General features: G+C 67.3%; 108 protein-coding genes, 3 tRNA genes and 1 other RNA gene (1 of these 112 running past the window's edge). 44 read left to right on the forward strand and 68 right to left on the reverse strand.

Annotation, left to right across the window (positions count from 1 at the left end; translation table 11 throughout):
* The 4 genes from D575_RS0103085 to D575_RS0103100 all read right to left on the reverse strand — a co-directional run.
* Positions 1–622 (reverse strand): GTP-binding protein (locus D575_RS0103085; RefSeq protein ID WP_018144448.1); only part of this gene is annotated, 622 nt, incomplete at its 3' end.
* Positions 623–688: 66 nt separating this feature from the next.
* Positions 689–764, reverse strand: a tRNA-Thr gene (locus D575_RS0103090).
* Between the two features lie 44 nt (positions 765–808).
* Positions 809–882, reverse strand: a tRNA-Gly gene (locus D575_RS0103095).
* 57 nt (positions 883–939) lie between these two features.
* Positions 940–1,024 (reverse strand) — tRNA-Tyr (locus D575_RS0103100).
* A 218-nt stretch (positions 1,025–1,242) separates the two neighbouring features.
* Here D575_RS0103100 and pilB point away from each other — a divergent pair.
* From pilB to zapD, 5 genes are read left to right on the forward strand one after another with little or no spacing between them, the layout of a single operon-like run.
* Complete coding sequence (gene pilB / locus D575_RS0103105) at positions 1,243–2,961, forward strand: type IV-A pilus assembly ATPase PilB (RefSeq protein ID WP_018144449.1); 1,719 nt, start codon at positions 1,243–1,245, stop codon at positions 2,959–2,961.
* A 43-nt stretch (positions 2,962–3,004) separates the two neighbouring features.
* Positions 3,005–4,216, forward strand: a complete 1,212-nt coding sequence (locus tag D575_RS0103110; protein ID WP_018144450.1) for a type II secretion system F family protein — start codon at positions 3,005–3,007, stop codon at positions 4,214–4,216.
* 3 nt (positions 4,217–4,219) lie between these two features.
* On the forward strand, positions 4,220–5,083 hold the full coding sequence (locus D575_RS0103115; protein ID WP_018144451.1) for an A24 family peptidase: 864 nt from the start codon (positions 4,220–4,222) through the stop codon (positions 5,081–5,083).
* Between the two features lie 9 nt (positions 5,084–5,092).
* Complete coding sequence (gene coaE / locus D575_RS0103120; protein WP_018144452.1) at positions 5,093–5,737, forward strand: dephospho-CoA kinase; 645 nt, start codon at positions 5,093–5,095, stop codon at positions 5,735–5,737.
* Positions 5,738–5,796: 59 nt separating this feature from the next.
* A complete protein-coding gene (zapD, locus tag D575_RS0103125; RefSeq protein ID WP_018144453.1) occupies positions 5,797–6,567 on the forward strand; it encodes a cell division protein ZapD in 771 nt (256 codons plus the stop codon).
* 32 nt (positions 6,568–6,599) lie between these two features.
* Here the strand turns inward: zapD and D575_RS0103130 are convergent, their stop codons facing one another.
* From D575_RS0103130 to D575_RS0103145, 4 genes are all read right to left on the reverse strand, one after another.
* Positions 6,600–7,574, reverse strand: coding sequence for a Nudix family hydrolase (locus D575_RS0103130; protein ID WP_018144454.1), 975 nt, complete (start codon positions 7,572–7,574; stop codon positions 6,600–6,602).
* The gene (gene argJ / locus D575_RS0103135) at positions 7,555–8,766 is read right to left on the reverse strand and encodes a bifunctional glutamate N-acetyltransferase/amino-acid acetyltransferase ArgJ (RefSeq protein WP_018144455.1); all 1,212 of its coding nucleotides are present in this window, start codon (positions 8,764–8,766) and stop codon (positions 7,555–7,557) included. Before argJ ends, D575_RS0103130 begins: the two co-directional genes overlap by 20 nt.
* Before the next feature lie 15 nt (positions 8,767–8,781).
* Entirely contained in the window at positions 8,782–11,580 is a 2,799-nt protein-coding gene (gene secA / locus D575_RS0103140) for a preprotein translocase subunit SecA (RefSeq protein ID WP_018144456.1), read from the reverse strand.
* Positions 11,581–11,717: 137 nt separating this feature from the next.
* Positions 11,718–12,608 (reverse strand): M23 family metallopeptidase, encoded by an 891-nt coding sequence (locus D575_RS0103145; RefSeq protein ID WP_026182028.1) that lies wholly within the window; start codon positions 12,606–12,608, stop codon positions 11,718–11,720.
* A gap of 45 nt (positions 12,609–12,653) precedes the next feature.
* Here D575_RS0103145 and D575_RS0103150 point away from each other — a divergent pair, with 45 nt between their 5' ends.
* The gene (locus D575_RS0103150; RefSeq protein ID WP_018144458.1) at positions 12,654–13,091 is read left to right on the forward strand and encodes a DciA family protein; all 438 of its coding nucleotides are present in this window, start codon (positions 12,654–12,656) and stop codon (positions 13,089–13,091) included.
* A 36-nt stretch (positions 13,092–13,127) separates the two neighbouring features.
* Here D575_RS0103150 and lpxC read toward each other — a convergent pair whose 3' ends face one another.
* The 19 genes from lpxC to rsmI form a co-directional block, all read right to left on the reverse strand.
* Entirely contained in the window at positions 13,128–14,048 is a 921-nt protein-coding gene (gene lpxC / locus D575_RS0103155) for a UDP-3-O-acyl-N-acetylglucosamine deacetylase (protein ID WP_231362625.1), read from the reverse strand.
* Between the two features lie 124 nt (positions 14,049–14,172).
* On the reverse strand, positions 14,173–15,330 hold the full coding sequence (ftsZ, locus tag D575_RS0103160) for a cell division protein FtsZ (RefSeq protein ID WP_018144460.1): 1,158 nt from the start codon (positions 15,328–15,330) through the stop codon (positions 14,173–14,175).
* A gap of 100 nt (positions 15,331–15,430) precedes the next feature.
* Entirely contained in the window at positions 15,431–16,666 is a 1,236-nt protein-coding gene (gene ftsA, locus D575_RS0103165; RefSeq protein WP_018144461.1) for a cell division protein FtsA, read from the reverse strand.
* A gap of 23 nt (positions 16,667–16,689) precedes the next feature.
* Entirely contained in the window at positions 16,690–17,412 is a 723-nt protein-coding gene (locus D575_RS0103170; protein WP_018144462.1) for a cell division protein FtsQ/DivIB, read from the reverse strand.
* A 65-nt stretch (positions 17,413–17,477) separates the two neighbouring features.
* Positions 17,478–18,416: a D-alanine--D-alanine ligase gene (locus D575_RS0103175; RefSeq protein ID WP_018144463.1), complete on the reverse strand. Its 939-nt coding sequence runs from the start codon at positions 18,414–18,416 to the stop codon at positions 17,478–17,480.
* Positions 18,413–19,375 (reverse strand): UDP-N-acetylmuramate dehydrogenase, encoded by a 963-nt coding sequence (gene murB / locus D575_RS0103180; protein WP_026182029.1) that lies wholly within the window; start codon positions 19,373–19,375, stop codon positions 18,413–18,415. Before murB ends, D575_RS0103175 begins: the two co-directional genes overlap by 4 nt.
* Positions 19,372–20,802, reverse strand: coding sequence for a UDP-N-acetylmuramate--L-alanine ligase (gene murC, locus D575_RS0103185; protein WP_018144465.1), 1,431 nt, complete (start codon positions 20,800–20,802; stop codon positions 19,372–19,374). Before murC ends, murB begins: the two co-directional genes overlap by 4 nt.
* Positions 20,799–21,893 (reverse strand): undecaprenyldiphospho-muramoylpentapeptide beta-N-acetylglucosaminyltransferase, encoded by a 1,095-nt coding sequence (gene murG, locus D575_RS0103190; RefSeq protein WP_026182030.1) that lies wholly within the window; start codon positions 21,891–21,893, stop codon positions 20,799–20,801. The genes murC and murG overlap by 4 nt, the downstream gene beginning before the upstream one ends.
* Positions 21,890–23,095 (reverse strand): putative lipid II flippase FtsW, encoded by a 1,206-nt coding sequence (gene ftsW, locus D575_RS0103195; protein WP_018144467.1) that lies wholly within the window; start codon positions 23,093–23,095, stop codon positions 21,890–21,892. Before ftsW ends, murG begins: the two co-directional genes overlap by 4 nt.
* Positions 23,092–24,441, reverse strand: coding sequence for a UDP-N-acetylmuramoyl-L-alanine--D-glutamate ligase (murD, locus tag D575_RS0103200; RefSeq protein ID WP_018144468.1), 1,350 nt, complete (start codon positions 24,439–24,441; stop codon positions 23,092–23,094). The genes ftsW and murD overlap by 4 nt, the downstream gene beginning before the upstream one ends.
* Before the next feature lie 4 nt (positions 24,442–24,445).
* Positions 24,446–25,528, reverse strand: coding sequence for a phospho-N-acetylmuramoyl-pentapeptide-transferase (gene mraY / locus D575_RS0103205; protein WP_018144469.1), 1,083 nt, complete (start codon positions 25,526–25,528; stop codon positions 24,446–24,448).
* A complete protein-coding gene (gene murF / locus D575_RS0103210; protein WP_026182031.1) occupies positions 25,509–26,879 on the reverse strand; it encodes a UDP-N-acetylmuramoyl-tripeptide--D-alanyl-D-alanine ligase in 1,371 nt (456 codons plus the stop codon). Before murF ends, mraY begins: the two co-directional genes overlap by 20 nt.
* A complete protein-coding gene (locus tag D575_RS0103215; protein WP_018144471.1) occupies positions 26,876–28,417 on the reverse strand; it encodes a UDP-N-acetylmuramoyl-L-alanyl-D-glutamate--2,6-diaminopimelate ligase in 1,542 nt (513 codons plus the stop codon). Before D575_RS0103215 ends, murF begins: the two co-directional genes overlap by 4 nt.
* On the reverse strand, positions 28,414–30,129 hold the full coding sequence (locus D575_RS0103220; RefSeq protein WP_018144472.1) for a penicillin-binding protein 2: 1,716 nt from the start codon (positions 30,127–30,129) through the stop codon (positions 28,414–28,416). The genes D575_RS0103215 and D575_RS0103220 overlap by 4 nt, the downstream gene beginning before the upstream one ends.
* Positions 30,117–30,401: a cell division protein FtsL gene (ftsL, locus tag D575_RS0103225; protein WP_018144473.1), complete on the reverse strand. Its 285-nt coding sequence runs from the start codon at positions 30,399–30,401 to the stop codon at positions 30,117–30,119. Before ftsL ends, D575_RS0103220 begins: the two co-directional genes overlap by 13 nt.
* Positions 30,401–31,327: a 16S rRNA (cytosine(1402)-N(4))-methyltransferase RsmH gene (rsmH, locus tag D575_RS0103230; protein ID WP_018144474.1), complete on the reverse strand. Its 927-nt coding sequence runs from the start codon at positions 31,325–31,327 to the stop codon at positions 30,401–30,403. Before rsmH ends, ftsL begins: the two co-directional genes overlap by 1 nt.
* 5 nt (positions 31,328–31,332) lie before the next feature.
* Positions 31,333–31,773 carry a division/cell wall cluster transcriptional repressor MraZ gene (gene mraZ, locus D575_RS0103235; RefSeq protein WP_018144475.1) on the reverse strand — a complete coding sequence of 147 codons (441 nt, stop codon included), beginning with the start codon at positions 31,771–31,773 and terminating at the stop codon, positions 31,333–31,335.
* Between the two features lie 286 nt (positions 31,774–32,059).
* An RNA gene (gene rnpB, locus D575_RS13720) (RNase P RNA component class A) lies at positions 32,060–32,411 on the reverse strand.
* Positions 32,412–32,718: 307 nt separating this feature from the next.
* On the reverse strand, positions 32,719–33,558 hold the full coding sequence (gene rsmI / locus D575_RS0103240; protein WP_196799811.1) for a 16S rRNA (cytidine(1402)-2'-O)-methyltransferase: 840 nt from the start codon (positions 33,556–33,558) through the stop codon (positions 32,719–32,721).
* A gap of 78 nt (positions 33,559–33,636) precedes the next feature.
* Here rsmI and D575_RS0103245 point away from each other — a divergent pair, with 78 nt between their 5' ends.
* The 3 genes from D575_RS0103245 to D575_RS0103255 are packed head-to-tail and all read left to right on the forward strand — an operon-like array spanning position 33,637 to position 37,243.
* Complete coding sequence (locus D575_RS0103245; RefSeq protein ID WP_018144477.1) at positions 33,637–35,496, forward strand: penicillin-binding protein activator; 1,860 nt, start codon at positions 33,637–33,639, stop codon at positions 35,494–35,496.
* A complete protein-coding gene (locus tag D575_RS0103250) occupies positions 35,497–35,853 on the forward strand; it encodes a YraN family protein (protein ID WP_018144478.1) in 357 nt (118 codons plus the stop codon).
* A 10-nt stretch (positions 35,854–35,863) separates the two neighbouring features.
* Positions 35,864–37,243: an FAD-binding oxidoreductase gene (locus D575_RS0103255; RefSeq protein ID WP_018144479.1), complete on the forward strand. Its 1,380-nt coding sequence runs from the start codon at positions 35,864–35,866 to the stop codon at positions 37,241–37,243.
* A 68-nt stretch (positions 37,244–37,311) separates the two neighbouring features.
* Here D575_RS0103255 and D575_RS0103260 read toward each other — a convergent pair whose 3' ends face one another.
* The 6 genes from D575_RS0103260 to D575_RS0103285 form a co-directional block, all read right to left on the reverse strand.
* Positions 37,312–37,740: a ClpXP protease specificity-enhancing factor gene (locus D575_RS0103260; RefSeq protein WP_018144480.1), complete on the reverse strand. Its 429-nt coding sequence runs from the start codon at positions 37,738–37,740 to the stop codon at positions 37,312–37,314.
* On the reverse strand, positions 37,737–38,363 hold the full coding sequence (locus tag D575_RS0103265; RefSeq protein WP_018144481.1) for a glutathione S-transferase N-terminal domain-containing protein: 627 nt from the start codon (positions 38,361–38,363) through the stop codon (positions 37,737–37,739). The genes D575_RS0103260 and D575_RS0103265 overlap by 4 nt, the downstream gene beginning before the upstream one ends.
* Before the next feature lie 390 nt (positions 38,364–38,753).
* Positions 38,754–39,497 carry a cytochrome c1 gene (locus D575_RS0103270; RefSeq protein ID WP_018144482.1) on the reverse strand — a complete coding sequence of 248 codons (744 nt, stop codon included), beginning with the start codon at positions 39,495–39,497 and terminating at the stop codon, positions 38,754–38,756.
* Positions 39,497–40,906, reverse strand: a complete 1,410-nt coding sequence (locus tag D575_RS0103275) for a cytochrome b N-terminal domain-containing protein (protein WP_018144483.1) — start codon at positions 40,904–40,906, stop codon at positions 39,497–39,499. Before D575_RS0103275 ends, D575_RS0103270 begins: the two co-directional genes overlap by 1 nt.
* On the reverse strand, positions 40,906–41,508 hold the full coding sequence (petA, locus tag D575_RS0103280; RefSeq protein WP_026182032.1) for a ubiquinol-cytochrome c reductase iron-sulfur subunit: 603 nt from the start codon (positions 41,506–41,508) through the stop codon (positions 40,906–40,908). Before petA ends, D575_RS0103275 begins: the two co-directional genes overlap by 1 nt.
* 316 nt (positions 41,509–41,824) lie before the next feature.
* Positions 41,825–42,574: a Nif3-like dinuclear metal center hexameric protein gene (locus D575_RS0103285; protein ID WP_018144485.1), complete on the reverse strand. Its 750-nt coding sequence runs from the start codon at positions 42,572–42,574 to the stop codon at positions 41,825–41,827.
* Between the two features lie 42 nt (positions 42,575–42,616).
* On the opposite strand from D575_RS0103285, the gene D575_RS0103290 reads away from it, so the two are divergent.
* Positions 42,617–43,738 carry a S1C family serine protease gene (locus D575_RS0103290; protein WP_018144486.1) on the forward strand — a complete coding sequence of 374 codons (1,122 nt, stop codon included), beginning with the start codon at positions 42,617–42,619 and terminating at the stop codon, positions 43,736–43,738.
* Between the two features lie 23 nt (positions 43,739–43,761).
* On the opposite strand, the gene D575_RS0103295 is transcribed toward D575_RS0103290, so the two are convergent.
* The 5 genes from D575_RS0103295 to D575_RS14450 all read right to left on the reverse strand — a co-directional run bounded on the left by D575_RS0103295 (position 43,762) and on the right by D575_RS14450 (position 48,746).
* Positions 43,762–44,670 carry a copper resistance D family protein gene (locus D575_RS0103295; RefSeq protein ID WP_018144487.1) on the reverse strand — a complete coding sequence of 303 codons (909 nt, stop codon included), beginning with the start codon at positions 44,668–44,670 and terminating at the stop codon, positions 43,762–43,764.
* 3 nt (positions 44,671–44,673) lie between these two features.
* On the reverse strand, positions 44,674–45,045 hold the full coding sequence (locus D575_RS0103300; protein ID WP_018144488.1) for a copper resistance CopC family protein: 372 nt from the start codon (positions 45,043–45,045) through the stop codon (positions 44,674–44,676).
* Positions 45,046–45,158: 113 nt separating this feature from the next.
* Positions 45,159–46,559, reverse strand: a complete 1,401-nt coding sequence (locus tag D575_RS0103305; protein ID WP_018144489.1) for a multicopper oxidase family protein — start codon at positions 46,557–46,559, stop codon at positions 45,159–45,161.
* Complete coding sequence (locus D575_RS0103310) at positions 46,559–48,217, reverse strand: TolC family protein (protein WP_018144490.1); 1,659 nt, start codon at positions 48,215–48,217, stop codon at positions 46,559–46,561. The genes D575_RS0103305 and D575_RS0103310 overlap by 1 nt, the downstream gene beginning before the upstream one ends.
* A gap of 148 nt (positions 48,218–48,365) precedes the next feature.
* Positions 48,366–48,746 carry a hypothetical protein gene (locus D575_RS14450; RefSeq protein WP_369699425.1) on the reverse strand — a complete coding sequence of 127 codons (381 nt, stop codon included), beginning with the start codon at positions 48,744–48,746 and terminating at the stop codon, positions 48,366–48,368.
* Between D575_RS14450 and D575_RS14650 the strand changes: the two genes are divergently transcribed.
* Positions 48,636–48,878 (forward strand): hypothetical protein, encoded by a 243-nt coding sequence (locus tag D575_RS14650; RefSeq protein ID WP_338065499.1) that lies wholly within the window; start codon positions 48,636–48,638, stop codon positions 48,876–48,878. The genes D575_RS14450 and D575_RS14650 overlap by 111 nt on opposite strands.
* A 206-nt stretch (positions 48,879–49,084) precedes the next feature.
* On the opposite strand, the gene pepN is transcribed toward D575_RS14650, so the two are convergent.
* A complete protein-coding gene (gene pepN, locus D575_RS0103320; RefSeq protein WP_018144492.1) occupies positions 49,085–51,721 on the reverse strand; it encodes an aminopeptidase N in 2,637 nt (878 codons plus the stop codon).
* A 397-nt stretch (positions 51,722–52,118) separates the two neighbouring features.
* Between pepN and D575_RS0103325 the strand changes: the two genes are divergently transcribed.
* The 3 genes from D575_RS0103325 (at position 52,119) to D575_RS0103335 (ending at position 54,877) form a co-directional block, all read left to right on the forward strand.
* Entirely contained in the window at positions 52,119–52,940 is an 822-nt protein-coding gene (locus D575_RS0103325; RefSeq protein ID WP_018144493.1) for a TatD family hydrolase, read from the forward strand.
* Between the two features lie 93 nt (positions 52,941–53,033).
* Positions 53,034–54,047 carry a RhuM family protein gene (rhuM, locus tag D575_RS0103330; RefSeq protein WP_018144494.1) on the forward strand — a complete coding sequence of 338 codons (1,014 nt, stop codon included), beginning with the start codon at positions 53,034–53,036 and terminating at the stop codon, positions 54,045–54,047.
* Between the two features lie 59 nt (positions 54,048–54,106).
* Positions 54,107–54,877: an SDR family oxidoreductase gene (locus D575_RS0103335; RefSeq protein WP_018144495.1), complete on the forward strand. Its 771-nt coding sequence runs from the start codon at positions 54,107–54,109 to the stop codon at positions 54,875–54,877.
* Positions 54,878–55,022: 145 nt separating this feature from the next.
* Here the strand turns inward: D575_RS0103335 and D575_RS0103340 are convergent, their stop codons facing one another.
* Together D575_RS0103340 and D575_RS0103345 are read right to left on the reverse strand one after the other, a co-directional pair.
* Positions 55,023–55,484, reverse strand: coding sequence for a UPF0158 family protein (locus D575_RS0103340; protein WP_026182033.1), 462 nt, complete (start codon positions 55,482–55,484; stop codon positions 55,023–55,025).
* Positions 55,485–55,713: 229 nt separating this feature from the next.
* Positions 55,714–56,739, reverse strand: coding sequence for a nitroreductase family protein (locus D575_RS0103345; protein WP_018144497.1), 1,026 nt, complete (start codon positions 56,737–56,739; stop codon positions 55,714–55,716).
* A 97-nt stretch (positions 56,740–56,836) separates the two neighbouring features.
* On the opposite strand from D575_RS0103345, the gene D575_RS0103350 reads away from it, so the two are divergent.
* The 3 genes from D575_RS0103350 to D575_RS0103360 all read left to right on the forward strand — a co-directional run bounded on the left by D575_RS0103350 (position 56,837) and on the right by D575_RS0103360 (position 59,463).
* Complete coding sequence (locus tag D575_RS0103350; RefSeq protein ID WP_018144498.1) at positions 56,837–57,685, forward strand: DUF6544 family protein; 849 nt, start codon at positions 56,837–56,839, stop codon at positions 57,683–57,685.
* Between the two features lie 131 nt (positions 57,686–57,816).
* Positions 57,817–58,665 carry a CPBP family intramembrane glutamic endopeptidase gene (locus D575_RS0103355; protein ID WP_018144499.1) on the forward strand — a complete coding sequence of 283 codons (849 nt, stop codon included), beginning with the start codon at positions 57,817–57,819 and terminating at the stop codon, positions 58,663–58,665.
* A 252-nt stretch (positions 58,666–58,917) separates the two neighbouring features.
* On the forward strand, positions 58,918–59,463 hold the full coding sequence (locus D575_RS0103360) for a glycine cleavage system protein R (RefSeq protein ID WP_018144500.1): 546 nt from the start codon (positions 58,918–58,920) through the stop codon (positions 59,461–59,463).
* Positions 59,464–59,653: 190 nt separating this feature from the next.
* On the opposite strand, the gene D575_RS0103365 is transcribed toward D575_RS0103360, so the two are convergent.
* The 5 genes from D575_RS0103365 to D575_RS0103385 form a co-directional block, all read right to left on the reverse strand.
* A complete protein-coding gene (locus D575_RS0103365; RefSeq protein WP_018144501.1) occupies positions 59,654–61,138 on the reverse strand; it encodes a RimK family protein in 1,485 nt (494 codons plus the stop codon).
* Positions 61,131–62,300, reverse strand: a complete 1,170-nt coding sequence (locus D575_RS0103370; protein WP_018144502.1) for a GNAT family N-acetyltransferase/peptidase C39 family protein — start codon at positions 62,298–62,300, stop codon at positions 61,131–61,133. The genes D575_RS0103365 and D575_RS0103370 overlap by 8 nt, the downstream gene beginning before the upstream one ends.
* Positions 62,301–62,395: 95 nt before the next feature.
* The gene (locus tag D575_RS0103375; protein WP_018144503.1) at positions 62,396–63,067 is read right to left on the reverse strand and encodes a haloacid dehalogenase type II; all 672 of its coding nucleotides are present in this window, start codon (positions 63,065–63,067) and stop codon (positions 62,396–62,398) included.
* 98 nt (positions 63,068–63,165) lie between these two features.
* Positions 63,166–63,678: a YiiX/YebB-like N1pC/P60 family cysteine hydrolase gene (locus D575_RS0103380; RefSeq protein ID WP_231367503.1), complete on the reverse strand. Its 513-nt coding sequence runs from the start codon at positions 63,676–63,678 to the stop codon at positions 63,166–63,168.
* A gap of 86 nt (positions 63,679–63,764) precedes the next feature.
* Positions 63,765–64,070 carry a hypothetical protein gene (locus D575_RS0103385; RefSeq protein ID WP_018144505.1) on the reverse strand — a complete coding sequence of 102 codons (306 nt, stop codon included), beginning with the start codon at positions 64,068–64,070 and terminating at the stop codon, positions 63,765–63,767.
* Positions 64,071–64,239: 169 nt separating this feature from the next.
* On the opposite strand from D575_RS0103385, the gene D575_RS0103390 reads away from it, so the two are divergent.
* The 4 genes from D575_RS0103390 (at position 64,240) to D575_RS0103405 (ending at position 70,676) form a co-directional block, all read left to right on the forward strand.
* Positions 64,240–64,563 (forward strand): BolA family transcriptional regulator, encoded by a 324-nt coding sequence (locus D575_RS0103390; RefSeq protein WP_018144506.1) that lies wholly within the window; start codon positions 64,240–64,242, stop codon positions 64,561–64,563.
* A 4-nt stretch (positions 64,564–64,567) separates the two neighbouring features.
* The gene (locus D575_RS0103395; RefSeq protein ID WP_018144507.1) at positions 64,568–65,767 is read left to right on the forward strand and encodes an alkaline phosphatase family protein; all 1,200 of its coding nucleotides are present in this window, start codon (positions 64,568–64,570) and stop codon (positions 65,765–65,767) included.
* A 64-nt stretch (positions 65,768–65,831) separates the two neighbouring features.
* A complete protein-coding gene (locus D575_RS0103400) occupies positions 65,832–66,134 on the forward strand; it encodes a hypothetical protein (RefSeq protein WP_018144508.1) in 303 nt (100 codons plus the stop codon).
* A gap of 24 nt (positions 66,135–66,158) precedes the next feature.
* A complete protein-coding gene (locus D575_RS0103405; protein WP_018144509.1) occupies positions 66,159–70,676 on the forward strand; it encodes a DEAD/DEAH box helicase in 4,518 nt (1,505 codons plus the stop codon).
* Positions 70,677–71,184: 508 nt separating this feature from the next.
* Here D575_RS0103405 and hisC read toward each other — a convergent pair.
* The 11 genes from hisC to D575_RS0103460 form a co-directional block, all read right to left on the reverse strand.
* Positions 71,185–72,279, reverse strand: a complete 1,095-nt coding sequence (gene hisC, locus D575_RS0103410; protein WP_018144510.1) for a histidinol-phosphate transaminase — start codon at positions 72,277–72,279, stop codon at positions 71,185–71,187.
* Positions 72,276–73,577: a histidinol dehydrogenase gene (gene hisD, locus D575_RS0103415; protein ID WP_018144511.1), complete on the reverse strand. Its 1,302-nt coding sequence runs from the start codon at positions 73,575–73,577 to the stop codon at positions 72,276–72,278. The genes hisC and hisD overlap by 4 nt, the downstream gene beginning before the upstream one ends.
* A gap of 14 nt (positions 73,578–73,591) precedes the next feature.
* On the reverse strand, positions 73,592–74,659 hold the full coding sequence (locus D575_RS0103420) for a 3-deoxy-7-phosphoheptulonate synthase (RefSeq protein ID WP_018144512.1): 1,068 nt from the start codon (positions 74,657–74,659) through the stop codon (positions 73,592–73,594).
* Positions 74,660–74,670: 11 nt separating this feature from the next.
* On the reverse strand, positions 74,671–75,321 hold the full coding sequence (hisG, locus tag D575_RS0103425) for an ATP phosphoribosyltransferase (RefSeq protein ID WP_018144513.1): 651 nt from the start codon (positions 75,319–75,321) through the stop codon (positions 74,671–74,673).
* A gap of 38 nt (positions 75,322–75,359) precedes the next feature.
* Entirely contained in the window at positions 75,360–76,619 is a 1,260-nt protein-coding gene (murA, locus tag D575_RS0103430) for a UDP-N-acetylglucosamine 1-carboxyvinyltransferase (RefSeq protein WP_018144514.1), read from the reverse strand.
* 101 nt (positions 76,620–76,720) lie between these two features.
* The gene (locus D575_RS0103435; protein WP_018144515.1) at positions 76,721–77,038 is read right to left on the reverse strand and encodes a lipid asymmetry maintenance protein MlaB; all 318 of its coding nucleotides are present in this window, start codon (positions 77,036–77,038) and stop codon (positions 76,721–76,723) included.
* The gene (locus D575_RS0103440; RefSeq protein ID WP_018144516.1) at positions 77,035–77,703 is read right to left on the reverse strand and encodes a phospholipid-binding protein MlaC; all 669 of its coding nucleotides are present in this window, start codon (positions 77,701–77,703) and stop codon (positions 77,035–77,037) included. Before D575_RS0103440 ends, D575_RS0103435 begins: the two co-directional genes overlap by 4 nt.
* A 25-nt stretch (positions 77,704–77,728) precedes the next feature.
* Positions 77,729–78,187, reverse strand: a complete 459-nt coding sequence (gene mlaD, locus D575_RS0103445; protein ID WP_018144517.1) for an outer membrane lipid asymmetry maintenance protein MlaD — start codon at positions 78,185–78,187, stop codon at positions 77,729–77,731.
* A gap of 33 nt (positions 78,188–78,220) precedes the next feature.
* The gene (mlaE, locus tag D575_RS0103450; protein ID WP_018144518.1) at positions 78,221–79,003 is read right to left on the reverse strand and encodes a lipid asymmetry maintenance ABC transporter permease subunit MlaE; all 783 of its coding nucleotides are present in this window, start codon (positions 79,001–79,003) and stop codon (positions 78,221–78,223) included.
* Positions 78,996–79,829, reverse strand: coding sequence for an ABC transporter ATP-binding protein (locus D575_RS0103455; protein WP_038031933.1), 834 nt, complete (start codon positions 79,827–79,829; stop codon positions 78,996–78,998). The genes mlaE and D575_RS0103455 overlap by 8 nt, the downstream gene beginning before the upstream one ends.
* A gap of 381 nt (positions 79,830–80,210) precedes the next feature.
* Positions 80,211–80,873, reverse strand: a complete 663-nt coding sequence (locus D575_RS0103460) for a hypothetical protein (protein WP_018144520.1) — start codon at positions 80,871–80,873, stop codon at positions 80,211–80,213.
* A gap of 78 nt (positions 80,874–80,951) precedes the next feature.
* Between D575_RS0103460 and D575_RS0103465 the strand changes: the two genes are divergently transcribed.
* From D575_RS0103465 to D575_RS0103535, 15 genes are all read left to right on the forward strand, one after another.
* Positions 80,952–82,052 (forward strand): LLM class flavin-dependent oxidoreductase, encoded by a 1,101-nt coding sequence (locus D575_RS0103465; RefSeq protein ID WP_018144521.1) that lies wholly within the window; start codon positions 80,952–80,954, stop codon positions 82,050–82,052.
* A gap of 11 nt (positions 82,053–82,063) precedes the next feature.
* Positions 82,064–82,996, forward strand: a complete 933-nt coding sequence (locus D575_RS0103470; protein WP_018144522.1) for an NAD-dependent epimerase/dehydratase family protein — start codon at positions 82,064–82,066, stop codon at positions 82,994–82,996.
* 56 nt (positions 82,997–83,052) lie between these two features.
* Positions 83,053–84,030 carry a calcium/sodium antiporter gene (locus tag D575_RS0103475; protein WP_018144523.1) on the forward strand — a complete coding sequence of 326 codons (978 nt, stop codon included), beginning with the start codon at positions 83,053–83,055 and terminating at the stop codon, positions 84,028–84,030.
* Positions 84,027–85,004, forward strand: a complete 978-nt coding sequence (locus tag D575_RS0103480) for a KpsF/GutQ family sugar-phosphate isomerase (RefSeq protein ID WP_018144524.1) — start codon at positions 84,027–84,029, stop codon at positions 85,002–85,004. The genes D575_RS0103475 and D575_RS0103480 overlap by 4 nt, the downstream gene beginning before the upstream one ends.
* Complete coding sequence (locus D575_RS0103485; protein ID WP_018144525.1) at positions 85,004–85,543, forward strand: HAD family hydrolase; 540 nt, start codon at positions 85,004–85,006, stop codon at positions 85,541–85,543. The genes D575_RS0103480 and D575_RS0103485 overlap by 1 nt, the downstream gene beginning before the upstream one ends.
* 38 nt (positions 85,544–85,581) lie before the next feature.
* Positions 85,582–86,121, forward strand: a complete 540-nt coding sequence (lptC, locus tag D575_RS0103490) for an LPS export ABC transporter periplasmic protein LptC (protein WP_018144526.1) — start codon at positions 85,582–85,584, stop codon at positions 86,119–86,121.
* The gene (lptA, locus tag D575_RS0103495) at positions 86,102–86,641 is read left to right on the forward strand and encodes a lipopolysaccharide transport periplasmic protein LptA (protein WP_018144527.1); all 540 of its coding nucleotides are present in this window, start codon (positions 86,102–86,104) and stop codon (positions 86,639–86,641) included. The genes lptC and lptA overlap by 20 nt, the downstream gene beginning before the upstream one ends.
* On the forward strand, positions 86,638–87,408 hold the full coding sequence (gene lptB, locus D575_RS0103500) for an LPS export ABC transporter ATP-binding protein (protein WP_018144528.1): 771 nt from the start codon (positions 86,638–86,640) through the stop codon (positions 87,406–87,408). The genes lptA and lptB overlap by 4 nt, the downstream gene beginning before the upstream one ends.
* A gap of 88 nt (positions 87,409–87,496) precedes the next feature.
* Entirely contained in the window at positions 87,497–88,981 is a 1,485-nt protein-coding gene (locus D575_RS0103505; RefSeq protein WP_018144529.1) for an RNA polymerase factor sigma-54, read from the forward strand.
* Positions 88,982–88,997: 16 nt separating this feature from the next.
* Positions 88,998–89,336, forward strand: a complete 339-nt coding sequence (hpf, locus tag D575_RS0103510; protein WP_018144530.1) for a ribosome hibernation-promoting factor, HPF/YfiA family — start codon at positions 88,998–89,000, stop codon at positions 89,334–89,336.
* Between the two features lie 3 nt (positions 89,337–89,339).
* A complete protein-coding gene (locus D575_RS0103515) occupies positions 89,340–89,807 on the forward strand; it encodes a PTS sugar transporter subunit IIA (RefSeq protein ID WP_018144531.1) in 468 nt (155 codons plus the stop codon).
* Positions 89,808–89,855: 48 nt separating this feature from the next.
* A complete protein-coding gene (hprK, locus tag D575_RS0103520; RefSeq protein WP_018144532.1) occupies positions 89,856–90,887 on the forward strand; it encodes an HPr(Ser) kinase/phosphatase in 1,032 nt (343 codons plus the stop codon).
* Positions 90,888–90,894: 7 nt separating this feature from the next.
* Positions 90,895–91,767, forward strand: coding sequence for an RNase adapter RapZ (gene rapZ, locus D575_RS0103525; RefSeq protein ID WP_018144533.1), 873 nt, complete (start codon positions 90,895–90,897; stop codon positions 91,765–91,767).
* Between the two features lie 51 nt (positions 91,768–91,818).
* A complete protein-coding gene (locus D575_RS0103530) occupies positions 91,819–92,244 on the forward strand; it encodes a PTS sugar transporter subunit IIA (protein ID WP_018144534.1) in 426 nt (141 codons plus the stop codon).
* Entirely contained in the window at positions 92,216–92,485 is a 270-nt protein-coding gene (locus tag D575_RS0103535) for an HPr family phosphocarrier protein (protein WP_018144535.1), read from the forward strand. Before D575_RS0103530 ends, D575_RS0103535 begins: the two co-directional genes overlap by 29 nt.
* 51 nt (positions 92,486–92,536) lie before the next feature.
* Here D575_RS0103535 and D575_RS0103540 read toward each other — a convergent pair whose 3' ends face one another.
* Entirely contained in the window at positions 92,537–93,427 is an 891-nt protein-coding gene (locus D575_RS0103540) for a PfkB family carbohydrate kinase (protein WP_018144536.1), read from the reverse strand.
* Between the two features lie 124 nt (positions 93,428–93,551).
* Here D575_RS0103540 and D575_RS0103545 point away from each other — a divergent pair, with 124 nt between their 5' ends.
* Together D575_RS0103545 and D575_RS0103550 are read left to right on the forward strand one after the other, a co-directional pair.
* Positions 93,552–93,962, forward strand: coding sequence for a nuclear transport factor 2 family protein (locus D575_RS0103545; protein WP_018144537.1), 411 nt, complete (start codon positions 93,552–93,554; stop codon positions 93,960–93,962).
* Positions 93,938–94,399: a nuclear transport factor 2 family protein gene (locus D575_RS0103550; RefSeq protein ID WP_018144538.1), complete on the forward strand. Its 462-nt coding sequence runs from the start codon at positions 93,938–93,940 to the stop codon at positions 94,397–94,399. Before D575_RS0103545 ends, D575_RS0103550 begins: the two co-directional genes overlap by 25 nt.
* Before the next feature lie 362 nt (positions 94,400–94,761).
* Here the strand turns inward: D575_RS0103550 and D575_RS0103555 are convergent, their stop codons facing one another.
* The 6 genes from D575_RS0103555 to D575_RS0103580 all read right to left on the reverse strand — a co-directional run bounded on the left by D575_RS0103555 (position 94,762) and on the right by D575_RS0103580 (position 100,310).
* A complete protein-coding gene (locus D575_RS0103555) occupies positions 94,762–95,304 on the reverse strand; it encodes a shikimate kinase (protein WP_018144539.1) in 543 nt (180 codons plus the stop codon).
* A 105-nt stretch (positions 95,305–95,409) separates the two neighbouring features.
* A complete protein-coding gene (gene pilQ / locus D575_RS0103560; protein ID WP_018144540.1) occupies positions 95,410–97,539 on the reverse strand; it encodes a type IV pilus secretin PilQ in 2,130 nt (709 codons plus the stop codon).
* A gap of 20 nt (positions 97,540–97,559) precedes the next feature.
* Positions 97,560–98,102: a pilus assembly protein PilP gene (locus D575_RS0103565; RefSeq protein WP_038031938.1), complete on the reverse strand. Its 543-nt coding sequence runs from the start codon at positions 98,100–98,102 to the stop codon at positions 97,560–97,562.
* On the reverse strand, positions 98,102–98,683 hold the full coding sequence (locus D575_RS0103570) for a type 4a pilus biogenesis protein PilO (RefSeq protein ID WP_018144542.1): 582 nt from the start codon (positions 98,681–98,683) through the stop codon (positions 98,102–98,104). Before D575_RS0103570 ends, D575_RS0103565 begins: the two co-directional genes overlap by 1 nt.
* On the reverse strand, positions 98,683–99,246 hold the full coding sequence (locus D575_RS0103575) for a PilN domain-containing protein (protein ID WP_018144543.1): 564 nt from the start codon (positions 99,244–99,246) through the stop codon (positions 98,683–98,685). The genes D575_RS0103570 and D575_RS0103575 overlap by 1 nt, the downstream gene beginning before the upstream one ends.
* Complete coding sequence (locus D575_RS0103580) at positions 99,243–100,310, reverse strand: pilus assembly protein PilM (protein WP_038031942.1); 1,068 nt, start codon at positions 100,308–100,310, stop codon at positions 99,243–99,245. The genes D575_RS0103575 and D575_RS0103580 overlap by 4 nt, the downstream gene beginning before the upstream one ends.
* A 143-nt stretch (positions 100,311–100,453) precedes the next feature.
* On the opposite strand from D575_RS0103580, the gene D575_RS0103585 reads away from it, so the two are divergent.
* Positions 100,454–102,829, forward strand: a complete 2,376-nt coding sequence (locus D575_RS0103585) for a penicillin-binding protein 1A (RefSeq protein ID WP_018144545.1) — start codon at positions 100,454–100,456, stop codon at positions 102,827–102,829.
* The gene (locus D575_RS0103590) at positions 102,830–103,459 is read left to right on the forward strand and encodes a hypothetical protein (RefSeq protein ID WP_018144546.1); all 630 of its coding nucleotides are present in this window, start codon (positions 102,830–102,832) and stop codon (positions 103,457–103,459) included.
* Between the two features lie 30 nt (positions 103,460–103,489).
* Here the strand turns inward: D575_RS0103590 and hemE are convergent, their stop codons facing one another.
* From hemE to rpsU, 4 genes are all read right to left on the reverse strand, one after another.
* Positions 103,490–104,545 (reverse strand): uroporphyrinogen decarboxylase, encoded by a 1,056-nt coding sequence (gene hemE, locus D575_RS0103595; RefSeq protein WP_018144547.1) that lies wholly within the window; start codon positions 104,543–104,545, stop codon positions 103,490–103,492.
* Between the two features lie 8 nt (positions 104,546–104,553).
* On the reverse strand, positions 104,554–105,960 hold the full coding sequence (locus D575_RS0103600) for an FAD-dependent oxidoreductase (protein ID WP_018144548.1): 1,407 nt from the start codon (positions 105,958–105,960) through the stop codon (positions 104,554–104,556).
* A gap of 75 nt (positions 105,961–106,035) precedes the next feature.
* Positions 106,036–106,482 (reverse strand): GatB/YqeY domain-containing protein, encoded by a 447-nt coding sequence (locus D575_RS0103605; protein WP_018144549.1) that lies wholly within the window; start codon positions 106,480–106,482, stop codon positions 106,036–106,038.
* 39 nt (positions 106,483–106,521) lie between these two features.
* Entirely contained in the window at positions 106,522–106,737 is a 216-nt protein-coding gene (gene rpsU, locus D575_RS0103610) for a 30S ribosomal protein S21 (RefSeq protein WP_018144550.1), read from the reverse strand.
* A gap of 180 nt (positions 106,738–106,917) precedes the next feature.
* Here rpsU and aroB point away from each other — a divergent pair, with 180 nt between their 5' ends.
* The 4 genes from aroB to gltB form a co-directional block, all read left to right on the forward strand.
* Positions 106,918–108,027 carry a 3-dehydroquinate synthase gene (aroB, locus tag D575_RS0103615; protein WP_018144551.1) on the forward strand — a complete coding sequence of 370 codons (1,110 nt, stop codon included), beginning with the start codon at positions 106,918–106,920 and terminating at the stop codon, positions 108,025–108,027.
* 4 nt (positions 108,028–108,031) lie between these two features.
* Complete coding sequence (locus tag D575_RS0103620; RefSeq protein WP_018144552.1) at positions 108,032–109,201, forward strand: deoxyguanosinetriphosphate triphosphohydrolase; 1,170 nt, start codon at positions 108,032–108,034, stop codon at positions 109,199–109,201.
* Between the two features lie 11 nt (positions 109,202–109,212).
* Entirely contained in the window at positions 109,213–111,093 is a 1,881-nt protein-coding gene (locus tag D575_RS0103625; protein ID WP_026182035.1) for an SPOR domain-containing protein, read from the forward strand.
* 192 nt (positions 111,094–111,285) lie between these two features.
* Positions 111,286–113,912: the 5' portion of a glutamate synthase large subunit gene (gene gltB, locus D575_RS0103630; protein ID WP_018144553.1), read on the forward strand. The gene runs 1,837 nt beyond the window's last position; the window shows 2,627 of its 4,464 coding nt (coding positions 1–2,627); the start codon lies at positions 111,286–111,288; its stop codon lies off the right edge, out of view.

Genomic DNA, 113,912 nt, shown 5'->3' on the forward strand with positions numbered 1-113,912 from the left:
CACGCTCCGGCTCCGGAATCCAGGTGTCCATCGCCTCGACCAGCTTGTAGATCGCCGGGGCGCCCACTTCGCTCTCGTCACCTTCCAGCGCCTTCAGCGCGGAACCGGTGATGACCGGGGTGTCGTCACCCGGGAAGTCGTACGAGGACAGCAGGTCGCGTACTTCCATCTCGACCAGCTCCAGTAGCTCCGGATCATCGACCATGTCGGCCTTGTTCAGGAACACCACGATGTACGGAACACCGACCTGACGCGCCAGCAGGATGTGCTCGCGGGTCTGCGGCATCGGGCCATCGGCCGCCGACACCACCAGGATCGCGCCATCCATCTGCGCCGCACCCGTGATCATGTTCTTCACGTAGTCCGCGTGACCGGGGCAATCAACGTGCGCATAGTGACGAAGGTCGGATTCGTACTCGACGTGCGCGGTCGCAATCGTAATACCGCGGGCCTTCTCTTCCGGCGCGTTGTCGATCTGGTCAAATGCACGGGCTTCACTCCCGTACTTCTTACCCAGCACCGCCGTCATCGCCGCCGTCAGCGTCGTTTTCCCATGGTCCACATGACCAATCGTACCCACATTCACATGCGGCTTCTTACGCTCGAACTTTTCCTTGGACATCTCTCGCTTCCCCGGATCGTGACGCTAAAACTCAACAGCGACGCAGGTTGTACGCTGACATTAATATGGAGCTCATGACCGGATTCGAACCGGTGACCTCTTCCTTACCAAGGAAGTGCTCTACCGACTGAGCTACATGAGCCGAACTACCGCCAGGGCCTCGCCCGACATCGTGCGGGCCAAATCTGGAGCGGGTGATGGGGATCGAACCCACATCATCAGCTTGGAAGGCTGAGGTTCTACCATTGAACTACACCCGCAGAACCCTGGCTTGCCGCACCACCGTCCGCTTCTGGCCGCTGGCTTGAAAAACCCGATGGTGGAGGGAGGAGGATTCGAACCTCCGAAGGCTGAGCCAGCAGATTTACAGTCTGCCCCCGTTGACCGCTTGGGTATCCCTCCTCGATCAAGCCGCGTATTCTGAACCAGCGCGAAGCACAGCGTCAAGCACCCGCTGAATTACCCCTCAAGGGGGGCGAACAACAGCCTTGTCATTTGCAGGGTTGATTCCTATGATCGGAGCTCAGCAAGGGGCTCTCGCTGCCTGGCAGCGCGTTTCCCTTCCGCCGCGGACGCACGTAGAGTGTGGCCCATCACTAGGTTTGTATACGCAGAGGCCCATGGCGAATACCACTACGGCACCGCGGCTACCCGGGCTGGCGAAGCGCCTGGTCGAGGCCGGCCTGATCGCGGAGGACATCGCCTCCCAGCTGGTCGAGGAAGCCCAGTCCCAGCAGACGCCGCTGATGACCCTGCTGGCCAGCAAGGGCCAGGTGGCGGAAGCCCGCCTGGTCGAGGCTGCCGCCGAGGAGTTCGGACTCCCGGTATTCGACCTGGGGAGCTTCGATGCGGAACTGCTGCCCAAGGATCACCTCAACGAGAAGCTGATCCAGAAGCACCACGCCCTGCCACTGATGGCACGCGGCAATCGCCTCTACATCGGCGTCTCCGACCCGACCAACCTGGGCGCCACCGACGAGTTCAAGTTCGCCACCGGCATGCCCGTCGAGGCCGTCCTGGTCGAGCCACACAAGCTCGACCGCCTGATCGACACGGCACTGAGTGCCACTTCGTCCCTGATGGACGACCTTGGCGACGACGGCCTCGACGGGCTGGCGATCGAATCCGGCGGGGAGGATGACAAGGATCCCTCCGACACCGCCGAGGGCGCAGATGACGCCCCGGTGGTGCGCTTCGTCAACAAGGTCCTGATGGACGCCATCAATCGCAAGGCGTCGGATATCCATCTCGAGCCCTTCGAGAAGGACTTCCGCGTGCGCTTCCGCATTGACGGAGTGCTGCACGAGGTCGCCCACCCACCCAATTCCCTGGCGCCGCGCATCACTGCGCGCGTCAAGGTGATGTCGCGCATGGACATCGCCGAACGCCGCGTGCCGCAGGACGGGCGCATCAAGCTGAAGCTGTCGCGCACCCGCGCGATCGATTTTCGTGTCTCGTCCCTGCCGACGCTTTACGGCGAGAAGATCGTGATGCGCATCCTGGATCCCAGCAGCGCGGCGATGGGCATCGATCAGCTGGGGTACGAGGAACATCAGAAGGAAGCCTACCTCAAGGCGCTCAGCCGCCCGTACGGCATGATCCTGGTCACTGGCCCCACCGGGTCGGGGAAGACCGTGTCGCTGTACACCGGGCTCGGCATCCTGAACACCGCCGACCGCAACATCTCCACTGCGGAAGACCCGTCGGAAATCAATATGCCCGGGGTCAACCAGGTCAACATCAACCCGAAGGTGGGTCTGACCTTTGCCAGCGCGCTGCGCGCGTTCCTGCGCCAGGACCCGGACGTGATCATGGTTGGCGAAATCCGCGACCTGGAAACCGCCGAGATCTCCATCAAGGCGGCCCAGACCGGTCACCTTGTGCTTTCCACGCTGCATACCAACGACGCCCCGCAGACGCTCACCCGTCTGGCCAACATGGGCGTGCCACCGTACAACATCGCCTCCTCGATCCTGCTGATCATTGCCCAGCGGCTGGCGCGGCGGTTGTGCCCGAACTGCAAGGAACCGGAAAAGCTCCCGGAAGAGGCGCTGCGCAAGGAAGGCTTTACCGACGCCGACATCCAGACCGGTGTGGTCTCCTATCGCGCGGTGGGCTGCGACCAATGCACCAACGGCTACAAGGGCCGGCTGGGGATCTACCAGGTCATGCCCATCAGCGACGACATGCAGCGCGGCATCCTGGAGGGTTACAACTCCATGCAGCTCGCGGAACAAGCGGAAAAGGAAGGCATCGAGGACCTGCGACGCGCCGGCCTCGTGAAAGTAATGGCGGGGCTGACCAGCCTCGAGGAAGTCAATCGCGTGACCAAGGACTAGTGCCGCAACCGGCACGGGTCACCAGCTACAGGGGGACAGGGGGATGGCCGACTCCGGGACGATCTACACCTGGGAAGGACTGAACAAGAACGGCGCCCGGATCAAGGGCGAGACTCCGGCCGACAACGAGGCCACGGCCCGTGCCGAGCTGCGCAAGAATGGCATCAACGTCATCAAGATCCGCAAGAAGCCAAAGTCGCTTCTCTCCGGCGGAAAGAAGAAGGTCGTCCCCGCGGACATCGCCTACTTCCTGCGCCAGATGACCACGATGCTGGAGTCCGGCGTGCCACTGGTGCAGGCCTTCGAGATCGTCGGCCGCGGGAACGAGAAGCCCGCGATGCGCGATCTGGTCCTGAAACTGAAGGCAGACGTCGAGGGCGGCGAGACGTTTGCCCAGGCCCTGTCCAAGCACCCGAGACATTTCGACGACCTGGTCACCAATCTGGTCGAGGCCGGCGAGCAGGCGGGGACACTCGAGACCCTGCTGGACAAGGTCGCCACCTACAAGGAAAAGACCGAGGCCCTGAAGGGCAAGATCAAGAAGGCCCTGTTCTATCCGGCCGCGGTGGTCGTGGTGGCCATCGTGGTGACCGCGATCCTGCTGATCTACGTGGTCCCGCAGTTCGAGGCCTTGTTTACCGGCTTCGGTGCCGACCTCCCCGTATTCACCCGCATGGTGGTCGACCTCTCGGAGTTCACCCAGAGCTGGTGGTGGGCCATCCTCGGGGTCATGGTCGCCATCGGGTTCGTCTTCGTTCAGGCCCGGCGGCGGCTGCCACGCTTCGCCCGTTTCCTCGACATCATGGTCCTCAAGGCCCCGGCTTTTGGCCCGATCCTGCGCAAGGCCGCCATCGCCCGCTTTGCGCGAACGCTGTCGACCATGTTCTCCGCCGGGGTCCCGCTGGTGGATGCCCTGACCTCGGTCTCCGGCGCCACCGGCAACGCCGTCTACCGAGAAGCCACTCTGCGCATGCGCGACGAGACCGAGGCCGGCGGCCAATTGCAGTGGTCCATGCGCAATACCGCCGTGTTCCCCAACATGGTGGTGCAGATGGTCGCGATTGGCGAGGAGTCCGGCTCGCTGGATTCAATGCTGTCGAAAGTCGCGGATTTCTACGAGGAAGAGGTCGACAACGCCGTGGACAGCCTGTCCAGCCTGCTGGAACCGCTGATCATGGTGGTCCTCGGCGTGCTGGTCGGCGGCCTGGTCATCGCCATGTACCTGCCCATCTTCCAGATGGGTCAGGTGATCTAGGGGATGCTGGCCGAGATCGGAGCCCAACTGGGCGGCTGGGCACTGCCGGTTGCCGGGGTGTTCGGGCTGCTGATCGGCAGCTTCCTGAACGTGGTGATCGCGCGCCTCCCGGTGATGCTGGAACGCGAGTGGGAGACCGAGGCGCGCGCGATCCTCGAGCACGCGCCGAACGACGAGCGCGAGCGATTCGACCTGATCCGCCCGCGCTCGCGCTGCCCGCAATGCCAGCGCCCGATCCGGGCGCTGGAAAATGTGCCCGTTCTCAGCTTCCTGTTCCTGCGCGGTCGCTGCCCCGGGTGTGGCACCCGCATCAGCTGGCAGTATCCCGCAGTGGAGGCACTCACCGCGCTGCTCTTCGTGGTAACGGTCTGGCACCTGGGCCCCGGTAGCGCCGGGCTGCTGGCGCTGGTCTTCACGGCCGTACTGATCGCCGCCTCCGGGATCGATGCCCGTACGACGCTACTCCCCGATCAGCTCACCCTGCCGCTTTTGTGGCTCGGGCTGCTGGTCAACATCCCCGGTACCTTCACCGACCTGCAATCCGCCGTGATCGGTGCTGCGGCCGGTTACCTGACCTTGTGGCTGATCTTCCACGGCTTCCGCCTGCTGACCGGCAAGGAGGGCATGGGCTTCGGTGACTTCAAACTGCTGGCGGCGCTGGGCGCGTGGCTCGGCTGGCAGGCGCTGCCGATCATCCTGCTACTGGCCTCACTGGTCGGCGCGGTGGTCGGGATCGCGCTGATCCTGCTGCGCGGGCGCGATCGCAACATCCCGATCCCGTTCGGACCCTTTCTCGCCGCCGCCGGGTGGCTCGCCCTGATCTGGGGCGACGAGCTGCTGGCCCTCTACTTCCCGCAAGGGTTTTAGGCGAACGTCATGCTGCGGGTCGGACTCACCGGGGGGATCGGCTGCGGCAAGAGTCGCGTTGCAGGGCTCTTCGCCAGCCTCGGGGCACCGGTACTGGATGCCGACACCCTGAACCGCGAACTCCAGACGCCGGGACACGATCTCTACGCGGCCATCGTGGACCGCTTTGGCCCCGGCATACTCGATGCCCGTGGCCACCTGGACCGCGGCGCCTTGCGCACCCGGATCTTTACCGACCCGGCCGAACGCCAGGCCCTGGAGGCACTGGTTCACCCGGCGGTGGAGGCCGCTATCGAACAACGCCTGGCCGCGCTACCAGAGACCACACCCTATGCCGTGATCGTGGTGCCCCTGCTGTTCGAGGCCGGCTGGGAGGCGCGTTTCGATCACGTCATCGTGGTCCATTGCGAGCCCGGCGAACAGATCGCACGCGTGACCCAGCGGGATGGCCGCAGCAGCGCCGAGGTGGAGGCCATCCTCGAGGTCCAGATGAACCCGGACGAGCGCCGCCGACGCGGGGACAGCGAGATCCTCAATACCGAACAGATGTCCGATGCCGAACTGGCGAACCAGGTAGCAGAACGCGACACTGCCCTGCGCGAGCTGGCCACCACCATCCGCTCGCGGGTGGAAAACCGCCCCCCGAATAGCTGATACTGCGGAAATTCCTGGACCAGCATGCGCCTCCAGTCCTCCTGCCCAACGGGTCCGTCGTGAGCCAATCCCTGACCTTTGAACAACCGCTGCATGAACGTGTACGCCTCCTGCTGCGGCTGGAGGCCCTGAACGCACGCTTCGGGGATGCACTGGAGTCCGGGCGGGCCTTCGATCATCACGAGGCCCTGGTCTCGCTGGTGGACATCTATGCCCTGGTCACCCGGGTAGACATCAAGCGCGAACTGATGGGCGAGATCGAGCGCCAGACGGTCAACCTGACCCGACTGGCCAACCAGCCGGGCATCGATGCCGATCGCTTTCGCGAGACCATGGATGCACAGAAGCGGCTGCACGATGCCCTGGAGGAACAGGCCGGCGCGCTCGATCACCGCGTGCGCGGCAGCGAGTTTTTCTCCAGCGTGCGCCAGCGCATGGCCCTGCCCGGCGGGGCGTTCGACTTCGACCTGCCGATCTACCACTACTGGCTGGCCCAGCCGAACCAGGCGCGCACCGAACTTCTGCTGGAATGGTTCCAACCGCTGAACACCGTGGCCGAGGCGACCGCCCAGGTACTGCGCTACATGCGCCACTCGGGCAACGCGGAGCCGGTGACGGCCGAGGACGGGTACTTCGAGCGCAATCTCGATACCGCCCACGCGTGGCAACTGATCCGGGTGACGATAGACCCCGCTCTGGGGGTCTACCCGGAAATCAGCGGCGGGCGCCAGCGCTTCACTGTGCGTTTCTTCGCCCCCGGCGATTTCCGCGAACGCCCCGCACCGGCCCATGTCGACGTGCCGTTCCGGCTCTGCTGCTGCGCGATCTGAGGCAGGGCCCTGGGCGCCTGGGAGGCCCGGATTCAGCCCAGCAAGCCCCGAATGGCCGCAATACCCTGCGCCCCGGCCGCCCGCGCCCGGGGCAGGCTGACGGCAGACATCCCGCCGAGCGCATAGACCGGCAGCGCCGCACCCCGCACCCAGTCCGCGAAATGCCCCCAGCCCAGCGCCTCGGCACCGGGATGCGTCGCGGTCGCCTGCACCGGCCCCAGCACCACGAAATCCAGCCCCAGGGCCGCCGCCCGCTCGAGACCGGCACGGTCGTGAACCGAGGCGGCCACCCAGCCAGCGGACGCCGGACGCGCATCCAGCTCGCGCCAACGCCGCTCGGGCAGATGCAACCCCACCCGCGGAAAATCCGCCAGCCAATCCGGTGGCGCATTCGCCAGGACCGGGATGCCCAGGGCATCGGCGGGCCCTGTGATCGCCGCGAGAAAGTCGCAATAGTCGACCCGGCCCAAGTCCGGCGCACGCACCTGAACCATGTCAGCCTGGCCCGCACGCAGGGCCTGGGTTACTCGGCCGGCGATGGCAGCGGCCTGCGCGGCGTCGTCCGGTGACGGTGTGATCAGATAACGCTCGGGCAGGCGCAAGACGTTGAGCATCGCGCGATTCGCCGCCGGGAAATCTGCGGGGTCCAGGTCCACCGGGACACGCCACGCCATAGGCTGGGCCTCGCGGCCACGGGGCGCACCCGACCAGGCCGTGACGCGGAACACATGCAGACGAACCGCGCGCTCCCCATAATCGTGCTCGATCGTCAGACACTGCACCGCCGAATCGACGCCGATGCCAAGCTCCTCGTCGAGTTCGCGCTGCAGGGCCACCGTGGGGGATTCGCCGCTCTCGACCTTGCCCCCGGGAAACTCCCACAGCCCGGCCAGGTGTTGTGCGTCCCTGCGACGCGTAACCAGCACGCGACCCTGGTTGTCGCGGATCAGTCCGATCGCGACCTCGACCGGAGGGGAAGACGCCGGCTCAGGACCGGTATTCGGCATTGATGCGCACGTACTCGTGGGAGAAGTCGCAGGTGTACTTGCGCGTCCGTGCGTCACCCCGGCCCAGATCGATCCGGATGTGGATCTCCTCGGCGTCGAAGGCACGCTGGCCGGCGGCCTCGGCGTATTCCGGGGCACGCCCGCCGTCGCGGACAATCTCGACGTCATTCACACGGATCGCCACGCGCTCGATCTCCAGATCCGGCACCCCGGCGCGCCCCACGGCGGCGAGGATGCGGCCCCAATTGGGATCGGAGGCGAACAGCGCAGTCTTGACCAGCGGGGACAGCGCGACGGTCTCGGCGACCTGCGCCGCCTCCTCACGCGACCGCGCACCCACCACCTCGACGGTCACGAACTTGGTGGCACCCTCGCCATCCCGGACGATCGCCTGGGCCAGCTCCAGGCAGACCGCGTCCAGAGCCGCGGCAAAGGCGACCCGGTCGTCCGCTGTGACGAGCCCCGCCCCACTCGCGCCACTGGCCATCACCGCCACGGCGTCGTTTGTGGAGGTATCCCCGTCCACGGTGATCGCGTTGAAGCTGTCGCGATTGGCCTCGCGCAGCAGACCGTCCAGCGCCTGCGCCTCGATGGCAAGGTCGGTCCCGATAAACGCCAGCATGGTCGCCATGTCGGGGTGGATCATCCCCGAACCCTTGGCGATACCGGTCAGGGTCACCTCGCCCTGCGACAGTGCGACCCGACGGCTGACACCCTTGAGCACGGTGTCAGTGGTCATGATCGCGCGTCCCGCCTGCATCCAGGCATTGGGCGCCAGGCCCGCGTGCAGCACGGGCAGCGCCGCGATGATGCGTTCCACCGGCAGCGGCTCGCCAATCACCCCGGTGGAAAATGGCAGGACTGCCTCCGCCGGGCCGCCCGTAACCGCGGCCAGGGCCTCGCAGCAGGCGCGCGCGGCGGCGAGCCCGGGCTCGCCGGTCCCGGCATTGGCATTACCGGCGTTGATCAGCAGCCAGCGTGCCCCGCCCGCTGCCTGGTGCTCCGCGGCAACCACGACCGGCGCGGCGCGAAAGGCATTGTTGGTATAAAGCGCCGCAACGGTCGCATCGGGGCCGGCATCGATCAATACCAGATCGTCGCGCCCGGGATAGCGAATCCCTGCCGCGACCGCGGCCACGCGAATCCCCGGTACCGGTTGCAGCGCCTCCGGGGCGGTCAGTCCTACGGCCATGGGCTCAGTGTCTCCCTACAGCTTGCCGTGGCAGTGCTTGAACTTCTTGCCCGAGCCACACCAGCAGGGCTCGTTGCGGCCCAGCTTGGGCTCGTCGCGTCGGTAGGGGGCCTCGCCGCTCGCAACCGGTTCGCGCGGCTCGGCGTCGCCTTCGGCTCCAGCCTTCAGGGGGCTGTCGGGGTTCTGGTGCTGGAACTGCAGATCATCCTCGGCGAGGGCCGCCTTCTTCGGCTGCAATGCCTCGACCTCCTCCGGTGAGCGCAATTGCATGCGCAGCAGGAATTTCACCACGTCGTGCTTGATGCGTTCCAGCAGGGACTGGAACATCGCGAAGGCTTCCTTCTTGTACTCCTGCTTCGGATTGCGCTGGGCGTAGCCGCGCAGCCCGATGCCCTGGCGCAGGTAGTCCATCGCCGCCAGGTGTTCCTTCCACTGGCTGTCCAGGACCTGCAGCATCACGTCGCGCTGCAGGCGGTTCATGGTCTCGTCACCCAGCTGCTCGCGCTTCCGGGTCAGCAGCGCGCGGGCATGCCCGATGATCCGCTCGCGCAACGGCTCCTCGTGCAGGTCGTCCTCGTCGTCCAGCCACTGCTGGACCGGAAGGTCGAGCCCGAACTCGCCGTTCAGGGCCTGCTGCAGGCCCTGGATGTCCCATTCGTCCTCGATCGATCCCGGCGGCATGTACGGGTTGATCAGGGCGTTGACCACATCCTCCACCAAGGTGTCGATGGTTTCGCTGATGTCCTCGGTGGTCAGCAATTCGGCACGCTGGTCGTAGATCACCCGGCGCTGATCATTGGCGACGTCGTCGTATTCCAGCAGCTGCTTGCGGATATCGAAGTTATGCGCCTCGACCTTGCGCTGCGCGTTCTCGATGGCGCGCGAGACCCAGGCGTTCTCGATCGCCTCGCCCTCCTTCATGCCCAGGCGTTGCATCAGGCTGCGCACACGCTCGGATGCAAACACCCGCATCAGGTTGTCTTCCAGCGACAGGAAGAAGCGGCTGGAGCCCGCGTCACCCTGGCGGCCGGAGCGCCCGCGCAACTGGTTGTCGATCCGCCGCGACTCATGGCGTTCGGAGCCAATGATGTGCAGACCACCGGCCTCGATCACCGTGTCATGGCGCTCCTGCCAGTCGGTCCGGATCGCCTCCTGCTGGGCAGTGTCGTCCGGGTCGACTTCGGCCAGTTCGGCATCCAGCGCCCCCCCCAGCACGATATCGGTACCACGGCCGGCCATGTTGGTTGCCAGCGTCACCGCCTTCGGGCGCCCCGCCTGGGCGATGATCGCGGCCTCGCGCTCATGCTGCTTGGCGTTCAACACCTCGAACGAGATCCCGGTCTTCTTCAGCGCTTCAGCCAGCCGCTCGGAACTCTCCACCGAGGCCGTCCCCACCAGGACCGGTTGACCGCGATCCACGCACCACTGGATCTCCTTGATGATGGCGGTGTACTTCTCCTCCTGGGTCAGGAAGACCAAGTCCTGCATGTCGTCGCGCACCAGCGGCTTGTTGCCGGGGATCACGACCACTTCCAGGCCATAGATGGTCTGGAACTCGTAGGCCTCGGTATCGGCCGTACCGGTCATGCCTGCGAGCTTCTCGTACAGGCGGAAATAGTTCTGGAAGGTGATCGACGCCAGCGTCTGATTCTCGCGCTGGATCGGAACCCCTTCCTTGGCCTCGATCGCCTGGTGCAGTCCCTCCGACCAGCGCCGGCCACCCATGATGCGGCCGGTAAACTCGTCGATGATCTGGACCTTGTTGTCGCGTACCAGATAGTCGACGTCGCGGTGGAACAGCGCGTGGGCACGCAGGGCCGCATTCAGGTGATGCAGTACCGCGATGCTCGCAGAGTCGTACAGGGTCTGGTACTCCTCCAGCAAGCCGGCCTGGCGCAGGAGTTCCTCGGCCTTCTCGTGACCCTCCTCGCTGAGGAAGACCTGCTTGGCCTTCTCGTCGACGAAGTAGTCACCCTCGCTCTCCTCGTCTTCCTGACGGGTCAGCTGGGCCGGGATGGTGTTCAGCCGTTCGTAGAGCTCGGAGCTGTCGCCGCTGGGGCCGGAGATGATCAGCGGGGTCCGCGCCTCGTCAATGAGGATGGAGTCGACCTCGTCGACCACCGCAAAGTTGAGTGCGCGCTGCACGCGCTGATCGGCCGAGAAGGCCATGTTGTCGCGCAGATAGTCGAAGCCGAACTCGTTGTTCGTGCCGTAGGTAATATCGGCGGCATAGGCCTCGCGCCGGGTCGCCGGACGCATCTGATCGAACCCGCCTTCTTCTGCGTGATACTCCGGGTCAAAGAGATAGGAGGCGGAATCCACCCCCAGACCGCCGGAGCTATTGACCACGCCGACCGTCAGACCCAATGCGTGGTAGAGCCGCCCCATCCAGGCCGCATCGCGGCGGGCCAGGTAGTCGTTCACCGTCACCACATGCACGCCGTCGCCGGCCAATGCATTGAGATAGGCAGGCAGGGTCGCGACCAGGGTCTTGCCCTCACCGGTGCGCATCTCGGCAATGCGACCGTCGTTGAGAACCATACCGCCGATCAACTGGACGTCGAAGTGGCGCAGCCCCAGGACCTGGGCACTCATCGCGCGACAGACCGCGAAGGCCTCCGGCAGGAGCTTCTCCAGATTCTCGCCCTCGCCCAGGCGGCGCTGGAATTCCTGTGTCTTGTGACGCAGCTCGTCCTGCGACAACGCCTCGGTGGAGTCGGCCAGGGCATTGATGCGCTCCACCGCGCGGGTGTAGCGCTTGAGGATGCGATCGTTGCGACTACCGAATATCTTCTGTACGAGCTGCTTGACCATGGGGATCCGAAAGGGTTGGCTGAAACCCGGCTAGGATAAACGATCCGCCAGGGAAACGCTGTGGCCAGTGGCCCACCCGCGTAGAAGAGACGCGCAGCCGGTCATGCCCCTGCGGGGCCGAGAAGGACCGCGGAGGGTCAGTCCCGATCCTGGAGAAAATGATAGGGATTCAGGGCCTGGCCGGCGTCGACCACCTCGTAGTGCAGGTGGGTATCGGTCGCGCGACCGGTGCGCCCCATCTTCGCGATCACCTCGCCAGCCTCCACGCGCTGCCCGGGCTCGACCAGGATTTCCGCGTTGTGCGCGTAGCGCGTATTCAAGCCGCCGCCGTGCGCGATCTCGACGAGCTTGCCGTAGCTGCTCCGGCGGCCCGCGAATACCACCAGGCCGCCGCCCGCGGCGCGGATGTCCGAGCCGGGCCGCCCGGCAAAATCCATCCCCGAGTGGAAGCGGCGGTTCCCGGTGAACGGGTCTTCGCGATAACCAAACGCCGAGCTAATCCAGGCGTCATCCTCCACCGGGCGAAACTGCGGGGACAGGGCCTCGCGAGCCGCCTCCTGGCGTAGCTCGGAACCTACCGTCTCCACGGCGGCGCTGCGACGACCCAGCAGGTGCTCCAGCGCCAGCAAGCGGTCATGGATCTCCAGCGGAGAACCCGGTCCGTCCAGCAGCGGGCCGCCCTGGCCGCCAACTTCCGGCTCCAACGCGGCCACGTCCAGCCCCAGGGAGTCGCCAACCGAGCGGAGGCGCAGATCCACCCGCGTCAGCTGGCGTTCCAGCGCGACCACACGGTCCACCAGGTAATTCAAACCTTCACGTGCTGCCTCGCGTTCAGCCGTCTCCACCACGACCGGATCCAGCGTGTTGGCGACCGGGATCCTGACCACCTCGCGCTGGCTTTGCCCCGCCAGGTAGGCGGTCACAACCGCCGCCATCACCAGCAGCATGAGCAGGGCGCCCGCCAGCGCCACGCCCCACAACGGAAGACGCGCACAAAGACCATCCGGACGTAGTACGATCAGCTGCATGCGATTCCTCTCACTTCTTCCGCCGCGGACTGCCGGAGGCCCTCGATGACGCCGCAGCGGATTACCCGCTTCATCGCCCGCGACTTTTCCGCGCACTCCAGCCGCGACCGCGGCGTGGAACGCGCCCTCGAGGGACTCGTCGGCAACGCCCTGCAGGCGGACCGACTGGCGTTCACCCTGCGCGAGGACACCCTGGTCGCAATCTGCGCGAACCGCGGGCTGGCCACCGAACTGCGCTTCCAGCAGCGCGAACTGCTCAAGACCTTGCGTGCCGCGGGCTTCGAGGGCATCGAACAGATACGTATCCGGCTGACCAACACCCCACGCCCCCCCCAGCCCACCACGCGACTGGAGCGCCGCGAGATCCCGGATGCGGCCCGCCGCATCCTGGCCGATACCGCCAGCAGCATCCAGGACCCCGGGCTGGCCGGCGCCCTCGAACGTCTCGCCCGGGCGGCCAGGCCGTCACCGAAGCGCGACTGACCTACCTCATCCTGGAACACGTGTTCCAGGGTGAGGTCAGCCCGCTGGAGTGGGCGCCAGCTGACCGAAAGAGATCGGCAGGCGTTCGCTCGGGTCCTCGAAGGTCACCTTCTCCCAGGCGGTCTCGTCGGCCAGGAGCTGACGGATCAGCTGGTTGTTCAGCGCATGCCCGGACTTGTGGCCAGTGAACGCACCGATCAGGCTGTGACCGAGCAGGTACAGGTCCCCGACCACGTCGAGGATCTTGTGCTTGACCAGTTCGTTGTCGTAGCGCAGCCCGTTTTCGTTGAGGATCTTGTAGTCATCGAGGACCACGGCGTTGTCCAGGCTGCCGCCCAGCGCCAGCTGATTCGCCCGCAGGGCCTCGATGTCGCGCATGAACCCGAAGGTCCGGGCACGCGAGACCTCCTTCACGAAGGAGGTGGACGAGAAATCCAGCTCTGCGCGCTGGCTTCCGTCGGTAAACATCGGGTGTTCGAAATCGATACAGAAACCGACCTTGAACCCCTCGTAAGGATCAAAGCGCACCCACTTGTCGTCCTCGCGGACTTCCACGCTGCGCTTGACCCGAATGAATTCCTTGGGCGCGTCCTGCTCCTTCAGCCCGGCGGACTGCAGCAGAAACACGAAGGGACCGGCACTGCCGTCCATGATGGGCACCTCGGCGGCGCTCACATCGACATGCAGGTTGTCGATTCCCAATCCGGCAATGGCCGAGAGCAAATGCTCCACGGTCGAAACCCGGACGTCTCCATTGACCAGCGTGGTGGACAGCCGCGTGTCGCCGACATTGTCGGCACAGGCGCGAATCTCCACGGACGGATCAAGATCGCAGCGATGGAACACAATCCCGGTATTCACCGGAGCCGGACGCAGGGTCAGCACCACCTTTTCTCCGGTATGCAGTCCCACTCCGGTCGCCCGAATGCTGTTCTTGAGCGTTCTTTGCCTGATCAACGAATTGAGCCTCTCTCTTCCAGGAGAGCGCATAAGGGGAGCCCGGGCCCTCCCGGGCTCCTCATGCACACAACGATTACCGCATTATTGCAGGATTCCGCTCGCCCTGCATGTACAGCCGCTCTCAGTCGGCTTGTTTACGCAGGAAGGCCGGAATATCCAGCACATCAATGCCTTGCTGCTGATTGTAGTCGACCGCCAGGTTGTCACCGCCGCGACGCTTGACGGTCGGCTGGTCGAGGTCGACTTCGACATCGGAGCCGACGGCCCTCTTCGGTTGGGCATCGACCACTCGCACCTGCGGCCGTTCGGACTGCGTCGCTGGCGCGCCAAGCCCCGTGGCCACCAAGGTCACCCGCAGCTCGTCGGTCATCTCGGGGTCGATGACCGTCCCGACCACGACATTGGCATCTTCCGAGGCCAGGGCCTTCACCGCCTCGCCGACTTCCTCGAATTCGCCGATCCCGACATCCATGCCACCGGTCACGTTCACCAGGATGCCACGGGCACCGGAGATGTCGATGTCCTCCAGCAAGGGGCTGGCGATCGCCGCTTCGGCGGCCTCGCGCGCACGATCCTCGCCGGTGCCGGTGCCGGTGCCCATCATCGCCATGCCCATCTCGCGCATCACATTGCGCACGTCGGCAAAGTCGACGTTGATCAGACCCGGACGGGTGATCAGCTCGGCGATGCCCTGCACCGCGCCGAACAGCACGTCGTTGGCGGCCTTGAAGGCATCCAGCAGCGTGGTGTTCTTGCCCAGCACCGTCAGCAGCTTCTCGTTGGGGATGGTAATCAGGGAATCGACCTGTTCGGTCAGCGCCTTGATCCCGGACATCGCAACCTGCATGCGGCGCTTGCCCTCGAACGGGAACGGCTTGGTGACCACCGCGACCGTCAGGATGTTCATCTCCTTGGCGATCTGCGCCACCACCGGCGCGGCGCCGGTACCCGTGCCACCACCCATGCCGGCGGTGATGAAGACCATGTCGGCCCCCTGCAACAGGTCCTGAATGCGTTCGCGGTCCTCCAGTGCAGCCTCGCGACCGACCGACGGATCCGCCCCGGCCCCCAGGCCCTTGGTGATGTCGCCGCCCAGTTGCAGCAGCGTCTTGGAATCCAGGCTCTTCAAAGCCTGGGCATCGGTGTTGGCACAGATGAAATCGACGCCTTCCAGCTGCGAGTTGACCATGTGCTGCACGGCGTTGCCGCCGCCGCCCCCAACGCCGACGACCTTGATCGTCGCGTTCTGGCTATAGGTGTCCATCAGTTCGAACGTCATGATTGCGTCCTCTCGTTGCGTGTGTAGTACATAAACTTCTGTTTACCTGCTTCATGGCCGGAGAGCGGTCCGGCCTCCTAAAATTCCGGGGCCCCGATCATCAGAACTGTCCGGAAAACCAGCGCTTCATGCGCGCCCATACGCCCTGGAACCCGCTGCTCACGGGCCGGGCCTCCTGCTCCGCACGCGACTCGCGGGCGTAGAGCAATAGCCCCACCCCCGTCGCGTGGATCGGATTCTTCACAACATCCAGGAGCCCGGTGACGCGTTGCGGCACCCCCAGGCGTACGGGCATGTGAAAGACCTCTTCGGCGAGGTCCACCACACCTTCCATTCGGGACGAGCCACCGGTGAGCACCACTCCGGCGGCAATCATTTCCTCGGTGCCGCTGCGGCGCAGTTCCGCTTGCACCAGCTGCAACAATTCCTCGTAGCGCGGCTCGACCACGGAGGCGAGCGTCTGGCGCGACAGTCGGCGCGCGGCGCGATCGCCGACACCGGGCACCTCGATGCTCTCGCTCGGATCGGCCAGCGAGCGCAGCGCGCAGGCGTACTTGATCTTGAGTTCTTCGGCGTACTGGGTCGGGGTGCGCAGCGCCACCGCGATGTCGTTGGTGACCTGATCGCCGGCGATCGGGATCACCGCGGTGTGCATGATCGCGCCGTGGGCAAACACCGCGATGTCCGTGGTGCCACCGCCGACATCCACCAGGCACACACCCAGGTCCTTTTCATCCTCGCTGAGGACCGAGTAGCTGGAGGCGAGCTGCTCGAGGATGATGTCGTCCACCCGCAGCCCGCAGCGTTCCACACACTTGACGATGTTCTGCGCGGCGGAGACCGCCCCGGTCACCAGGTGCACCTTGGCCTCCAGCCGCACCCCGGACATCCCGATCGGCTCGCGGATGCCCTCCTGCTCGTCGATGATGTATTCCTGCGGCAGCACGTGGAGGATGCGCTGATCGGCCGGGATGGCGATGGCGCGCGCGGCGTCGATCACCCGGTCCACGTCGCCGGCGACCACCTCGCCGTCCTTGATCGCGACCACCCCGGTGGAGTTGTAGCTCTTGATGTGCGAGCCGGCGATCCCGGTATACACCGAGTGGATCTCGCAGCCAGCCATCAGCTCGGCCTCCTCCACCGCACGCTGGATCGACTGGACGGTGGACTCGATATTCACCACCACGCCCTTCTTCAGCCCGCGCGAGGGCGAGGAGCCGATCCCGATGATCTCGATGTCGCCTTCCTCGGTCAGCTCCCCGACCACCGCCTCGATCTTCGAGGTGCCGACGTCGAGGCCGACGATCAGACCGGGTTCCGACTTCTTTGCCATCATCTTTCTGCGTCCTGTCGTTCGTGTCATCGGGCGTTCCCCGCACCGTCATCCGCCGCATCCGCCCAGGCCACGGCCAGCCCGTGGGGGTAACGCAGGTCGATCCGTTCCACCGGGGCCTCGCGATAGTCGCGAATCGCCGGGGCCGCACGGACCAGCTGCCCCAGTCGTGCCAGATCGGCATCGCGCCCCATCAGCACGCGTACGCCGTCCGCCAGGTGGATGGTCCAGTCGTGGCGTTCGCCCTCTTCGAGACCGGCGACCTCCAGCCCGGCATCGGCCAGGCGTGCGGAGACCTCCAGGTAGCGATGCATCAGCACCACCTGGCGCCCGTCGGTCCCGGCGAGTGCCGGCAGGCCCTCCCAGTCATCCAGCGCCACCGGGCCAAACAGGCGCCCGTGGCGATCGACCAGATGGTCCTCGCCCCACTGTGCCACCGGCACCGGCTCGTGAATCTCCACCACCAGGGTGTCCGGCCACTGACGCCGCAGGCGCACCGCGTCCACCCACGGCTGACCCTCAAGCGCAACGCGCAGGCGCTCGAGCTCGACACCGATGAAGCCCGGCGCATGGGTCCGGGCCATCTCGTGCACCGCCGCGACATCCGCATGCTGCGGATTGCCGGTCACCTCGACATGCTTGATCGGCAACCAGGCATCCGGGTCGAACTGCAACCACGCCAGCGCGCCCAGCACCAGCACCGCGGCCAGCCCCATGCCCGACATCAGGCGCAGCCCCGGGCCGGCCATCCGGCGCAGCGGCGACGGTCCTCGCGCCTGCGGGCGGCGCGCGGGTCGCGTTGTGCGGCGTGCGTTCAACGCAGTCCTCCACACTCGAAACTGGAATCGAGGATGCGCAGGCACAGCTCGTCGAAGTCGATGCCCGCCTGCGCGGCGGCCTTGGGCACCAGCGAGTGATCGGTCATGCCCGGGATCGTGTTCACCTCGATCAGGAAATTCTCGCCATGTTCGTCCTGCAGGATGTCCACTCGTCCCCAGCCGCAACCCTCCAGCGTCGCGAAGGCGGCGATGGCCATGGACTGCAACTCCAGCAACGCGCTGGAATCCAGCGGCGGCGGGCAGATATAGCCGGTATCGTCGGCCTCGTACTTGGCGTGGTAATCGTAGAAACCGCCCGGGGTGCGAATCTCCACCACCGGCAACGGCTCGTTGCCGAGGATCGCGACGGTGTACTCGCGTCCGCTGATCCACTGCTCCGCGAACACCTGCCCCGGCTGCAGCCGCGCGGCCTCGAAGGCGGCCGGCAGATCGGCCACCCGATCCACCCGTGTGATCCCCAGGCTGGAGCCGCCGCGCGCGGGCTTCACGATCAATGGCAGGCCCAGTGCATCGGCCACCGCGTCGGGGTCGAACCCCGGCGTGAGCAGACGATAGGGGGCGCTCGGCAGATTGCTCCCCGCCCACAGCCGCTTGCAGGCCAGCTTGTCCATGCCCAGCGCGGAACCGAGCACGCCGGTCCCGGTGTAGGGCATGCCCGCCATGTCCAGACAGCCCTGCAGGGTCCCGTCCTCGCCGCACTCCCCGTGGAGCACGATGAAGACCCGGTCGAAGTTCTCCAGGGCCAGGCAGCGAGCCGTCTCGCGGGTCAGGTCCAGGGGATGGGCATCGACACCCTGGCGCTGCAGTGCCGCCAGCACCGCCTGACCACTTTGCAGCGAGACCTCGCGCTCGCCGGACCAGCCACCCATCAGGACCGCGACACGGCCATAATCTTGTGCACTTCGCTTGCTCATGCCGTTCCCTCGCTTGCCTCGTGCGTAGCCCCTGGCCGACCCAGGACCCGGACCTCGGGCTCCAGGTGCACCCCGAACTGCCGCTGCACCTCGTCCTGGGCATGACGCAGCAACCATTCGATATCGGCGGCGCGCGCGCTGCCGTCGTGGGTGATGAAATTCGCGTGCTTGGGGGAGATCTCCGCCGCCCCGTGGCGCAGTCCCTTCAGCCCGGCGGCCTCGACCAGGCGCGCGGCGTGATCGCCCTCCGGGTTGCGGAACACGGACCCGCAGGACGGCAACCCCAGCGGCTGCTTCGCGGATCGTTCGCGCAGCAACTCGCGGATGCGCCGGGTCCCGACGCCAGGGTCACCCGCGGCCAGCTGCAACACGCAGCCGGTGAACCACTCCGCCGCGGGGCCGTGGACACTGCGGTAGCCGATCGTGTAGTCCGCGGGAGTGCGGGTATGCAGTTCGCCGCGCGCATCCACCGTGAAGACCGCCTCCACCAGCGGCCAGATCTCGCCACCCCAGGCGCCGGCGTTCATCCGCAGCGCGCCGCCCACGGTCCCGGGGATGCCAGCCAGGAACTCGGCCCCGACCAGCCCCTCGCGGGCCCCGAAACGCGCGGCCTGGGCGCAGGCCAGCCCCGCCCCAAGCAGCAGGCGATCGCCGTCCAGGCGCCGGCGTTCGTTCAGCACTCCGGAAAGATGCACGACCAGGCCGTCCAGCCCGCCGTCACGAATCAGGACGTTGCTGCCCAGGCCGAGGAAGGTCACGGGCATCTGTGGCGCGTGGGTAGCGTGGTCGCGCAGGGCAGCGACCAGGTCGTCAAGGTCCGCCGGCTGGAACAGCCAGTCGGCCGGGCCGCCCACACGCCAGGAGGTCAGCCCGGCCAGCGGAACCTGCGCCTGCAACCGGCCACGCGTGGCCTGCGCGAACGGAGTCATCGACGAGTCCACAGCGCGGGCGGCCATCATGATTCCCCCTCGCCGGCGGTCCCCAGCTGCTGCGGGAGCAGCCCGGCCAGACGGCCAATATCGCCGGCGCCCTGGGCGAGCACGACATCGTCCGGCCGCAGCATCCCCGCGAGCACACCGATCACATCCTCTGCGCGCTCGACAAACACCGGCTCCACCCGCCCGCGCAGACGAATGGCGCGCGCCAGGCTGCGGCCATCGGCGCTGGGGATCGGGTCCTCCCCGGCGGCATACACCTCGAGCAGGATCAGGACATCGGTCTCGGACAGGGCCTCGGCGAAGTCCTCGAACAGATCACGCGTGCGGGTATAACGATGCGGCTGGAAGATGGTGATCCGGCGGCGGCCCGGCCAGGCATCGCGCGCGGCCGCCTGAGTGGCAGCAATCTCGCGCGGGTGGTGACCATAGTCGTCGACCAGGGTCAGGGCCCCCTGTGCGGTCCGCAGCTCCTGCACCTGGAAGCGCCGGCCAATGCCCTGGAAGCGCGCCAGCGCGGCCTGGATCGCCTCGGGGGCGACCTCCAGCTCGTGCGCGACAGCCGCCGCCGCCAGGGCATTGAGCACGTTGTGGCGCCCGGGCAGGTTCAGCGTCACCGGGAACGCGGCCTGACCGGGCAACGCGAGGTCGAAGTACATGCGCACGCCTTCCTGGCGCACATTCAGGGCGCGCACGTCGGCGTCCTGCTCGATGCCGTAGGTCAGGCGCGGGCGCTCCAGTTCCGGGTACAAATCGCGCACCTGCGGGTCGTCGGCGCACAGCACGGCAATGCCGTAGAACGGCAGGTGGTGCAGGAATTCCAGGAAGGTCGCCCGCAGCTGGCCGAAGTCGTTGCCATAAGTCCCCAGGTGGTCGGCATCGATATTGGTCACGATGCTGATCATCGGCTGCAGATGCAGGAACGAGGCGTCACTCTCGTCGGCCTCGGCCACCAGATAGTCCCCGGCGCCAAGATTCGAGTGGCTCGCCGTGCTGTTCAGGCGTCCGCCAATCACAAACGTCGGGTCCATCCCGGCCTCCGCCAGCACACTGGCGACCAGGCTGGTGGTCGTGGTCTTGCCATGGGTCCCGGCGACCGCGATGCCATAGCGAAAGCGCATCAGCTCGGCCAGCATCTCGGCGCGGCGCACGATCGGGATGCCGCGCCGACGCGCCTCCTGGACCTCGGGGTTGCTCGGATTGATCGCACTGGAAACCACCAGCACGTCGGCATCGGCCACGTTCGATTCGGTATGGGCCGCCACCACCGGGATGCCCATGCCCTTCAGGCGTTCGACCATCGCCGACTGCCCGAGATCGGATCCCGAGACGTGATATCCCAGTTGATGCAGGACCTCGGCGATCCCGCTCATGCCGGATCCCCCGATCCCCACACAATGGATCCGGCGGATACGGCGCATCGCATGGCGTGGCAGGCGCGGGGCATTCATGACGATCCCTCCCGGCGGGCGCCCGCCATTTCCATGCAGGCATCGGCCAGGCGCCGTGCGGTGTCGGGGCGGGCCTGTGCGCGGGCCAGCAGGGCACGCGAGCGCAGGGCCTCGCGGTCCAGCGGGGCGACCAGCTCGTAGACCCGCTGAGCGTCCAGCTCGGCATCCGCGACCCGCCAGGCGGCACCGGATTGCACCAGGGCCTCGGCATTCGCGGTCTGATGATCGTCCACCGCATGTGGATAGGGCACGAAGATCGCCGGCACGCCGGCCGCGGCCACCTCGGCCACGGTGAGCGCCCCTGCGCGGCAGATCACCAGGTCCGCCCAGGCATAGGCCGCGGCCATGTCTTCGATGAAGGCGCTGATCTCCGCCTCCAGCCCTTCCTCGGCATAGGCGGCCTGCGCCTCGTCGAGGGTGCGCTCGCCCGCCTGGTGACGGATGTTCAGCGGCTGCTCCTCGGCCACGCGCGCCAGCCCGGCGGGCAGCGTGCGGTTGAGCGAACGGGCGCCCAGGCTGCCGCCCAGGACGAGGAGATTCAGGGCGCCCTCGCGCTCGTCGAAGCGCGCCTCCGGCGCCGGAAGTTCCGCAATCGCGGCGCGCACCGGGTTGCCCACCACCGTGACCGCCACCCGCTCGGGGAAGCTGTGCTCGAAGCCGGCATAGACCCGGTCCGCCACCTTCGCCAGCCAGCGATTGGTCAGACCGGCCACGGCGTTCTGTTCGTGGATTGCCAGCGGCCGGCCCATGGCGGCCGCCATTAGCCCCCCGGGGCCGGCGGCAAACCCGCCAAAGCCAATCACGGCATCCGGGCGCAGACGCGTCATCAGACCCAGGGCCGCCCACAGCGAAATGCCGAGCCGCCAGGGTGCGAGTGCCAGCCCGACCAGGCCCTTGCCGCGGATGCCCGCGATTGGAAGCGTATGCAGCTCGATCCCGGCCGCCGGCGCCAGCCGCGCCTCCACGCCGCGGGCCGTGCCCAGCCAGCGCACCTCGGCACCGCGTTCCCGCAGCAGGGTGGCCACTGCCAGGCCCGGGAACACATGGCCCCCGGTGCCGCCGGCCATAATCAGGATGCGCGGGGCCCTCATGCGGCACCCCCACGCCGGCGGCGCGCCGGGGGTGCGGCGCGCGGGGCCGGCACCTGGGCCTCGCGGTACACGCGCATCACCAGGCCGATAGCCGCCAGCGACACGATCAGCGAGCTGCCGCCGTAGCTGAGAAACGGCAGGGTCAGGCCCTTGGTCGGCAGCAGCCCCATGTTCACCGCGAGGTTCAGGAACGCCTGCAGGCCCATCCAGATGGCCACGCCAAAGGCCAGATGCGAGCCGAAGGCATGCCCTGCGCGCTCGGCGTACAAACCGATCTGGATGCAGCGCCAGACCAGGACCCCGAACAGCGCGATGAGGGCCACCACACCGACGAAGCCGAACTCCTCGGCAAACACTGCGAACAGGAAGTCGTTGTGCGCCTCGGGCAGGTAAAAGAGCTTCTGCACACTGTTGCCGAGCCCGGCCCCGAACCAGCCGCCGGAGCCGATCGCGATCAGCGACTGGGTCAGCTGGAAACCGGTGGCAAACGGATCCTGCCAGGGATCGAGGAACGCCGTCAGGCGCGCCACGCGGTATGGCGCCGCGACCGCGACGACCGCCATCCCCGCCGCGATGGTGCCCGCCAGCGCGGCGAACTGCCAAAGCTTCGCACCGGCGAGGAACAGCATGCCCATGCCAATCGCCAGCATGATCGCGGCGCCGCCGAAGTCCGGCTGCAGCAGCAGCAGGATGGTCCCCACGCCGAGCACGATCAGCGGGCGGATAAAACCGAGGAAGTGCAGGCGGAGCGTCGAATAGTGACGCACGATGTAGCCGGCGAGGTACATCACCACCAGCAGCTTCACCATCTCGGCGACCTGCAGGTTGAACATCCCCAGCGGGATCCAGCGGGTCGCGCCGTTGACCGTGCGCCCGACGCCCGGGATCAGCACTGCGATCAGCAACGCCATCACCAGGATCAGCAGCCACGGCCCGGCGCGTTCCCAGCGCGCCAGCGGGACCACCCAGAGGAAGGTCGCCACCGCAAGCCCGATGGCGGCGAAAATGACCTGGCGCTGGAAGAAGTGCCAGGTGTTGCCGAAATAGCGTTCGCCCAGCCCCATGGAGGCGGACGCGACCATCACCAGTCCAATCCCCAGCAGGATCGCCGCGACCGCCAGCAGGGGCAGATCGACGTGATCGCGCAAGCCGGCGACCAGGCCGCGATCCGGGAGTCCGAGGCGGGTGCTGGAGATACTCATGCTGCCAGCTCCCGTACGGCGTGCGCGAAGTCGTCGCCGCGCGCCTGATAGTTCGGGTACATGTCCAGGCTGGCGCAACCGGGCGACAGCAGGACGGTATCCCCCGGTTCCGCCCAGGCAGCGGCCTGCGCAACCGCGGCGGCCATATCGTCCACGCGCTGGACCGGAACCACGGAGGCCAGGGCCCGGGCGATCGCCGGCGCGTCCTCGCCGAGCAGCACCACACCACGGACCTTGCCCGGGACGTAATCGGCCAGCGGCGAAAAGTCCTGCCCCTTGCCCTTCCCGCCCGCGATCAGCACCAGCGGCCCGGGCGTACCGCGCAGGGCCGCCAGGGTGGCGCCGACATTGGTGCCCTTGGAGTCATTGATGTAGGCGACACCGCCCACTTCGGCAATCCACTGCGAGCGATGCGGCAGACCCGCGAACTCGGCCAGGGCCGCCATGGCGCGTGCGCGCGGCTCGCCCGCCTCCAGCCACGGCCAGACCAAGGCAAGCGCGGCCAGGGCGTTGGCCCAGTTGTGCTGCCCACGCAGACGCAGATGGCCGGTCGAGAGAAGGACCTGGTCACCGCGCACCAGGTCCGGAGCATCCGCGCTCGACGGGCGCACTCCGAAATCGTCCGCGCCGGCCGGCGCATCGAGACCGAAGGAGATCACCTTCAGACCCGGCGGCAGGGCGATCTCGCGCAGCCAGGCGTCCTCGCGGTTCAACACACCACGCCCGGCGCGATCCAGGATACGGGCCTTGGCACGCACATACGCATCCAGATCGGCGTAGCGATCCAGGTGATCAGGCGAGATATTCAGGATGGCGGCGGCCGCTGGCGCCAACATGTCGCTGCGCTCCAGCTGGAAGCTGGACAGCTCCAGCACGTACAGGTCCGGGGCCTGCTCCAGCAGGTCCAGCGCCGGGGTGCCGTAGTTACCACCCACCGCCACCCGCAGGCCGGCGGCGCGCAGCAACTCGCCGACCAGCGCGGTCACCGTGCTCTTTCCGTTGGAGCCGGTAATCGCGATGACTGGGGCGCCCGCATGCTCGGCGAACAGGTCGATGTCTCCGGTCAGGCGGGCACCGGCGGCACGCGCCCGTTGCAGGACCGGGTGCTCCAGTGCGACCCCGGGCGAGACGATGATGCGGGCAAAGCCCGAGGCGTCCAGTCGATCCAGCGGCCCGACCCAGGCATCGGCCAGCCAGGCCTTGGCCCCCTCGGTCTCCAGCGCGGCCGGCGCCACGCGGGTATCGGTGATCGCGAACGGCTGACCCTGCGCACGCAGGAAGCGGGCAACCGACACGCCGGTCGCCCCGAGGCCCACGATCAGGTTGTTGTCGCCGGTTCGCGTCATGGGATCAGCGCACCTTCAGGGTCGCGAGACCGATGAGAACGAACACCACGGTCAGGATCCAGAAACGCACGATCACGCGCGGCTCCGGCCAGCCCTTGAGTTCGAAGTGGTGGTGCAGCGGCGCCATGCGGAAGATCCGCCGCCCAGTGAGCTTGAAAGAGGCGACCTGGAGCATCACCGAAAGCGTCTCCAAGACGAAGATGCCCCCCATGATCAGCAACACGATCTCCTGCCGGGTGATGATCGCCAGCATGCCCAGGGCCGCGCCCAGCGCGAGCGCCCCGACATCGCCCATGAAGACCTGCGCCGGGTAAGTGTTGAACCACAGGAATCCCAGCCCGGCGCCGACCAGGGCGGAGGTAAAGATCACCACCTCGCCCACGCCGGGTACCGCCGGAATACCGAGATAGTCGGCGAATACCGCATGGCCCGCCGCGTAGGCAAACACGCCCAGGGCGCCGGCCACCAGCACCGCCGGCATGATGGCCAGGCCATCCAGCCCATCGGTCAGGTTCACGGCATTGGAGGACCCCACGACCACCAGCCAGACCAGCGGGATGAACAGCCAGCCCAGGCTGAACTGGATGTCCTTGAACACCGGCAGGTAAAAGGTCGTCTCCACCGGCCCCTGCGCGGTGTACATGATCACCCCCGCGGCGACCAGGGCGAACAGCGTCTGCCACAGGAGCTTGGCGCGCGCCGACAGGCCCTTGCTGTTGCCGTAGCGCAGCTTCAGGTAGTCATCCCAGCCGCCCACGGCGCCGAACGCCAGGGTGGTCAGCAGCACGAGCCAGACGAAGCGGTTGGTCAGATCGCTCCACAGCAGGGTCGCCGCCGCCACTGCCACCAGAATCAGGGCACCGCCCATGGTCGGCGTGCCGGCCTTGGTCAGGTGCGACTCGGGACCGTCATCGCGGATCTGCTGGCCGACATTGCCGACCGTCAGGCGGCGGATCATCGCCGGCCCGATCAACAGCGCGATCGCCAGTGCGGTCACCACCCCGAGGATGGCGCGAACGGTCAGGTACTGAAAGACCGTGAAGCCGGAATAGAACAGACTCAGGTATTCAGTCAGCGCGAACAGCATTCGCCACCTCCGGCGCTGACGAGGCCAGGTGCAGCCCCTCGATGATCTGTTCCATGTGCTGGCTGCGCGAGCCCTTTACCAGGACCGTGGTGCCCTCCCCCAGGAGGTCCTCCAGGCGCGAGCGCAGCGCGGCGTGGTCGGCAAACCACTCGCCGCCGTCGCCAAAGCCCTCGGCGCTGTCGCGCGCGGCCTCGCCCAGCGCCAGGCAGTGTTCGATACCCACCGCGCGGGCCAGGCGCCCGGTTTCCCGGTGCAACGCCGGCGTGGCGGCGCCCAGTTCACCCATGGCACCCAGCACCAGGATGCGCCGACCGGGCATCGCCGCCAGCACCTCGAGCCCGGCCCGCAGCGAGTCCGGATTGGCGTTGTAGCTGTCGTCCCAAATCCGCGCGCCGCTGACGTGCCACAGCTCCTGCAGACGTCCCCGCACCGGCTTCCAGCGGGTGAGCCCGTCGACGATTCGGTCAATCCCGATACCGACCGCGTTCGCCGCGGCCGCGGCCGCCACGGCATTGGCTACGACGTGGCGACCGGGGCCGGCCAGGCGCAGATCGCGGACGGCCCCGAGGATGGACAGACGCAGCCGGTCCGGGGCCTGCCACATGCCTTCCACCTCGCCGCCACCCTCCAGCGAGAAGCGCTGGCAGTGGTGATGCTCGTTCAGCGACAGCCAGTAGTCGGCAAACGGATCATCCAGATTGATGACCGCGGTGCCGCCCTGGGCCGGGAGACCGGAGTAGATCTCGGCCTTGGCATGGGCGACGCCCTCCAGGCTGCCGAAGCCCTCGAGATGTGCGCGTCCGGCATTGGTGATCATCGCGACCTGCGGTTCGACCCAGCGCGCCATGCGCCCGATCTCACCGGCATGATTCGCGCCCAGTTCGATGACCGCGTAGTCGACTTCACAGGGCATCGCCAGCAATGTCAGCGGCACGCCGATCTCGTTATTCAGATTGCCCGCGGTGGCATGCACCGACCCCACCCCCTCAAGGATGCAGCGGAGCATCTCCTTGGTCGTGGTCTTGCCATTGGAGCCGGTCAGGGCAATCACGCGCGCGCGGCTCTGGCGCCGCCAATGGCGGCCCAGGCGGCCCAGGGCCTCGCGGGTATCGGCCACGATGATCTGCGGCTGTGGCACATCGAGCGCCCGCTCCACCAGCAGCACGGTCGCCGGGAGGTCGGCGCCGACCTGTTCGTGGGCATCGAAATTCGGCCCCTTCAACGCGATGAATAGCGCTCCCGGGCGCGGCTCGCGAGTGTCCGTAAACACGCCCTCGAAGGCCGTGTCGGGCACCCCTTGCAGGCGCCCATGGACCGCCTCGGCCAATTCCTGGCTAGTCATTCGAATCATTGTCCCTCCCCCCTGATCGCGCGGTCCTGGCCACGCAAGTCCTGCGGGTGCCGGCCCGCCCGGGCCTGCACCTGTTCGCGGTCGCTGAACGGATAGCGCTGACCGCGGATCTCCTGGGTCGTCTCGTGACCCTTACCGGCCACCAGCACCACATCCCCGGCCACGGCCTCGGCCAGCGCACTGGCAATCGCCGTTGCGCGATCGCCAATCTCGTGGCATTCGGCGGAATCGGCGCAGCCGGCAAGGATCTCGGCGCGGATCTCGGCCGGGTCTTCTCCGCGCGGGTTGTCATCGGTCACGAAGATCACGTCGGCCTCCCGGCAGGCCACCTGGCCCATTGCCGGGCGCTTGCCTCGATCGCGGTCGCCGCCGCAGCCGAACACCACGCTCAGGCGCCCGCGTACATGGGGTCGAAGCGCCTGCAATGCAGCCTCCAGGGCCTGGGTGGTATGCGCATAATCGACCACCGCCAAGGCCCCGTTCGCGAGCGGGAAGCGCTCCATGCGGCCGGGCACGCCGGGGAGTTCGGCGACTGCCGCGATCGCCTCCTCGCGCTCCACCCCGAGGCCCTGCAGGGTGGCGAGGGTCGCCAGCAGATTGCCGACCTGGAACAGGCCGAACAGGGTGGAACGAACCGGATAGGCCCGGCCGTCGGCCTCGAGGGTGAAACGCAGCCCTTCGGCTGTGGCCTCTACGTCCCGGGCGCGCAGATCGGCGGGTGCACCCAGTGCACTGTAGGTCAGGGCCTGAACGCCCGCCGGCAGATGCTGCACAACCTGGCGTCCAAAGGCATCATCGATATTCAGGACCGCCGTTTGCAGGCCAGGCCAGACAAACAGCCGCGCCTTGGCTGCCGCATACGCCTCCTGACTACCGTGGAAGTCGAGGTGATCGGAGCTCAGTCGGGTGAGCACCCCGAGGCTGATCGGGGCTCCGGCGAGGCGCCCTTGTGCCAAACCGTGCGAGGAGGCCTCCAGCGCCACGGCACCACAACCGGCCGCAGCCAGCTCGGCGAGGTGGCGATGCAGGTCCAGTACGCCCGGGGTCGTGTGTCCGGTATCCACCAGGTGGCCCGGTCGCCCGACGCCGAGCGTGCCGATCAGACCGGTGGGCCGACCCAGGGTCTCCAGGGCCAGCGCGATCAGGTGCGTGACCGAGGTCTTGCCGTCGGTACCGGTCACCGCCACCAGCGAGGCCGCCTCCGGCCAGCTACCGAACAATCCGCGCGCCATCTGCGGCAGCCGTTCCCGCAGGCCCGGGACATGAAGCGTCGGCACCGCCAATGGCGCTTCCGGAGTTTCGGCCTCGTCCCACAGGATCACGCCGGCACCCCGTGCCACGGCATCGGCGGCATGCGCCAGGCCATGGCCGTGCGTGCCGGCCAGGGCCACAAAGGCTGTGCCGGGCGCGACCCGGCGGCTGTCCTGAACCAGGTCGGCGACTGGCAAGTCCGCCAGGTCGGGGCGCAGGAGATCGGCCGGCAACAAATCGCCCAGCACCGGTCGAGCCTCGCCTCGGGTATCCCGGGCGGCCATCATGTCGTCCCCTCGTGATCCGCCGCCAGGCGCATGGGGACCTCCGGCATCGCGTCCGGGCGCACGTTGAACATACGCAGGGCCGAACCGACGACATTACGGAACACCGGCGCGGCGACCGCCCCACCGTAGTAGACGCCCGCGTCCGGCTCGTCGATCACCACGGCCATGACAAAACGCGGATCGGAGGCCGGGGCCAGGCCGACGAAACTCGAAAAATAGCGGTCCTCGGTATAACCGCCTGGACCGCTCTTGCGGCTGGTACCGGTCTTGCCGGCCACGCGGTAACCGTCGATCGCCGCCTGGCGCGCGGTGCCCTCGGTACCGATCACATGTTCCATCATTGCCAGCACCTGGCGGGCAGTACGCGGAGTCATCACCTGCGCCGACTCGCGCAGATCGTCGGCGGTGCGCACCAGACGCACCGGCACCCGCTCGCCGCCATTGGCAAAGGCGGTGTAGGAGGCCGCCATCTGCAACGGCGACAACGACAGCCCGTAGCCATAACCGAGCGTGGCCTGTTCGACCTCGCGCCAGGTGGTGAAATCGCGCAGCCGCCCCGTGGCCTCGCCCGGGAAATGGGTACCCAGCGCCTGCCCGAAGCCCGCCTGATGGAGGGTCTTCCAGAAACGATCCGCGGGGGTATCCAAAGCCAGCTGTGTGGCCCCGACATTGCTCGAACGGGCGATCAGGGTGGTGAGGTCGATCGTCCCGTAATCGCGCAGGTCGCGCACGGTCAGGCGCCCCACCCGCATGGTGCCGGGGCCGGTCTCCAGCGTGGTGTTGGCATCCACCACACCGGCATCCAGGGCGGCCGCCACGGTAAACGGCTTCAGCACCGACCCGGGCTCCATGGTATCGGTGATGGCCCGGTTGCGGGCGCGATCGGAACGGATAGCGCCGCGATTGTTCGGGTTGAATCCGGGCTGATTGACCAGCGCCAGGATCTCGCCGCTGCGGGCGTCCAGAAGGACAGCGGAGCCGCCACGGGCATTGTGTTCGGCGACCGCAGTCTTCAGTTCGCGGTACGCCAGATACTGCAGGCGCTGATCCAGGGTCAGGGCCAGGGTGTTGCCGTCACGCGCGGGGCGGATACTGGCGACATCACGGATGCTGCGGCCATAACGGTCGCGCAGCACCCGCTTGGCGCCCGGATGACCGGACAACCACTGGTCAAAGGCCAGTTCCACGCCCTCCTGGCCCTGGTCGTCGATATTGGTATAGCCCAGCACATGCGAGGTGGCCTCGCCATGCGGGTAATAACGCCGGAATTCGCGGGTCAGGCCGACGCCCTGGATGCGCAGGGCCGCTACGCGCTCGGCCTGATCCGGCAACATTTGGCGGCGCAGGTAGATGAATTCGCGCGAGGCACGCGCCTCGATATGCTCCGCCAGCCAGTCCGGCTCCACCTCCAACGCCGCGGCCAAATCCGGCCAGCGCTCGCGCTGGCCCATCAAGTCCTGCGGGTTGGCCCAGGCGGTCTGCACCGGGGCCGAAATGGCCAGGGGTTCGCCGTGACGGTCGGTAATCATGCCGCGGTTCGCGGACTCGGTCAGGGTGCGCACCTGGCGCTGCTCGCCCTGCTTGGTCAGGAAGTCGCGCTCCAGGACCTGCAGATCGACGGCGCGCAACAGCAACGCGGCGCTCGCGACGGCGAACACGGCGATCACGACCTTCAGACGGCCACCACTGATCTGCCGCTTCAGCGCGCCCACGAGCTACCCCCGATCACCACGATGCGATCCGAATCGGGCTGAATCATGTCGAGACGCTCGCGCGCCTGCTCCTCGACCCGGCCCTGGGTCGCCCAGGTCGATTGCTCGATCTGCAACTGCGTCCACTCGAGATTCAGGACATCGCGCTGGCTCAATGCCTGCTGCTGGTCGATAAAGGCCTGGCGCGACTCATGCTTGGCCGCCACAACCCCAACCGCCGAGGCAAACACCGCGGTTGCCAGCGCCACCGCCAGGAGCCCGCGCGCAACCATCAGAGCCGCTCTCCGACACGCAGCACGGCCGAGCGCGAACGCGGATTGATGCGCTGCTCCTCGCGATCGGCATGGATCGGTTTGCCGACCGGGCGCAGCTTGCGCTCCGGCTCCTCCGGCATCACCGGAAGGCCGCGCGGCAGGCGCACGCTCGACACCGGCTTGCGCAGGGCCTGCTTTACCAGTCGGTCTTCCAGTGAATGGAAGCTGATCACCACCAGCCGCGCACCAGGCGGGAGCACATCGGGGATGGTCGCCAGCCACTGCTCCAGCTCGGACAGCTCCTCGTTCACGAAGATGCGCAGCGCCTGGAAGGTTCGAGTGGCCGGGTGCTTTCCGGGCTCGCGTTTCGGGACCGCCCGGCGAACGATCTCGGCCAGTTCGCCGGTGCGGCTAAGGGGTGCCTCGGTGCGTGCAGCCACAATGGCCCGGGCAATGCGCCGCGAGTGGCGCTCCTCGCCGTATTGATAGATCACATTCGCGATCTCGGTCTCGTCGGCCCGCGCCAGCCACTCCGCCGCGCTCTCGCCGCTGTTCGGATCCATGCGCATGTCCAGCGGGCCGTCGTGCTGGAAACTGAATCCGCGCTCGGGCGTATCCAGCTGGGGCGAGGACACGCCCAGGTCCAGAAAGACGCCGTCCGGACCCCGGTCCGGCGAACGCCGTTCCAGCGTGGCGGCCATGGTCGAGAACGGCGCGGCCTCGAAGGCAAAACGCGGATCATCGGCAAAGGAGGCGGCCGCCGTGGCGGCCTCCGGATCGCGATCCATGGCCAGCAGCCGGCCGTCCGGGCCCAGGCGATCCAGGATCGCCCGGCTGTGCCCACCGCGGCCGAAGGTGCCATCGACGTAAAAGCCGTCAGCGCGCACGGCCAGGCCCTCCAGCACCGCGTCGCGCAGCACCGGGATGTGGGAGACGGCTTCCATGTCCGTCACAACGCGATGGACTCGAGCGCTTCATCATCCACGTCACCCCCCAGCACCTGGGCGCAGGTCTCCTCCCAGGCGGCCTCGCCCCAGATCTCGAACTTCTTGCCCTGGCCCAGCAGCACCACCCGCTTTTCCAGGCCGGCGTACTGACGCAGGGGCGGGGGCAGCAACAGGCGGCCGCTGCCGTCCAGCTCGCACTCGGTGGCATGGCCCACCAGCAGGCGCTGCAGATTGCGCACCTTGGGATTCATGTTGGGGCGGGACATCAGGTTCTGCTCAATGCGCTCCCACTCGGGGAACGGGTACAAGAGCAGGCAGCGGGAGGGATCAACCGTGATCACCAGCTGACTGTTGCAGCTCGCAGCGAGGTCGTCGCGATACCGCGCCGGCATGGCCAGGCGGCCCTTCGCATCCAGATTGAGCTGGCTAACGCCTCGAAACATCGCTGATAACGGTGGTTACCCACCTTTCCCCACTTTGACCCACTTTCCGACACTATAGGTACGGGCATCCTCCAGAGTCAAGAAAATCGACCCCGAAAAACGAAAAATAAGCGTTGAATCACAGAGACTTAGCGCATCCACCCCGAGGCGGACGAAAGAGCATGGAGAAGGGTATTAAAAGCCTCGCGTTGAGGCTCAAACTTAATGCATCACCTTACAAGTTTGCCGCACACACAGCCGTGTACGCGCAGACCGGGGCGGCCGCGGGGGCTTGATCGTGGGAAAAAGTGGGAGCCGGCCGTAAGCCGGGTTCTGTCGAGGACAGTCATTCATCTGGGACGTCCGTCACCGGACGCCTCGAGCAGCCTACCCGGGTGCGATGCGGGCCACACCATGCACCCCTATTTGGCCTTGCTCCGGACGGGGTTTACCCTGCCACGAACTGTTACCAGTCGCGCGGTGCGCTCTTACCGCACCATTTCACCCTTACCTGTACCCGGCGAACCGGGCCATCGGCGGTATGTTTTCTGCGGCACTTTCCGTCGGCTCGCGCCGCCCAGGCGTTACCTGGCGTCCTGCCCTATGGAGCCCGGACTTTCCTCCACATCCGAGGATGCAGCGACTGCCTGGCCGACTCCCGCGCTCCTTGTACGCCGCCGCGTGCGCGAACGCAAGCCTTTTCAACGGCCTGCCCCAAGGGCCTCCGTCCACAACGAAGCACACCAAGACACGAAGGACGTCACGAGCAGTCCACAGGAAGAGGGGACGATCGGAAGGCAATCAATTCAACGAAACGACAGGGTTATCGCCACGATGCCGGAACGCAGGCAGCCAGCCATCCCCGCCAACAATGATTATTGCCGTTCTTCCAGACCTTCCTGCCGATGGCTTCTGACCTTGATCCGCTGCGTGTCTGCGCACGCTTCATTGCGGACCCAAACCGTCCTATCCTCCGGCGTCCTTGAGGGCGAGGGCGCGGGCGTAGACGCGGTTACGCGGCAGGTCGGTGGCATCGGAGAGCAGGCGTGCCGCGCGCTTGAGGGGGAGTTCGTGCAGCAGTGCCGCGAGCAGGCGCTCGTGCTCGTCGGACAGGGGCATGTCGGCCTCGCCCCCCGTGTCAGGCGCGGGCGCCGGCCCCAGGATCAGCACGAACTCGCCGCGGGTGCGGTTGCTGTCGGCATCCAGCCAGCCCGGCAGTTCGCCGGCGGGGCCGCGATAGTGCTCCTCGAATTGTTTGGTCAACTCCCGCGCCAGGAAGACCTCTCGCCCCGGTGCCAGCTGCGCCAGGTTGGCGGCGGCCGCGCGAACACGGTGCGACGATTCGAACAAAATGGTGGTCACCGGCTGGACCAGCAATGCCTCCAGCCGCCGCTGGCGCGCCCCGGCGGCATGCGGCAGGAAGCCCTCGAAGCAGAAGCGGTCGGACGGCAGCCCGGCCACCGCCAGCGCAGCCAGAGGCGCACTGGGACCCGGTACGGCGCGCACATCCAACCCGGCCTCGCGCGCCGCCCTCACCAGCCGAAAACCCGGGTCCGACACCAGCGGCGTGCCGGCATCGGAAATCAGCGCGACGGACTCCCCCGCCTTCAGCGCCTCCAGCAGCGAGGGAATACGCTCCGCCTCGTTATGCTCGTGCAGGCTGACCAGCGGCGTGTGGACGCCCAGATGGGCCAGCAGCCCGGCGCTGTGTCGCGTATCCTCCGCCGCAATGCGCTGCACCCGACCGAGGACCTCGCCCGCCCGCGGGCTCATATCTCCAAGATTACCAATCGGGGTAGCCACCACCCACAACGTGCCCCAGTTCGTTGACACGGCCTGATGCGCTTTCAATACTGACTCCTCATTCGCTGACGAACCGCTATCGTGACCCGAATCCCCGAACGCGCCGGGCATACCCGGCCCCTGTCCCGTCTTGCCCTGTTGCTGCTGGCCACGGCCATCGTGGTGGGCTGCGCCACGCCGCGCCCGGACCCGGAGCCGACCCCGGACGCCGAGGTCCGGCCGGACCTGGCCGAACTGCCTCCCGAGGTGCGCGCCAGCCTGCTGCTGAGCGAGGCCCGCTCGCGGCCGGAGCCCGACCTGGTGCGCCGCGCCATCGAGGCCGTGCTGGCGCTCGACCCCGCGACGCCGGACCAGCTGGACCGGGCCGAAGCCCTGTGGGCCGAGCTTCCCGACGCCGAGCGGGACACCCAGGAAGCCCGCCTTCTAGGCGCGCGACTCGCAGCAGCGCAACGGGATTGGGAGCTCGCCCGCGAACGACTGGGTGCAGACGACCCGGACGACCCCACGCGATCCCCGGAGATCTATCGCCAGGGGCTTGCCCTGCACGCCCGGATGCTGGAACAGGAGAGCCAATGGTATCAGGCCCTGGACACCCGGCTGCGCCTGGACCGCCTGCTGATCATGGAGCCCGACACACACGCCGAGAACCAGCAGCGCATATGGGGGCTGCTCGCAGCCCTGCGCCCGGCCCAGCGCGACCGGATCGTGGGCAACCACCCGCCGGATGGGGATGCCTGGGTCAGCCTGTTCCGACTGCTGCGCGCCGCCGATACCGAGGAACAGGCGCACCTGGCCGCCGGATTGTGGCGCGAGCGCCATCCCGCGCATCCGGCCAACAGCCTGCTGCCGGAACTCGTCGCCAGCCACCCGCTGGTCGCGGACGCGCCTGGGGACACCCTGGTGCTGCTGCCACTGTCGGGCGACCTGGCCGCACTGGGCAACGCCATACTCGACGGAATCACCCGCGCCTACTACGCGGAGGGTGGCGGCAACGGCCGGCTGATCGTGCGCGACACGCGCGGCGAGCCGGACGGCGCGGCCGCCCTGTACCGGCGTGGCGTGGACTCCGGCGTCGCGCGCATCATCGGTCCGCTGCGGCGTGAGTCAGTAAGCCAGGTGGCCGCTAGCGATCAGACCCTCCCGACCATCCTGCTGAACCGCACGGAAGTCTCGACCCCCAGCGAACTCACAACGCTGGCCTTGAATCCGGAAGAGGATGCCCGTGCGGTGGCCGACCGGGCGGCCCGCGCCGGCTGGCATCACCCGCTGGTGCTCCTGCCGGAAGGGGCCTTCGGCGATCGCGTGGCAAGTGCCTTCCGGGCGGCATTGGCCGACGAGGACCGGCGCCCGCGAGACGTCATTCGCATCCAGCCCAGCGCCGGGGAGCTGAACGCCACCATTGGCAACGCACTCGGGATCCAGCAGAGCGAGGCGCGCATTCGCGGTGTGGCACGCCGGACCGGGCTGGAACTGGAAGGCGACCCTCAGGTGCGTGCGGATGTGGACCACCTCTTCATTGCCGGCACGGCGCCGCAAGTTCGGCGCATCGTGCCGCATCTCCATTTCCACCGGGCCAGCCAACTCCCGATGATGGCCACGCCCCATGTTTATTCCGGACGCCCGGATGCCGATCGCGACGCCGATCTCAACGGGATCGTGTTCCCCGATACCCCCCGGCTGTTCGACCGGGTGAGCCCGCTGGCGAACGACGAACAAGCGCGCGACGAGGCACTCCCCCGGTTCGTCGCCCTGGGCATGGACGCGATGCGCCTGAGCCTGCGCCAGGACGGGCTTCGCAACGCCCCCCATCATCAGCTAACCGGCGGCGCTGGCACCTGGAGCCTGAACCCCTTCAACCACGAGTGGGTGAGAGAACCGGCCTGGGCGCGCTTCGAGGGCGGCGAGCCCCGACGCATCGACGTACACGCCGGAGGGTCCTGAGTGTTTCGCCCGGGTGCCTCGGGGCAGGCCGCCGAGAAGCGAGCCGCGGACTACCTGGAGGCACACGGGCTGCAGATCCGTGCGCGTAACGTCCGCCGGCCTTACGGCGAGCTCGACCTGGTCGCACTCGAGGACGATACCCTGGTGCTGGTGGAAGTACGCAAGCGCAGCCACCCGGGCTTTGGTGGCGGCGCAGAGAGCATCGACCGGCGCAAGCGTGAACGCCTGTTGCGGGTGGCCGAGGCCTATCTGCAGGAAAGCGCCTGGAACGGCCCGGTCCGCTTTGATGTGATGACCCTGGATGGCCAGGACCGGATCGAGTGGCTGCAGGACGCCATCCAGGCATCCACCCCGTGAGCGCCCACCGATGACCCCTCTGGCTCGCGAACTGGAACAGCTCCTGGCGCCCGGCGATCGTCTGCTCGATCCCGCGGACTGCTGGACCTACGGTGCCGACAACTCGAAGCTGCATGCGGTGCCGGACGCCGTCGCCTTCCCACGGGACGCCGATATGGTGCGCGAGCTGGTGCGCCTTTGCCGGCGCCTCGGCGTGGCCCTGACCAGCCGCGGACGCGGCACGGGCACCACCGGTGCCGCGGTCCCGGACCATGGCGGGCTGGTGGTGTCATTCGAGCACATGAACCGCATCCTGGAGGTGGATCCGGACAATCGCTGGCTGATCGCGGAGCCGGGTGCCACCAACGGCGAGATCCAGCAGGCGGCAGGCGCCACGGGCTTCTTCTGGCCGCCGGACCCCACCAGCAGCGCCTATTGCACGCTCGGTGGGAATCTCGCCTATAACTCCGCCGGCCCGCACGCGGTCAAGTACGGCACTCCGCGTGACAACACCCTGGGCCTGTCCGGCGTGGCCGGAACCGGCGAGGCATTCCGCACCGGCGTCCATACCACCAAGGGGGTGGTGGGCTACGACCTCACCCGTCTGCTGATCGGATCCGAAGGGACCCTGGCCGTGCTCACCGAGGCCACGTTGCGCCTGACACCCAAGCCGGAAGCGACCCGCCTGATCCAGGCGGTCTACCGCGATGTCGACGCCGCGGCCCGGGCCGTATCCCGGCTGATGGCGCGCGCCGAGGTCCCGTCGGCGCTGGAGTTCATGGACCATTCCGCGATCACGATGATCCGCGCCTACGCACCGGATTGCCCCCTGCCCGCCGCTGCCGGCGCGATCCTGATGATCGAGACCGATGGCACCGAGGCCGGCATCGAGGCCACCACCGCCGGCATCCGGCGCGCGGCCGAGGGCGAAGGCTGCGTGCAGACCCTCAGCGCCGACACCCCGGAAGAGGCCCAGGCGCTCTGGGCCGTGCGCAAGGCCCTGTCACCGGCGTTACGCACGGTGGCGCCGAAAAAGATCAACGAAGACGTGGTCGTGCCGGTCTCGCGCATTCCCGACCTGATTGCCGGGCTCGACCGGCTGGCCGCGGAACACGCCATCAAGATCGTGAACTTCGGCCATGCCGGCAACGGCAACATTCATGTAAACCTGCTGGTGAACCCGGATGACCCGGCGGAACTCGCGGCGGCGGAGCGTTGCCTGGACGGCGTCTTCACCCTGGTGTTGTCGCTGGGCGGGACGCTCTCGGGCGAACACGGCATCGGGCTGGTGAAGCGACCGTATATCAGCCGGGAACTGGACCCGGTGGCACTGGGACTGATGGCCGGCATCAAGCGAACGTTCGACCCGGACAACATCCTGAACCCGGGCAAGGCGCCCGGACCCGCCTAGCCAGGTACCGGGCAAGGGAATCCCCTCCCCAGCAGGGCCCGGAAAAGAAAAGGGCCCCGGAAGGGGCCCTACTTCACGACCTTCAGTGCCGGACCCTTGCGCTTCGGGGCCGGCGAATCCTCCCCACCCCCGTCATCACCAGAACCATCCGGAGGCGTGCCCGGACCGTCGTCGTCGGGGCCGGGCCCCGGCTCGCTGCCGAACATCATCCCCTGACCGTTCTCGCGCGCGTAGACTGCGAGCACCGCTTGCATCGGCACAAAGACATCCATCGGGCTGCCCGCGAACCGGGCCGAGAAGGCAACCGCCTCGTCACCGATGTTCAGGGCCTGCACTGCGGTCGGACCGACGTTGAGCGTGATCTTGCCCTGGTCGACGAACGCCTCCGGAACGATCACCCCTTCGACTGTGGCGTCGACCAGGAGATGCGGCGTGAAGCCGTTATCCGTAACCCACTCCCACAGAGCCCGGAGCAGATAGGGGCGCGACGAAGTCACAGGCGAAGCTCGCGCTCGGCCTCGGTCAGACTCACCTGGAACGATTCACGCTTGCAGACGCGATCGGCATATTCCTGAATCGCCTGCGGCAACGCCGTCAGATCGATGCCCACGGCGGGAAGCCGCCACATCACCGGGGCGATGGCACAGTCCACGATCGAGAACTCGTCGCTCAGGAAATACGGCTTGAGCTCGAAGATCTCGGCCGAGCTGACCAGGCTTTCGCGCAGGATCTTGCGCGCCTTGGTCAAGCCGGAGCCGGAGGCCTGGTTGACGGCATCGAGACCCTCGTACCAGTCACGCTCCACGCGATAAAGCGCAAGCCGCGCGGCCGCCCGCGAGACCGGATCCACCGGCATCAGCGGCGGATGCGGAAAGCGTTCATCCAGGTACTCGGTGATGACGTGCGTGCCGTACAGGGCCAGGTCGCGATCCACCAGGGTCGGGACCTCGTTGTACGGGTTCAGGTCGGAGAGATCCTCGGGCAGTTCATCGGGCCCGAGATTGACGACATCCACGGCGATGTCCTTCTCCGCAAGGATGATGCGCACCCGGTGGCAACGCACGCAGTCGTGAGCAGAAAACAGGGTCATAACGGAACGACGGTTGGCGACCAGCGCCATGGCTTTCTCCCTAGGGAAACACTGATTGATGTACACGCTCGCGCTCGAGTCGCTTTTGCGTGCGAACAAGGCGCGGTGACAGCCGTGCAGTCATTCTGCACAAAGGAGCCGCAACGCCGTTCCCGCGCAAAAGCGGCCGAGCCCCTGCTTTCAATCGTTTGTGGGGTTGGTACCCCAGGTTCCCCGATCCTGCGTTGCGGCCCTTGCCGGTAGAACCACTACCGGCTGCGCACCGCGCCTTGTCTCGGAAAACCTGGGGTGCCAACGCGAGTGTGTACATTAATCAGCGTTTCCCTGGCCCGGCCGAACGGTTTCCGGTGCCGGGCAGACGGTCAATAACACCGGCGCGCGATCATCCCTGATCGACGCGCCGGTTACGGTTCATGCCGCCTAGTGTACGTCTTTCCAGTACTCCTTTTTCAAGAAGTAGGCGAGAATCGTGAAGATCCCGAGGAAAATCAGTACGTACAGGCCAATTCGCTGACGGTCCAGCTGCATCGGCTCGCCCATGTACGAGAGATAGGTCACGATGTCGCGCACGGCACGATCGTACTCGCTGGGCGTCATCTGGCCGGAGCGCACCAGTTCGAGACGCTCGTTACCATCCTCGTCGACGACCTTTTCCTGCCAGCCTTGCAGTTCCCACAGGATGTGGGGCATGCCGACATTGTCGAACACCTCGTTGTTCGCGCCCAGCGGGCGCGACTCGTCGATGTAGAAGCTCTTCAGGAAGGTATAGACCCAGTCCTCGCCATTGATGCGCGTGGTCATGGTCAGGTCCGGCGGGACCACACCAAAGGCCTCTTCGCCATAGTCTTCGCTCATGGCGTTGGTCATCAGCGAACCGACGCCAACGGGATCACCGGCCTCGTCGGTGATGAAGATGAAGTTCTCCTCCACCTGCTGCTCGGTCAGGCCGATATCGCGACCCACGCGGTTGTAGCGCATGTACTCGGTCGAGTGACAGGCCATGCAGTAGTTCATGAACAGGTTGGCACCGCGCTGCAACGAGGCCTCGTTGGTCACGTCGATGTTGGCCTTTTCCAGATCACCGTCGTACCCGGCCGCCGAGGCGGCCGGGACGGTGAACAAAGCCGCAGCGGCCAGGAATGTAGTTGCAATCAGCGTTTTCATTACGAAGTCACCCTTTCCGGAACGGCACGGTCACGGCCCAGGCCACGTGCGAAGGCAGGGACCACCATGGTCACGAACAGATACACGGTCGGAATCAGCCAGGACCACATCAGCAGGCCCGCGCTATCGGGGTCGAAGCGCAGGATGTCGTAGAAGGAGTAGATACCCACCACCACGGCAAACGCGATCAGGCTAAAGACCATGGACCGTTCCTTGCTGAGGAACCACAGCACGAAGAAGAACGCGAAGTAGACCGTGGAGAAGCGCAGGCTCATCTCGCTGACCTCGCTGGTAGCCTGCTGCAGGCCCAGCCATCCGAGGATCACGAAGGCCACCACGAACACCGCCAGGTTGAACTTGGCCGCGAACGAGCGATAGCGCATCGACAGGACCGGGTTGCGATCCAGCCAGGGGATGAAGAACAGCATCACCACTGCGGCGCCCATCGCCATCACACCCAGGAACGGATCCGGCACCGAACGCAGGACCGAGTACATCGAGGTGAAGTACCAGACCGGCGGAATCAGGTCCGGGGTCACCAGCGGATCGGCCGGGATCATGTTGTCGGCCTTCAGGAACAGGCCACCACCGGTCGGGAAGAAGAACATGATCACGGCGAAGACCATCAGGAACACGCCGACGCCCACCAGGTCCTTCACGGAATAGTAGGGGTGGAACGGGATGCCATCCTTCGGGATGCCATTCTCGTCCTTGTGGTCCTTGATGTTGATGCCGTCCGGGTTGTTGGAACCCACTTCGTGCAGCGCGATGATGTGCGCGGCCACCAGCATGATCAGCACCAGCGGCAGGGCAATCACGTGCAGTGCGAAAAAGCGGTTCAGCGTGGCGTCGGACAGCAGGAAGTCACCGCGAATCCAGGTCACCAGGTCCGGCCCGATGTACGGGATGGTCTGGAACAGGTTCACGATGACCTGCGCGCCCCAATAGGACATCTGACCCCACGGCAGCAGGTAGCCGGCGAAGGCCTCGGCCATCAGTACCAGGTAGATCAGCACACCGAAGATCCAGATCAGCTCGCGCGGCTTCTTGTAGGAGCCGTAGAGCAATGCCCGGAACATGTGCAGATAGACGACCACGAAGAACATCGAGGCGCCAGTGGAGTGCATATAGCGGATCAGCCAGCCCCACTCCACATCGCGCATGATGTACTCGACCGACGCAAACGCGAGTTCGGCGTCGGGCTTGTAGAACATGGTCAGGAAGATGCCGGTGACCACCTGGATGACCAGCACCAGCAGGGCCAGGGATCCAAAGAAGTACCAGAAGTTGAAGTTCTTCGGTGCGTAGTACTGCGCCAGATGCTCGTTCCACATCTGGGAGAGCGGGAAACGGGCGTCCACCCAGCCCAGTACACCGCCCTGGATCTTGGTATCAGGATTGCCGGCCATCAGATCGCCTCCCCGTCTTCATCTTCACCAATGACTAGCAAGGTATCGTTGCGATACATGTGCCGCGGGATCACCAGATTGGTCGCCGCGGGCATGTTGCGGTACACGCGACCGGCCAGGTCGAAGCGCGAACCGTGGCAACCGCACAGCCAGCCGCCCTGCCAGTCGGAACCCATCTCGGGATCGCCGATCTCCGGGCGGTAGGTCGGCGAGCAGCCCAGATGGGTGCAGATACCGATCACGACCAGGATCTCGGGGTCGCGCGAGCGGTACTCGTTCTGCGCATATTCCGGCTGCTGGCTTTCCACTTCGGAGTCGGGATCGCGCAGGCGATCGGCCACCTCGGCCAAACCGGCAACCATCTCGTCGGTGCGCCGCACTACCCAGATCGGCTGGCCACGCCACTCGACGCTGACACGCTGACCCGGCTCGACAGCGGCCACGTCGAACTCGACAGGGGCCCCGGCTGCCTGAGCGCGCGCGCTGGGCTGCAAGGACGCCAGGAACGGGGCCGCGACTGCGGCGACCCCGGCTCCGCCTACGACGGATGTCGCGGCGACGAGGAACCGGCGACGGCCTCGGTTTACGCCTTGGTTTGCCATGTTTGTCTCTCCAAACAACGTGTTGAAATCGTGTTCCCGCGGCCGCAAAGGAAGGCGCGGCTGGTACGCGAAGGGGCTTGCCGCACGCGCGAATACCCATCTGGGCGGGCTGTAAAATGCGATAGAATTCCCGAACACGCTAATAAGGTCAAGTAGATTGCCGCCTTAAGACCGAGCATTGCACTCGGTCTCACGCCCCCGAAAACCTTATAAGCAGTTGATTATAAATTTGCTTGTTCCGGGCGCTGCCAACGCCCCGAAACCGCACATTCTGCACCACAATCTCGCAGCACGCGGCCCGTGAGGGCGACATCGCTCAGGCGGGATTGTCGATCTCGATGAACTCGTGTTCGAGACCGAAACGCTCCCCGCACCACTGCCCCAGGGCCAGGGCCCCGTAACGTTCGGTCGCATGGTGCCCGGCGGCAAAGTAATGCACCCCAAGCTCGCGCGCCTCGTGGGTGGTCTGTTCGGAGATCTCGCCACTGACATAGGCATCCACCCCCAGGGCCGCCGCCTCGGTCAGTAGCGACTGCGCCCCGCCGGTACACCAGGCGATGCGCCGGATCGGGTGATCGCCGGCCTCCACGCAAAGGGCCTCGCGTCCCAGCACGTTGCTGATGTGCGCCTGCATGTCCGGCGCCGACAACGGGCGGGCGGGGGTTCCGATCTGGCCGACACCGTCCTCGCGCAGTACGCCGTCGATCGCGAACCCCAGGCGTCCCGCCAGCTGGGTATTGTTGCCGAGTGCCGGATGGGCATCCAGCGGCAGATGGTAGGCCACCAGATTGATGTCGTGCGCGAGCAACTGCCGCAGGCGCTCCCGCTTCATGCCGGTCACCTCCTGCGGCTCGCCCTTCCAGAAGTAACCATGGTGTACCAGGATCAGGTCGGCCCCGGTCTCAACGGCCGCCTCCACCAGCGCCAGCGAGGCGGTCACCCCGCTGACGATCCGGCGGATCTCGCGCCGTCCCTCGACCTGCAGCCCGTTTGGACAGTAGTCGCGGAAGCGCTCCGGTTCGAGTTCCGCATTGAGTGCCTGCATCAGTTCGTCGCGATCGACCACGGCGGGATCCCCTGTTGAGCGATGATTCGGTATATTCGGCATATGGTGAATTTCTCCCGCTTCCTGCTGCAAGCTGCGCTGACCGGTATCGCCCTGGCGGTGGTGATCGCAGTGTTCTTCCCCGAGATCCTCGGCCGCGGCGACCCGGGTGCCGAGTTGCAGGTCGCCGAGCCGGTGGCTGCGCCTGCCGCAACCGGCGCGCCGGCCAGCTATGCCGACGGCGTGCGCCGCGCCGCACCCGCGGTGGTCAACATCATGACCTCGCGCACCATCGACCGCCCGTCCGGCTTCGGCCTGCACGAGTTCTTTGGCCAGGAACTGCCACCGGGCGAACAGGAACAGTCCAGCCTCGGCTCCGGGGTCATCATGACCGATCAGGGGCACGTGCTCACCAATCACCACGTGATCGAGGAGGCCGATGCCATCGCCATCGTGCTGCCCGGCGGCGAGGCCCATCCCGCGGAGATCATCGGCATCGACGCGGACACCGACCTCGCCGTGCTGCGCGTGCGGGTGCCGAATCTGGCCGTGGCCACGGTGGGTCACTCCAGCGACCTGCAGGTGGGTGACGTGGTCCTGGCCATTGGCAATCCGTTCGGGGTCGGCCAGACCGTGACCCAGGGCATTGTCTCCGCCACCGGACGTAACCAGCTCGGCATCAACACCTTCGAGGATTTCATTCAGACCGACGCGGCCATCAACCCGGGCAACTCCGGCGGCGCGCTGATCAATGCCCGCGGCGAGGTCATCGGCATCAACACGGCGATCTTCTCGCGCTCCGGCGGCTCCCACGGCATCGGTTTCGCAATCCCCGTGGACCTGGCGCGCAGCGTGATGACCGACATCATCGAACAGGGCTTTGTCGCCCGCGGCTGGCTGGGGATCGAGGTCCAGGCGATGAACCGCGAACTGGCCGAATCCTTCGGCCTGGATGCCCCGCGCGGCGTACTGGTGGCGGGCATCCTGCGCGAAGGCCCTGCCGAAGACGCCGGCATCCGCCCAGGGGACGTCATCACCCACCTCGACGACAGCAGCGTGAACACCCCGCGCGAGGCCCTCAACGCGATCGCCCGCACCGCGCCGGGCGCAACCCTGGACATCCGCATCCAGCGTGAGGGCGAGGACATCGAACTCTCGGCAACTGTCGTCCAGCGCCCGATCTAGGCAACACCCACCCGGGGTCTTTCTCAACCGTTGGCCGGCGAGCTGACCGTGGTCAGCACCGCGGTCAGCAGCAGGATCAACGCCACCAGGGCACCCTCCAGCGCAATGCTGCGCCGCAGACGCCGCGGTGCTCCCGCTTCGCCGCGCTCGAAGGCCGGCACCAGCCGCCACTTGTTCGCGGCCGCCAGCAGCAGGAGCAGTGCGACGATCAGCACCTTGCCGATCAGGAACTGGCCATAGCCGGTGGTCAGCAACGGCGTGATGCCCCCCAGCAACCACCAGGCGAGAACCACCCCCGCCAGCACCAGTAATCCGACCCCAACCATCGCGACCTGCCCGAAACGGGCCAGGATGCGCGCGGCATCCGCACCCTCGGGAGGATGCCCGGCCAGCCGGTACAGCGGCGCCAGCGACGCGACCCAGAAGGCGGCAGCCAGCAGATGCACGATCAGCAAGCCGGCCAACAGAACACGAGGCTCGTCCACGGTATGGCCCACCTGCACGAAGGCAAACATCACCAACAGCACCCCGGCCAGGCTCAGGCCGTAGCCCACCCCTGGCAGACGCCGGGCATCCAGAAGGATCGCCTGAACCAGTAACAGGCCCGTCACCGCGAGCATCAGCCGGGTCCCCTGCGCGCCCTCAAAGACCATACCGAGCAACATCGGGTCGATCGCGGAGGCAACGTTCCCGCCCCCGAGATACCCGGCCTGCAGGGTCCACTGGAAAAGGGCCAGGGCGATCGCCGCCCAGGCCGCGATTGCCCCCGTCCGGGCGAGCACCCGGCGATCCGGATCGGGCAGATCCGGAAACGCCAGGCGAAACAGCACCGCCCCGGTCGCCAGCAGGGCCCCGAGGTAGAACCCGGCCGTCACGAGGATCATCGCAACAGTCCAGGCCTCCACCCCGGCGAGTGCCGACATCCAGGCCATGGATCAGTCCTCCACCGTGAAGCGGAAGCCATCGGACATCATGTGCCCGTCGCGCGCCAGACCGCGCCAGCGCACCTGATAGCTACCGGCCGGAAGCGGCTCCGCAGGCTCCACGAAGTAGCGCTCGGTCGGCTCGTTGCCCGGCCGATTCGCCATCCTCACACGGCCGTTGGGGCCGGTCACGTCGAACTGGGTAATGCGCATCGCGCCATCGAACTCGATGCCGATCTCCTCCGGCGAGCCCTGCACGGTGGCGCCATCCTCCGGCGTGCTGCCCAAATCGCCCTCATGGGCCAGCAGCGGCATGGCCAGGGCCAGCAGCAGGGCCGCCAGGGCGGCTCGGGTGGTGTTGTGGATCGTGCTCTTGGTCTGCATGTCGTGTCCTCTTCTCGTTTTGTCGTTTGGCTGTGTGGCAAACGTTGCGTGGAAACAGGTGTGGGTAACACGGAGGGTCCGAATGGACCCTCCGGCCGGTTCCATACCGGAGACTAGTGGTCGTGACCTCCATGCCCCCCGTGACCACCATGGCCGTTCGCGTCGCGGCTGGGGGTCGGCAGCGCATCCGAGCCCTCGCCGGCCAGCTTGCCGCGGCGGACCGGATTGCCGAAGTCCGGGTCATCGCTGACCATCCAGGCGACCTCGCCCTCCGGATGCCAGTACCAGCCCGGGTCACGGAAGTCGCCCGGCTCCAGGTCGTCACGGACCTTGATCAGGGTGAACATCCCGCCCATGCCGATGCTGCCGAAGGGCCCCTGCCCCATGGCCATCGCCAGGGTGTTCTCCGGGCCGGTCATGTGACCGCTGTCGGTATGCTCCTGGTGATCGGCCATGCCGTGCTCGCCCATCGCCATGTAACCGGGGAGGATCGAGCGGATCTCCTCCTCGATACCGGACTGATCCACGCCTAGCGGGTTGGCAATGCCGTGGCCCATCGGGTTCATGGTGTGATGCGACATGTGGCAGTGGAACGCCCAGTCACCCGGCGGCGCGACGAACTCGATATCGCGGGTCTGGCCGACCGCCACGATCTCGGTGGTCTCCTTGCGCCACTGGCTGCGTGGCCAGCGCCCGCCATCGGAGCCGGTCACCTCGAACGACACCCCGTGCACATGCATCGGGTGGTTCCACATCGACAGATTGCCCATGCGGATACGCACCCGCTCGCCGGTCTTCGCCACCAGCGAGTCGATGGCCGGGAACACCTTGGAGTTCATCGACCACAGGTCGAAATCCACCATCACCGACGGGTCCGGTGTGCGGGTGCCCGGATGCAGACTCCAGTTGTGCAACAGGATCGCGTAGTCGCGGTCCACCGGCTCGATCTCGCCATCCTTCGGGTGGATGATGAACATGCCCATCATCCCCATCGCCATCTGCACCATCTCGTCGGCGTGCGGGTGGTACATGTGCGTGCCGTGCTGGTTCAGCTCGAACTCGTAGACGAAGGTCTCGCCCGGGTGGATCGGCGGCTGGGTCACGCCCTTCACCCCGTCCATGCCCGAGGGCAGGTGGATGCCGTGCCAGTGCACCGAGGTGTACTCGGGCAGCCGGTTGGTCACGTAGATGCGGACACGATCGCCCTCCACCGCCTCGATCGTCGGCCCGGGCGTGGTGCCGTTGTAGCCCCAGCACTTGGCCACCGAACCGGGCGCGAACTCGTGCTCGATCTCCTCGGCCACCAGGTGAAACTCCTTCACCCCGTCGTTCATCGTGTAGGGCAGGGTCCAGCCATTGGGCGTGTGCACCGGCATGTAGCCCTGCTCGGTGCGGTCGCCCGGCGTGTGATCGCCCTGGTTGTGGTGCTCGTGGCCGGTTTCGGCCATCACCCGTGTCAGGGTGGTCGCCGGCAGCAGGGCGCTGGCGGCAATCAGAAAGTTACGGCGCTTCATCAGTGATGCCCTCCATGCCCGTGGTTGGAATGATCGCGGTGGTCCTGGTCCTGCTGACCGTGGTCATCGTGATCCATGCCGGAATGGCCCTCGTGACCTTCATGACCTTCATGACCTTCATGACCTTCATGGCCTTCATGGCCTTCGTGGCCTTGGCCATGATCCATATCGTCATGGGCCCCGTGATCCCCGTGGTCCATACCGGAATGCCCTTCATCGCCGTCGCCATGATCCATGCCTCCATGGCCTCCGTGATCCATGGCACCGTGATCGCCATGCCCCATGGACCCGTGGTCCATGGCCGTCGGCTCGTGCTCCAGCTGGGCGGTCGCGAAGGTTCCGGCGCTACCCGGCTCGCCGCCCGGCAACTCGCCGGCCACGGCATGCGCCAGCGCGGCGCGGGCCTGCCAGTAGTCACCCAGGGCCGCGACGGTCTTCTGCCAGGCGGCCAGCTCTTCCTGCTTGATCGCGAGCAGGTCGAACACGTCGTCGAACATGAAGTTCACGCGTTCCTGGAGCCGCTCGGTCGCCAACTCGCGAGCCGGCAGCAGGTCGTCCTGCAGCACGCCGAAACGGTTGCGGTGGTGGGCCAGGCGCTCGAAGTGCTGGTGCACATCATTGGTGACCGCCTGCACGAGCGACTCGCGCCGCGCCTCGCCGTCCGCCAGCCGTGCCTCGGCGCGGCCAATACCGGCCTGGTTCTGGTTGAAGATGGGCAGCGTGAACGAGATGCCCCCACCCCACAGGCGGGTCCCGTCACCCTCACGCTCGAACTCCAGTCCCGGTTCGATATCCCCCATCCAGCGGTAACGCCGCACTAGGGCCACGCCCTCGGTCAGCCCATCCAGGGCATGATCCAGGGCGCGCAGATCCAGGCGCTGTTCCAGCGCCTGGTCCACCAGGGCCTGACGCTCCTCGACCTCTGCCAGCGGCAGCGGCAGCTCTTTCGGAAGCTCCCAGTCATCGACCTCGCCAGGCAGCCCCATCAAATGCGCCAGACGCAGCCGCGCCTCGCGCTCGCGCTGGCGGGCATCCTCGAGCTTAAGCCGTGACTCGGCCGCCCGGATGCGCAGGTGGGCGCGCTGCAGGTCCGAGATATTGCCGGCGTCATAGAAGCGCTCGCCCAAACGTGCGCCCAGATCCGCGGCCCGGCTCTCCAGGCGTTGCACCTCGGCACGCTGGCGCGCGGCCACCGCGTCATACCAGGCGCGTTCGGTGTCACTGGCCAACGCGACCATCCCCTCGGCCAGTTGCAGACGGGTGGATTCCCAGTGGGACTGCGCCATCTCCTGGCGCGAGCCGCGCATCAGCAGCCCGGAGATCCCCCAGGCCAGGCCAACGCCGTACTCGTTGCCACCGCCACCCTCGGGGCGCATGACCGACAGCGACAGCGATGGATTGGAAAACTGGGAGGCCTCGACCACTTCGGCCGCAGTCAGATCCAGCTTGGCATAAGCCTGCTGCATGCGCGGGTTGCGCCAGATGGCCTGGTGAATGGCCTCGTCGAGCGTCAGCTCGCCGGAGGGTCGGGGCATCTCCGACTCGGGCAGGTCGATCCCCTGCACCGAGAGGTCCTCCATCAGATCGGACCGGTCCAGCTCGGGCGCGGTAACCGCACAACCGGCGAGAAACAGTACCGACACCACGGGGAGCAGCAATCGGGTTGCTCGCATCGTGAAAATCTCCTTGATTCCGTACTCGATTCCGAACCGCGCGCAAGCGCACGACACGGCCTTTCTACCCGCTGCCGGGGGACACCCAGGCAGCACTCGGGCAGGAACCGGCCAAACGGCCGGCATTACGGGATCAGGAGAGGATTGGAGGGCGGTGCAACGCGGCCGTGGAAGGACCGCTATGGAAGGAATGCAGGTTTGCGCCCGGCGCGTCGGTCGCCACGACACTCATGCCGGTGATGGACGGCATGCCCTGACAGTGGCTACAGGCGGCGCAGGCAGCCAGACAAGCCGCATCCACGCAATCGGCATGTGCAAGCAGCTCGCTGGCCTGGGAATGTCCCGACGAAGACGCATGGTCCGAACCATGATGCGGCGACGCAGCATGGCCCGCCCGGTCGCCATGCGCATGGTGAACATGGGCAGCGTCGTGCCCGTGATCGTGGGCCCCGTGCTCGGCGTCGCCCTTGGACTGGGCACTATGCATCGCGTGCCCGGCGTGACCGTCTTCCATACCCACGGCCGCGGCCAGCGCCGGCAGGCCGGCAATCGCCAGCACCAGCATCCAGCACAGCAGTCGGTAGAAGACTCGCTTCACGTCGGTCCGAACCTCGTCTCGAGGGGCGTCGCGCCCCCTATAACCTGACATCAACCTACCACAACCCACAGCCACCTGCGGACGCAACCCCGACGTTCGAACGGACCCGCACCGGGACCGCCCACGGAGATCGCCACGTCGCTTCGCGACGCGCGATGACGGGTGCCTATAGCCTCGTCATCGCGAGGTGCCACAGGGGACGTGGCAACATCCAAACGAAACGCCGACGCGCGATGAGTGAAAGCGTTCGCCAGTTACTCCGCCAGCGCGCGTTCGATTACGTCGCGTAGGTCGCGCGAAACTTCGAGCGCGGCGAGGCGCTCGAGTTCCGCGCGCATCTGCTCACCACGGGCGGTGTCGACCTTGCGCCAGCGGGTCAGCGGCTGGGCCAGGCGTGCGGCGGTCTGCGGGTTCATCGCGTCCAGCTTCTCGACGAAGCCGCCCATACGGCGGTAGCCCTCGCCGTCGTCCTGGTGGAAGTGGCGTTCGTTGCGCGCCATGAACGGCCCCAGCACCGCGCGCACGCGGTTCGGGTTGGTCCAGCGAAAGCCGGGGTGCTCAAGCAGCGCGTCCAGGCGCTCGAAACCGCCGGCGACCTGGCTGCCCGCCTGCAGCCCGAAGTACTTGTCCAGCACCAGCGGGTCGTCGCGGTAGCGCTTTTCGAAGTCCGCCAGCAGCACCTGGCGCGCCTCGTGGTCCAGCTCGTTGACCGCATTCAGTGCGCCCATGCGCATGGTCTGGCTGCGCGCCTTCTGGTACTGCGCCAGGGCCTCGGGCACCGCGGCCTGGTCGCGCGCGGCGACGCGCAGCGCCAGCAGCCGATTGCGCAGCTGGCGCCGGCCCATGGCCTCGGCGGTGAACGCACCGTTGTCGACGTCATCCAGCTTCGGCTGAATCTGCTGCATCGCCTCGGTCAGCGGCATGTACAGGCGCTTCTCCAGGTCGTCGCGCTCGTTGCGCAGACGCACCGGGTCCACGCGCTCGAACAGCTCGGCCAGCTCGCGGGTCGGCGGCAGCTGCAGGATAGTCGCCAGCAGCACCGGCTCGATCGCCTCGTCGCGCAACAGCGCCGCCAGGGCATGCTCGATCGCCGCCTCCAGCGCGGTGTCGGCCGCATCGTGCTCGATGCGTGACCGGATCGCGCGGCGGAACAGCGTCTGCGCCGCCTCCCAGCGGGCGAAGGCGTCGTCGTCATAGGCCAGCAGATGGGCCAGCTCGTCCACGCCCTGGTTGGCGTTCAGGATCACCGGGGCGGAGAAGCCGCGCAGCCACGAGATCGCGGTTGGCGAGTCGGACAACTCTTCGAAACGGAAGGTCTGCTCGCCCTCGCTGAGCTCCAGCACCCACTCGTCCTGCACCTCGCCGCCCTTCTGGTGGGCCGTGATTCGCTGTCCTTTCGCATCCAGAAAAGCCACGCGCATCGGGATCACCACCAGCTCCTTGTGCTCCTGCCCCGGAGTTGGCGGCGTCTCCTGCGTGAGCGTGATGCGCGCCTGACCGCCGGGGCCGTCAAACGACGTCGCGGCCGTCACCCGCGGGGTGCCGGCCTGGGTGTACCAGCGCTTGAATGGCGTCAGGTTGCGGCCACTGACCTCGGCCATCACCGCCACGAAGTCGTCAGTGGTCACCGCCTGACCGTCGAAGCGCTCGAAGTAGACATCCAGTCCGCGGCGAAAGGTCTCGCGCCCGATCAGGGTGCGCAGCATGCGGATCAGCTCCGCACCCTTTTCGTACACCGTCAGGGTGTAGAAGTTGTTGATCTCGGCGTAGTGATCCGGGCGCACCGGGTGCGCCAGCGGGCCGGCATCCTCCGGGAACTGGAAGGCGCGCAGCATGGCCACGTCGTCGATGCGCTTGACGCCGAACAGGGTGCAGTCGGTGGTGAACTCCTGGTCACGGAAGACCGTGAGCCCCTCCTTCAGCGACAGCTGGAACCAGTCGCGGCAGGTCACGCGGTTGCCCGACCAGTTGTGGAAGTACTCGTGGGCGATCACCGACTCGATGGCGACGAAGTCGTCGTCGGTGGCGGTGTCGGGGCTGGCCAGCACGTACTTGGCGTTGAACAGGTTCAACCCCTTGTTCTCCATCGCCCCCATGTTGAAGTCGTCCACCGCGACGATCATGTACACATCCAGATCGTATTCGCGGCCGAAGGCCTCCTCATCAAAGCGCATGGCGCGCTTCAGCGAGGCCAGCGCGTGATCGCAGCGATCGGCGTTGTGTGCCTCCACGTACAGCTCGAGCTGAACCTCGCGCCCGGACATCGTGGTGAAGGTGTCGCGCTGGCAGGCCAGATCCCCCGCGACCAGCGCGAACAGGTACGACGGCTTGAGGAACGGGTCCTCCCACACGGCGTAATGCCGGCCACCGTCCAGCTCGCCGGCCTCCACCCGGTTACCGTTCGCCAGCAGCACCGGATACTGCGCCCGGTCCGCCTCCAGGCGCACGCGATAGGTCGTCAGCACATCCGGACGATCGGGGAAGAACGTGATGCGGCGAAATCCCTCCGGCTCGCACTGGGTGCAGAGGTTGCCGCTGGAGGCGTACAACCCCTCCAGCGCGGTGTTCTGATCCGGGTGGCAGCGGCTGACGATCTCCAGCCGCGCGGCCTCCGGCAGGCCGTGGAGCAGCAGCCCCTCGGCGTCCTGTTCCAGCAAACCCTCGGCCGGCTTGGCGCCGTCCACCGTGAACGAGACCAGCTCCACGCCATCGCCATACAGGCGCAGCGGCGCATCCGGCTCCACCGCCTCCGGGTTGCGCCGCACCGCCATGCGCGTCGTCACCTCGGTGGCTGCCGCCGCCAGATCAAAGTCCAGCTCCAGGCTCTCCACCACAAACGCCGGTTGCTGATAGTCGTTCAGATAAACCGCCAGGGGGCTCGCATCACGCATTCCAAACTCCAAATCATCAATAACCGTTCAACACGTATCACGCCCACGCGTTCCATACCCCAAACCCGGACAAGGACCCCGTCATTGCGAGGCGCCGAAGGCGCCGCGGCAACCTTCATCCGCAACCCCCCACGCTTCTCCGCCCCGGCCCGGGCCACCCCCACAGATCGCCACGTCGCTACGCTCCTCGCGATGACGCTGCTTGTTCCCCCGTCATTGCGAGGCGCCGAAGGCGCCGCGGCAATCTCCCAAAACTGGCAGAGCGATCGGCCCGCCCTTCGGGCCGGCCTGCGGCCGTGCAACGCGCTTCGAGCTTTTGTGCCACGGCACCGACGGCATCTCGCAATGACAGCCCCGGGAACTGGCACCACGCGTCCAATCCGTTAGCATACCGCGCATGGAATGGATCGATATCTGCTTTAACCTCACCCACGAATCCTTCAACAAGGAACGCGACGAGATCCTCGAACGCGCCCGCGAGGCCGGTGTCTCCTGGATGCTGATCACCGGCGCCGACGCCCACCAGAGCGAAAAATGCCTGGAGATCGCCGACCGCTACCCGGACTGCTGCCGCGCCACCCTGGGCGTGCATCCACATCTCGCCAAACAGTGGACCGACGCGATCGCCGCCCGGTTCAGTGACCTCGCCCGCGCGGACGCCAACGTGGTCGCCATGGGCGAGATGGGTCTGGACTACAACCGGGACCACTCGCCGCGCCCGCAGCAGCGCAGCGCCTTCGAGGCCCAGCTAGAGCTGGCCGCCGACCTCGGCCTGCCGGTATTCCTGCACGAACGCGACGCCCACCACGACTTCGCCCAGATCCTGCGCCGCTGGCGCGACAAGGTGCCGGCGGCCGTGGTGCACTGCTTCACCGGCGAGGCCGACGCCCTGGCCGAATACCTCGACCTCGACTGCCACATCGGCATCACCGGCTGGGTCTGCGACGAACGCCGCGGCCACCACCTGCACCCGCTGGTCCCGCGCATCCCGCGCGGCCGCCTGATGATCGAAACGGATGCGCCCTACCTCCTGCCGCGCAGCCTGCCCAAGGGCACCGGCAAGAAGATCGGCAACGGCCGGCGCAATGAGCCCGCCTTCCTCCCCCACATCGGCGAATACGTGGCCAAGCTGCGCGACGAAACCACCGAAGAACTCGCCGCCCACACCACCGCGACCGCCCGAGCCTTCTACAACCTTCCGCCGGCATCACGCGAGTAATACGGTGAGAGCATCCACCCGGCCAGCTGGTGACAGGAAACACAGCCAGGAACAAGCTATAAAACAGCAACCCCTCAAGGAAGAGGATCCGACATGACCCGGGAAGACGAAACACCGATCGTCATTTACGAAGATGATGCCGACCACATCGTGGAAGTCCGACTGGACACCGGACGCGATACCGTTTGGTTGACGCAGCGGCAGATGGCCGAGCTCTTTGACACCTCAACCGACAACGTCGGTCTGCATCTCAAGAACATCTACAAAGACGACGAACTCGATGAACCGTCAACTACCGAGGATTCCTCGGTACTTCGACAGGAAGGCGCTCGCCAGGTCTCACGACGCATCAAGCACTACAACCTCGACGCCATCATTTCGGTTGGCTACCGGGTCAACTCCCGCCGTGCTGTGCACTTCCGCCAATGGGCCACCCGCGTGCTGCGCGAACACCTGACCCGGGGCTGGACCCTCAACCGCCAGCGCTTCGAGACCAACGCCCGGGAGCTGGAAGCCGCACTGGAGCTGGTGCGCCGTACCGCCCGCAGCCCGGAACTGGGCGTCGAAGCCGGTCGTGGGCTGGTCGACATCGTCACCCGCTACGCCCAGACCTTCCTGCTGTTGCAGCGCTACGACGAGGGCCTGCTAACCGAGCCCAGGGCCGAGAGTGGGGGCACACTTCCAACACCCGACGAGGCGCGCAGCGCCCTCGCCACGCTAAAGAAAGACCTGGTCGCAAAGAAACAGGCAACCGAACTCTTCGCCCAGGAGCGCGGCGACGGCTTCGAGTCGCTACTGGGCAACCTGGACCAGTCCGTATTCGGCGAACCGGCCTACCCCACGGTCGAGTCCAAGGCGGCGCACCTGCTGTACTTCGTGATCAAAAACCACCCGTTCTCCGACGGCAACAAGCGCAGCGCCGCCTACCTGTTCGTCGACTTCCTGCATCGCAATCACCGTCTCATCAGCCCAGCCGGCGAGCCCGTGATCAACGATGTAGGCCTGGCCGCCCTGACCCTGCTGGTGGCGGAATCCGACCCCGACAACAAGGAAACGATGATCCGCCTGATCATGAACATGCTCGCGCACGAGACCGAAACCGCATGACTCACGTCGCCCCGCCTATCGCGCCAGCCGTGGGCAGCAAGGCTCACCCGTGACCTTGAATGTCTGAGCACACGCCCCGTCAAAGTCATTCTCGGGTCGCGCTGATCACCGGCGCGGCGCGCGGAATCGGGCTCGGCATTGCCGAGCGCCTGGTACGGGATGGCTGGCAGGTGGTGCTGGCCGATATCGACGGCCGCGAATGTGAACAGGCGGCCGCCCGCATGGGGCCCGCCGCCCGGGCCATGACGCTGGATGTCCGCGACGAGGCCCAGGTCCGCGAAGCCATTCGGCGCACGGAGGAATGGCACGGCGGACTCGATGCGCTGGTCAACAATGCCGGCATCAGCGACCCGCACTCCGGACCACTGGAAGAACTGGAGCTGGCCGACTGGCAGCTCTGGCTGGATACCAACCTCACCGGCGCCTTCCTGCTCGCCAAGCACGCCCTGCCCCTGCTGCGCCGCCGCCGGGGCGCCATCGTGAGCATCAGCTCAACCCGCGCCCTGCAGTCGGAGCCGGACACCGAGGCCTACGCCGCCAGCAAGGGCGGGCTGGACGCCTTCACCCATGCCCTGGCCATCAGTGCCGGCCCGGAGGTCCGCGTCAACGCCATCCGCCCCGGCTGGATCGACACCCGCAGCCCCGACCAGCAGCAGGCCGAGCCGCTATCCGCGCAGGACCACGCTCAGCACCCGACCGGTCGCGTCGGCCAGCCCGCCGACATCGCCGCCCTGACCGCCTTCCTGCTCGGCCCCGACGCCGGCTTCATCACCGGCCAGATCTGGACCGCCGACGGCGGCATGACCCGCCGCATGATCTACGCCGACTGACCGTACGGCAGTTACCACGCCTTGTTCGCACCCCAAAGCGATGCGAGCGCAAGCGTGTACATGGATCATGGGTTTCCCTGCGGGCACAAGGCATGGCCCGGACCCATGCCCCTGACCCGCGTTCTGGCTGGATCGATTCAGGCAATCATTCATCCACAAACGGGATCCCTTCCTCCCCGAGGAAGTCTGCCACCCACTCACGCAGCGCCTCGTCCCGGTGCGCATACCACTCTTGATCAAGGCCCCGAACGCGGATCAGATCCTTGAAGCGGCTAAACGCCCCGCACCCGCGAATCGCGTCCAGCAGTTCGGCCTGAACGCCCGGGCCCTCCTGCTGGTAACAGAACGCCTCCATGACCCCGTACTCATCGAACGCCTCCCGGTCCGGCAGTCGGACATAATCGTCCGACGCGTGGACCGCGCGAATCATTTCCAGCACTTCCACCTGCCACGCCGGCACGTCCGCGGCATCCCACTCGGCCACGCCTTCGTCCTCTTCGCTGAAGCCGACGACCTGCCCTGTCGTCCGATGCACAAAGGCCTGCCAGCCGCGCAGCGGCGCATCAAGCTCATCCACCACGTCCTTCAGTCGCACCGGTAACGACACACCCACCCACTCCTGATTCAACGGTTGTACCATCGGCGCCCGCTGCGCCTACTTCAGCCCCCCTTACCCAGACCCGGGGTCGGACCTCTCGATCTCCCCCGGAGTCAAGAACCTACCGCTTTCAAAGCCCGTTTCTGGGCGCTTGAACTGCCCATTTCGACCGCCAAATGGCTTGTTCCAGGCAAGGGTCCCATGCGGCGCGCCAACCGCTACTTCGTGCCAGGCCACGTCAGGCACATCGGAACTCCTCGAGGTCCGACCCCGTCATGGCAGCGCCTCGTTCCCGGATGACCTGATCGATGGGCCGTCTCGGGGAGGGTGGCATTCGCTTCCTCGCATAGCCCAGACGTATCAGCAGCAGCGGTTGTTCTCCAGGCTCCAGACCCAGGTGAGTGGCAAGCCGCCTGCGAATCGGCTCGACTTCGCAAGGCATGTTGACGTGAGCGTGCGCGATATCCAAGGAAGCCGCCGTCAGCACGACGCGCTCAAAGCTGCGACCGACGTCGACCCAATGTCGCTTGTCATTCACCCTGGCGATAAAGATCAAGAGCAGAGAGGAACTACGGATGGCCTTGTCCTGCCGGGCTGCCTCGCCGTCGGGCTTGACCAGCGTCGTCATGATCCAGTTGCCGAGCCAGCGGGGCACTGAGGGAAAGCCCAATGCCGCGGCCGCGAGGCCGTCCTGGCGGGTGGAGACCTCACGCCGGGAAAAGCGGATCCACGACACGAGCTCCGCCACGAAAGCCGGATCGTTGAACTGGGCGATGTTGCCCTCCCGGACGAAGCCGATGATCGGCTCGATCTTTGGATCGCTGACGCGAAACGCACGTACGGCCACGGAATCGCAGGGGTTCGCCTCCAGCATCCGGGCAAGATCGGAGTCATTGATCGCTTTTCCATCGTAGGTTCCGCGATTCGACTGCCGTTGGGGAATCGCTTGGAACAAGGCGTTGGTGTCTTCGTCGGCGCCCTCGGAGAATCGAACCCGCAGACACTCTTCCGGTTCACCCGAGGGGAAGTAGTCGATGCGGGCCGCAAGGCCCTGCTGTGCGGCGGCGACGACGAGATTCTCGAGTGCGCAGCCCAGGCTGATGAACAGCGCGTGATCGTCCGGGTCGACGACGGGCAGGCGCCGCGAAGGGTCGGGATAGATCCGTATCGTGTCCTGTTCCACCGTGAACTGCCACGGCTGGGTGTTGTGTCCGGAGGGCGCGCGAACGGCGTAGGGGATGAGTGCCTCGACAAGCGATTCCATAGTGCACCTCCGGTAGGGGTGATCAAGCCTTCCGCAACGACCGCGTCGCCCATTGGCTCCGCCGTTCGCTACAGTATATGGAAAGGAGAGGGATTCGATGGCACTTGCAACCCTGCTGAAGACGGTTGGGTGGGTCGTCCTGATCGCGGGTATGACGGGGAGCGCGATGGGGCTGTGGACGAGCGCGCGCGATGCCCGGAACACGCAGGTGGTCTGGGACGCGTTACTGGATCAGCGGGAGCCCAGACCTGCGTCCTATGATCCGGACATGGTGGCCGACCTCCCCGAGATCGCGCAGCGCTATTTCGCGAGCGCCATCGCGCCGGGAACGCCGTTGCACAGGGCGGTTCGACTGGAGATGGAAGGCTCGCTGATCCTGAACGGCCGCGAGCTGCCGATGCAGGCCGACCAGATCCTCGCACCAGGGCATGGGTTCGTCTGGCGCGCGCATGCCGGCTCCGGGTTGATCCACTTCTCCGGCTCGGATGGCTATTGGCACGGCCAGACGAGCTGGACCCGCTTCTGGCTGTGGGGTGTGCTGCCGGTCGCCCGGATCGCGGACACCGAGGATCATGCCCGTGCCGCTGCGGCACGGATGGTGATGGAAACCGTGTGGACGCCGGCCGCGCTGTTGCCGCAGTCCGGGGCGGTGTGGACGCAGACGGGTGCGGATCACGCGGAGGTCCGGTTCCCGGAGGTGCACGGCGTCGAGCCGATCCACCTGATCCTCGACCCCGCCGGCCGGGTCCTCGAGATGACCACGCAGCGCTGGTCGGACGCGAACCCGGACCGGATCCATCGTCTGCAACCCTTTGGTGGGCGGACGCTGGACCATGCCACCCATCAGGGCTTCACCATCCCGACCGCGATGGAGATCGGTAACCTCTACGGCACCCCCGCGTACGCCCCGTTCTTTCGCGCACGCCTCACCCGGGTGGAGTACTGACACAGCAGTGCCTGCCGGGAAAACGCGCCTCCCGGAATGTTAGAAATTCGTCTTGATCCACATCAGCGATGCTTCGCGCGGGAAGAAGGACTATGCACGCTTCCACCGTGCGCATTCTTGGGAGACCCCCGATGCCAACCGAGTCGCGTTCCACTGGCCCGGCCCGGATCCCGTCATCGGGTCTGGTCGCCTTCGTCGCGATCACCTTCCTGATCACCTGGGGGTTGATCGGGGTCTACATCCTGTTTCCGGAGGCGGCTGCAGCCAGGTTTGGCGAGATCAGCGGATCGCATCCGTTCTTCTTCCTCGCAACCTGGTCCCCCGCGATTGCCGCCTTCGTGATCGTGTTCCTCTACTGCGGTACCTCCGGCATCCGGGCCTTCCTGTCCCGGCTTTTCCTCTGGCAATGCCCGGCGGGGTGGCTTGCGTTCATCCTGATCGGCCTGCCGCTCGTCTTTGTCGCGGGATCGCGGCTAATGGGTGGCCCGATACTGACGCCGCTGCCGCCAGAGGGCGCCGGCCCCGTCCTGGCCCTTCTGTTCATGATGCTCTTGCTCGGCCCGATCGAGGAGTTCGGTTGGCGCGGCGTGGCGCAACCCTTGCTTCAGCGGCACATGGCGCCGATCTGGGCCGGCCTGTTGATCGGCGCGACCTGGGGACTGTGGCACCTGCCAGCGTTCTTCCTGGCCAGCACCGCATTCGCCGACTGGAATTTTCTGCCGTTCTTCGTCGGCAACGTGGCCCTGGCGGTGCTGGTCACGCCGATCTTCAACCAGACGCGCGGCAGCCTGCTCTGGCCGATGCTGTTCCACTGGCAGCTCATCAACCCGTTCTGGCCGGATGCGCAACCCTGGGATACCTGGATCCTGGTCGCCGTGGCCGTGATGATCGTATGGTGGCACCGTGACACGATGTTCACGCGCAAAGGCGCGGTGACCGAGGTCGTGCCGGCGCGGACGACTCTCGCACTCAAACCGTGAGTGGCCTTCGAGGGTCAGGCCTTGCCTTTCCCCTTCCAGTAAAGAACCTCAGACTAGAAGACACAACCATGGATCGATCATGCGTTTAGAAGGCCTGGCGCGCGAGCGCTCCTGGCCGAACTTGGGGAACCCACCGTTCGAGCGTTGGGGGATCATTCGTTCGGCACGAAACTGCCAGCGGGCGCGTTGCCTCGGGCGGCAAGCGCGCGCAGGATATTGAGTCTGTTTGCGATGGGTGCGAGGACTGTGCGTATGAAGACTTCGGTGATTCTGACGGTGATCGGGCCGGACCGGCCGGGGCTGGTGAGCGCGGTGGCGGCCAAGGCGCGGGCCGCGGGCGGCAACTGGCTGGAGAGCCGGATGGCGCAGCTAGCCGGGCAGTTTGCCGGGGTGGTGCTGCTGGAGGTGGAAGCCGAGGCGACGGACGGGCTGGAGGCCGCACTGCGCGATCTGGAGGGCGACGGGCTGCAGGTGCATATCCAGCGCGGCAGCGAGCTGCCGGCGGCTGCTCGGCACGCCGTGGAGCTCGACCTGATCGGTCACGACCGGCCGGGGATTGTGCAGGACATCACCGCTGTGCTCTCGCGCCACGGCGTCAGTGTCGAGACGCTGGAGACCGCCTGCGAGCCGGGCTCGATGACCGGTGAGCCGATGTTCCGCGCGAAGGCCCGTCTGGGCGTCTCCGAGGGCGTGGACCTGGATACCCTGCAGGATGACCTGGAGGCCCTGGCCAACGAGCTGATGGTCGACCTGGAACTCCACGACCCGCAGCAGGAATCACCCGAAGCGGTCGCCTGACCGCCTCCGGGCACGGCCCGGCGCGACAACATCCTGTACCTGTCCTGTACCCGTAGGGTGCCGTTGAGCGCAGCGAAACGCACCACTCCCTGCACGGTCCGAACCCCGATGCGATTCGCTTCGCTCGTCACATCCTACGACGCGGCGATTGGCGGACTCTCGTTACCGATCACGGCTTCTTTGGATCAGTTCAGGGCGCGGCGCGGTGGCGGCGAGCGGCGTCGAGACGGCGGACGAAGTCCTGCATCAGGGCGGTGTAGAGCGTCTCGCCGAGGACCTTGTCCTCGATGCCGGCGTCGAGGTTGGGGTTGTCGTTCACCTCGATCACCATCACGCCGCGCGGGGTCTGCTTGAGATCCACGCCGTAGAGGCCGTCGCCGATCAGGTTGGCGGCCTTGACGGCGGTCTTGACCACCGCCGCGGGCACATCTTCCAGGGCCTGGGTGCGAAAGCCGCCCTCGCGCGCGCCGCCCTTGGCGTCGTGGTTGACGATCTGCCAGTGTTTGCGCGACATCAGGTATTGCGAGGCGTACAGTGGCTTGCGGTTGAGCACGCCGATGCGCCAGTCGAACTCGGTGTAGACGAACTCCTGGGCGAGGATCAGATCGCTCTCCTTGAGCAGGCGCCGAGCGATGGATTCCAGCTCGCCGCGGTCGTTCGCCTTGAATACGCCGCGCGAAAAGCTGCCGTCCGGGATCTTGAGCACTACGGGATAGCCGATCGATTCCTCGGCGCGCAGGATGGTCTCGCGGTTGAGGATCACCGTCTTCGGTGTGGGCACGCGATGGGCGGCCAGGCGTTCGGCCAGGTAGACCTTGTTGGTACAGCGCAGGATGGAGTCGGCATCGTCGATCACCACCATGCCCTCGGCCTCGGCCTTGCGCGCGAAGCGGTAGGTGTAGTGGTCGATCGCGGTGGTCTCGCGGATGAACAGGGCATCGAACTCCGCCAGCCGTGGCAGGTCGCGCGCCTGGATCAGCTCGACATCCATCCCCTGCTCCTGTCCGGCGCGGGCGAAGCGCTTGAGCGTCGCCGGCGTGGACGGGGCCAGGGCCTCGTCCGGGTTGTGCAGAATGGCCAGCTCGTAGCGTGCGCTGCGGGCCTCGCGCCGGCGGCGCCAGGGCTTGGAGAGGTAGCGCTCCAGGGCGGCAAAGAAGGCCGGCTCCTGCTCGGGCTCGAGCGCATTGAGCGCGAACGGGCGCAGGGCATGGATCTGCCACTGGCCCTGTAGCCGGAACTCCACCCGGAACATCGGCGCGGGGAACAGGGCGAACAGCTGCCCGGCGATCGCCTGCAGCGCCGGCTCGTCGCACTGGCCGAACAGCACGGTCAGTTCCAGCCGTTCCGGATGCGTGCGCTGGCGGCTGCGCCCAAGGACGCGCGCCACACGTTCATCCAGCTCTTCGGTGTCCAGGCTGTAGATCGACTTGCGCGACAGGTCCTGCAGGGTACGTACGCTGGGGATCACCCGATGCCCGCGCGCCTCCGCCAGCAACGAGCCGTAGTAGCCGGCCGAAAGATAGCGCTGGCTGCGGCACAGGTTGATCACCCGCAGGTTGGCGGGGTCGTCGACGGCCGGGCCGCGCAGGTAGTCGTCAATCGCCATCACCGGCAGGTCGGGGAAGTGCGGCTTCCAGTCCGCCCGGCGCTCGACCAGGATACGGTGCTCAGGCATGCGCCACCCTTGGCGTCTTGCGTGGGCCGACGATCACCGCCGCCTGCAACCCCGCGCGTCCATAGCGCGCCATGCGCTCGAAGTCCGCGCGCGCGATCGGCATGTTTACCGAATCCAGCGCGCGCTCGCCCTGCTCGGTATCCACGAACGGGTCGTGCACATAGACAAAACGCTCGTCGAACCCGGTCACCGTGACCCAGTGCGGGAAGCGTTCGGCATACAGCCGCACGCTGCTGATCAGCACCACCGGCACCCCGCCCTCGGCAGAGCGTGCCGCCAGCTGGGCCACGTTCACCGGACCATGCACCACGGGGACCCCGAGCTGCTCCAGCTCCTCGATCATCTCTTCCTGCACCAGCTGCATGACCTCCTTTTTCTCCACGCTGCGCACCGAATCGGCAAACGCCACGCCACGATCGCGCACCAGCAGTTCCACCTCGAACCCGCGATGGGCGGCCGCCAGCGCCAGCCCGTAGGGACCGCAACCGCCGTGGCCGGAGGTCATGAATATGGTGGTGGCGTCACGCCACAGGCGCAGCTCCAGGCGCCGGTCCAGCTTCAGGTCCGGGTCGATGGCGCGCATCGCCATCATCAGCGCGGCCGGGCCGCAGGTGAACTCCAGCGTCTGCGCGTAGTACGGTGCGCGCACCAGCGCCGGATCGGGACCGGGCGCCAGCGACTTCTGCAGCCGCAGCGCATCCATGTGGTCCTCGTAGTAATCATCGATGGTGCCGAAATCGCGATACCCTAGCCCACGGAACAATGCCTGACTGGCCGCGTTGTCACGCCGCACTTCCAGGCGCAGATCGGTCCGGCCGTGCTCCCGCGCCGCGTCCTCCGCCGCCTCCACCAGGCGCCGCCCGAGCCCTTGCCCGCGTGCCCGCTCGCTGACCGCGATCGAGTACAGCCGCGCCAGCGACGTACCCCGGCTGAACAGCAGCATCACGTAGCCGAGCAGGCCCTCACCGCCGGGCCCCTCCGCCACCAGCGTGGCCGCATGCCCGCGCGTGAGGAGGTAGCGAAACTGCCGCCGCGAGATGCGATCGACCTCGAACGCCGCCTGTTCCAGCGCCACAAGCGCCTCCAGATCCTCGAGCGTGGCGGGACGGATCGGGGGCGATTCGACTGCGGGCGCGACCCGTTGCTTGACCTGCTGGCTCACGCTCCTCTCCCGGCGGCTGCCCGATCTCCATCGTAGCGCAACCACCGCGTGCGAATAGCGCGTTGCAACGGGAATGCTTGCCGAGGTCGCGGCCGCTACAAACCCAGCGCGCCGGTCAGCTCGTCCAGGTCCCGGATGGTAGCGGTGGGTTCCCCGCCCCAGGGATCGAACAGCCCCTGCCCCGCCCGGTCGAGCCAGGCCGTGCGCATACCCGCGGCCTGCGCGCCGATCACGTCAAACGGGTTGCCCGAGATCAGCCAGGCATCCATCGGCAATACATTCGCCCGCTGGAGGAAATGCCGGTACACCCGTGGATCCGGCTTGAAGCAGCCGATCTCGTCCACGCTGACGACATCCTCGAAGCGATCGTCCAGACCGGCGTGGCGCAACAGCTCATCCACCGTCTCGACCCTGCCGTTGCTGAATGCGAACAGGCGGTGGCCGTCCGCGCGCAGGCGATCCAGGGCCGGAGCCGCATCGGTAAAGGCAGGGAGTTGGCGATAGCGCTGCAACAACTCCACCTCCTGCTCAGGGTCGAGCTCGATATCCAACGCCTGGCAGCAATAGCGCAGCGCCTGCTCGGTACAGGTATCGAAGTCCGCATACGCCCCCATCAGCCCGCGCCGGAAGGTGTACTCGAGCTGTTTCTCGCGCCAGGCACGCGCCAGAACAGGGGCCTGTTCGCCAAACCAGCCCTCCAGCGTCGCAGCAACGCCCAGGGGATCGATCAACGTCCCATAGATATCGAACGCCAGCGTCTGCCCCATACGCCCTCCGTAATCTCTATCGGCTGTTCACGGCGGCGTGGCAGTCCGCCCGGACAACCTCCGACAAGTCACTCACTCTTCCAGAAACTGCGCGCGTTTCACTGGACTGCAGGGACCGGAGCACCCCGGCCGGGCACCGGTCCAGCATCCCCCAACTGCAGCAGCCGATCCACCGGGATATACGAACGACCGGCCATCCGTGGCAGGTCCGCCTGGTCCAGGGCCGGGTCCACGTGTTCAAGGGCTCGCCATACGAGCTCCGAACAATAGAGCGCAGAGTCGTCTTCCAGACGGAACTGGGTGTCAAAGGGCGTCCCACGCGCCAGCTGCCCGGCCAGCCAGTCTCCGACGCGCCGGCGTTGTGCGGCGTCCAGGCCCGTGCGCACCAGCTGCGTGGCTTGTGGGCCCGCGCTGAAGGTCTCCAGCGAGTCGGCACGAATCTCGCCCCCGGCCGGCGAGCCGTCCATGTGAACGACCCTCACAGTTTCACCCTCACGGAGGATCACCCCGGCATGGCTCCAGCGCGGATCCGACTCCGAGAACCGCCGCGCCAGAAAGGCCCAGGCGCCATTGCCGGCGCGCAGGACGATATCGCCCGTAACGGGCGTCATGTCCGCACCGCGGGGGACTTCCGCCTGTACAGCCACCGGCACCGCCAGCCATAACCCCAGCAAGACCGCCAGGAGGGCCTGCAGGATTACATGCCGGTGTTGCACTGCTTGCCGGCAATCATCAGCTCTTCCATGACCTCGGCATCGACCGCCTGCTCGACCTCCCTCATGGTCGCACCGCCATCCTGCATCAGCTCAACCAACTGGGCGTATTGATTCCGGTCGAGGTTGTTGTCGAGACGCTCGGCCGCACACGTGCAGCCCTCCGTATCTCCCGAGTTCTCGATACAGGCCGTTTCAAAGTCCGCCCGCGGCGAAGAACAACCAGCCAGTGTGATCACCAGCATCCCCAGGAGGCTCGTACCGGCCATCCGCATCACTGAAATCGTCATCATGCTTCCCTGTCACGAAAATGAGCGCGGGAGTATACCCCTCCCGAAAGGGGTGTTTGCCCGACGGCCGGCAACGCCCGTCGCGCGGACGGCGGATCTGGACATGGCGGCGCATCAAGGCAGACTAGTGGCTTGTGCAGAACACACCATCATTCGCGGGAGCCGGGACATGAGCATGCAGGAACAGATCACCGCCAAGCTGGAGGAGCGCTTTGCGCCCGAGCACCTGGAAGTCGTGAACGAGAGCCACATGCACAACGTGCCGCCGGGTTCGGAGTCGCACTTCAAGGTAACCGTGGTATCCGAGGCCTTTCGCGATCAGAAACTGATCGCGCGGCACCGGCTGGTGAACCAGGCCCTGGCCGACGAGCTGGCCGGGGGCATCCACGCGCTGGCGCTGCACACCCTGGACCCGGACCAGTGGTTCGAGCGCGCCGGAAAGGTCGCGGATTCCCCGCCCTGCATGGGCGGCGACGGCGGCGCGAAGGCCTGAGGTCTTGTCGGTCACTGCCACCCCCACGGCCCACTCGGCCGTGGACGCCATCCTGCGCGCGCGGCTGGACTCCCCCGGGCTGATGGACCTGCTCGGCCAGATCGAGGCGAGCCTGAACGCGGCGGCCTCGCACCCGCCGCTCGCGGGTGTCTCCGAGCACCTGGGCCCGGACCGCCATATCGTACTCTGGCTCATCGACGGCTTTGCCGCCCGTTACCGCCGCCACACGCCGCTGTTGGGCGCGGACCACGTGACCGATCTGGAGACTGTGTTTCCCAGCACTACGGCCACCGCGATCACCAGCATCCTGACCGGCCGCTACCCCGCAAGGCATGGCCTGCTCGGCTGGCATACCCGCCTGGCGGCCGCCGAACGTACCCTTACGGTACTGATGGGCCAGGAGCGCGGCGCCGACGACCACCCGGCCACGCTCGGCTACCGCGAGCTGACCGGCCGCGTGCAGCCCGACCGCCTGGGCGACCGGCTTGACTGCGGCATGACCTTCATCGGCCCGGAATGGATCGGCGGCACACCCTACAACCGCATGATGAACCGCGGTGCCGACTTCATCGGCTTCGAGGACCTCTCCGAGCTGCCGACGCGGGTGGCCGCGCATGTGAACGCGACACCGGGACCCCACTTCACCTACGTCTACTGGTCGGAGCTGGACCATCTGGGCCACGAGTACGGCCCGGACAGCCCGGAGGTGGAGCGCCACCTGAAACAGCTGGACCTGGCCTACACCGCCACCTGCGCGCAGATCCAGCGCCCGGAGAGCGTGTTCCTGACCACCGCCGACCACGGCATGCGCACGGTCGAACGCCGCCTGGACCTCCGCGAGCATCCGGCGGTACAGGCCTGCCTGCGCCACCGTCTGACCGGCGAGCCACGCGCCGCCCTCGCCCACATCCGAACCGGACAGCACGCTGACTTCCTGCAGGCACTGGAGCGGGCGTTCGGTGACGATGTCCTGGCCATCCCGCAGGCCGAGTGGCTGGGCCACGGGACCCTCGGCCCCGAGCCGCAACACCCGGAACTGCGCGCGCGGGCCGGCGACTACCTGCTGCTACCGGTCGAGGACGCCTACCTGGTGGACCCGCCGGCCGACGACGAGGGGCCGTTCTTTGTTGGCGCCCACGGCGGCCTGTCCCCGGAGGAACGGCATATTCCCCTGTTTCTTCGGAATATCGGCCAGTCGCGGTAAACTGCCGGGTTCTGTGCCGGTCAAACCGACTGGCGCTGGCTAAACAAGACTGTCCCGAGACCCCATGAACGACACCACCGACCAGACCTACAACAACGCCGCCCAGCACCTGATCGAGCTGGCCAACCGCCTGGCGGATGACGGCCAGGCCGACGAGACCGGTGATGTTGCCGACGGCCTGCTGGCCGGTGCGATCCACTTCTGGCTGTACAGCCGCCAACCGTGCGGCGACCCGTTGTGCGAGGACTGCGCCCCGTTCGCGGATGCCGAGAGCCGGCTGGCCATGCTGCACGAACTGATCGACGAGCTGGCCCGCGACAGCGACTACTTCCACTCCACCACCGACAGCACCGTCGGCCACGCCTGACCCGCCAGCTCGGGGCCCCAGCCGATGCCGGTCACGCCCTTTCGTCCCGCGACCGACACCTGGTTTCGCGAGGCCTTCGGGCAGGCGACCACCATCCAGTCCCGCGGCTGGCCCGCGATCCGGGCCGGCCACCACTGCCTGCTGATCGCCCCGACCGGCAGCGGCAAGACGCTCGCCGCGTTCCTGAGCGCGATCGACCGCCTGACCGGCGAACCCGCGCCCGATACCCGCCGCGGCTACTCGGTGCTCTACATCTCGCCGCTGAAGGCGCTGGCTACCGACATCGAGCGCAACCTGCGCGCCCCGCTGACCGGCATCACCCGGACCGCCGCACGCCTGGGCGAGCCGGCGCGCGAACCGGTGGTACACATCCGCACCGGCGACACCCCGCAGGCCGAACGCCGCGCCCAGGCGCGCGAGCCTGGCGACATCCTGGTGACCACGCCGGAGTCGCTCTACCTGCTGCTGGGCTCGAAGGCCGCGGAGAACCTCGAATCCGTCCATACGGTCATCATCGACGAGGTGCACGCCCTGGCCGGGAACAAGCGCGGCGCGCACCTGGCCCTGTCGCTGGAACGCCTGGCCGAGCGCTGCGGCGAGGACCCGCAACGCATCGGGCTCTCCGCGACCGTGCATCCGATGGAGGTCGCGCGAGGCTTCCTCGGCGGCGACCGCGAGGTGGAGGTGATCGACGCCGCCGAGGCCCCACGCCTGGATCTCGAGATCCTCGCCCCGGAGGAGCCGCCAGCGGCACACGCACCTCCCACCATCGAACCATCCGAAGACGCGGACACCATCCCGTCCGGCTCCATCCACGGCGCGGTCTACGGCCAGGGCACCGGGAAGCTTCCGGCCGGGGGCGGCGACCGCGCCGCGCGCCTGGAGCCACGCCTGCTGGCGGCGATCCTGGAGCACCGCTCGACCATCGTGTTCGTGAACAGCCGCGGGCTGTGTGAGCGCCTGGTCCAGCGCATCAACGAGGCCTGGCGCGAACAGCAGCCGGATGATGCCGAGGCACCCGAGGACCTGGTCGCCGCCCACCACGGCAGCGTCTCCCACGAGCGCCGCGCCGAGATCGAGGGCCGGCTGAAGACCGGACGCCTGCGGGGCATCGTCGCGACCAGCTCGCTGGAGCTGGGCATCGACATGGGCGCGGTGGACCTGGTGATCATGGTCGAATCCCCCGGCGCGGTCGCCCGCGGGCTGCAACGCGCCGGGCGCGCCGGGCACGGAGTCGGCCAGGTCTCGCGCTCGCTGCTGCTGCCGCGCTTTCGCGGCGACCTGCTGGAATGCGCGGTGATTGGCGAGCGCATGCAGGTCGGCGCGCTGGAACCGATCCATGCCCCGCACAACCCGCTGGACGTGCTCGCCCAGCAGCTCGTCGCGATGGTCTGCGAACGCCCGCGGACGGTGGACGAGCTGCACGCGCTGATTACCCGCGCCGCACCCTGGCGCGAGCTGTCGCGCCCGCTGCTGGAGGCGACCCTGGATATGCTCTCCGGCCACTACCCCAGCACCGACTTCGCCGACCTGCGCCCGTGGCTCGCCTGGGACCGCGCGCGCGACGAGCTGACCCCGCGCCGGGGCGCGGCGCTGGCCGCGCGCCTGAACGCCGGCACCATCCCCGACCGCGGCCTGTACGGCGTGCATGTCGGCGAGGGCGGCCCGCGCATCGGCGAGCTGGACGAGGAGATGGTGTTCGAGCTGAAGACCGGCGAGAACGTGACCCTGGGCGCCAGCACCTGGCACGTGGAGGCGATCACCCGCGACCGCGTGCTGGTCTCCCCCGCCCCCGGCGAGGTCGGCAAGCTGCCCTTCTGGCACGGCGACGGCCCCGGCCGGCCGATCCAGCTCGGGCGCGCCATCGGCGCCGCCACCGAACGCCTCGCCCGCATGAACCGCGCCGAACGCACCGCCTGGCTCAAGGAACACGCCCCGCTGTCGGAGGCAGCGGTCGAAACCCTCAGCGACTACATCGACGAGCAGCGCGAGGCCACCGGGCAGTTGCCGTCGGACAAACGCATCGTGGTCGAACGCTTTCGCGACGAGGTCGGCGACTGGCGCGTCTGCATCCTGACCCCGTTCGGCGCCCGCGTGCACGCCCCCTGGGCCCTGGCCCTGCAGGGCGCGCTGACCAGCACCTCCGGCTTCGAGGTGCAGGTGATGTACACCGACGACGGCATCGTCCTGCGTCTGGCTGACAGCGAGGACCTGCCCGAGCTGGACAACCTGTTCCCGGACCCGGAGGAACTGGAGGAGGCGGTCACCCGCGAGCTGGGGCACTCCACCCTGTTCGCCAGCGCCTTCCGCGAGAACGCCGCCCGGGCACTCTTGCTCGTGCGCAACCGCCCGGGCCAGCGCACGCCGCTGTGGGCGCAGCGTCTGAAGTCGCAGCAGCTGCTGGCCTACGTGCGCGAGTACGCGAGCTTCCCGGTGGTGCTGGAGACCTACCGCCAGGTACTGGCCGACGTGTTCGATCTGGAGGCCCTGCGCGAGATCCTGCGCGGGGTGCAGGAGCGCCACATCCGCGTGCGCGAGGTGGAGACGCGGCAGGCCTCGCCCTTTGCCCGCAGCCTGGTGTTCGCCTACGTCGCCGCCTACATCTACGAGCAGGACGCGCCGATGGCCGAGCGCAAGGCCCAGGCGCTCACCCTCGACCGCGGCATGCTGGCCGAGCTGCTGGGCCAGGCCGAGCTGCGCGAGCTGATCGACCCCGAGGCGCTGGCCGAGCTGGAGTCCGAACTGGCCCACACCACCGAGGCCACCCAGCTGCGCGATGCCGACGAGCTGCACGACCTGCTGCGCCGGCGCGGGGACCTGACGCGGGAGGAGATCGCGGCTGCGGCCGCCGCGGACCCCGACCCCTGGCTGCAGACCCTGGCCGAGGGCCTGCGCGCGATCGAGGTGCGCATCGCCGGCGAGCCGCGCTGGATTGCGGCCGAGGACGCCGCGCTCTACCGCGACGCGCTGGGCGTGGTGCCGCCCCCGGGCCTGCCCGCCGGCTTCCTCGAACCACCACAGCGGCCGCTGGAACAACTGCTTCGCCGCTACGCCCGCACCCACGGCCCGTTCCGCGGCGAGGAACTAGGCGCGCGCTACGGCCTCGCGCCCGGCGCACTGCTGCCTGCACTGGAGGCCCTGGAACGCGCCGGCGTGCTGCTGCGCGGCGAGATCCGCCCGCAGGGCCAGGGCGAGGACTGGTGCGAACTGGACATCCTGCGCCGGCTGAAGCGCCGCACCCTGGCGCGGCTGCGCGACGAGGCGGCGGCGGTGGATGCCCGTGCGCTGGGCCGCTTCCTGCCCGCCTGGCAGGGCCTGACCGACCCCGGATCGGGTGTCAGCGTCCTGCGTGAGGTCCTGACGCAACTGGAGGGCATCGCCCTGCCCTGGTCCGCCTGGATCACCCATGTACTGCCGATGCGGGTGCGCGACTTCTCGCTGGACGCGCTGGACCGCATCACCGCCTCCGGCGAGTTCGTCTGGGTGGGCAGCGGCGCGCTGGGCCAGCGCGACGGGCGCATCCGCTTCCTGCGCCGCGAACAGGCGATGGTGCTGCTGGAGCCGGACACACCCGAGGCGGAGACACCGGCCAGCGACGACCCACTGGCCGAAGCCATCCTGGAGACGCTGAACCGACGCGGCGCCTGCTTCTACATGGAGCTGGAACGAGCAGCGCGCGAGGCGCAGCCGGACGCCCGCCAGGACGCGATCGAGGCCGGGATCTGGGACCTTGTCTGGGGCGGGCAGATCACCAACGACACCTTTGCCCCGCTGCGCAGCCTGGGCCAGCGCAAGGGCTCCGCGCGCGGACGGCGGCGCCCGGGTCAGGGACTGGCCGGCGGGCGCTGGTCACGGGTCGCCGAGCTGATCGACCCCGGCGTATCGCTGACCGAGCGCGCCCGCGAACAGGCCGAGAACCTGCTCGCGCGCTACGGCGTAGTCAGCCGCGAGATGGCCCGCGCCGAGGGCCTGGCCGGCGGCTTTGGCCGCGTGTATCCCGTCTACCGCGCGATGGAGGACGCCGGCAAGCTGCGCCGCGGCCACTTCGTCGAGGGCCTGACCGGTGCCCAGTTCGCGCGCGCCGGCGCGGTGGACCGCCTGCGCGCGCTGGAACGCACGGCCGACGCGCCCCCCGAGCCGCAGTGGCTGGCGAGCGTCGACCCGGCCAATCCCTGGGGCCAGCTCCTGCCCTGGCCGCAGCCGCCGCAGGCCGCCGAGGGCCGCCTGCGCCGCGTGGCCGGGGCCTTGGTCGCGCTGGCCGGCGGCCAGCCGCTGCTCTATCTCGCCGCCTCCGGCCGCCAGCTGTTCGTCTGGGAGGCGATCCCCGGCATCGATACCACGGAGGAACACGCCGCGCTGCTCACCGAGGCCATCCGCCAGCTCGCCGGCAGCCGCTGGCTGCCCAAGCGCCGCGGCATCACCATCGAGAGCATCAACGGCGAACCCGCCCGTCAGTCCCCGTTTGCCGCCGCCCTGCGTGCCGGCGGTGCCATGGGTGAGGTCCGTGGCCTGCGCCTGGAACCGCCCGCCGGCCGCCGTTGATGCGATTCGCTGCGCTCATCGCATCCTACAGGGCACGGTCGCAGATCGGGGGCAGGATCGTAGGGTGCGTTGAGCCCCGCGAAACGCACCGATAGGTAACCTACCCCTCCACGGAAGCACCTCGAAGGGCTTTTCACCGCAGAGGGTACGGAGGACACGGGGAAATCCATGGAGTGGGTTGCGGAACGGGCGCAGGCGGGGCGCGATCGAATGAAAGCGGGGGAAGACCGGGTACTTGCTCACCCCGTCCCGAACCCTCGGCAAACCGGCCGTCATCCCGGCCGCAGCGCAGCGAAGAGCCGGGATCTCCGAGGCCAATCCCGCCCCGCGACGTTCGGACGGACCCCACCGCGGACATCCCGGATCACCGCCACGCGGTTTCCGGGATGGCAAAGGAACGTTACCGGGCCGGGAGAAGGTGGACACCGACCCCGACAACCCTGCGACGTTCTCCGTGGCCTCCGTGCACTCTGTGGGACAACCAAAAGGCGTAGCGCCGAAAAAAACGTCAGGCAGCGAGGGCCTGCCCCAGCGCGGCGAGGAAGGCGTCGTTTTCGTCGGGGCGGCCGACCGTGACGCGCAGGCAGTCCACCAGCAGCGGATGCGCGCGGCCGACGTCCTTGATCAGGATCCCGGCATCGCGCAGGGCCGCGAAGGTCGCGTGCCCCTGCCCCCTGCGCACCCGGAACAGGATGAAGTTCGCCTGGCTGGGAAAGACCTGCTCGACCCCCGTCGTCCCGGTCAGACGCTCGCTCAAGCGGTCGCGTTCCTCGACGATTCCGCGCGCCTGCGTGTCTAGCGCCTCACGGTGCTCCAGGGCGAAGGCCACCGAGCGCTGGGTCAGGGTATTGATGTTGTACGGCAGACGCAGGCGATCCAGCGCATCGATCCAGGCCGGCGTGCCTGCCAGATAGCCAAGCCGTGCACCGGCCAGCCCCAGCTTGGAGACCGTGCGCATCACCATCAGGCCGTCATCCTCGCCGACGCATTTGAGGAAGCTGTGCGCGGCGAACGGGGCGTAGGCCTCGTCGACCACCGTGACCCCGGGGTTCTCGTCGACGATGGCCTGTACGGTCGCGGCATCGTCCAGCGTCCCGGTGGGATTGTTCGGGTAGGCGAGGAACACCAGCGCCGGGTTGTGCTCGGCCATCGCCGCGCGCATCGCGTCGAGGTCCAGGGTGAAGTCCGCGTTCAGGGGGACACCGATGAACGGCACCCCCAGCGCTCGGGCTAGCACGCCATACATCACGAAGGTCGGCTCCGGCGCCAGCACCGGACGCCCGGAACCCGCCACCGCCGTGATCAGGATCTGGATGAGTTCGTCCGACCCATTGCCGAACATCAATCCGGCGGCCTCGGGCACACCGTGGGCGGCGCGCACCTGTGCGGCCAGACCCAGTGCCTGGGCGTCGGGATAGCGGTTCAGCTGCGGATCGCGCAGGGCCGCCAGCCAGGCGTCTTCCAGCTCCCCCGGCCAGGGATGAGGGTTTTCCATCGCGTCCAGCTTGATCAGGCCGGTCGCGTCGGCCACCTGATAGGCCGGCTGCGCCAGCACCTCCGGGCGCATCAGGGCGTCCGGGGTCCGGGTCGCGCGGGCGGTCATCGACTGCGCAGTTCGGCGGAGCGCGCGTGGGCGGTCAGGCCCTCGCCGTGGGCCAGCGCCGCGGCGGTCTCGCCCAGCTTGGCCGCGCCTTCGGCCGAGCAGTGGATGATGCTCGAACGCTTCTGGAAGTCGTACACGCCCAGCGGCGAGGAGAAGCGCGCGGTGCGCGAGGTCGGCAGTACGTGGTTGGGGCCGGCGCAGTAGTCGCCCAGGGCCTCGGAGGTATAGCGGCCCATGAAGATCGCACCGGCGTGGCGCAGCCCGGCATCCAGCATCGCCTGCGGGTCGGCCACCGACAGCTCCAGGTGCTCCGGGGCGATGCGGTTGGCGACCGCGACGGCCTCGGCCGAGTCGCGCACCTTCACCAGCGCGCCACGCTTGTCGAGGCTGGTGCGGATGATCTCGGCGCGCGGCATCTCCTCCAGCAGGCGGTCCATGGCCTCGGCCACGCGATCCAGGAACGCGTCGTCCCAGGACAGCAGGATGGACTGGGCCTGCTCGTCGTGCTCGGCCTGAGAGAACAGGTCGGCCGCGATCCAGTCGGGGTCGGTCTCGCCGTCGCAGACCACCAGGATCTCGGACGGACCGGCGATCATGTCGATGCCGACGGTGCCGAACACCTCGCGCTTGGCCGCGGCCACGAAGATATTGCCGGGACCAACGATCTTGTCCACCGCCGGGATCGTCTGGGTGCCATAGGCCAGCGCGGCCACGGCCTGGGCGCCCCCCACGGTAAACACGCGATCCACGCCGGCCACGGCGGCCGCGGCCAGCACCAGATCGTTCAGCTCACCGCCCGGGGCGGGCACGACCATGACCAGCAACTCGACGCCGGCGACCTTGGCCGGAATGGCGTTCATCAGCACGGAGGACGGATAGGCCGCCTTGCCCCCGGGGACGTACAGGCCCACCGAGTCCAGAGCGGTCACGCGCTGGCCGAGAACGGTGCCGTCCTCGTCGGTGAAATCCCAGTCCCGCATGAGCTGGTGCTCGGCGTAGCGGCGGATGCGTGCGCTGGCCATCTCCAGGGCCTTGCGCTGCTCCGCCGGGATCGACTCCAGGGCGGCCTGCAAGCGGTCGTGGGGGATCTCAAGATCGGAGACTGCGGCGCGGTCGAGCCGGTCGAACTTGGCGGTGTAGCGCAACACCGCGGCATCGCCCTCGGTGCGCACCGCGCCGAGGATCTCGTCCACCGCGTCCCGCACGCCGGTGTCGGCAACGGATTCCCAGGACAGCAGGTTCTCCAGGGCCTGATCGAAATCGGGCTGCTGGGTATCGAGTCGGGCAATGGATGGCATGTCGGGCTCCTCGTTCAGGCGGGTACGGCAGCCTTGCGGCGCGCGCGCACGGCATCGGCCAGCAGGCGCAGGGTGGCCTCGCTGTCGTCCCAGCCCATGCAGGCATCGGTGATGCTCTGGCCATATTGCAGCGGCTTGCCGGGCAGGATGTCCTGGCGACCACCAGTCAGGTGGCTCTCCAGCATCACGCCCATAATGCGCCGATCGCCGCCGGCAATCTGTTCGCCCAGCACACGCGCGACCTCGATCTGCTGCTTCGGGTCCTTGCGGCTGTTGGCGTGACTGCAGTCCACCATCACCGACTCCGGCAGCTCGGCCATGCGCAGTTCCTTGCAGGCCTCGTCGATGCTCGCGGCGTCGTAGTTCGGCTGCTTCCCGCCGCGCAGGATGATGTGGCAGTCGTCGTTGCCGGTGGTGGAGAAGATTGCCGAGCGGCCCGACTTGGTCACTGACAGGAAGTGATGCGGGCGCGAGGCAGAACGGATCGCGTCGATCGCCACGCGCAGGCTGCCATCGGTGGAGTTCTTGAAGCCCACCGGGCAGGACAGACCGGAGGCCAGCTCACGGTGCACCTGGCTCTCGGTGGTGCGCGCACCAATCGCGCCCCAGGCGACCAGGTCCGCGATGTACTGCGGGCTGATCAGGTCGAGGTATTCGGTGGCCGCCGGCATGCCCTTCACCGCCAGATCGCGCAGCAGTCCGCGCGCCACGCGCAGGCCCTTGTTGATATGAAAGCTGCCATCCAGATCGGGGTCATTGATCAGACCCTTCCAGCCGACCGTGGTGCGCGGCTTCTCGAAATACACCCGCATCACGATATGCAGCGCGTCGGAGAGTTCTTCGCGCAGGGTCTTCAGGTGATCGGCATAGTCCAGCGCGGCGTCCACGTCGTGGATCGAGCAGGGGCCGACGATCACCTGCAGGCGGTCATCCTCGCCGCGCAGGATGCGATGGCAGGCCTGGCGGGCCTCGAACACGGTGTTGGCTGCCGCATCGGTGATCGGCAGTTCATCGCGTACGGTGTCCGGGGCGGACACCTCCTGAATTTCGCGGATTCGCAGGTCGTCGGTATCGGCGGTCATGGGGTTCTCGATTACGTCGTCGCGGGGGTGACGGCCTCCCGCAGGCCCTCGATGAGATTTTGAATGGTTCTATGTCGCATCTTCATGGCTGCCTGGTTCACGATCAACCGGGAACTAATGGGGGTAATCAGTTCCAGCGGTTCCAGGCCGTTGGCCTTGAGGGTGTTGCCGGTATCCACCAGGTCGACGATGTAGTCGGCCAGGCCCACCAGCGGTGCCAGTTCCATCGAGCCGTAGAGCTTGATGATATCGACCTGGCGGCCCTGCTGGGCAAAGTAGTTCTGCGTGATGTTCACAAACTTGGTGGCGATGCGCAGGCGTTGCTGCGGGTCCGGTTGCTGGCCCGGGCGCCCTGCCAGCATCAGACGACACTCGGCGATATGCAGATCCAGCGGTTCGTACAGCCCGGCCGCGCCGTGCTCCATCAGCACGTCCTTGCCGGCCACGCCGATGGACGCCGCGCCGTGCTGCACGTAGGTGGGCACGTCGGTCGCGCGCACCACCACGATCTTCACATCCTCGCGGTTGGTGTCGAGGATCAGCTTGCGCGTCTCGTCCGGATCCTCCAGCAGCTCGATCCCCGCGCTGGAAAGCAGCGGCAGGGTGTCCTTGAGGATGCGGCCCTTGGACAGGGCGATGGTCAGGGCGTTGGGATCCATCATGGGTCAGGCGTTCGTCCGGTTCCGTGTGAGTCGCAGCTTCAGACCGGCTCGCGACGAATGGTCGCGCCGATCTGGCTCAGTTTTTCCTCGATGCATTCGTAGCCGCGATCGATGTGGTAGATGCGGTCCACCTCGGTCTCGCCCTCGGCCACCAGGCCGGCGATGATCAGGCTCGCCGAGGCACGCAGGTCAGTCGCCATCACCGGCGCACCGACCAGTTTTTCCACGCCCTCGACGATCGCGGTATTGCCCTCGATGGTAATGTGCGCGCCCATGCGCTGCAGCTCCAGCGCATGCATGAAGCGATTCTCGAACACCGTCTCGACTACCGATCCGGTGCCCTCGGCCACGGTGTTCAGCACCATCATCTGCGCCTGCATGTCGGTCGGGAAGGCCGGGAACGGCGCGGTGCGCAGGTTCACCGCCTTCGGTCGGCGGCCCTCCATATCCAGCTCGATCCAGTCCGGCCCGGTCTCGATGCGAGCGCCGGCCTCGACCAGCTTGGCCAGCACCGCGTCCAGCAGCTCCGGGCGGGTATTGCGGCAGCGCACGCGCCCACGGGTGACCGCGGCGGCGACCAGGAAGGTGCCGGTCTCGATACGGTCCGGCATCACGTCGTATTCGCAGCCGTGCAGGCGCTCCACGCCCTGCACCCGAATGGTGTCGGTGCCGGCACCCTGGATCTTCGCGCCCATCGCGGTCAGGCAGTCCGCCAGATCGATGACCTCTGGCTCGCGCGCGGCGTTCTCGATCAGGGTCTCGCCCTCGGCCAGGGTGGCGGCCATCAACAGGTTCTCGGTACCGGTTACCGTCACCTGGTCGAAAACCACGCGCGCGCCCTTCAGGCGATCCGCGCGAGCGTGGATGTAGCCGCCTTCCACCTCGATCTCGGCCCCCAGGGCCTCAAGACCCCGCAGGTGCAGGTTCACCGGGCGCGAACCGATGGCGCAGCCGCCCGGCAGGGAGACCTCGGCCTCGCCGAAGCGGGCCAGCAGCGGCCCCAGCACCAGGATGGAGGCGCGCATGGTCTTCACCAGGTCGTACGGGGCGACGCACTGGGTCAGCGTGGTCGGGTCGACCTCGATGCGCATGCGCTCGTTAACCGTAAGGCTGACGCCCATGCGGCCGAGCAGCTCCATGGTGGTGGTCACGTCCTGCAGATGCGGGACGTTGCCAATGGTCATCGGCCCGTCCGCCAGCAAGGTGGCGGACAGGATCGGCAACACGGCGTTCTTGGCCCCGGAGATCCAGACCTGACCCTCGAGTCGGCGACCTCCGGTAATGATCAGTTTGTCCATGGGATGCCCGGATTGACCGCCGAACCGACCGTGGTCCGGCGAAACGCGCCATGATAACGAATCCGCGCCGGGCTCGCCCGTTCGCCCGCCGCCGGCACGACTCAGGCGACGGAACGGGCGGCGGAGTCGGTAATGATCGACTCCAGGTCGTACAACTCCAGTAACGGGCGCAACCCCTCGGGGAGGGGCTCAAAGACCAGGGTGCGGCCCTGCTCGCGGGCGCGACGCCAGAGGATGACCAGGAACGCCACGCCGGCGCTGTCGATACGACCCGCCTGCGTCAGGTCCACCCGAGCGTGTTCCGGGAGATGCGCCGTCAGCCCGCGGGCCCGTGCCTCCAGCCCGGCCACCGTCGCGAAGGTCAGTGGCCCGTTGACGACCAGACCGCCTTCATCCGCCCGGATCTGTGCGTCGCTCACCGGTCCGCGGCGCCGTTGTCGGGGGTCACGTCGCCCACGGCATCCTCGATCAGCGCCTCGTCGCCATCTTCCAGGCGCTCGATCAGCGCCTCCAGGCCATCGCGGTTGATCTCCTCGTTAAAGCGAGTGCGGAAGTTGCCGACGAAGCTGAGCCCCTCGGCCTCGACGTCGAAGACCTTCCATTCGCCGTTCACCGGACGCAGACGGTAGTTGACCTGGATGTTCGACTGGCCGGAGCCCATCACCACCTCGGTGGCGACCACGGCCATGCGCTCGTCCTGGCGCGAGCGCCGCTCGATTACGCGCACGTCCTTGTCCAGATGATCGGCCAGTTGCACCCCGTAGGCCTGCAGCAGCGTGTTCTTGAAGGCCTCGGCGAAGCGTTTTTGCTGCTCGCTGCTGGCATCGCGCCAGTGACGTGCCAGGACCAGGCGGGCCATCCCGTTGATATCCACGCCGGGCAGGATTTCCTCCTCGATCACGCCGATCACGAAGTCAGGATCTTCCTGCGCACGCGCCTCGTTTGCCCGCAGCTTCTCGTAGACCGCGTCGATCGACTGCTTGATGAGCTCGGCGGGGGTTTCTTCGGCCTGGGCGGGAGCCGCCAGGATCAGGACCAGCAGCGCCAGCGGCAGGATCAGGATTCGTTCATGCAACCATTTCATGTCTCTTGCTCCCGGTTTGGGTCGATCAGTCACTACCCATGTTGGTCATGAAGCGACCGATGAGGTTCTCCAGCACCAGTGCCGACTGGGTGAACATCAGCTCGTCGCCTTCCTGCAGGGTGTCGTAGTCACCACCCGGCTCCAGCGCGATGTACTGTTCGCCCAGCAGCCCCGCGGTGTGGATGGCGGCCTGGGTGTCCATCGGCAGGTAGTCGTGCTCCGAGCGGATCGCCAGGGTCACCTCGGCGCGAAAGCGTTCCGGATCGTAACGGATATCCGCCACTCGCCCGATGCGCACACCCGACACCGTGACCGGGGCACGCGTCTTGAGACCCCCGATGTTGTCGAAATAGCCGCTCACCGTGTAGGTGTCACGGTCGTGGTAGTCGGTCACGTTGCTCACCTGCACCGCCAGGTAGAACAGCGCCCCGATACCCAGGAGCACGAAGACACCGACCGCCAGTTCGAAGAAACGTACCTTCATTATTGCCACCTGTCCTGGGTAAACACTGTTTGGTCAGCCCGCGCCGAACATCAGCCCGGTCAGGATGAAATCGAGGCCCAGCACCGCGAGCGACGACACCACCACCGTCTGGGTCGTGGCGCGCGAGATGCCCTCGGACGTCGGCTGCGCATTGAAGCCCTGGAACACCGCGATCCAGGTCACTACGAAGCCGAACACGATGCTCTTGATCACGCCGGAGAGCACATCCTCGTTCCAGTCGGTCACCGACTGCATCTGCGAGAAATAGGCGCCGCTGTCCACGCCCAGCAGCCCCACCCCGACGAGGTAGCCGCCCATCACGCCCACGGCGCTGAAGATCGCGGCCAGCAGCGGCATGGAAAGGAACCCGGCCACAAAGCGTGGCGCGAAGATCCGGCGATAGGGGTTCACCGCCATCATCTCCATCGCCGAGAGCTGTTCGGTCGTCTTCATCAGCCCCAGTTCCGCGGTCAGCGCGGAACCGGCGCGCCCGGCGAACAGCAGCGCGGTGACCACCGGCCCCAGTTCGCGTACCAGCGACAGCGCAACCACCCCGCCCAGGGCCTCGGCCGCGCCGAAGTTCACCAGCGTGATGTAGCCCTGATACGCCAGCACCATGCCGACAAACAGCCCGGACACGACGATGATCAGCAGCGAGCGCACCCCCACCGAATACACCTGAACAAGCGTCAGGCCGAAGCGGCGAAAGACGATATCCAGGCTCGCCAGCATCCGGATCAGGAAGATAAACGCCCGGCCGAATACCGTCAGGGCATTGATCGTGGTCCGACCCAGCGCGGCAATCGAATCAGTCATCGCGGCGCTCCCCCTGCCCCAGCAGGTCATCGCGGTAGGACGCGCCCGGGTAATGAAACGGCACCGGCCCGTCCGGGCGACCCTGCAGGAACTGCGCGCTCCAGTCGGAGGCGCGCGCCTCCAGTTCGTCCGGCGGCCCGGCATCCACTACCCGGCCATCGGCGATCAGCACCACTTGATCGGAGATCGCCATCGCCTCGGTCACGTCATGCGAGACCAGCACGCTGGTAAGCCCCAGGCTTTGATTGGTCCGCCGGATCAGGCTGACGATCTGGCCCATGGTGATCGGATCGAGCCCGGTGAACGGCTCGTCGTACAAAATGAGGTCCGGGTCCAGCGCAATGGCCCGCGCCAGCGCGACGCGCCGCGCCATGCCACCGGACAGGGTCGCCGGGTCCAGGTCGCGCGCCGCGCGCAGGCCCACCGCCTCCAGCTTCAGCAGCACCAGCGCGTGCAGCACGTCCTCCGGCAGGTCGGTGTGCTCGCGCAGCGGGAAGGCGACGTTCTCGAATACCGAGAGATCCGTCAGCAGCGCACCGCTCTGGAACAGCATGCCCATGCGCTTGCGCAGCGCGTACAGCCGCCGGGTGGAGAGCCTCGCCACCTCCTGGCCATCCACCCAGATGCGGCCCTTGTCCGGACGCAACTGACCGCCGACCAGGCGCAGCAGCGTGGTCTTGCCACTGCCGCTGGGTCCCATCACGGTCGTCACCTGCCCGCGCGGGATGCGCATCGACAGGTCATCGAAAATCATCTTGCGCCCGCGCCGGAAGCGCAGGTTCTCGATCACGATATGCGGACTGTCTTCCACTGCCGGGTCAGCCACGCGCGCTCCTCGCCCTTAAGGAAACACGGATTAATGCACACGCTCGTGCTCGAGTCGCTTTTGCGTGCGAACAAGGCACGGTGACTGCCGTGCAGTCATTCTGCACAAGGGAACCGCAACGCCGTGCGCGCGCCCGTTTTTGATGACAACGGACGGCCGAGCCCCTTCGGGGTTGGCACCCCAGGTTCCCCGATCCTGCATTGCGGCCCGAATCGGTCAAAAACGGGCCGGTAGAACCACTACCGGCTGCGCGCCGCGCCTTGGCTCGGAAAACCTGGGGTACCAACGCGAGTGTGTACATCAATCAGTGTTTCCTTAGGCCCACAGAACCCCGAAGTCTGGGCGCAGGCCGGGAGACCGTCAAACGGGCGGGTGCGGTGCTCATCCCAATCCCAGCAATGCGGCGATAGTGCGGAAATCCGACAGCCGCTCCGGACGCGCGCGCAGGAACACCGGGATCTCGCCGCTGCCACCGGCCTGCCCGAGGGCCTCCACCAGCGCGCGCCAGCCCGGCGCATCCAGCCCTGCCTCGGGGGTGATCTTCCAGGCCCCGCCCCCGACGTCCGCCGCTGACGTCGACGCCGGAGCGGGATAAAAGCACGCCGCCGCGGCCCGCGCGATCACCCGCTCCTCGCCGGCGCCGTACACCATCAGGCGCCCCAGTCCGGCCGCCTCCAGCGCCGCGCGGATCGCCTGCACCTGCGCCGGCCCCATCGGCCCCGGCGCCACCGCCTGCAGGCCGTCGCCGACAGCCTCGGCCAGCGCGCGCGCCCGCGTCGCACCCGTCTCGAGGCCCAGCTCGACCGGCCAGTCCAGTGTCAGCCGCAGAGCGGGGGGCACGGCCTCGGCCCAGTCGCCGAAGGCCGGCGCCCCGGCCTCGGTCCACACCGGGGCGGGCAGCAACAAACGGCTGTGGTAATGGGTGTAGTACTCCAGCTGCCAGTCCTGCGGCAGGTCCTCGGGGAAGAAGTCGTCCCACCAGTCCTCTCCGGGGCCCGCCACCCCGGCGGCCTGAAATACCGGCGCTTCCTGATCCTGCGACATGCCTCAACCTCCACGACGTAACCGCAGCTTTGCGCGGATTGCTTGTATCACCTGCGAGCGCGCGGCACAGTTGGCGCCATGCGTTTCGACCTGTTCCACGAGCTCTCGGTACCGGACTTCCTGCAGACCTCCGAAGCGGAGGTCCTGGAGAACACCCTGCGCCTGTGGGAGCGCGCCGATCATCTCGGCTTCGGCACCGCCTGGCTGGTGGAGCACCACCTGATGCCGGAGTTTTCCCACTCCACCGCGCCGGACGTGGTGCTGGCTGCGGCCAGCCAGCGCACCAAACGCCTGCGCCTGGGCCTGGGCGTGGTCCCGCTGCCCTACCACCATCCGCTGCGAGTGGCGCAGCGCGTCGGCATGCTCGACCAGCTCTCCGGCGGGCGCCTGGATCTGGGTATCGGGCGCGGCTTCTCGCCGCGCGAATATGCCACATTCGGGGCCGAGATGAGCGAGTCCCGCACGCGGGTCGATGCCGGGCTGGATGCGCTGCGCCAGGCCTTCGCCACCGGCCGCATCACCCAGGACGGGCCGTTCCATCACCTGGACGACGTGCCGGTGATGCCGCGCCCGGTACAGGCCCCGCACCCGCCGATCTGGACCGCCGCGGTCAGCCCGGAGTCCTTCACCTGGGCGGCGCAGCAGGGTATCGGCGCGCTGGCCGGGCCATTCAAGCCCTGGCAGATGATCCGCGAGGACATCCGCCTGTACCACGAGGCCTGGGACGCGACACGCACGGACGTCGCCCACCCGCCCCGGGTCGGCATGACGCTTGGGGTCCTGTGCCTGCCGGACGGCAAGCGCGCGCGGCGCGAGGCCAAGCCGGCCTTCGAGTGGTTCTACCGCCACATGTTCCAGCAGACCCTGCCGGTACTGGAACGCCTGATCGAGGGCTACGACTATTACCGCTCGCTCGGCCGCTTCCGTCACCTGGTCAAGGCCGGGATCAACCTGAAGGTCCTCGACATGCTGGGCATGACGCTCGTCGGCACCCCCGCCGAATGCCGTGAACGCATCGAGGGCCTGCGCGCGGCCGGGGTCGACCAGGTCCTGCTCGCCTTCGGCGCCGGGGCCGTTCCGCATGCGCTGGCCGAGGAGTCCATGGACTGCTTCGCGGAAGAGGTCATGCCCGCGTTTGCCGACCCCGCCCCGGCCACCGTCGCCCGCACCGCGACCTGAGCGAAACACGGATGCACGTCGCCGTGACCGGCGCCGCCGGGCGCCTGGGGCAAGTCCTGCTGCCCGCCCTGGCACGCGCGCCGACGATTGAACACATCCTCGCTCTGGACCGGGCCGCGCCGGCGCTGCCTCCCCCCGAAAACGGCACCGTTATCGAGGCCCGGGTACTCGACCTGGCGCAGCTCCAGCCGGACGACCTGGCCGGGGTGGACACCCTGGTGCACCTGGCCTTTCAGTTGATGGGCGGTCACGGGGGACGCCGCCGGCATGACCGCACCTGGGTCCGCCAGCAGAATGTCGCCCTGAGCCAGCAGGTGTTCCACGCGGCGGTGACCGCCGGTGTGCGCCACATCGTGTTCCTGTCCAGCGCGGCGGTCTACGGCCCCTGGCCGGACAGCCCGCAGCCGCTCCGCGAGGACCATCCCACCCGGCCGCGCTTCCCCTATGCCGAAGACAAGGTCGCCGTGGAGCAGGCCCTGCTCGCGCTTGCCCGGGAACACCCCGAGTGCCAGGTGACCCTCCTGCGCCCGCCCGCGATCGTCGGCCCGAACGCCCACCCGCTGTTGCTGCAGATCGCCCGCGGGCGGCTGTATCCCGCCGGGGGCGAACAGCCAGTGCAGATCCTGTGGGAGGACGATGCCGCCGCCGCGATCGTGCGCAGCATCACAACGCGCACCGCGGGGATCTTCAACCTGGGGGCCGAACCTGCCTGGTCGCTACGGGCGATGGCGCGCCACCAGCGGCGCTGGGGGATCCCGGTGCCACTGCGGCTGATCCGCACCCTGCACCCGCTGGCCTGGCGCCTGACCGCCCGCGCCGGGGACCCCGGCTGGGTCCGCGGGCTGGACGGCCCGCTGGTACTGGACTGCACCCGCGCCCGCGAGCAGCTCGGCTGGACACCGCAGGTGACCACCGCCGGGTGCCTGGAACGTCTGCGCTGCTGAAACCACTACCCAATCGGCTACAATCCCGGGCCTGACCCTCCCGGACCCGACTGTCCATGGTGCTACCCGTTGTCGCCATCATCGGCGGCCTGATCCTGCTGACCTGGAGTGCCGACCGCTTCGTGTTCGGCGCCTCGGCCCTGGCCCGCGGCCTGGGCGTCAGCCCGCTGATCATCGGCCTGACCATCGTCGCCTTCGGGACCTCGGCACCGGAGATCGTGGTCTCGGTCCTCGCCAGCCTGCAGGGCAACCCGGGGCTGGCGGTGGGCAATGCCATCGGCTCGAACATCGCCAACATCGCGCTGGTGCTGGGGGCCGCGACCCTGGTCGCGCCGCTGGCGATCGGGCGCGGCATGGTCCGGCGCGAACTGCCGATCCTCCTGCTGGTCAGCTTCGGCGTGCTGCTCCTGCTTGTGGATGGCGAACTGGGCCGGCTGGAGGGCATCGCGCTGCTGGCCGGTCTGGTCCTGTTCACTGCCTGGATGGCCATCAGCGCCCGGCGCGCACGCCCGGCCCCCCATGACGACACCCCCGAGGTGGTGCGCGGCATGGTCGAGACGATCCCGGAGGGCGACCGACTGGGGCCCGCGATCGCCTGGCTCGTGTTCGGGCTGCTGCTCCTGCTGGCGAGCAGCCAGGCCCTGGTCTGGGGGGCCGTCGAAATCGCCGAACAACTGGGGGTCAGCGACCTGGTCATCGGGCTGACCATTGTCGCGGTGGGCACCAGCCTGCCGGAGCTGGCGACCTCGGTGGTCGCCGCCTTCCGCCGCGAGGCCGGACTGGCTATCGGGAATGTAGTCGGCTCCAATCTGTTCAACCTGCTCGCAGTACTGGCCGTTCCGGCCCTGATCGCGCCGCTGGCAATCGACGCCGATGTGCTGACGCGCGACTATCCGGTGATGCTGGCATTGACCGTGGCGCTATTCCTGATCGCGCTAGGCCGCCGCGGACAGATCCGGCGCTGGCAGGGCGCCCTTCTCCTCATCGCCTTCGCAAGCTACCTTGTCTATTTGGGAATCACGGCTACTGCATGAACTTCAACCCCGAAACCACCCGCAACCTCGCCCTGGCCGTCCTCAATGACGAGGCCGAGGCCGTACGCAACCTCGCCCAGCGCATCGACGACCGCTTCCTCGAGGCCTGCCGCTGCATCCTCGCGTGCAAGGGCCGCGTGATCGTCACCGGCATGGGCAAGTCCGGGCACATCGGCAGCAAGCTGGCCGCGACCCTGGCCTCCACCGGCACACCGGCCTTCTTCGTGCACCCGGGCGAGGCCAGCCACGGCGATCTCGGCATGATCACCCGCGAGGACGTGGTCATCGCGCTGTCGAACTCCGGCGAGACCGACGAGATCATTACCATCCTGCCGCTGATCCGGCGCCTGGGCGTGCCATTGATCGCGATGACCGGCAACCCCGGCTCGCGCCTCGGCGCGGATGCCACCGTGCACCTGGATGTCAGCGTCGAGCGCGAGGCCTGCCCGCTGGGCCTGGCTCCCACCTCCAGCACCACCGCGGCGCTGGCGATGGGCGATGCCCTGGCCGTCGCGGTGCTGGATGCACGCGGCTTTACCGCCAACGACTTTGCCCGCTCGCACCCCGGCGGCCGCCTTGGCCGACGTCTGCTGGTGCATGTCGCCGATATCATGCATACCGATGACGCGATCCCGCGCATCACCCCGGAGGCCCCGCTCAAGGACGCCCTGTTCGAGATCACCCGCAAGGGCCTGGGGCTGGTGATCGTGGCCGGCGCCGACGACGAGATCCAGGGCGTGTTCACCGATGGCGACCTGCGCCGCACCCTGGATGCCGGGCACAGCCTGGACGGCCTGACCATCGGCGAGGCCATGACCACCGGCGGCCACACCGCGCAGCCCGACTGGCTGGCGGTGGAGGCCCTGGAGGCCATGGAGAGCCGGCGCATCAACGCCCTGCCCGTCACCGACGCCGAAAACCGCCTGGTGGGCGTGATCAACATGCACGACCTGCTGCGCGCCGGGGTGGCGTGATGAACCTGGATGCCACCACTCTGCGCACCCACCAGCAGGCCGTTCGCCTGCTGATCCTGGACGTGGACGGCGTGCTGACCGACGGCAGCCTGTTCCTCGGCGACGGCGGCGAGCAGTACAAGGCCTTCAACAGCCGCGACGGCCACGGCATCCGCCTGGCGCTGGACGGCGGCATCGAGATCGCCATCCTGACCGGGCGCACCTCCGGGGTCGTCGAGCACCGCATGCGCGACCTGGGAGTGGAGCATCTGATCCAGGGCCGCCGCGACAAGGGCGAAGCCCTGCACGAACTGCTGCAGCGCACCGGTCACGACCCCGCCGAAGCGGCCTTCATGGGCGACGACATCGTGGATCTTCCAGCGATGCAGCGGGTCGGGCTCGGGATCGCGGTCGGCGACGCCCACCCGCTGGTGCGCCAGCATGCCCAGTGGGTGACCGAAGCCCATGGTGGGCGCGGGGCCGTGCGCGAGGCCTGCGAGGGCCTGCTGGCCGCGCAGGGCCGGCTCGACGCGCTGTTCGAGACCTACCTGAACGGATGAGCCGCAGGATTCGCAGCCGACTCGGATGGGCCCTGGCCGTGCTCGCATTCGCAGCCGCGCCCCTGGCGCAGGCCGAGTTGAGCCCGCCCGAGGGCGAGGTCACGCTGCAGATTGACGGCTTCACCCTGCATGCCACCGGCGACGACGGCGAACTGAGCCATCGGCTGCGCGGCACCCGCCTGCGCGAGTTCGGCCGTGACGGCCCCCAGTGGGTGGACGACCCGGACCTCGACCTGTTCGCCGAGGGCGGTATCGAATGGCGCTGGACCGCCCCGGCCGCGCTGCATCAACCGGCAGCCGCGACCCTGGACCTGGTGGGCCCTACCCACGGCGTACAGCCGCCCCGCGGCGAACGCGTGGAGACCATCATCGATTCGCGGGATGTTCGCGTCGCCACCGACACCATGGTCGCCACTTCGGATGCCCTTTCCACCCTGAACCAGCCGGGCCTGTTCCAGCGCGGCACCGGTCTGCGCGTGGACTCGCGAGGGGATACCATAGAGTTGTTCCATGACGTGTACTCGCTCTACAGCGAGACGAGCGAGGAGGATCCCGCGCATGACCCCGAATCCCCATAGCCTTCGCCACCGTCCGGGCCAACCGGGTGCCCGCGTGGCGGCGCTCCTGCTGCTCGCCCTGCTGGCCACGCCCGCGCTCGCCCAGCAGGGCTCGGGCCCGGCGCTGCCGGTGGAGATCACTGCCGACCGCGCGGAGATGGACGAACGCCAGGGGCTGGGGACCTACACCGGCGACGTGATCGTGATCCGCGGCGACATGACCCTGGAGGCCGACAAGGTCTACGTGCGCACCCGCGATCGCCGCCCCTACGAAATGGAGGCCCACGGCGAGCCGGCACGCCTCGAATCACCCGATCCGGAAACCGGAGAGATGCGCATTGCCACCGCCCTGCGCATCGACTACCTGCTGAACGAAGACCGCATGATCCTCACCGACCAGGCCCATGTGATCACCACCAGCGAGGAGGCGCGCGGCAAGCGCATCACCTACGACCTGACGACCGACGTGATCGAGGCCGAACGCGGCGAAGGCGACAGCGAGCGCGTGCGCATCACCATCCAGCCGCGCGACGACGAATGAACGCCACCGCCCCCAGCCCATCCGCCACATCGGCACAAACCAACGACCGCCTGATCGGACGCGAGCTGACCAAGCGCTACGGCCAGCGCACGGTGCTGGACCAGGTGGACGTCGACCTCGCGCCCGGCGAGGTGGTCGGCCTGCTGGGCCCGAACGGGGCCGGCAAGACCACCTGCTTCTACAGCCTGGTCGGGCTGATCCGCCCCAATGCCGGGCGCATCACCCTGGGCGAGCGCGATATCACCCGCGCCCCCATCCACGTGCGCGCGCGCGCCGGCCTCGGCTACCTGCCGCAGGAGGCCTCGATCTTTCGCCGCCTGAGCGTGTGGGACAACCTGCAGGCCGTGCTCGAGCTGCGCCCCGGGCTGGATCGCCACGAGCGCCGCCGCATTGGCGATGCGCTGATCGAGGAGTTCCAGCTCGAGACCGTGCGCCACAGCCCGGGCATCGCGCTGTCCGGCGGCGAACGGCGCCGCGCCGAGATCGCCCGCGCCCTGGCCGGGGATCCGAAGTTCATCTGCCTGGACGAGCCCTTCGCCGGGGTGGACCCGATCTCGGTGGGCGACATCCAGGACGTGATTCGGCATCTCGCCCAGCGCGGCATCGGCGTACTGATCTCCGATCACAACGTGCGCGAGACCCTCGGCATCTGCCACAGGGCCTATATTCTTAGCGAAGGCCGCCTGCTGGCCGCCGGGACACCGGACGAGCTGCTGGCCGATCCCCAGGTGCGCCGGGTCTATCTCGGCGAGAACTTCCGCCTGTGAAAGCGCCCCACATGCGGCCCGGTCGGTGCACAAACCACAAGGCAGGCTTTAAGATTCCATCAATGCCCACCCTCGCCCCGCATACCCGATGCTGAAACCCGGCCTGAATCTGCAGCTGGGTCAGACGCTGACCATGACCCCGCAACTGCAGCAGGCGATCCGCCTGTTGCAGCTGTCCACGCTCGAGCTCCAGGTGGAGATCCAGCAGGCGCTGGAGAGCAACCCCATGCTCGAACAGGTCGAGGACGAAGAGGCCGAGGCCGACACCGAGCGCCTGAACCAGGACGGCGAGCTGGTGGAAGGCGATCGCATGGAGGCCACCACCACCAGCGACGACGTGATCCCCGAGGAACTGACGACCGACAGCCGCTGGGACGACATCTACGAGCCGGCCCCGACACCCAACAAGGGCGTGGATGACCGCGACCCGCTGGAAAACACCAGCGACGACGACGGTGAGGGCCTGCAGGATCACCTGCTGTGGCAGCTGCATCTGAGCCATCTGACACCGCGCGACCAGCGCATCGGGGCGGCCCTGATCGACGCCATCAGCCCCGACGGCTATCTCGAGGGCGACCTCGACACCCTGGCCGAGACCATCAGCCGAGGCGAGGATGAAACCGTCGGCGTCGACGAGGTCGAGGCAGTGCTCCACTGGATTCAGCAGTGCGACCCGCTGGGGGTCGGCGCGCGCAACCTGCGGGAGTGCCTGGAGATCCAGCTACGCGAACTGGCCCCGGACGCCCCGGCCCGCGAGGCCGCACGGGCGATCCTGGAACACGGCATGGACAGCCTGGGCAAGCGCGACTACAAGGCCCTGCAGCGCCAGTCCGGCGTACGCGACCCGGACGAACTGGCCCGCGCACTGGATCTGATCCGCACCCTGAACCCGCGCCCCGGCGCACAGATCAGCTCCGCCACCTCGGAATACGTAGTCCCGGATGTCTACGTGCGCCACACCACCGAGGGCTGGCGCGTGGATCTAAACCCGGAGATCGCACCGCGCATCCGCATCAACGACCTCTACGCCGGCATGGTGCGCCAGGTCTCGGATGCCCGCGACAGCGCCTTTATGCGCGATCAGCTGCAGGAGGCACGCTGGTTCCTGAAGAGCCTGCACAGCCGCAACGACACCCTGCTGCGGGTCGCCGAGGCGATCGTCCATCGCCAGCAGGGCTTTCTCGAGCATGGCGACGTCGCGATGCAGCCATTGATCCTGCGCGACATTGCCGAGACCCTGGAGATGCACGAATCGACCATCTCGCGGGTTACCACGCAGAAATACATGCACACCCCGCGCGGGGTCTTCGAGTTCAAGTATTTCTTCTCCAGCCATGTCGGCACGAACGATGGCGGCGAGTGTTCCGCCACCGCCATCCGTGCCATGATTCGCGAATTGATTGGCGACGAACCCCCGAACAAGCCGCTCAGCGATGCCCGGCTCGCCCAGGTCCTGTCGGACCGGGGCATCAACGTAGCGCGCCGCACCGTGGCCAAGTACCGCGAGGCGATGCACATCCCTTCATCCAGCGAACGCCGGCAGATGGCCTCGATGCCCACCGGCAGCAAGTAACCAAGGAGTCCTGACCATGCAGATCAACCTGACCGGCCACCACGTGGACATCACCGACGCCCTGCGCGACTACGTCAACGAGAAGTTCGCGAAGCTGGAGCGCCACTTCGACAAGGTCATCGACGTCCACGTCGTGCTGACCCACGAGAAGACCCGGAATCAGCACAACCAGGCCGAAGCGAATCTCCAGGTCAGCGGCAATCACATCCACGCCGAGGCCTCTCACGAGGACATGTATGCCGCGATCGACGCGCTGATCGACAAAGTCGACCGTCAGCTGATCAAGCACAAGGAAAAGGTCAAGGATCACCACCGCGCCGAAGGTGCCCAGCGCAACCGCGAGCAGGCCTCCTGATCCATGACGATTGCCGAGCTGATCACCTCCGAGCGCATTGGCCTGCAACCCGAGTGTTCCAGCCAGAAACGGGCCCTGGAGGCCCTGGCGGACCTCCTCGCCGGCGGAGGTGACGGCACGGGACCGGGGAGCAACGCGATCTTCGAGGCCCTGTCCGCGCGCGAAAAACTCGGATCCACCGGTCTCGGCCATGGGGTTGCGATTCCCCATGGCCGCCTGGCCGATCTCGAGGCGCCGCGCGTGGCCGTGCTGCGCCTGGACAAGGGCGTCGACTTCGACGCCATGGATCACGAGCCGGTCGATATCCTGATCGCACTGCTGGTCCCGGAGGCCGCCACCGGCGACCACCTCGACCTGCTGGCCCAGCTCGCCCGCGGCCTGTCGCAGCCAGACACCATCGGAGCGCTGCGCCGGGCCGGGGATGCGACGGCCCTGGAACAGGAACTCGTGCGCCGCTTCAGCGAGGACTAAGCCCGTGGAACCCGCCGCCAGCCGCGATTCCGGCGCGCAGCGTCTGCCATGAACGAGGCGCTGGGAGAAGGCGGGATCGCCCGCGACATCAACGTGGAGAGCCTGATCCAGGCCATGGGAAACCGCCTGGATCTTCGCTTCGTACACGGCGAACACGCAGCACCCGACCGCAAGCTGGTCGGCGACGACGGGGACGACCTGCCGCTGGCCGGCCATCTCAACCTGATCCGGCCCAACCGCATCCAGATCATCGGCGACTTCGAGGCCCGCTACATCTCCAGCCTCAGCGCCACCCAGTGCAACGACCTGATCCTGGAGATGGCCCGCACTGGGACCACCGCGGTGATCTTCGCCGAGGACACCTGTCCGTTCTCGGAGATGCCCGACGCCCCGCAGGAGGCGCTGCCGCTGATCCTGTGCTCCAGCACCAGCAGTCACGAGATCATCTCGCTGCTGCGCTATTTCCTGCAGCAGCGCCTGGCCCATTTCGAGGTGCGCCACGGCGTGTTCATGGAGATCCTCGGGATCGGGGTGCTGATCAGCGGCGCCTCCAGCGTCGGCAAGAGCGAGGTCGCACTGGAACTGATCTCGCGCGGGCATCGCCTGATCGCCGACGATGCCCCCGAGTTCGCGCGCATTGCGCCCGACATCGTGCGCGGCCACTGCCCGGCCCTGCTCCAGGACCTGCTCGAGGTGCGCGGTCTTGGGGTGCTCAACATCCGCGCCATGTACGGCGATTCCGCGATCAAGGGCGGCAAGTACCTGCGCCTGATCATCGACCTGCGCGATCATGGCGAACCCTCGCCGGTCCCCGATGACCGGCTGAACGGGCGCCGCGGCGAGATCGATATCCTCGGCCTGCGCGTCCCCTTGATCAGCCTGCCGATCGCGCCGGGGCGCAACATCGCGGTGATGATCGAGGCGGCCGTGCGCAACCACATGCTGCACATGCAGGGCTATATCGCTGGCGACGACCTGCGCGCACGCCAGCGCCGCCAGATGAGCGGCGAGACGGAGGAGCCGCCCTACCATCGCGCGGTGCCCGCCACTACGGTCCCCAACCCGGACCCGGAGGGCTGAATCGGCCATGCGCCTGCTAATCGTCAGTGGCCTGTCCGGGTCCGGCAAGACCGTGGCCCTGCACACCCTGGAGGATGCCGGCTACTTCTGCGTCGACAACCTCCCACTGCCGCTGCTGCCGGACCTGATTAATCAGGTCCGGCAGGGCCACTACGACACCGAGACCGACCGCCATCTGGCCGTGGGCGTGGATGTGCGCAGCGGCCTGGAGGCCCTGGAGGGGTTCTCCGATCTCCTGGCGCAACTACGGGCGGACGGGGTGCAGGTGGAGGTCCTGTTCCTGCAGGCGGCCAGCGAGGTGCTGCTGCGGCGCTACCATCTGACCCGCCGACGCCACCCGCTGGCGCGCGACGGCGTGCCACTGGTCGAGGCCATCGACCGCGAACGCGAGTGGCTGGGCCATGTAGCGGCGGAGGCCGATCTGACGGTCGACACCTCGCGCCTGTCGATGCACGATCTGGCCCGCACCCTGCGCGACCGCATAGGCGAGCGCGGGGAACACGAGCTATCCCTGCAGTTTCAGTCTTTCGGCTTCAAACACGGCGCACCGCTGGATTCCGACTTCGTGTTCGACGTGCGCTGCTTGCCCAATCCGCACTACGAAAGCGATCTGGCCGCCCTGACCGGTCGCGACCCGCCCGTGTGCGAGTTCCTTGAGCGGCACGCGGAGGTCGCGGCCATGTTCGACAGCATCCAGGGCTTCCTGTCGCAGTGGCTGCCGCGCCTGCTGGACGATCACCGCAGCTACGTAACCGTCTCCATCGGCTGTACCGGCGGGCAACACCGCTCGGTGTATCTGGTGGAGCGGCTTGCGGAGGCGTGGCAGGATCGGGAACATGTTACTGTTAGCACCCGTCACCGCGAGCTGGGGAAACAGTAACCACTGGACGCGGGACGAGGGCCTTCTGGAACCCGCAATCGGAGCAGATCCATGGGCGTTGGTCTCATTCTGATCACGCATCAAAACCTGGGCGATACCCTGCTGCAGACCGCGCAGAGCATGCTCGGGGGCCTGCCCGAGGACTGCGAGTCCATGGCGATGTCCCAGAACGACGACCCCGACGAGGTCCTGGCCCGCGCCCGCGAGCGCCTGGCGACCCTCGACAGCGGCTCGGGGGTGCTCGTTCTGACCGACATGTTTGGCTCCACGCCTTCCAACGTGGCGATTCGTGTCGCCCGGGGTGCAAATGCCCGTGTGATCGCCGGCGCCAACCTGCCGATGCTCATCCGCGTGCTCAACTATCAACACCTCCCCCTGTCCGAACTGGTCAACAAGGCCCTTTCGGGCGGCCATGACGGGATTCTCCTCTGCGATCAGGAGTGCAGCGATGCCGCAGCGCGTAGTCCCCATCGTTAATCGCCTGGGGATGCACGCGCGCGCCGCGGCCAAGTTCGTCAGCCTGGCCAGCAAGTTCGCCGCGGACGTCTCCGTCTCCCGCAACCAGCAGGAGGTGAATGGCAAGAGCATCATGGGCGTGATGATGCTGGCCGCCGCCCAGGGCAGCGAGATCACCATCGAGGCCGAAGGCAAGGATGCGCCGGAGGCGCTGGATGCACTCGCAGAGTTGGTTGCCGATCGTTTCGGCGAAGAGGCCTGAACCTCCGAGTCCCGCCCGCACCGGTCAACAACCACCATCCCCCTGCGGGGGCTATCCGGGCCACGCTCCCGGGTCGGAGGCCGCGTTACCCAGCCCGTCCAGGCCGACCTGCTCGAGCTTGCGCTCCGCCAGGCGCACAGCGGCCGTCAAAGCCTGCTCCGGGGGCTCCCCGGAGACCAGCGCGTGGATCAACCCGGCATTGAAGGTATCCCCTGCCCCCACGCTGTCGACCACCCGCAGTCCGGGCGTCGCTTCACAATGGTGGATCGCGCCCCGCACGGCCATCCAGGCCCCTTCGGCCCCGGCGGTCACGGTCAGGATGCGATCCGGGAAGCGCTCGGAAAGCTGCTGCAGCGCAGCCTCGGGAGTGCCCGCCACGCTCGCCGCCCAGTCGCGCGAGAGCATCAGGACATCGGCATAGTCCAGGCATGCGTCGAGCCCCGGCCGGGGCTTCTCCAGCTCCAGCGACACCGGCTGGTCAAAGATGCACTCGCGCACCGCCCGCAGGATGGAGGCAAGGGCCTCCGGGTTACGCCCCTCGAAGTGCAGCCAGTCATATTCCGGCCAGGGTACGCCCGCGAGATCCTCCACCCCGAGTTCGGGCAGGTCGCGATGATGGACGATGGTGCGACTGCCCGTCTCCCTGGAACGAAGAATATGGGAGGTCGGCGTCGCTCCGGGCCAGCGTACGCAGTGACGAACATCCAGTCCGTGCCCCTCCAGGGACGCGCTCAGGGCATCCCCGGCCGCACCCTCGGCGATGACCGCGGCCAGGCCCGGGCGGTGGCCGAACTGCGCCAGGATCGTTGCCGTGTTGGTCGCGTTGCCTCCGGGCTGGGTGGTGCTGGCGAGCGCCCGGACCTCGTCGTCCTCGGCCGGGAAGGCTGCAACATCGAGGGTGTGGTCGAGCGTGACAATGCCAGTCGCGAGGATACGTGCCATACGGGCTCCCATGATGAAGGAGCGCCATTCTGGCGGGTCGCGCCCATTACGTCATCTCGCATATTCGTCATCCGCGGATGCTCCTGCGACAATAACCCCTCTGTCTCAGGAGGCCCCGACCGGTATGGCCACGTTCCCTTCTCCCGAATCCGCCGAAGCCGCCTTTTACGCGGCCTTTCAGGCAGGCGATGCACAAGGCATGCGCGAAATCTGGCACGACAGTGCCGAGTGTGTCTGCATCCACCCAGGTGGCGAGCGCCTGCAGGGAACGGACATCATCCTGGAAAGCTGGGACGACATCCTGCCGGGGATGCGCGGGGTGGTCGTACACCGGACCCAGGTGACCGCCATCCCGGGCGAAGACCTCGTCCTCCACGTATTGCGCGAAAACCTGTATGTCCAGGGTGAACGGCGCGGCGTCATGCTGGCGACCAATGGCTACCGCCATGATGGGGAAAGCTGGCGCATGGTGCTCCACCACGCCAGCCCGGACCCGGAACCCACGCCGGAATGGCCCACCGGGGGCGTGCACTGATGGCAACGGATGCCGATCGCTGCGTCGAGGCGTATTACGCCGCCTTTCGTGCCGCCGATATCGAACAGATGATGCGCCTCTGGGGCGAGCGTCCCGACATCGCCTGCATCCACCCGGGCAGCCCGCGCGCCCACCGGGGCGTGGCAGAGGTGATGGAGAGCTGGCTGCTGGTCTTCGCGCGTGAACTGAATATCGGGATCGAACCGAAGATCGTGGGCCGCCACGAGACCGGGGAGATCATCAGCCTGGTCATCGAAGAGGCGATCACGCGACCGGGCGACGTCACGCCCACCGGGACGATCCTGATCAGCCAGACCTGGCGCTGGCTGGACACGGGCTGGCGCCTGCTGTTTCACCACGCCTCGCACGGGCGCCGCTCACCGCCATCGCAGGACGGCATGTTCGTCCCCGATGGCGGCGGCAACACCCGCCACTGACGAGCAGTGGGATCGACCACGAAGCGCACGAACGCACGAAGCACGTCCAAAGCAAGTGCACCACGGAGCACCTAGAGAAGGGCGTTCGGGGCAGGTGTGTTCCGAGGCAAAAGGATCCGCGAACGGTATGGATGCGTGTCGTGAAGCGCCTGAACAACCGGAAACTGCCTCGCTGTGCTCCGCCGTCCTCGGGGGGTTCAAAAAATCACGTGACCACCGCCACCAGGCGTCCGGCAGATCGATGGAGCCCAGGACCTTCCACTGCCCGTTGACCCCATTAGAATCACGCATGGGGCCGCAACCGGCCACTGTGGATGACTCGCGCCCTTGCTTGGTGTCTTCGTGCGCTTAATGGTTACCAACTAGCCTTCGGAGCGCGGCTGGCAAAGATCCGGGCGCTGCACCTGCAGGGCCGCGCATACGCCCTTTACCGCGTCGCGCACCCGCCGCCCCTTGCCCTCCAGCGTAAGGTCCGCGACCTCCTGATAGAGCGGATCGCGGACCGCGAACAACTCCTGAAGGCGGGCCTTCGGGTCCGCGGCCTCCGCAATCAGCGGGCGCTTGCGGTTGCGGCGAGTCCGCCGGAACTGCTCCTCTACCGGCACCCGCAGGTAGATCACGAACTGATCGCGCAGCTGTTCCCGGTTCTCCGGGCGTTCGACAATCCCCCCGCCGGTGGCAATCACCGCGCCCTCCTGTTGCAGGAGCGACTCCAGCATCGCCGTCTCCCGCTTGCGAAAACCGCCCTCGCCCTCGAACTCGAAGATGGTCGGGATATCCACACCGGTACGCCGCTGGATCTCCTGATCGGTATCGAAGAACGGCCGACGCAGCAGCCCCGCGAGGCCGCGCCCGATTGTGCTCTTGCCGGCCCCCATCGGGCCTACCAGTACGATGTTCTGCATGGGCGCCAAGGCTACTGGCTGGGCCACCCAAAGAAAAGCCGGGGACAGGCCCCGGCTTTCGAGATCGAACCCATCGGGGGCAAGCCCCGACGCTACACCTTGCGCTCAGTCGAGTACGCGCGGCGTCACGAAGATCAACAATTCCGCTTTGGAATTCTCCGTGGAGCGGTTGCGGAACAGGTTTCCGAGGAACGGGATATCCCCGAAGAACGGCACCTTCTCGAGGTTGGTGCGGCTGTCGATCTCGTACACACCGCCCAGGACCACGGTCTCGCCGTTGCCGACGAAGACCTGGGTCTCCACCTCGCGCTTGTTGATCCCCGGCACCCCAAGGATCACACGCTGGCTGGGCTCGTCCTTTGTCACCTTGATGTCGAGGATCACGTTGCCGTTCGGCGTGATCTGCGGCGTCACTTCCGTCGACAGTACGGCCTCGATGAACTGGGTCGAAGTCGCGCCGGATGCAGTGGCTTCCTGGAACGGGATTTCTTCACCTTGCTTGATCGTCGCCGTCTGGCCATTGGCCGTGATCACACGCGGGCTGGAGATGATCTCGCCGCGGCCTTCAACCTGCAGCGCGGACAGTTCCAGGTCGAGCAACACGCCACTGCGCAGGATGCTCAGCCCCGCCTGCCCGGCATTGCCACCGGCCGGCAGCGAGCTATTCAGGCGGTCTCCGATAGCGATGCCACCAATGCCCCCCGTGGTGGCATCCCGAGCCGCATCCGCGCCCTCGATAGACCCGGCACCACCAACCCGGGTTCGGCGGTCACCCCGCGTCCCGGAGATCCCAAAACGGGCGCCCAGCTCACGGTTGAAGGTATCCTCCGCGATCACGATGCGGGTCTCGATCAGGACCTGTTGCACCGGGACGTCCAGTGTGGAGACCAGGCGACGGACGTCCTCGATCCGGCTCTGGGTATCCTGCACCAGGAGGGTGTTGGTGCGCGTGTCGATGGTGATGCTGCCACGCTCCGAGAGGAATTCGCCGCCATCACCGCCGCGAATCAGGGACGCGATCTGCTCGGCCTGGGCGAAATTGATCTGCACGAACTCCGTGCGCAGGGGCTCCAGCTCCTGTCGATCGCGCTGAGCCTCCATCTCCAGGCGTTCACGCGCCGCGATCTCTTCGCTGGGGGCGACGTACAGGACATTGCCGTCCATTCGCTTGTCGAGCCCGCGGGCACGCAGGATGATATCCAGCGCCTGGTCCCAGGGGACGTTGTTCAGGCGCAGGGTGATGTTGCCCCCCACCGTGTCACTGACCACGATGTTCAGATCGGTGAAATCCGCCAGCAACTGCAGAACGGAGCGCACCTCGATGTCCTGGAAATTCAGGGACAGGCGCTCGCCGGCGTACTCCTCTTCCTCGCGGGCGCGGGCCTGGCGTTCGGCCTCGGAAATCGGGGCGACCTCGAGGACGAACTGGCGATCACTCTGGTAGGAAATGATCTCGTACTCGCCGCGCGCCTCGATCTCCATGCGTACACGATTGCGCTCGGCGACGGTGTCGATGGTATGCACCGGGGTGGCGAAATCGACCACGTCGAGGCGACGTTCCAGCGACTCGTCGACCATGGCGCGCGGGAAGGTCATCTCGATGCGGCCGGCCTGCTCGCGAACGTTGATCTCGGCACCAGAGCGGGAGAGATCCACCTCGACGCGACCTTCGCCCTCGCTGCCCCGCCGGAAATCGATACCCGTGATCTCCATGGGTCGGGCGCTGCGGGTCGTGGCGGCGGGTTCACCCGCACGATCCACGACCTGCTGGGTGCGTGCATCCGCCTCGGAAACCCCGCGGCCCAGCGTAAGGATGAGATTATTGCCCTCGACTCGAGTCTGGTACTCGGAGGCCTGAGTCAGGTTCAGCACCACGCGGGTGCGGTTGCCCGCCTCGACCGTGCTCGCCCGCAGCACCGGGCCCACATTCAGGTCCGTCTCGCGCCGCGGCAATGCATTGCCGACATTGGGCAGATCCAACGCGATGCGCGGCGGTGAATCAATCGCAAAGGCGCGAATATCGGAGGGCGGCGTCTCCGAGAAACGCAGGTTCACCTGCACCCGGTCACCGCTCAGACTGCCGGCCCGGATCTCTTCCAGTTCGGTGGCAGCCACCCCCTGGGACACCATGAACAGCAGGCCCGCAACGACCGTGCCTGCGAAAGCGCGCATGGAAGAACCCATGTTGAATCCCCTGTTGGTTGTGCCGACCTTGCGGCGAATGCTCGTCATCATCTTCTTCTCCCCCCCAACCGCTAGTCGGTCAGCGCCACCGAGTTTTCACGTTCCACGTGACCGCCGAAGGCATCCGGCACGATCTCGACCAGCCGGATCTGGGTCGGCGTGATCTCGATGATCTCCCCGTGGTTCTGGCCCATATAGTTGCCCGCAGTGACGCGCTGAACCCCTCGATCCGGGGTCCGGACCAGGGCGTAGCGCACGCCATGCTGCTCCAGCGACCCGACCATCCGCAGCGAATCCAGCGGAAAGCCCTCGAGGAACTCGCGCGGGCGGTCAGGATCAATCTCGGCGTCTCCTGGCTGCCCCTCGGCCGCGGCGAGCTCCGGCTGGGCGATTACCGACGAGTCGAAAGGCGACCGGGCATGCCCCGGATAGAGATAGGGCTCGTGCGGCTCCAGGGTGGGGATCGGCTCGATCCCGCTCCCCGGGCGCTCCTTGACCTCGGCGATGTACTGCTCGAGGTCACGGTTGTCCTGAGTACAGCCCGACAGCAGGATCCCGCCCATCAGGACCATGGCCAGTCCGGGCCATACCGCTCGCATGGAAGAATGCCTCATCAGTTCTCCTCCAGGTAGCGATAGGTGCGGGCGACCGCATCCATCAGCAGGTCGTTGTCGGAATCGCCCGGACGGATATGCATGTTGTGCATGGTGACCACGCGCGGCAGGGCCGAGACACCGCTGACGAACTCCGCGAGATCCTCGTAATCGCCCCGGACGCGCAGACGGATCGGAACCTCGGCGTAGAAGTCGCGCCGGTTCTCGCCACGCGGCTCGAACAGCTCGATCTCGAGACCCGCCTGCAACCCTGTCTGCGAGACATCGACCAGCAGGCTGGGGATCTCGGCACTACTGGGCAGCAGCTCGAGCAGCGAGGCGAACATGCGCTCCATCTCCTCCAGCTGGTCCTCGTAGGCCTGGAGGTTGGCAGCCCGCTGCTGCTTGTCCTCGAACTCGCCGCGCAGCTGCAGTTCGCGGCTCTCCGCGCGCTCGAGCTCTGTCCGCTGATCGCCGATGAAGAGGTAATAGGACAGGCCGAGGATGGCCAGAACAATCACGACCAGGATCAGGCCCTTCACGCCCCAGGAGGCTTCCCCGATGTTGTTGAAATCGACCTGCTTGAGTTCATTGAGATCCATCAGGAATCCCCCTCTGCGGCATCCGGCCGGGTCTGTGTGGCATCCAGTCGGAAGTCACGCACCTGGAGGCGACCCTCCTCGCGGGTCTCGATAATCTGCAGATTGGAACTGCCCAGCCAGGGCGACCCATCGATCCGGCGCATCAACGCGGAGATCCGGGTGTTGGACTCGGAGCGCCCGACCAGGCGCACATTCTCGCCTTCCTGGCGGACCTCGTTGAGGTAGGTACCATCGGGCAGGGTCTCGACCAGCTGATCGAAGAGATGCACGGCCTCGGGCCGCTGCGCCTGCAGGGTCTGGATGACTTCCATTCGGGCAATAAGGGCCTCGCGCTGTTCGTCGAGATCGCGAATCCGGGCGATCTGACGATCCAGTTCGCGGATCTCGCTTTCCAGCATCTGGTTGCGGGACTGCTGGTGGTCGATCAACGCGCCGATAAAACTGTAGCCAACGAAGGCGAGCAGGACGCCGACCACCGCGGCGCCACCAACCGCGGCGAAGAACTGCTTGCGCCGCTGTTCGCGTGCCTTCTCGCGCCAGGGAAGGAGGTTGATATAAATCATGACGCATACCCCCGCACGGCCAGGCCACAGGCCGTCATCAGCGCCGGGGCATCATTGGCAAAACGTTCCTGGTTGACCCTTTTGGCCAACGCCATCCCGCGGAACGGGTTCGCGATCGATACCGGCGTGCCGGCGGCCTCCTCGAGCAGTTCGTCCACCCCCGGGATGGCCGCACAGCCGCCACCCAGGAGGATGTGATCGATGGTGTCCTGCGGGCGGGTCACGTAGAAGTACTGCAGCAGCCGCTGGATCTGGTCGACCATGGTCTGCTTGAAGGGCTCGAGGATGGAGCTTGCGTAGTCGGACGGCAGGTCGCCACTCATCTTGGCGGAGCCGGCCTCCTGATAGTTCATGCTGTAGCGCCGCATGATCTCCTCGGTGAGCATGCGGCCGCCGAAATTCTGCTCGCGGGTGTAAACCACGCCCTCGTCCTGACTGACGACATACACGGCGGTCACCGAAGAGCCGACATCCACGACCGCCACGATCGGCTTGCTCTCGCGGTCGGGGACCTGCTCCATCAGGCGCTCGGCGGTATGCTCGATCGCGTATGCCTCGACGTCGATCAGCTCGGGGGTCAACTTGGCCGCCTCGGCAATGGCCACGCGCGAGTCCACGTTCTCGCGGCGCGAAGCGACCACCAGGACATCGACCATCTCGGGGTTTTTCTCGTTCTTGCCGAGGACCTGGAAATCCAGGTTGACCTCTTCAAGCGTGTAGGGGATGTACTGATCCGCCTCCACGAAGACCTGGCCCTCGAGCTCCGCATCGCCCAGCGCGGCCGACATCTGGATGGTCTTGGTGATCACGGCGGAGGACGGCACAGCCATCGCGCAGTGCTTGAGGCGGGTGCCGGATCGCTTGACCGCCCGGGCGAGGGCATTACCCACGGCCTCGGTGTCCTGACAGACCTTGTCGACCATCACCCCATCGGGCAGCGGTTCGACCGCGAAGGCCTCGACCCGATAGCCCTTACCCTGTCGCGTCAGCTCCAGCACCTTGACGGCTGCCGAGCTGATATCCACGCCCAGGACCCCTTGTTTGGATTTTCCGAGACTCAGCACACATCCCCCTGTATACCCCGACGAAAGTAACTGGTAGCGTTACAATCACGTATGCTAGCTGGTTCACAATATACACCGCGACTTCAGGGTTGCAAGTCGCTTTGAAAGCGACTTCTCATCTTGGCCTCACTTTTTTTGCTGTCATGAATCCGCTCCTTAAGATTATTACGGCGCTGCTGGCCCTGATTCTGGCAGCCGGAATCGGCCTGTCCATCGCGGCGGCCGCTCTCTATGTTTACTACGCGCCGAGCCTCCCGGAGGCCGACGCCGTACGCGATGTGCGCCTGCAAACTCCACTGCAGGTCCGCAGTGCGGATGGCCGCCTTATGGGTGAATTCGCGGAAGAACGGCGCATTCCCGTGCCGATCGACGCGATCCCGCAGCAAGTCCGCGATGCCTTTATTGCGGCGGAAGACGAGCGCTTCTATGACCATCCGGGTGTGGATGTCATGGGTCTTGCCCGCGCCGGACTGAATGTGATCTCCACCGGCGGCGAGCGCAGCCAGGGCGGCAGCACCATCACCATGCAGCTCGCGCGCAATATCTTCCTGACGCGCGAGCGGACCTACGAACGCAAGCTGCGCGAGATCTTCCTGGCCATCCGCCTGGAACAGGAACTCGAGAAGGACGAGATCCTCGAGCTATACCTGAACAAGATCTATCTGGGACAGCGCGCCTACGGGATCGAGGCCGCCTCGCGGGTATATTTCGGCCGCTCGCTGGATGCGCTGGAACTGGACGAGATTGCCACGCTCGCCGCCCTTCCCAAGGCGCCATCGACCACCAACCCGGTAAGCAACCCGCAACGGGCCGAGATCCGCCGCAACTACGTACTGCGGCGGATGCTGGAGACCGGCGTGATCGACGAGGATGCCTATACCTCCGCCATCGAGCGCCCGGTGCTGTCCGAACGCCACACCACAGCCACCGAGATCGACGCCCACTGGGTCGCCGAAATGGCGCGCCAGATGGTCGTGAACCTGTGGGGTGACGACGCCTACCGCCGCGGCCTGCAGGTGCACACGACGATCGACTCCCGCCAGCAGGAAGCGGCCAACCAGGCACTGCGCGAAGGATTGCTGGAATATGACGAGCGTCACGGTTTTCGCGGTCCCGAAATACGGCTTCCCGGCAATACCCTGGAGGACGCCGAGGCACGCGAGCGAGCGCTGATGGCCATTGGGGTGCACGGAAGGCTGCTGTTCCCGGCCGTCGTCCTGGGGACCGACGCCGGGGTACTGCGCGTCGACGGCGGCCGCATTGGCGAACTGGAAGTCCTGCCGGAAGACCGCGAATGGGCCGGCTCACCGGCGCTCGAACGCGGCGACGTGATCCGTATACGTCCCTATACCGACGGCCGCTGGCGCCTGGCGCAAAAGCCGGAAGTCACCGGCGCCGTGATCGCCCAGGCCCCTCAGGACGGCGCCATCCTGGCACTGGCCGGCGGGTTCGACTTCTTTGAAAACCGCTACGACCGCACGACCCAGGCGCAACGCCAGCCCGGATCCGCGTTCAAGCCGCTGGTCTATGCCCTGGCCCTGCGCGAGGGCCACCGGCCCGAAGGGACCGTGATCGACGCGCCGATGGTCTTCAACGACCCCGCCCTGGGGGCCGAATGGCGCCCGCAGAACTACTCGCGGCGCTTCCACGGCGAGACCACCCTGCGCGAGGCACTCGCGAATTCCCGCAACCTGGCCTCCATCCGCCTGCTCGACCGCCTGGGCACCGGAAACGTGCACCAGGAACTGACGCGCTTCGGCCTGGACCTCGAAAGGCAGCCGAACAATCTGTCCATGGTCCTGGGTACCGGCTCCCTCACCCCGCTGCAGCTGAACAATGCCTATGGCGTGTTCGCCAGCGGCGGCCGCCTGAACAGCCCCTGGATCATCGCCCGCATCGAGACGGCGGACGGCGAGACCCTGTACGAGGCACCGACCGAACGCGCCTGCCCGGCGCCCTGCACAAACCCGAAGGGACAGGATCTGCCGCTGGTCGCCAGCAGTGGCCCGTTGCAGTACACCGATCCGGTACCGGTCCTGGATCCCGGTGTCGCCTGGCAGATGAGCGACATGCTGCGCAGCGTCATCACATCCGGAACCGGACGGCGGGCCATGGAACTGGGCCGGTCCGACCTGGCCGGCAAGACCGGCACCACCAATGACTACCGCGATGCCTGGTTCGCCGGGTTCAACGCGGAGCTGGTCGCAACTGCCTGGATCGGCTTCGACGACAACCGCGAGCTGGGCCGGCGCGAAAGTGGCGGGCGCGCGGCCCTGCCAATCTGGACTCGCTTCATGGGCAGCGTGCTGGCCGACCAGCCGGAACGGCCGGTGGAGCGCCCCAACGACCTGGTGCGAGTCGCCATCCTGCCGAACGGCCAGCGCGCCCCCAGCGACGACGCCCCGGGCGCGCGCAACCAGTGGCTGCTACCCCACCAGATCCCGGAACGCGGACACGTCATTCCGGGGAACGGCGAGAACGGCAGCAGCGGGAACCAGCAACCCGAACTGGTCTTTTAAATGGCCAGCCCCTCGCGCGCGCGCCAGGAGCTGGCCCAGGAAGCCGCTCGCATCATGCTCGACGACGGCATCCGGGACTTCGGCCTGGCCAAGCGGAAAGCCGCGGAACACCTGGGCGTGGACGCCCGCCACGACATGCCCGGCAACCTGGAGATCCAGGACGCCGCCATCGAACGCAGCCGGCTGTTTGCCAGCCCCGCCAGCCGCGCCGCCTACCGCGGCCGCCTGGAAGCGGCGCTGGTCGTGATGGAACGCCTGGAGCACCTGGAACCGCGGCTGGTCGGCCCACTCCTTCAAGGGCTAGTGGAATCGCAACCGCTGATCAATCTGCATGCCTTCGCCGAGACAGTGGAAGAGGTCATCCTGGAGATGGGGGATCGGGGGATTCACTGCGAGACCGGCGAGCGCCGTTACCGCAGCCGGCAGGGGCGCGAACAGCGCATCCCCTTCCTCGCCTTCCGCGGACCGGACGACACCGATGTTGAGCTCACGGTATTCCCGCTGGACGGCCTGCGCCAGGCGCCACCGTCGCCGGTGGACGGCCGCCCGATGCAACGCGCAACCCGCGCGGACGTAGAGAGGATGCTGGCGGAGGCCGGCGCCGAAGAGGCGGCGGCCACGGCGGAATAGCAACCGGGCCGTACGCTCGCGCCGGGCGGACTAGCGTCGGTAGTTGGTTACGGTATCCACCATCGCGGCGACCCGCTCCGGATCGATCCCCGGATGAATGCCGTGGCCAAGATTGAAGACATGACCGGTTTCGCGGTCGAAACCATCCAGCACCCGCTGGGTCTCTTCGCGGACTACCGCCTCGGGTGCGTAGAGCACCGACGGATCGAGGTTGCCCTGCAGCGCAACGCGATCGCCGACCCGCCGGCTGGCCTCGGCGATCTCGATGGTCCAGTCCAGCCCCAGGGCATCCGCCCCGGTATCCGCCATCATTTCCAGCCAGGCGCCACCACCCTTGGTGAACAGCGTCACCGGGACGCGGCGGCCATCGTTTTCACGGATCAGCCCGTCGACGATGCGCTGCATGTAGGCCAGCGAGAACTCGCGATAGGCCCGCGGAGTAAGCGAACCACCCCAGGTGTCGAAGATCATCACCGACTGGGCGCCGGCGCGGATCTGCGCATTCAGATAATCGGTCACCGCGGTGGCGACCTTTTGCAGCAGGGCGTGCATCGCCTGCGGCTCGCCGTACATCAGACGCTTGGTCTCGGCGAAGTCGCGCGAGCCCTGGCCCTCAACCATGTAGGTCGCCAGGGTCCATGGGCTGCCGGCAAAACCAATCAGCGGGACCTGGCCGTCCAGCTCGCGGCGGATCAGGCGCACCGCGTCCATCACGTAGCGTAGCTCCTGCTCCGGGTCCGGCACCGGCAGGTTCTCGATCGCCTCCAGCGTACGCACCGGCTCGCGGAAACGTGGGCCCTCGCCCGTCTCGAAATACAGACCCAGCCCCATCGCGTCGGGGATGGTGAGGATGTCGGAGAACAGGATCGCCGCATCGAGAGGAAACCGGCGCAGTGGCTGCATGGTGACTTCGCAGGCCAGCTCCGGGTTCTGGCACAGGCTCATGAAGCTGCCGGCCTGGGCGCGGGTCTCGCGGTACTCCGGCAGGTAGCGCCCGGCCTGGCGCATGATCCAGATCGGCGGACGCTCCACCGGTTCGCGCAGCTGGGCTCGCAGCAGGAGGTCGTTCTTCAGGTTCTGGGACATCGAAAGGCTCAAACGCCGAGGTATTCAAGGATGCCTTCGGCGGCCTCGCGGCCCTCGAAGACGGCGGTGACCACCAGATCGGAGCCGCGCACCATGTCGCCGCCCGCAAAGACCTTCGGATTGCCGGTCTGGAAGGCATGCTCGCCCGCGGTCTGCACGCGGCCGCCCTCGTCGATGCCGATCTTGTAGTCGGCAAACCAGTCGGAGGGAGACGGACGGAAGCCAAAGGCGATCAGCACCCGGTCGGCCGGGATTACGTGTTCGGAGCCGGGGACCGGCTCGGGACGGCGGCGGCCACGTTCGTCCGGGGCGCCCATCTGGGTACGCACGACCTTCACGCCCTCGACCTTGCCGTCGCCGACGATCTCCACCGGCTGCACGTTGAACTCGAAATGCACACCCTCTTCGCGCGCATGCACCACTTCCTTGCGCGAACCGGGCATGTTGTCTTCGTCGCGGCGGTAGGCGCAGGTCACCGATGCCGCGCCCTGGCGGATCGAGGTGCGGTTGCAGTCCATCGCGGTGTCGCCGCCACCCAGCACGACCACCCGCTGGTCGGCCATGTCGATGAACTCGTGGCCTTCTTCCTGCGGCCAGTTCATCACCTGGCGGATATTGGAGATCAGGAACGGCAGGGCGGGATAAACGCCCGGCAGGTCCTCGCCGGGGAAACCGCCCTGCATCGCGGTGTAGGTGCCCATGCCGAGGAACACGGCATCGTATTCCTCCATCAAAGCGTCCATCGCGATGTCGCGGCCGATCTCGATATTCAGGCGAAACTCGACGCCCATGCCCTCGAGGATCTCGCGGCGGGTGCGGATCACGTGCTTTTCCAGCTTGAACGGCGGGATGCCGAAGGTCAGCAGACCGCCAATCTCCGGATAGCGGTCATACACCACCGCCTGCACGCCATTGCGCGCCAGGATGTCCGCGCAGCCCAATCCCGCGGGCCCGGCGCCGATCACCGCGACCCGCTTGCCGGTCGGGGTGACATCCGACAGATCCGGGCGCCAGCCGGCCTTCAGGGCCTCGTCGGTGATGTACTTCTCAACCGAGCCGATGGTGACCGCGCCGAAGCCGTCATTCAGGGTGCAGGCCCCCTCGCACAGACGATCCTGCGGGCATACGCGGCCACAGACTTCGGGCAACGAGTTGGTCTTGTGCGAGAGCTCGGCGGCCGCGAACAGATTGCCTTCCTCCACCAGCTTCAACCAGTTGGGGATGAAGTTGTGGACCGGGCACTTCCATTCGCAATAGGGATTGCCACAGGCCAGGCAACGGCCGGCCTGTTGACCGGCCGTGGCGGGATCGAACTGACCAATGATCTCGCCGAATTCGTGGATCCGGATCTCGGCGGGGGTCTTCTGGGGGTCCTGGCGCGGGAGGTCCAGGAACTGCATCGGATTGGAAGCCATGGAACACTCGCTCCGACGAAATCGGGATAGGGGCCGCGATGGGCCCGGGGAGTTCGGCCGGGATCCGGCCCGTAGTCAGCCCTGCAGGGCGGCGCGGACCTTCTGGCTCACCTGGCCCATGTCCGCACGCCCGAAGACCCGGGGTTTCAGCACCCCCATGACGCGGCCCATGTCACCCGGGGCACTGGCTCCGGTCTCGGCAATCGCCTCGCTTACCAACTGGTCCAGCGCGGACGCGTCCAGCGGCTCGGGCATGTATTCCTCGATAATGACGACCTCGGCGGCCTCGCGCTCGGCGAGGTCCTCGCGACCGCCCTTCTGATACTGATCGATGGAATCACGCCGCTGCTTGAGCATGCGATTGAGGATCGCCAGCACGGTGTCGTCGTCGGCCTCGCGCCGCTCGTCCACCTCGAACTGCGATACCTCGGCCTGAATCATGCGCAATGCAGCCAGGCGGTCCTTGGCGCGGGCCCGCATGGCCTGCTTGACGTCATCCTGCAACCGGGCCTTGAGCGACATCTTTGGGTCCTCGGGTCCGGGCAGCCACCCGGACGGGGTTCAGTACAAACGCACCCGACGAGTCATGTCGCGGGAATTCTTCTTCAGCTGACGCTTCACCGCGGCAGCGGCCTTGCGCTTGCGCTCGGTGGTCGGCTTCTCGTAGTACTCACGGCGGCGGACTTCCGCGACCACGCCGGCTTTCTCGCAGGTGCGCTTGAAACGGCGCAGGGCGACCTCGAAGGGCTCGTTCTCACGAATTCGTACGTGCGGCATACAATCTCCGAAACGGATGCAGGATCATCTCGATCAAAAATAACAAAACCGGCCGCCAAACACTCCGGGCGACCATGCAGAACTCCCTATGGTAATCCAACCGGCGCCAATTGCAAAAGTCCGTGAAGCGATCCGCACCATGCGGAATGCCCGGCTTACGCCGCCGTCGGCCCGCACGCTATGATGACGGGCATGGAAAGTCTCAACGTAGAACTGGGCGAACGCGGCTACCCGATCCACATCGGGCCGGGCATGCTGGGCGAACCGGAGCGGCTCCGGCCGGCACTGCACGGCCGGCGCATCGCCGTGGTGACCAACACCACGGTCGGGCCGCTGTATGGCGACGCCCTGCGCCGGAACCTCGCCGCCTGCGACATCAGCAGCGACCCGCTATGGATCGAACTGCCCGACGGCGAACAGCACAAGACCCTCGTGACGGTAGAGACCATCCTGTCCCGGCTGCTGGAGGCGCGCCTGGATCGCGGCAGCCGCATCGTCGCCCTGGGTGGCGGGGTGGTCGGGGATATCGCCGGGTTTGCCGCCGCGATCTACCAGCGCGGTATCGACTTCGTTCAGGTCCCAACCACCCTGCTCGCCCAGGTCGACTCCTCGGTTGGCGGCAAGACCGGTGTCAATCACCCGCTGGGCAAGAACATGATCGGCGCCTTCCATCAGCCACGCGCCGTGGTCATCGACACCGACACCCTCAAGACCCTGCCCCAGCGCGAGCTCCAGGCGGGCCTGGCCGAGGTGATCAAGTACGGCCTGATCCGCGACGCCGAGTTCTTCGCCTGGCTGGAGGAACACATCGACGCCCTGCGCGCACTGGAACCCGAACCGCTGGCCTACGCGATCCGTCGCTCCTGCGCCTGCAAAGCCGAGATCGTCGCCGCCGACGAGCGCGAGGGCGGCATTCGCGCCCTGCTCAACCTGGGCCACACCTTCGGCCACGCGATCGAGGCCGGCATGGGCTACGGCGCCTGGCTGCACGGCGAGGCCGTGGGCACCGGAATGGCCATGGCCGCACGCATGTCCGAACGCATGGGCTGGCTGGATACCGCTGGTCGCGAACGCGCCGAGGCCCTGATCCAGCGCGCCGGCCTGGCCCTGGAACCGCCGGGGGCGGTGACCCCGGACCGCTTCCGCGAACTGATGGCGATCGACAAGAAGGTGGCCAGCGGCCGCCTGCGCCTGGTACTGCTGCGCGGCATTGGCGAAGCCGTCCTCACCGACGCGTTCGATCAGGACGCCCTGGACGACACCCTGCACGAGCATGCCCGTGTCGCCTGAAACCATGGCCACCCCCAGCGCCGCCACACCGGGCCTGGCGCCCTACGCCTGCGACCCCGCACGTTCGCGCGGCCGCGCCCAGGCCGAGGCCGCGCCGCGTCACCGCAGCGATTTCCAGCGCGACCGCGACCGCATCGTGCATTCCAGCGCCTTTCGCCGGCTGGAGTACAAGACCCAGGTCTTCATCAGCCACGAGGGCGATCTGTTCCGCAACCGCCTGACCCACTCGCTGGAGGTCGCGCAGATCGGGCGCTCCATCGCGCGCGCCCTGCAACTGAACGAGGACCTGACCGAGGCCGTCGCGCTGGCGCACGATCTCGGCCACACCCCCTTCGGGCATGCCGGGCAGCACGCACTGAATGCCTGCATGCGCGAGCACGGCGGCTTCGAGCACAATCTGCAGTCGCTGCGCATCGTCGACCTGCTGGAGCGCCACTACGCCGACTTCGACGGCCTCAACCTGACCTACGAGACCCGCGAGGGCATCCTCAAGCACTGCGCACCCGAGAAGGCGCGCCAGCTGGGCGAGATCGGGGTGCGCTTCCTGCAGAAGGAACAGCCGAGCCTCGAGGCCCAGCTCGCGAACGTCGCCGACGAAATCGCCTACAACAATCACGACGTCGATGACGGCCTGCGCTCCGGGCTGCTCACCATGGACCGCCTCGCCGAGGTCACCCTGTTCCGCGACTGCCGCGAGACGGTCCAGGCCCGGTATCCAAACCTGGACCCGCGTCGCATCCAGCACGAGACCGTCCGGCGCATGATCGACGCCCTGGTCGGCGACCTGATCGAGACCAGCCAGGCCGCGATCGACCACCAGCGCCCGCAAACCCCCGACGACGTGCGCCGCGCCGGCGAGGCACTGATCCGCTTCAGCCCGCAGATGGCGGAACAGGCGCGCGAGCTCAAGGGCTTCCTGCGCGAGAACCTCTACCATCACCACCAGGTCCACGGGGTAATGCACAAGGCCCGCCAGCTGATCCACGATCTGTTTGCCGCGTTCGAGTCGGAGCCACGCCTGATGCCCGAGCACTACCAGCGGCATGCCGACGAGATGGCCACCCACGACGCGCACGGGCCGCAACGCGCCATCGCCGACTACATCGCCGGCATGACCGATCGCCACGCCATCCGTGAACACCACCGCCTGTTCGACCTGGGCACGCTGACCTGAAAAGGAATTCGATGGCGCTTTCCGAACAATGCCTGGAACACCTCGGCCTGCACGCGCCGCCGTTTGACGACGCGCCCGACGAGACCTTCATCTACAGCGACCCGCTGCTGGATGGCCTGCTCGAGTCCGCGCGGGCTGCCCTGAACGGCCCCGGCGCAGTCGTGCTGATGACCGGCGAGAACGGTTCCGGCCGCAGCCTCCAGCTGATGCGGCTGCTGGCGATGCTGCCCGACCCGTTCGAGCTGATCGCCTTCCGTGCGCGCATCAACACCCAGTTCGAGTCGGTGGACAACACCATCCGCAATTACCTGCGCTCGCAGAACGCGGACGACCCCGATCGCCCACTGACCGAACTCCTTGGCGACCGCGTCGCCGAAGGCGTCGACCCGGTTATCGCGATGGATGACGCGCACCTGGTCGGCACCGACATCGTCAACAACCTGATGCGCATGCGCAGCGAGATCCTTGCCAGGCAGGGCCGCGCCCCGCGCATCATCCTGGTCGGCTCCAGCGGACTACTGCGCCGCCGCCTTTACCTGCCCGACCCCTCCGACGAGGACCAGGTCACTCGCGTCAGCCTGCGCGCGTTCAACCTGGAGCAGACCGCGGCCTACCTGCGCCACCGCCTGCAGGCCGCCGGCCTGGCCGACCCCGATCGCCTGCTGGATGCAGACGCCATCCATCACCTGCAGACCACCAGTCAGGGCCTGCCCGGCAACCTCAACCGCGAAGCCAACAGTTTCCTCGAGCGCCAGTGCCGCAGCGAGCGCCGGACCGGTGCCGCAGCCGCCGGCAGCACTGCCCCGGGGGTGGCCGCGGGCGAGGCGGCCGAGACAGACACCGACATCGAACCGCAAGACGGGGAGCCCGCGGTCACCCCCTCCACCCGCGAGGGCGAGCCGGCGAGCGAAACGCCTCCGGAGACGGCCATCCACGCCAGCCGCGACCCGGAAGACGACCGCTTCACCCCGGCGGCCGAGGCTCTTGCCGCGTCCACTCCGCGACCCGACCCGCCCCGCGCGACAGCCCCCGAGGTGCCGCCGGGCGAGCCGGGCGGCATCGACGCCGATCACCGCATCCCGGAGCCGCCGGCGGCGGAGAACGTCGCCTTCTGGAACCAGCGCTGGTTCGTCCCGGCGGTAGCCATCACCGTGGCCCTGGGCATCGCCGCCCCGGTCGCCTGGCAACTGCTGGAGACGGAATCCGCGCCGACCGATAGCGAGATCATCGAACTGCCCCTGCCCGCGCCGCGCATCACCGAGGCCGAGCCAGAACCCACGCCCGCACCCGCACCCGAGGAGCCGAAAGCCACCACCGACGACGAGGTCGCCGTGGCCGACCCCCTGGACCTGCCCCCTCCGGCCGAAGCCGAACCGACCGAGCGGGAGACCGCCCCCCAGGACCCGGCCGCGGACGAGCCCGAACCCGAGACGGCGGCGGAACCCGCGGAGACGGCGCCCGCATCCGAACCGCAGGCCGAGCCAGAAACCACGCCGGAGCCGGAGCCTGAACCCGCACCCGAACCCACGCCCGAGCCCACGCCCGAGCCGGAACCCGCCACCGAAGAGCCGGCCGCAGAGGATGCCGACGCCGAGCGCCTGCGCAACGACCGCGCCTGGCTGAACGACCAGGACGGTGGCGCCACGACCATCCAGCTGCTGGCCGCGCCAAACATGGGGGCCGCACGGGCCTATGCCGATCAGCACGACCTGGGCGGGATCCGCTATATCCCAACGCGCGTCAACAACCGCGAATTCGTGGTCATCCTGGCCGGGGTCTTCCCCGACCGGGCCGCCGCCCAGCGCGCCGCGGAGGACCTGCCCGCCGCCGTGCGCCGCGACGAACCCTGGATCCGCTCCATCGGCTCGGTCCAGAACGCCGTGCGCGACTGATCCCCCGCGCTGCGTGGTCACCACGACTTAACCTGCGTCGATGTCGTGTCTTCTTGACCGGCCCCGGTTTGCCGGGAGAATGACGGTTCGGCTATATTCCTGCGCCTTTTTCCGTGTTCTTTTTCCAGGGACGGCCCTGACCAACGTACCGCGCCCGCGTATGGCCCCGCGCGCTGCGACCGGAGTTGACCAATGCGACAGAACCAACTGAACGGCACCCTCTACCGCCCCGAATTCGAGCGCGACAACTGCGGCTTCGGCCTCATTGCGCACATGGACGGCGTAGCCAGCCACTGGGTGGTCGACACCGCGATCAAGGCCCTGGAACGCATGACCCACCGCGGCGCGATCGCCGCCGACGGCAAGACCGGCGACGGCTGCGGGCTCCTGATGAAGACCCCCGAGGCCTTCCTGCGCACCCTCGCCTCCGAGTCGAAGATTGAACTGGCCGAGCGCTTCGCCGCCGGCATCGTGTTCATCAACCCGGCAAAGATCGCCGAAACCCGCGCCGCCGTGGAGAGCGCCATCGAGCGCGGCCCGCTCCGGCTTGCCGGCTGGCGCGAGGTGCCGGTCAATCCGGAAGAGGCCTGCGGCGCCGAGGCGATGAAGAGCCAGCCGCACATCCTGCAGGTGTTCATCAATGCCCCGGCGGAGATGGACGCGGCCGACTTCGAGCGCGCGCTGTTCGTGGTGCGCCGCCGCGCCGAGATCGCGATGGGCGACGACCCGGTGTTCTACGTGCCCAGCCTGTCGGCACACGTACTCTCCTACAAGGGTCTGGTGATGCCGGCCAACCTGCCGGTGTTCTACCCGGACCTGAAGCGCCCGGAACTGGAGACGGCAATCTGCGTGTTCCACCAGCGCTTCTCCACCAACACCTTCCCGCAGTGGGGCCTGGCGCAGCCGTTCCGCTTCCTCGCCCACAACGGCGAGATCAACACCGTGCAGGGCAACCGCAACTGGGCGGTCGCGCGCCAACACAAGTTCGCCACCGAGAAGCTGCCGGAGCTGACCGAGCTGGAACCGCTGGTCAACCTGGCGGGCTCCGACTCGCAGAGCCTGGACAACATGCTGGAGGTCCTGCTGGCCGGCGGTATGGATCTGTTCCGCGCAATGCGCCTGCTGGTCCCGCCGGCGTGGCAGAACGTCGCGCACATGGACTCCGACCTGCGCGCGTTCTACGAATACAACTCCATGCACATGGAACCCTGGGACGGCCCGGCCGGCATCGTGCTGACCGACGGCCGCTACGCCGCCTGCACCCTGGACCGCAACGGCCTGCGCCCGGCGCGCTACGTGATCACCAAGGATCGCCACATCACCCTGGCCTCGGAGATCGGCGTGTATGACTACGCCCCCGAGGACGTAGTCGCCAAGGGGCGCCTGAAGCCCGGCCAGATGCTCGCCGTGGACACCGAGTCCGGCGAGCTGCTGCAGCCCGAGGACGTCGACCGCATCAACCGCACCCGCCAGCCCTACCGCCAGTGGCTGCGCGCGCACGTGAAGCACCTGAAGAGCCAGCTGGACGACAACCAGCTGTTCTCCGGCGAGCCGATGCCGCCCGAGCGCCTGGAGACCTACGAGAAGCTGTTCGACGTGACCTTCGAGGAACGCGACCAGATCCTGCGCGTGCTGGCCGAGGCCGGGCAGGAGGCCGTGGGCTCCATGGGCGACGACACCCCGTTCGCAGTGCTCTCCAGCCACACCCGTTCGCTGTTCGACTACTTCCGCCAGCAGTTCGCCCAGGTGACCAACCCGGCGATCGACCCGCTGCGCGAAAGCATCGTGATGTCGCTGGAGACCTGCTTCGGCCGCGAACAGAACCTGTTCGAGGAGACCCCGGACCACGCCCACCGCCTGGTGTCCGACTCCCCGGTGCTGTCCGAGGCCAAGTTCCGCGAGCTGTGCAACCAGACCGAGGACGCCTTCCGCGTCGAGCGCATGGACCTCAACTACGACGTCCATTCCGGCTCGCTGGAGGACGCCGTGAAGGCCCTGACCGAGCACGCGGTCGAGGCCGTGCGCGACGGTGCCGTGGTGCTGGTCCTGTCGGATCGCGGCATCGACCCCGAACGCCGCCCGATCCCGGCCGCGCTGGCCGTGGGCGCGGTTCACCATGCCCTGATCAGCGCCAAGCTGCGCACCGACGCGAACATCGTCGCCGAAACCGCCACCGTGCGCGACCCGCACCACTTCGCGGTGCTGCTGGGCTATGGCGCCACCGCGATCTATCCGTACCTGGCCTACTCGGCGCTGCACGGCATGTGCCAGTCCGGCGAGATCCCGAACGCGGACCCGCTGACCCTGGCGCAGAACTACCGCCGCGGCATCAACAAGGGCCTGTTCAAGATCCTGTCCAAGATGGGCATCTCCACCATTGCCAGCTACCGCGGCGCGCAGCTGTTCGAGATCGTCGGCCTGTCCGACGAAATCGTGGAGACCTGCTTCAAGGGCACCACCAGCCGCATCCAGGGCACCCGCTTCGCCGACATTCAGGCGGATCTGGAGACGCTGTCGAAGCGTGCCTGGAACCCGCGCAAGAGCGCTGGCCAGGGCGGTCTGCTGAAATACGTCCACGGCGGCGAGTACCACGCCTACAACCCGGACGTGATCCAGACCCTGCACCGCGCGGTGCAATCCGGCGACTACGGGATCTACAAGGAATACGCGGACCTGGTGAACGAACGCCCGGTGACCGTGCTGCGCGACCTGCTCAAGGTGCGCGACGACATCGAGCCGATCGAGCTTGACGCGGTCGAGCCCGAGGCCGACATCCTGCCGCGCTTCGACTCCGCCGGCATGAGCCTGGGCGCGCTGTC

It is taken from the genome of Thioalkalivibrio sp. AKL6 (assembly GCF_000376905.1).
GTDB lineage: Bacteria > Pseudomonadota > Gammaproteobacteria > Ectothiorhodospirales > Ectothiorhodospiraceae > Thioalkalivibrio > Thioalkalivibrio versutus.

Excerpts from the sequence above, each read along its gene's own strand:
- hisC (WP_018144510.1), bottom strand. The coding sequence starts at position 72,279 with ATGACCGCCCGCGCGACCCGGACCCCGGACGCCCTGATGCGCCCGGAG.
- hpf (WP_018144530.1), top strand. The coding sequence starts at position 88,998 with ATGCAGATCAACCTGACCGGCCACCACGTGGACATCACCGACGCCCTG.
- secA (WP_018144456.1), bottom strand. The coding sequence starts at position 11,580 with ATGGTCAAGCAGCTCGTACAGAAGATATTCGGTAGTCGCAACGATCGC.
- pepN (WP_018144492.1), bottom strand. The coding sequence starts at position 51,721 with ATGCGTGATGCGAGCCCCCTGGCGGTTTATCTGAACGACTATCAGCAA.
- argJ (WP_018144455.1), bottom strand. The coding sequence starts at position 8,766 with ATGGCCGTAGGACTGACCGCCCCGGAGGCGCTGCAACCGGTACCGGGG.
- D575_RS0103270 (WP_018144482.1), bottom strand. The coding sequence starts at position 39,497 with ATGAAAACGCTGATTGCAACTACATTCCTGGCCGCTGCGGCTTTGTTC.
- D575_RS0103460 (WP_018144520.1), bottom strand. The coding sequence starts at position 80,873 with ATGTCGCAGGATCAGGAAGCGCCGGTATTTCAGGCCGCCGGGGTGGCG.
- D575_RS0103130 (WP_018144454.1), bottom strand. The coding sequence starts at position 7,574 with ATGCCGAATACCGGTCCTGAGCCGGCGTCTTCCCCTCCGGTCGAGGTC.
- D575_RS0103465 (WP_018144521.1), top strand. The coding sequence starts at position 80,952 with ATGCGTTTCGACCTGTTCCACGAGCTCTCGGTACCGGACTTCCTGCAG.
- D575_RS0103620 (WP_018144552.1), top strand. The coding sequence starts at position 108,032 with ATGGCCACCCCCAGCGCCGCCACACCGGGCCTGGCGCCCTACGCCTGC.
- D575_RS0103300 (WP_018144488.1), bottom strand. The coding sequence starts at position 45,045 with ATGCAGACCAAGAGCACGATCCACAACACCACCCGAGCCGCCCTGGCG.
- D575_RS0103290 (WP_018144486.1), top strand. The coding sequence starts at position 42,617 with ATGGTGAATTTCTCCCGCTTCCTGCTGCAAGCTGCGCTGACCGGTATC.
- D575_RS0103355 (WP_018144499.1), top strand. The coding sequence starts at position 57,817 with ATGCCAACCGAGTCGCGTTCCACTGGCCCGGCCCGGATCCCGTCATCG.
- ftsW (WP_018144467.1), bottom strand. The coding sequence starts at position 23,095 with ATGAGTATCTCCAGCACCCGCCTCGGACTCCCGGATCGCGGCCTGGTC.
- D575_RS0103110 (WP_018144450.1), top strand. The coding sequence starts at position 3,005 with ATGGCCGACTCCGGGACGATCTACACCTGGGAAGGACTGAACAAGAAC.
- D575_RS0103145 (WP_026182028.1), bottom strand. The coding sequence starts at position 12,608 with ATGCAGCTGATCGTACTACGTCCGGATGGTCTTTGTGCGCGTCTTCCG.
- D575_RS0103605 (WP_018144549.1), bottom strand. The coding sequence starts at position 106,482 with ATGTCGCTCAAGGCCCGGTTGCAGGATGACGTCAAGCAGGCCATGCGG.
- mraY (WP_018144469.1), bottom strand. The coding sequence starts at position 25,528 with ATGCTGTTCGCGCTGACTGAATACCTGAGTCTGTTCTATTCCGGCTTC.
- rhuM (WP_018144494.1), top strand. The coding sequence starts at position 53,034 with ATGACCCGGGAAGACGAAACACCGATCGTCATTTACGAAGATGATGCC.
- rapZ (WP_018144533.1), top strand. The coding sequence starts at position 90,895 with ATGCGCCTGCTAATCGTCAGTGGCCTGTCCGGGTCCGGCAAGACCGTG.
- pilB (WP_018144449.1), top strand. The coding sequence starts at position 1,243 with ATGGCGAATACCACTACGGCACCGCGGCTACCCGGGCTGGCGAAGCGC.
- murA (WP_018144514.1), bottom strand. The coding sequence starts at position 76,619 with ATGGACAAACTGATCATTACCGGAGGTCGCCGACTCGAGGGTCAGGTC.
- D575_RS0103480 (WP_018144524.1), top strand. The coding sequence starts at position 84,027 with ATGAACTTCAACCCCGAAACCACCCGCAACCTCGCCCTGGCCGTCCTC.
- D575_RS0103505 (WP_018144529.1), top strand. The coding sequence starts at position 87,497 with ATGCTGAAACCCGGCCTGAATCTGCAGCTGGGTCAGACGCTGACCATG.
- D575_RS0103350 (WP_018144498.1), top strand. The coding sequence starts at position 56,837 with ATGGCACTTGCAACCCTGCTGAAGACGGTTGGGTGGGTCGTCCTGATC.
- murG (WP_026182030.1), bottom strand. The coding sequence starts at position 21,893 with ATGAGGGCCCCGCGCATCCTGATTATGGCCGGCGGCACCGGGGGCCAT.
- D575_RS0103295 (WP_018144487.1), bottom strand. The coding sequence starts at position 44,670 with ATGGCCTGGATGTCGGCACTCGCCGGGGTGGAGGCCTGGACTGTTGCG.
- D575_RS0103555 (WP_018144539.1), bottom strand. The coding sequence starts at position 95,304 with ATGCAGAACATCGTACTGGTAGGCCCGATGGGGGCCGGCAAGAGCACA.
- D575_RS0103360 (WP_018144500.1), top strand. The coding sequence starts at position 58,918 with ATGAAGACTTCGGTGATTCTGACGGTGATCGGGCCGGACCGGCCGGGG.
- hisD (WP_018144511.1), bottom strand. The coding sequence starts at position 73,577 with ATGCCATCCATTGCCCGACTCGATACCCAGCAGCCCGATTTCGATCAG.
- lptB (WP_018144528.1), top strand. The coding sequence starts at position 86,638 with ATGAACGCCACCGCCCCCAGCCCATCCGCCACATCGGCACAAACCAAC.
- ftsL (WP_018144473.1), bottom strand. The coding sequence starts at position 30,401 with ATGGTTGCGCGCGGGCTCCTGGCGGTGGCGCTGGCAACCGCGGTGTTT.
- D575_RS0103550 (WP_018144538.1), top strand. The coding sequence starts at position 93,938 with ATGGCCCACCGGGGGCGTGCACTGATGGCAACGGATGCCGATCGCTGC.
- D575_RS0103390 (WP_018144506.1), top strand. The coding sequence starts at position 64,240 with ATGAGCATGCAGGAACAGATCACCGCCAAGCTGGAGGAGCGCTTTGCG.
- coaE (WP_018144452.1), top strand. The coding sequence starts at position 5,093 with ATGCTGCGGGTCGGACTCACCGGGGGGATCGGCTGCGGCAAGAGTCGC.
- D575_RS0103440 (WP_018144516.1), bottom strand. The coding sequence starts at position 77,703 with ATGAAATGGTTGCATGAACGAATCCTGATCCTGCCGCTGGCGCTGCTG.
- D575_RS0103625 (WP_026182035.1), top strand. The coding sequence starts at position 109,213 with ATGGCGCTTTCCGAACAATGCCTGGAACACCTCGGCCTGCACGCGCCG.
- D575_RS0103175 (WP_018144463.1), bottom strand. The coding sequence starts at position 18,416 with ATGAGCAAGCGAAGTGCACAAGATTATGGCCGTGTCGCGGTCCTGATG.
- D575_RS0103335 (WP_018144495.1), top strand. The coding sequence starts at position 54,107 with ATGTCTGAGCACACGCCCCGTCAAAGTCATTCTCGGGTCGCGCTGATC.
- ftsZ (WP_018144460.1), bottom strand. The coding sequence starts at position 15,330 with ATGACGTTCGAACTGATGGACACCTATAGCCAGAACGCGACGATCAAG.
- D575_RS0103265 (WP_018144481.1), bottom strand. The coding sequence starts at position 38,363 with ATGGCGCTGGTCGCCAACCGTCGTTCCGTTATGACCCTGTTTTCTGCT.
- D575_RS0103575 (WP_018144543.1), bottom strand. The coding sequence starts at position 99,246 with ATGATTTATATCAACCTCCTTCCCTGGCGCGAGAAGGCACGCGAACAG.
- D575_RS0103150 (WP_018144458.1), top strand. The coding sequence starts at position 12,654 with ATGACGCCGCAGCGGATTACCCGCTTCATCGCCCGCGACTTTTCCGCG.
- D575_RS0103365 (WP_018144501.1), bottom strand. The coding sequence starts at position 61,138 with ATGCCTGAGCACCGTATCCTGGTCGAGCGCCGGGCGGACTGGAAGCCG.
- hemE (WP_018144547.1), bottom strand. The coding sequence starts at position 104,545 with ATGTCCCAGAACCTGAAGAACGACCTCCTGCTGCGAGCCCAGCTGCGC.
- ftsA (WP_018144461.1), bottom strand. The coding sequence starts at position 16,666 with ATGATGGCAAAGAAGTCGGAACCCGGTCTGATCGTCGGCCTCGACGTC.
- D575_RS0103485 (WP_018144525.1), top strand. The coding sequence starts at position 85,004 with ATGAACCTGGATGCCACCACTCTGCGCACCCACCAGCAGGCCGTTCGC.
- D575_RS0103325 (WP_018144493.1), top strand. The coding sequence starts at position 52,119 with ATGGAATGGATCGATATCTGCTTTAACCTCACCCACGAATCCTTCAAC.
- D575_RS0103375 (WP_018144503.1), bottom strand. The coding sequence starts at position 63,067 with ATGGGGCAGACGCTGGCGTTCGATATCTATGGGACGTTGATCGATCCC.
- aroB (WP_018144551.1), top strand. The coding sequence starts at position 106,918 with ATGATGACGGGCATGGAAAGTCTCAACGTAGAACTGGGCGAACGCGGC.
- D575_RS0103345 (WP_018144497.1), bottom strand. The coding sequence starts at position 56,739 with ATGGAATCGCTTGTCGAGGCACTCATCCCCTACGCCGTTCGCGCGCCC.
- mlaD (WP_018144517.1), bottom strand. The coding sequence starts at position 78,187 with ATGAAGGTACGTTTCTTCGAACTGGCGGTCGGTGTCTTCGTGCTCCTG.
- D575_RS0103215 (WP_018144471.1), bottom strand. The coding sequence starts at position 28,417 with ATGATGGCCGCCCGGGATACCCGAGGCGAGGCTCGACCGGTGCTGGGC.
- murC (WP_018144465.1), bottom strand. The coding sequence starts at position 20,802 with ATGAATGCCCCGCGCCTGCCACGCCATGCGATGCGCCGTATCCGCCGG.
- D575_RS0103470 (WP_018144522.1), top strand. The coding sequence starts at position 82,064 with ATGCACGTCGCCGTGACCGGCGCCGCCGGGCGCCTGGGGCAAGTCCTG.
- D575_RS0103565 (WP_038031938.1), bottom strand. The coding sequence starts at position 98,102 with ATGAGGCATTCTTCCATGCGAGCGGTATGGCCCGGACTGGCCATGGTC.
- hprK (WP_018144532.1), top strand. The coding sequence starts at position 89,856 with ATGAACGAGGCGCTGGGAGAAGGCGGGATCGCCCGCGACATCAACGTG.
- D575_RS14650 (WP_338065499.1), top strand. The coding sequence starts at position 48,636 with ATGCGCATGGTGAACATGGGCAGCGTCGTGCCCGTGATCGTGGGCCCC.
- D575_RS0103530 (WP_018144534.1), top strand. The coding sequence starts at position 91,819 with ATGGGCGTTGGTCTCATTCTGATCACGCATCAAAACCTGGGCGATACC.
- D575_RS0103515 (WP_018144531.1), top strand. The coding sequence starts at position 89,340 with ATGACGATTGCCGAGCTGATCACCTCCGAGCGCATTGGCCTGCAACCC.
- D575_RS0103405 (WP_018144509.1), top strand. The coding sequence starts at position 66,159 with ATGCCGGTCACGCCCTTTCGTCCCGCGACCGACACCTGGTTTCGCGAG.
- D575_RS0103585 (WP_018144545.1), top strand. The coding sequence starts at position 100,454 with ATGAATCCGCTCCTTAAGATTATTACGGCGCTGCTGGCCCTGATTCTG.
- rpsU (WP_018144550.1), bottom strand. The coding sequence starts at position 106,737 with ATGCCGCACGTACGAATTCGTGAGAACGAGCCCTTCGAGGTCGCCCTG.
- D575_RS0103275 (WP_018144483.1), bottom strand. The coding sequence starts at position 40,906 with ATGGCCGGCAATCCTGATACCAAGATCCAGGGCGGTGTACTGGGCTGG.
- D575_RS0103540 (WP_018144536.1), bottom strand. The coding sequence starts at position 93,427 with ATGGCACGTATCCTCGCGACTGGCATTGTCACGCTCGACCACACCCTC.
- D575_RS0103420 (WP_018144512.1), bottom strand. The coding sequence starts at position 74,659 with ATGACCGCCGATACCGACGACCTGCGAATCCGCGAAATTCAGGAGGTG.
- D575_RS0103570 (WP_018144542.1), bottom strand. The coding sequence starts at position 98,683 with ATGGATCTCAATGAACTCAAGCAGGTCGATTTCAACAACATCGGGGAA.
- D575_RS0103475 (WP_018144523.1), top strand. The coding sequence starts at position 83,053 with ATGGTGCTACCCGTTGTCGCCATCATCGGCGGCCTGATCCTGCTGACC.
- D575_RS0103535 (WP_018144535.1), top strand. The coding sequence starts at position 92,216 with ATGCCGCAGCGCGTAGTCCCCATCGTTAATCGCCTGGGGATGCACGCG.
- D575_RS0103170 (WP_018144462.1), bottom strand. The coding sequence starts at position 17,412 with ATGGCCGGCCCGGGGCTGCGCCTGATGTCGGGCATGGGGCTGGCCGCG.
- petA (WP_026182032.1), bottom strand. The coding sequence starts at position 41,508 with ATGGCAAACCAAGGCGTAAACCGAGGCCGTCGCCGGTTCCTCGTCGCC.
- mlaE (WP_018144518.1), bottom strand. The coding sequence starts at position 79,003 with ATGACTGATTCGATTGCCGCGCTGGGTCGGACCACGATCAATGCCCTG.
- murB (WP_026182029.1), bottom strand. The coding sequence starts at position 19,375 with ATGATGGCCGCCCGCGCTGTGGACTCGTCGATGACTCCGTTCGCGCAG.
- D575_RS0103380 (WP_231367503.1), bottom strand. The coding sequence starts at position 63,678 with ATGACGCCCGTTACGGGCGATATCGTCCTGCGCGCCGGCAATGGCGCC.
- murF (WP_026182031.1), bottom strand. The coding sequence starts at position 26,879 with ATGATTCGAATGACTAGCCAGGAATTGGCCGAGGCGGTCCATGGGCGC.
- hisG (WP_018144513.1), bottom strand. The coding sequence starts at position 75,321 with ATGATGGATCCCAACGCCCTGACCATCGCCCTGTCCAAGGGCCGCATC.
- lptA (WP_018144527.1), top strand. The coding sequence starts at position 86,102 with ATGACCCCGAATCCCCATAGCCTTCGCCACCGTCCGGGCCAACCGGGT.
- D575_RS0103255 (WP_018144479.1), top strand. The coding sequence starts at position 35,864 with ATGACCCCTCTGGCTCGCGAACTGGAACAGCTCCTGGCGCCCGGCGAT.
- D575_RS0103600 (WP_018144548.1), bottom strand. The coding sequence starts at position 105,960 with ATGGCTTCCAATCCGATGCAGTTCCTGGACCTCCCGCGCCAGGACCCC.
- D575_RS0103400 (WP_018144508.1), top strand. The coding sequence starts at position 65,832 with ATGAACGACACCACCGACCAGACCTACAACAACGCCGCCCAGCACCTG.
- murD (WP_018144468.1), bottom strand. The coding sequence starts at position 24,441 with ATGACGCGAACCGGCGACAACAACCTGATCGTGGGCCTCGGGGCGACC.
- rsmH (WP_018144474.1), bottom strand. The coding sequence starts at position 31,327 with ATGGAAGCCGTCTCCCACATCCCGGTGCTGCGCGACGCGGTGCTGGAG.
- D575_RS14450 (WP_369699425.1), bottom strand. The coding sequence starts at position 48,746 with ATGGAAGACGGTCACGCCGGGCACGCGATGCATAGTGCCCAGTCCAAG.
- pilQ (WP_018144540.1), bottom strand. The coding sequence starts at position 97,539 with ATGATGACGAGCATTCGCCGCAAGGTCGGCACAACCAACAGGGGATTC.
- D575_RS0103385 (WP_018144505.1), bottom strand. The coding sequence starts at position 64,070 with ATGACGATTTCAGTGATGCGGATGGCCGGTACGAGCCTCCTGGGGATG.
- D575_RS0103115 (WP_018144451.1), top strand. The coding sequence starts at position 4,220 with ATGCTGGCCGAGATCGGAGCCCAACTGGGCGGCTGGGCACTGCCGGTT.
- D575_RS0103545 (WP_018144537.1), top strand. The coding sequence starts at position 93,552 with ATGGCCACGTTCCCTTCTCCCGAATCCGCCGAAGCCGCCTTTTACGCG.
- D575_RS0103305 (WP_018144489.1), bottom strand. The coding sequence starts at position 46,559 with ATGAAGCGCCGTAACTTTCTGATTGCCGCCAGCGCCCTGCTGCCGGCG.
- D575_RS0103590 (WP_018144546.1), top strand. The coding sequence starts at position 102,830 with ATGGCCAGCCCCTCGCGCGCGCGCCAGGAGCTGGCCCAGGAAGCCGCT.
- mraZ (WP_018144475.1), bottom strand. The coding sequence starts at position 31,773 with ATGTTTCGAGGCGTTAGCCAGCTCAATCTGGATGCGAAGGGCCGCCTG.